The sequence below is a fragment of the Bradyrhizobium sp. McL0616 genome (assembly GCF_049993385.1).
Classification (GTDB): Bacteria; Pseudomonadota; Alphaproteobacteria; order Rhizobiales; family Xanthobacteraceae; genus Bradyrhizobium.
Window position 1 is genome coordinate 3,938,482 of record NZ_CP188255.1, and the last position, 107,531, is coordinate 4,046,012.

Sequence of the window (107,531 nt, forward strand, 5' to 3'; positions counted from 1 at the left end):
GGAAGCGCGTTCTCCGGTGCGTGTCGTGCTTGACCGGAATTTGCGCATTCCGGCCGCGAGCCAGCTTGTTCATTCTGCGCGCGAGACGCCGCTCTGGGTCGTTAGCTCCGAGCTCGCCGAAGCTGCCGCGGCCACGCGCCTTGGCGCTGCCGGCACGCAGGTGATCCGCATACCTCCAGGGAGAGCTTCCGGGCTCGATCTCCCGTCTGTGCTGCATACGCTGGCCGAGAAAGGCACTACACGGCTGATGGTCGAGGGCGGCAGCCGCGTTGCGGCATCGTTCTTCGCCGCCGACCTCGTTGACGAGATCTGGCTGTTCCGTGGAGCGGAAGCGGTCGGCGAGGGCGGCGTCGATGCGCTCGATGCATTGCCCCTGTCGAAAATCACGCAGTCGCAGGCCTACAAGGTTCATGCTAGCGATACGTTCGACAAGGATACTCTCACCATCTATGAGCGCTCGTAATGTTCACCGGCATTGTCACCGATATCGGCGAGATCGTCAGCTTCACGCCTGTGGCGCAGGGGCAATTGCACCGGCTGCGCATCGCCTGCCGCTATGATCAGACCACCATTGCCGACGGCGCCTCGATCGCCTGCAACGGTGTGTGCCTGACCGTCGTCGCCTCCGGTGTCGAAGGCAGCAAAACCTGGTTCGACGTCGATGCTGCCGCCGAGACGCTGGCGTTGACGACCGCGAAGCACTGGAAGGCCGGGACGAAACTCAACCTCGAGCGCGCGCTCAAGATCGGCGACGAGCTCGGCGGCCATATCGTCGCCGGCCACGCCGACGGGATCGCGACCATCGTCCGCCGCGAGGATCTGCCCGACATGGCGCGGTTCGAGCTCTCTACGACGCGAGAACTGGCACGTTTCATCGCCACCAAGGGCTCGATCACGCTTGATGGCGTCTCGCTGACCATCAATACGGTGAAGGACGTGACCTTTTCGGTGTTGATCATCCCGCATACGCTGACCGTGACCACGTTGAGCGGCTGGAAGGCCGGCAGCGAGATCAATATCGAGGTCGATTTGATGGCCCGCTATGCGGCGCGGCTGACGGAAATGACGTGACGGCCTGTTAGAGCTTGGCTTGCCGGCTTGCGGCGACTACATAACGGCCGACCCCAAATAGACGGATCTAGACGATGGCAGACGCGCGGCGCGCACCCCTGAAGGACCAGACCGACATTTCCGGCGCGCGTGCGCTGATTGTCGAGGCACGGTTCTATGACGATCTCCAGGACGCGATGCTCGAAGGCGCGGTGGCCGAGTTCAAGGCCGCCGGCGTGACCCATGACGTCATCACTGTTCCCGGTGCGCTGGAGATTCCTGCGGCGATCGCCATCGCGGTCGATGCGGCTGCGGCCAACGGCAAGCCCTATGACGCCGCGATCGCGCTCGGCTGCGTGATACGCGGCGACACCATCCATTTCGAGATCGTCTCGCAGGAATCCTCCCGCGCGCTGATGGATCTTGCGGTCGCTCGCAAACTTCCGCTCGGCAATGGTATCCTCACCGTCAACACCGAGGCGCAGGCTTGGGCGCGTGCACGCGCCAGCGAGCTCAACAAGGGCGGCGATGCCGCGCGGGCCGCGATCGCGATGCTGCGCATCAAACGCCGGCTGGCGAAGGCTTGATCATGGCCGACAACAACAAAAAGCCGCCGGCTGGCACGGAGAAGAAAGCGAACCGGCGCGGTGCGGCGCGGCTCGCGGCCGTGCAGGCGCTGTACCAGATGGATATCGGCGGCGCCGGCATCAACGACATCTTTGCCGAGTTCGAGAGCCACTGGCTCGGCAACGAGGTCGAGGGCGACACGTATCTGCCGGCGGAAGCCGCATTCTTCCGCGACGTCGTCTCCGGCGTGGTGCGCGACCAGAAGAAGCTCGATCCGCTGATCGACGAGGCGCTGTCGAAGGGCTGGCCGTTGAAACGGATCGAGGCGATCCTGCGCGCGGTGCTGCGGGCAGGAGCCTACGAATTGGAGCACCGCAAGGATGTGCCGGGCCGCGTCGTCATCTCCGAATATGTCGACGTCGCCAACGCCTTCGTCGACCGCGAGGAAACCGGCATGGTGAACGCCGTGCTCGACCAGATCGGCCGCCAGTTTCGCGGCGACGAGTTCGGGCGAGGATAGGACGAGCGCAGGGCGGTGAATTAATGCGATGCGGCTGCCCCATATTCCGCTGTCATCACCCGCGAAGGCGGGTGATCCAGTACTCCGCGGCGGTCGTGCTTGAGCCGAAACGGCTCGGCGTACTGGATCGCCCGGTCAAGCCGGGCGATGACAGCAGTTTGTGTGGTTGACGATAATGGCAAACCCGCACAATCCCTCCGGCGAAGACTCCCTCATCGCGCGCTATTTCAAGCCGCTGGCGACTGATCCTGGCGCGTTGGAGCTGGTCGATGACGCCGCCATCCTGCAATCGCTTGGCGAGGACATCGTCGTCACCACCGACGCCGTGGTCGAAGGCGTGCATTATCTTGCCACCGATCCCCCCGACACCATCGCGCGCAAGGCGTTGCGGGTGAACCTGTCCGACCTCGCCGCCAAGGGGGCTGTGCCGGCCGGTTTCGTGCTGACGCTGGCGCTGCGAAGCAAGGAGGATGCCTGGCTCAGGCCATTCGCCGACGCGCTGGGCGAGGACACGAAGAGCTTCGCCTGCCCGCTGCTTGGCGGCGACACGGTGTCGACACCGGGGCCGCAGATGATCTCGATCACCGCCTTTGGTCGCGTGCCGCAGGGGCGAATGGTCGGCCGTACCGGCGCGAAACCGGGCGACCGTATCCTGGTGACGGGAACAATTGGCGACGCCGCCCTCGGCCTCGACGTGCTCACGGGCGGTACGGTGGCCGGGGCACTCGCGTCCGACCCTGCTGCACGGGATGCATTGATCGCGCGCTATCGTGTACCGCAGCCGCGCAATGTGCTGGCGCAGGCGGTACGTGACCACGCGACGGCCGCGATGGACGTCTCCGATGGGCTCGCCGGCGATCTGACAAAACTCTGTGTGGCGTCGCGCGTCTCGGCCACCGTGGACGTGGCGAGCGTGCCGCTCTCGGCGGCGGCGGCCGGACTGGTCGCGCGCAACGTCGTTTGCGTGGAGACGCTGCTTGCCGGGGGCGACGATTACGAGGTGCTGTGCACGGTGCCACCAGCGCAGAGTGATGCGCTGATTGCCGCGGGGCGGGCGGTGGGCGTTGCCGTCACGGCGATCGGCATGATCGTCGAGGGTGGAGCGCGACCGCGCTTCCTGGACGGGCAGGGCCAGGAACTGGTCTTGAAGCGGCTGTCCTACAGCCACTTCTAGGAATTGCTCCAATCCGGCCGCCAGGCTCTCAAGATTGGTCTAAATACCTGCCGAGATCGGCCTTTTTGGCTGCTTCCGGCGTTGCACCATCAATTCGATTTTGGCAAGCTTGTGGCCGAGCAGGGCCACACCTTCGTGCAAGGGCGGCCCTGTTCAACATAAAGGCGCCGCACCGCACGACGGAAAAGCAAGGGCGCCGGGGGTACGTACATCAAGGATCTGAGGCAAAAAATCACATGACAGCATTATGGTTGATTGTGCTCTGCGGAGTGCTTTCCGTCGTCTACGCGATTTGGGCGACGTCTTCGGTGTTGAGTGCGGATGCGGGGTCTCCGCGCATGCAGGAGATCGCGGGAGCGGTGCGCGAAGGCGCACAGGCCTACCTGCGGCGCCAATACACCACGATCGGTCTCGTCGGTATCGTCATCTTCGTGCTGCTTGCCTATTTCCTCGGGATCTACGTCTCGATCGGTTTTGCCATCGGCGCCATCCTGTCGGGGGCGGCTGGCTTCATCGGCATGAACGTCTCGGTCCGCGCTAATGTGCGCACCGCCCAGGCCGCGACGACGTCGCTTGCCGGCGGCCTCGAGCTCGCCTTCAAGGCGGGGGCCATCACCGGCATGCTGGTCGCCGGTCTCGCGCTGCTCGGCGTGACGCTCTACTTCGGCGTCCTGGTCTTTTCGCTGAAGCTCGCGCCTGACAGCCGGGTCGTCGTCGACGCCATGGTGGCGCTTGGCTTCGGCGCCTCGTTGATCTCGATCTTCGCCCGTCTCGGCGGCGGCATCTTCACCAAGGGTGCGGACGTCGGCGGCGACCTCGTCGGCAAGGTCGAGGCCGGCATTCCCGAGGACGATCCGCGCAACCCGGCGACGATCGCCGACAACGTCGGTGACAATGTCGGCGACTGCGCCGGCATGGCCGCTGATTTGTTCGAGACCTATGCGGTGACCGCGGTCGCCACCATGGTGCTCGCCGCGATCTTCTTCGCCAAGACGCCGATCCTCATGAGCATGATGACGCTGCCGCTCGCGATCGGCGGCATCTGCATCATCACCTCGATCATCGGCACCTTCTTCGTGAAGCTCGGGCCGAGCCAGTCGATCATGGGCGCGCTCTACAAGGGCCTGATCGCAACCGGCGTTCTGTCGCTGGTCGGCATCGCCGGGGTGATCTACACCCTGATCGGCTTCGGCAAGCTCGACGGCGTCGAGTTTACCGGCATGTCGCTGTTCGAGTGCGGGATCGTCGGCCTCGTCGTCACCGCGCTGATCATCTGGATCACCGAATACTACACCGGCACCGACTATCGTCCGGTGAAGTCGATTGCGGCGGCCTCGGTGACGGGTCACGGCACCAACGTGATCCAGGGCCTTGCGATCTCGATGGAGTCGACCGCGCTGCCTGCGATCGTCATCATCGCCGGCATCCTGGTCACCTACAGCCTCGCCGGCCTGTTCGGCATCGCGATCGCGACCGCCACCATGCTGGCGCTGGCCGGCATGGTCGTCGCGCTCGACGCGTTCGGCCCGGTGACCGACAACGCCGGCGGCATCGCCGAGATGGCGGGCCTGCCGAAGGAAGTGCGCAAGTCGACCGACGCACTCGACGCAGTCGGCAACACCACCAAGGCAGTGACCAAGGGCTACGCGATCGGCTCGGCCGGTCTCGGCGCACTGGTGCTGTTCGCGGCCTACAATGAGGACCTCAAGTTCTTCATTGCGGACGCCGCACACCACGCCTACTTCGCAGGCGTCAAGCCGGACTTCTCGCTCAACAACCCCTACGTGGTTGTCGGCCTGTTGTTCGGTGGTTTGCTGCCGTATTTGTTCGGTGCGATGGGCATGACGGCCGTGGGCCGTGCGGCCAGCGCGATCGTCGAGGAGGTGCGCCGGCAGTTCCGCGAGAAGCCGGGCATCATGCAGGGCACCGACAAGCCGGATTACGGCAGGGCGGTCGATCTGCTGACCAAGGCGGCGATCAAGGAGATGATCATCCCCTCGCTGCTCCCGGTGCTGTCGCCGATCGTCGTCTACTTCCTGATCTATGCCATCGCCGGCGGCGGCGCAGCCGGCAAGTCGGCGGCGTTCTCGGCGGTCGGCGCGATGCTGCTCGGCGTGATCGTGACGGGCCTGTTCGTCGCGATCTCCATGACCTCGGGCGGCGGCGCCTGGGACAACGCCAAGAAGTACATCGAGGACGGCCACTACGGCGGCAAGGGCAGTGATGCCCACAAGGCGGCCGTGACCGGCGACACCGTTGGCGATCCCTACAAGGACACGGCGGGACCGGCGGTGAACCCGATGATCAAGATCACGAACATCGTGGCCCTGCTGCTGCTGGCGGTCCTGGCACACTGAGGCGCGACATCGCGTGAAACGAGACCCCCGCGGCGCAGGCCGCGGGGGTCTTGCTTTGAGTGTGATCAGCCGCTGTGTAGACGCGTCGTCCGGACCCGGAACAAGGGGGTCATCAGAGCTGGCTGTCGAGGCAGCGAGCGCGGACCGGCGCATGTCACATTTAAGGTTGTTTAACCGGCTGCATTTTAGAGTTTCGAGAGGTTTCTGGCGGCATTTTGCAACTTTCCGTAGCCCGCGCGTCTGGGGCGTCCCCATGTCGTGTGCGGCGCGAGGCGTTCTCAATATGTTCAGGTGTTCGCTGCCTGCCGCCTGCAAGAGGAGGTTCCGTTGTGTGCGCTCCCCATGAACGAGATTGAGCGTGCGCTGATGGAGCATCCGGACGTGGCGGATGCTGTCCTTCACGCCGAACAGAGTCTCGACGGCCGCCAGTTCACGATCGCTTTTGCCGCAATTGACGCCGATCGTCTGAGCGCCGGCAAGTCGAGGCGCCTTCAGGCCGAGACAGATCGGAGAGTGGCGCAATGGCGTCGGGCGTTCGATCAAGCGTATCGCCATGACGTTGACAGTCTGGCGCCATCGTTCGTCGGCTGGACCAGCAATTTCACCAATAAACCCATTCCCGAACCCGACATGGTCGAGTGGCTGGATTGCACGATCCAGCGTATTCGTGATCTCGGTGCAAGGCGGATATTGGAAGTCGGCTGCGGCGTCGGACTGCTCGTCGAAAAGCTCGCGCCCGCCTGCGACGTGTATTGTGGCACCGACCTCTCGCCGGTGGCCGTTCACAGGTTGCGAGCGTTTGCGCAGTCGAAGCCTGAGCTTCGGCATGTCGAATTTCTAGAGCGGGAAGCTGCGGATTTCAGCGGCTTGGCGCCACACTCGTTCGACGCAGTGGTGCTCAACTCGGTCGTGCAATATTTCCCTGGCATCGAATATTTGCACAGGGTCTTGGAACAAGCCGTCGACCTGGTGGCTCCCGGAGGCCACATCTTCGTCGGTGACGTTCGTAACCTCGAGCTGTTGCCGGCCTTCCACCGCGAGGTTCAATCCGCAAAAGTGCCGCCGGGAGTCGCGGACGAAAGGCTCGAGCGAAAGATTTTCTTGTCGATCGCCCAGGAGCGCGAGCTGGTCATTGACCCCGATTATTTTCGGAGCATCTCCGAATCCGTTCCACGAATATCGGGCGCGGAAATCCTGCTCAAGCGGGGATCAAGCTACGAACTGACCCGGTTCCGGTATGACGTGGTGCTGTGTGCGGACCGCGAAGCTGCTTCAGCTTGCAACGAGAGCAACAGCCTCGCGCCGCGAACGGAAGACTGGACAAGCGAGGGCAGGCCGTTGGCAACCGACCCGATGGCGGCGGCGTACCTTCAGCATCTCAGCATGGAGCTTGGGAACGTGTTGCGGGCTCAGTTTTCCGAGGCGCAATTGCCTGATGTCGTGATCGCGCTCAACCAGCGCGATTTTGCCGAGATTGTGCAGGCGTCGTCGATCGCGCCGGCCAATCCTGGCAACGATGAAACGATCGAGGCGCAGGTATGACCGCCTATAATCTGGGGTTGCATTTCGAAAAGGTGGTGGCGTCCTCGCCGGACGCTGTTGCCCTGATCTGCGAAGGCGATAGCTGCACTTTTTCGGCGCTCAACAGGTCGGCAAACCGGTTGGCTCGCTGGCTGACATCGCAGGGCGTGAGCAAGGGCGCCGTGGTGTGCCTTGAATTGCCGAAGATCGCCGAGGCCTATGCGCTCGCCATGGCCTGTATCAAAATCGGAGCGCCGTATGCGTTCCTTGATCCCGCGGCCCCCGCGGAACGTGCTCGGCTGATGTTGGAGCGATGCCGGCCCACGCTGATCGTCAGCGTGCGCGAGGGATTTGGCCCGCGGACATTGATCAACGATGCAGACGCCCGCGCGGCGCTGCATCATGCCGTTTCGAATCTTGACGACGACAATCTGCCGCAAACATCCCTGATCACCGGGGCCGATCCCGCCTATGTCATGTTCACCTCCGGGTCGACGGGCGAGCCAAAGGGCGTGGTCATACCCCATCAAGGGGTGCTTCACCTGATCGGGTGGGCGAAGAGCGATCTTGGAATTGGACCCGGAGACCGGTTGACGAATGTCAATCCGATCTACTTCGACAATTCGGTCTTCGACATTTACGCCGGATTGCTGAACGGAGCGGCGATCGTCGCACTCGACGCGCTGAAGGGGCGACCGCCTGCGGAACTGGTGTCGGAGATTACCAAGCATCAGTGCACATTCTTCTTCGCCGTGCCGACCCTCTTCATGTTCCTGGACTCCATGCATCTTTTGAGCCCCGAGTGGCTGCCGAGCGTCAGCCGGTTCATGTTCGGCGGTGAGGGATTTCCGCTGGCACGGCTTCGTCGGTTCCATGACGCGTTTGCCGGCAAGGCGAAGTTGATCAATTGCTACGGCCCGACTGAGACAAGCTGCATTTGCAGCGGCTTCGAGATCGTTGAATCCGTATTTGACACCAACGATGGGTTGGCGCCCTTGGGGCGGCTCAATCCCAATTTCAGCTACCGGATTCTGGACGAAGACATGAAGCCGGTCGCCGCGGGCTCGGCCGGTGAGTTGTGGCTGGGAGGCCCGGGAGTGGGGCTTGGCTACATCAATAATCCGCAAGAAACCGCGCGCCGTTTCTGTCAGGACCCGCTGATCGAGGGCTATCGATCGATACTCTACCGGAGCGGTGATCTCGTGGAGGTCGACGCTGAAACGGGCGTGCTCCGTTTTCGCGGCCGCGCCGACAATCAGGTCAAGCTTCGGGGGTACCGGGTCGAGCTGGAGGAGATCGACCACGCCCTGGTGGCATGCGAGGGAATCACGCGTGCCCTCGCTGTGGTGCTTCACGATGCCAATGGCGCAAGTCGGCTGCTGGCGGCCTATTCGGGTGCAAGAAAGTCGGAAAGCGATTTGCGCCAGCACTGCGCCGCGCGGCTTCCCGCCTACATGGTGCCAAGCCGATTCATTTGGCTGGAGGACATTCCCATCAACGCCAATGGCAAGGCGGACCGGCGCTCGGTGGCGTCACTGCTGGGTGAAGCCGTCGCAAGGGCCTCGTAGATGCGACAGCCCATAGCGTTCGCGCGCGTTTTCCGATGAGCGTTGAAAGCCAACCTTACGGCTACGCGGCCCCGGGCTTTCTCGTCAAGCCGTCGTGGCGGTTGATCCCTCAGATCGATCGGGACCCGAGCTTTGTAGCGGGCGTCCAGGGGATCCGCGGCCGCCTGCTGCTTTGCTGCGCGATCGGGCTGCTCGCCGCGCTGTTCTGGCAGATAGGTATCGACTTTTCAGCGGCGGGCCTGGCGATGGCGTGCGCCTACGCCGGGCGATATCGGCGCGTCCTGATCTTGCTGGCCACCTTGCTGTTGCTTTGCCGCAGCGGCTTCCTGGTCGACCGCGCGTTTCTCGAGCGACTGGCGATCGACGAGGGCGTCGCGGACCGGATCCATCAGCCGCTGCTGGAGATGGCCATGTTGATGGTGACGTTTACGATGTTTGCGGGCCTGCTGGCCCTGCAAGGTTCGGGCAGCATCGTGCTGCGTCGTCCGACGCTCAGCCTGTTGCTCGTATTCCTGGCGCTTGTCGTTGTGACGCAGGCAACGATCGTGGCCGGAATGCCGCGCGTTCTGCTTTGGTCGTTTCTGATGACATCACAGCCGTATTTATGGTTCCTTGCCTACGGTCTGGCCGATGCCGGCAAGGAGCGATCGCCGGTGTGGCCGCGCCTGAGCGTTTTTCATCCCTTCTGGGGATCGACGCTGACGCCGTTCGGGAAGGGCCTGTCGTATCTCCGCCGCTTCGAGGCCAAGACCCCTGAGGAGCTCGCGGTCACGCAGCTCAAGGGCGTCAAGCTTGCGGCCTGGACGTTGGTGCTGGCTATCGTCAAGATTTGTCTCGCCGAACTGGTCTACGGTCGTTTGCAGCTTCCAAGGTTCGACGACAATTTACTGCAGTATCTCGCAGGTCATCCCCTGCCGCGCTTCGCGGGGTGGGCCAGTGTCGTCATCTTCTTTGCGGAAGACCTGCTGAGCATGACGGTGTTCGGCGGCATCATCGTAGCGACGGCGCGGCTTGCCGGTTTTCGCCTGCTGCGCAACACCTATCGGCCTCTGGAGTCAACGACGCTCGCCGAATTCTGGAATCGCTATTACTTCTATTACAAGGAACTGCTCGTCGATCATTTCTTCTATCCGACCTTTGTTCGCTGTTTCCGCGGCCATCGCCGGTTTCGAATGTTCTTCGCCACCTTTGCAGCGGCCTGTGTCGGCAACCTGCTATTCCATTTCATTCGCGACATTCATTTCGTCGGCGAAATGGGCCTTTGGCGAGCGCTGATCGGCGAACAATCACATGCGTTTTACACATTCGTCCTGGCAATCAGCGTGGGGCTCTCGCAGATGCGTCGCGCACCGCAGCAGGTGTCGCGAGGATGGCTGCGTGGCCGGTTGCTGCCTTGCTTGTGGGTGTCGAGCTTCTTCTGTTTCATTCACGTCTTCGACGCGCCGTTGGACCGCGAGCATTCGCTCTGGCAACGCACCGAATTCCTGCTTTATCTCCTGGGAGTGACGACATGACCACGAAAGCCGGTTCTGAAATCAGATCGCAAATGCGGCGCTACATCGTGCAGCGGCTGCTCATGAAGGGCGATAGCGCGCCGCTGAGCGACGACGATCTGCTGTTCACCAGCGGACGTCTCGATTCACTCGACGCAGTCGAGCTCATCATGAGCATTGAGACCGACCATGGGATCAATTTCTCCGACATCGGTTTCGACCTGACGCGCCTGGACTCGATTTCGGCCATCGCCGGTTTGGTGGTGCAGCCCTCGGCCGAGCCTGCCTGAGCGATGCACGCCGCACCGCGTCCGGGACGCGAGGCCTACTGCACATCCATCTGCAGGCCTTCCTTCTGGATGATGCCGGCGAACTTCTTCGTCTCGGCGTCCACGAAGTCGGAGAATTGCTGCGGCGTGCCGTAATCGGCGCGGGCGCCCATGGCGACGATCTGCTTCTTCATGTCGTCGCGCTCGAGCATCGCCTTCACCTGAAGATTGAGCGCCTCGAGCACGGGGGCGGGGACGCCCTTCGGCAGGAACACCGAGAACCACGACGACACGTCGAAATTCGCAAGCTCCGGCGCGCTCGCGCGCATGGTCGGCAGGTTCGGTGCGAGGTCGCTGCGCTCGGTCGTGGTGACGCAGAGGCCGTTGAGCGTGCCGTTCTGCACTTGCGGCAGGCTCGGATAGAGATTGTCGAACAGGATCTGGATGTCGCCGGCAAGCGCAGCCTGGAGCGCGGGGCCGGCGCCGCGGAACGGGATGTGCGTCATCTTCAGCCCGGTGAGCTGGAGGAACCAGGCGCCGGTGAGGTGAGGGCTCTGGCCAACGCCGGAAGAGGCGTAGCTGAGCTTGTCCGGATTAGCTTTGAGGAAGGCGATCAGCTCGGCAATCGACTTGATGCCGGTCTTCGGATGCGCCGAGACGATGTTCGGGATCTGGATCATGTTGGAGACCGGCTGGAGCTGGTCCGGCTTGTAGGTGAGGTTCTTGAAGATGCTGTAGGCGATCGCGTTCGGGCCGGGATTGCCGATCAGGATGGTGTGGCCGTCGGCCTTGGAGCGAACGACCTCGGCCGTCCCGATGGTGCCGCCGCCGCCCGAGCGATTCTCCACGACCGCGGTCTGGCCCCAGGCGGATTGGAGATGGGCCGCGAGCAGCCGGCCCATGACGTCGGTCGAGCCGCCGGCCGCGGCCGGCACGATCACTCGCAAATTCTCGGTCGGCTTCCAGTCAGCAAGGCTGGATCGCGGCAGGATGGCTGCGGCCGACAGCCCGGCAACGCCAGTGAGCACGCGACGACGGGACAGAACTTTGTTGGGCACGAATCCACTCCCTGCTTTTTGTTTTGCAGAGAGCGTATGGAACCGGGCGCACGACGGCAAGTCGCACGCGACCGCAGATGCCACGCGGAGAGCGGCACGACGCCGCATGCGCAAGACCTAAGCTGAAGACTTCAGCTTATGGTCTCAGTTGAAGCTGAGCAGCTTGAACAGCGGCGCGAGGTAGCTCATCTCCTGGCCCGACGTCGGCGTGGTCCGGCTGATGAAGTCGAAGATCTTGCCGTCCTGGAGGCCGTAATTCGCAAGCCGGCGCACGCGCCGGTTCTTGTCGAAATAGATCGCGATCACGCGCTGGTCGACCAGCTTCTGGTTCATGAAGGCGACCATGCGCTCCGAGCGCTGCGAGATGTAGTAAAACACCTCGCCGTCGAGCGTGGCGACGGTAGAGGGCGTGCCCATCACGATCAGCACCTGGTCCTGGCTCGCGCCGATCGGAATCTGTTCGAGCGCGCCGGGCGGGAGGATGTAGCCCTTCTGGAACTGCTCACCGCTGCAACCGGCGAGCGCAGCTCCGACCAGGGTCACGGCCGCGAGCATGCGCAAGGCGCGCCAGCGCGAATTCAAGGCGCGCCAGCACGAATGGAGGCCGCGCGGTCTATCGGCGCGCAGGCGGGTCTGGTTCGGTATGGTCATTGCGGAACTGATTCCGTCCCCTTGCGTCGCGCGAGGCGCTGAAGTACCGGGCGGAGGCTCTGAATGCAACTCGCGCGCGCCCGCTTGCGGAAACCACAATGCTTTGGCCGTTCAATCACTTCAGGAAACCCCGGCTAACCCCGGCCGGCACCATTGAGGCCATCTATGGCATGATCGTGACGCAGGCGCGAGAACCCATATTTTACCGTGACTTGGGCGTGCCAGATACGGTTAATGGCCGTTTCGACCTGTTGCTGTTGCATCTCTGGCTGTTGCTGCGCCGCCTGCGGACCACCCAGGGCGGGGTAGAGCTGTCGCAGGCCCTGTTTGACCGCTTCTGCGAGGACATGGACGACAATCTGCGCGAGATGGGTGTGGGCGACCAGACCGTCCCGAAGCGGATGCGGGCCTTCGGCGAGGCCTTTTATGGCCGCGTGCAGGCCTATGACCAGGCCATCGATACGGACGCTGAGGCTCTGGCGCAGGCGATCTGCAAGAATATCTTGAATGGTGCCAGGATGGATCAGGCGCTGCGGCTTGCCACTTACGCACAGGCCACGGAGGCCGATCTGGGCATGACCACTGACCCGGCATTGTTGCTCGGATCCTTCAAATTTCCCATGCCGCTTCGGGAGAATGAGACGCCATGAACCGACCGAATGCCAGATCCGAACCCGATCCCTGGCGCGTGCCCGTGATGGTTGCGCATATTCCCGATACCGGCCTGCACCGTAAGGTCGAGGCCTCGGCTGCGGAGCGCCAGGCCATGGCCGATGTCGCTGGCGTCCGCGACATTCTGTCGGCCCATGCCGCCTTCGACGTCGTGCCGAAGAGTGGCGGCCGATTCCATGTCACAGGCCACGTCCGTGCCCGGATCGGCCAGACCTGCGTGGTCACGCTCGAACCGATCGAAAGCGAGATCGACGAAGACATCGACCTGATATTCGCCCCCGAGGCCGAGGTACGGCGCCTGGCCGACCTGATCGAGGAAGGCCAGGACGACAAGGAGCCGCCCGAGGTCGCCGATCCGCCGGAGGCCATCGTCAACGGGATCATCGATCTCGGCCGGATTGCGACCGACGCGCTGTTCCTGGCGATCGATCCCTATCCGCGCAAGCCCGGTGTCGTGTTCGAGGCGGAGGTCACGGCTCCCGACCCCGAGGACAATCCCTTTGCGGTACTAAAGGCGCTTCAGGACAACAAGAACCGCCAGTAGCTCGGGCATCCCCACGGGAACTCTTTGCGTTGAGGCAAGATGTAATTGCCTGGATGGATTGAGATGTCGTGATATCTATTTGATTTATATACATTTCACGTGAGTTTCGCGACTCGCGGCCAGATCGTCCCCAGTCCAAAAGGCTGGGGGCAAGAGGTTGTTTCGGGACGACAAAACGCTATTGTCGCGCCCCGGTCGGGGTGCGTCGTTGCGCCTGGCCGGTCGCCATGTCCATGGCGAACCCATTTCGCGGCCCCGCCAGTTGACGACCGCGCCAGACCAGGTTTCCGGGATTTTGATGCCAAGCAAGGTTCGTATCGCGCTTGACGCCATGGGGGGCGACGTCGGCGCCCCCGTCGTCATTCCAGGCGCTGCCATCTCGCTCGGCAGGCACCGCGAGGCCGAGTTCCTGCTGGTCGGCGACCGCGCCAGGATCGAGCCTGAGCTCGATCGTCACCCCCAGCTCAAGGCCGTCTCCCGGATCATCCATACTGACGTTGCCGTCGGCATGGAGGACAAGCCGAGCCAGGCGCTGCGTCGTGGTCGCAGAACCTCCTCGATGTGGCTTGCCATCGATGCAGTGAAAAAGGGCGAGGCGGATGTCGCGGTCTCCGCCGGCAACACCGGCGCGCTGATGGCGATGTCGCGCTTCCATCTGCGCACGCTGCGGGGCATCGACCGCCCGGCGATCGCGGGCATATGGCCGACGATGCGCGGCGAGTCTGTCGTGCTCGATCTCGGTGCCACCATCGGCGGCGATGCACACCATGTGGTCTCGCTCGCGGTCATGGGTGCTGCGATGGCCAGCGTCTTGTTCAGCAAGCCGCGCCCCACGGTCGGCCTGCTCAATATCGGGGTCGAGGAGATCAAGGGCCACGAGGAAATTCGCGAGGCTGGCGAAATCCTGCGTGCGATGAACCTGCCGGAGCTCGATTATATCGGCTTCGTCGAGGGGGACGGCATCGGCAAGGGGCTGGCCGACGTGATCGTCACCGAAGGGTTCAGCGGCAACATCGCGCTCAAGGCCGCCGAGGGAACCGCGCGCCAGATGGCGGAACTGCTCCGAGCCGAGATGCAGCGGAGCTGGATGACCAAGCTCGGCTATCTCTTTGCCCGCCGCGCCTTCCAGGCCCTGCGCAACAAGATGGATCCCAACAAGTCCAATGGTGGGATGTTCCTTGGATTGAACGGGGTCGTGGTCAAAAGCCATGGCGGAATCAACGCCGAAGGCTTTGCCTATGCGATCGATGTTGGCTATGAGATGGTCAAATTCGATCTCCTGAACAAGATCAACCAGATGCTCAACCGCGAGGGTGGTGCACTCAATTCCGTGCCAACCGCGCAGGAGGCTGTTTCGTGACCAAAATTCGTTCGGTCGTGCTGGGCTGCGGCTCTTATCTGCCGGAGCAGGTGGTGACCAACGCCCAATTGGCGGCGCGCATCGACACGTCCGACGAATGGATCGTGCAGCGCACTGGCATTCGCGAGCGGCACATCGCGGCCGAGGGCGAGTTCACCTCGCATTTGGCGATCAAGGCGGCACAGGCTGCGCTCACTGATGCTGGCCTGGACGCACAGTCGATCGACCTGATCGTGCTCGCGACCTCGACGCCGGACAACACCTTTCCCGCGACCGCAGTCGCGGTGCAGCATGGGCTCGGCATCAATCACGGCGCGGCCTTCGACCTCCAGGCGGTGTGCTCGGGCTTTGTGTTTGCGCTTGCGACCGCCGACAATTTCCTGCGCACCGGTGCCTTCAAGCGCGCGCTTGTGATCGGCGCGGAGACCTTCTCGCGCATCCTCGACTGGAACGATCGCGGCACTTGCGTGCTGTTCGGCGACGGCGCCGGCGCGGTCGTGCTGGAGGCGCAGGAGCAGCCGGGCAAAGCCGCAACCGATCGCGGCGTGGTGACCACGCATCTGCGCTCCGACGGCCGTCACAAGGCAAAGCTGTTCGTCGACGGCGGGCCGTCCTCGACCCAGACCGTCGGCCATCTGCGCATGGAGGGCCGTGAGGTCTTCAAGCACGCGGTCGGCATGATCACCGACGTGATCGTCGATGCCTTCGAGGCAACCGGCCACAATGCCGAGAGCATCGACTGGTTCGTGCCGCACCAGGCCAACAAGCGAATCATCGACGCCTCCGCCCACAAGCTTCATATCGCACCGCAGAAGGTGGTGCTGACGGTCGACCGTCACGGCAACACCTCGGCCGCCTCGATCCCGCTGGCACTGTCGGTGGCGCGGAAAGACGGCCGCATCAAGCGCGGCGACCTGGTTTTGCTCGAAGCGATGGGCGGCGGCTTTACCTGGGGCTCCGCACTCGTGCGCTGGTAAAAGGCCACAGTCGATAAAATTTTGCCCTAATCTACGCGGATTATCGATGCGTCTGCATTGATGAGCGCTGTTGACCGCCGTATCGTAACCTCATAATTTCAGACAACAATTGTTCGCCGTGATGTGGGGCAGGGCGATGACCGATACAAGTAAAACCGTAACGCGTGTTGATCTGTGCGAGGCCGTCTACCAGAAGGTGGGCCTCTCGCGCACGGAATCGTCCGCCTTTGTGGAACTCGTGCTGAAGGAGATCACCGACTGCCTCGAGCGAGGCGAGACGGTGAAGCTGTCTTCGTTCGGGTCCTTCATGGTGCGCAAGAAGGGTCAGCGTATCGGCCGCAATCCGAAGACCGGCACCGAGGTGCCGATCTCGCCGCGCCGGGTCATGGTGTTCAAGCCGTCGGCGATCCTGAAGCAGCGCATCAACGCCCAGCACCGCACCAATGGTGACGGCAGCAAGGTTCAACCGGAGGCGTAACCGTCCTCCAAAAGGATGTGGCATTTGGACAAGGCGCCGGATGCGTTCCGAACCATCAGCGAAGTAGCGCAGGAACTCGACATTCCGCAGCACGTGCTGCGGTTCTGGGAGACCCGATTCTCCCAGATCAAGCCGATGAAGCGCAGCGGCGGCCGCCGCTATTACCGCCCCGACGACGTCGACCTGCTCAAGGGCATCCGCCGTCTCCTTTACGGGGAGGGCTACACCATCCGCGGGGTGCAGCGGATCCTCAAGGAGCATGGCGTCAAATCGGTACAGGGCCTGGCTGACAGCTCGGCTGCCGTCTCGTTCGGCGCCATCGAGGACGCCATCGGAGCGAGCCTGACGGAGCCGGAGGGCGAGACCGGCGTTCGCGGCACCCTCGACACCGACGATGACGACTACCAGGGCGAGGAGGAGGAAGGCATCGACTTCCGCTTCTCGGAGACCGACGACGAGGACATCCTCACGACCTTCCGCAAGGGCGGCACCGCGCCGCCTCCGGCCGGCCCCAGCGCGCTGGACCGGGAGCGCCTGGGTCGGGTGCTCACCGACCTCGTCGCCTGCCGGGACATGCTCGATCTGGCGCTGAAGGACGTGTGAGAGCGCTTTTCGTTGTCTTTGCGGTCAGTTCCGGGAGCCTTGGGCGGGGACACCAAAATGGTGTACCTTGCCTTGCGCAAAGCGGCGATCCTAGCTAATGGAACGACGTTCGGAGCGTGGCGCAGCCCGGTTAGCGCACTAGTCTGGGAGACTAGGGGTCGGAGGTTCAAATCCTCTCGCTCCGACCAAATTCCTCAATATTTTCAATGTAGTCTCGGGGCGGTCGGTTTGCACCGAACCGCCCGTTTGCAGATAGTTTGCAATTTCTGTTCGCGGGGCGTTCTCCGATCCTGGTCGAACTGTTCGGGCCCTTCGATTTTTGCTATCTTCGATTCGCACTGGCCGCGGGGTGCCAGGAACAACCGTTGTGTTATCGGACACCGTCGCGGCCCTTTCGGGCCTCCTGGGTGTGATTAGCTCTGTTGTCGCCATCGTGGTGACGATACGCCGCGAACTTCGGGAAAGCCGCAAAGAGACGCGGCCTACCAAGCCACCGCCGCGACACCATCAAAAGAAGTAAGAAAAGGCCGCCTCACTGGGCGGCCTTTTTCCTTTCGCTACGTTGCTGAGCTGAGCTTGTCCCGGTAGTCCTCAAGCTTCTGAATGGCGTTGGCAGCCAAAACGCCACGTCGTGCCAAATAGGCGTCGATGACGCGCTGTGCCTTGTCTACCGTCCAGGTCAGCGCTTCCGCGATCTCCGGCGCTGTGGCGCCTGCCTCAGCGAGCAGCGTGGCAGCGGTGCCCCGGTTGTCGTGGAAGTTCAGGTCGCGAGCTGCAACCGCGTCCGAGTCCTCGCGCCAATGATCGTTGAAGTAGCGCTTGGTGTAGGCCTTGCCGGACGGCGTCAACATGACGAGAGCACCGGTGCGGGGCAGGGCGTCCAGATGCGCTTTCAGCTCGCGCGTGGCGGGGATCCAAAGCATCTTGCCGGTCTTGCTCGACCGGATTTGCACCCGCTGTCCGTCGTAACGTGTCCAGGCAAACTTGCGGACGTCGCCGGCGCGCATAGCGGTGTTTCGCACCAAGATCATGGCGGTGGCCATCGCCGGCCGTGCGGCCTTGATGAATTGCTGCTGTAGCTCTTCCGACCACGTCTTATCGGCCCGGTCGCTCTTGTAGAGCCGATGGAAGGTGGGGATAGGGTGGTGCTTTATGCGCCGCTGCTCTTTCGCGAACGAGAGCACGCGGCAGAGCGCCGACATGAGATTGTCGGCCGATCGACGTGAGGTCTTGCCCAGGTCCTGGTGCCACGCGAGCGCGTCCGCTGCGAATGCGTCGGCGTCGTCAGCGTTGTTGAATGTGTCCTCGGGGACGCTTCCCCATTGTTGCTCGATACGCTTGAGCTTCCACGGATACTGCTTGCGAGACTCCTCACTCAGCGCGGCGAACGTGCTGGAGGTGTCGAATAGACGAATGAGATCGATTAGCGTCTTTTCGCTCTTCCGCCGCGTCCGCTTCTCCGCCTCAGCGTAAGTCTCGACAAGCCGGTCCGGGTCCAGTCGGATGCCAGTCGCCCGGTGGTAGAGGTAGATTTTGACCGTGCCGTCAGCTTGGCGCTTGGGAACGCGGTTGATGCCCTTGAGCTTAAGCGGCTTGGGTCTTACGCGCATTCTCAGCTTTCCACCGCTGGTATGGGGTCATTTCTGGAGCGGATTCTGTCACAAGGCCAGATGCGCGGTCTAGGGCCGAGTCAAGAGCTCTGAGGTCCCAGCGGTTCGTTCCGGGTATTGCCCTGGGGATAAGTCCCTTTTGAAGCCAGCGATCAAACGCAGACAGGGTCTTGCAGCCGCAATATTCGGCCGCCTCCTGTTTTGTGAGCACGCGTTTCGTTGTCGCTAGCACTTCGCAAATCCCAATCGCTTCTGACTAATATCGCTATAGCGTTGAGATCGAGATGTTCGCGAAGAAAGCGCACGCGAGATACGAATTGTTGGATCGCTCTGGGCGCGCGGGATTTCCTCATCTTGCGGTTGCATCGTTGCGCGATTACGATGTGCTGGAAGTTGACGTCCGGCCAGGGGCTGAGAATGCTGGGGCGATTCGTTGAGTGGCTAAGGCCGACTAAAGGTGTGGCAGCATGGTTCGGATTGTCAGTTCTAATTCTTTTGGTGAGCTATTTCTTTCCGGAGTTTCTCTTCTCAAGGTCGGGAACGGACCGAATTAAGTGGGCAGGGCTTCTATTTCAAATTCTCGGATTGGCAGTAGTGATCTCCGGCTTCGATGAAGCGAGAGCCGCATTTGGGGGCGGACGCTTTTTCAACGCCGTAAATGATTGGCTCGAACGGCTGCCATCGGTGTTCCGAAGGCCGCCGGCTTTGAACCTAACGTTGAATGCGGGCACAGGCTCTATCGTGTCTGTGGGCAGGGCGATCGTGCGCGCGACATCTTCCGATATCCAGGAGCAATTGAAGCGGCTGCAGGAGCAAATAGAGCAGCTAGAGACTCGCGTGGAGCAGCAGTTAAAGTCGGAAGCAGATCGCGTGAACAAGCTTATTCAATCCGAAAGAAGCGAACGAGAGGCCGCCGATTCAGTGATACGTGAGGGTCTCACACACGCGATGGTTGGAAACGTTAACCTGCAACTTGGTGGTGCCGCTTGGCTCTTTGTCGGGATCGTTTTGACTTCAATTCCGGAGGATATCGAGAAGTTCTTTCACACTGTCTTTCGCGTTTCGACCTAAGCCAAAAGGGACGCGGTGTGATCCGCGCCCCTCTATTCTTACTTCAGCCTCGCCTCTTGCATCAACTCGCGGGCCAACATCCGAGAAATCGCCGATGGTGGTGAGCCGCCGACCTGGGTTGCTTTGGTCCCAAATTCGGTGATGACGCGCACCATGCCCGATCGCACTTCATAGGTGCCAGTGCGACGATCGTTGTCGTAGGTGAAGGACACAGCCTTGCTCACGCGGCCTCCTTCAGGAACTCGTGCGGCCCAAGCACGCCCTCGTCGCGGCACCACGCTTCGACGGTATCGATCTCGCCGGTCGCGGTGATGAAGTTGTTCTCCACAATGGCGAAGGAAGCCTGAAGGCTGTTCGCTCCCCGCGGACTCAGCTTGCAGATGCGCTGGTGTTCGGACGCGCGGTTGAAGCGACGTCGGGCGGCGGAATATGTGACGGGCTTGAACGGTTCGATGGGCATACACTTCTCTCCATGTCAGTGGTTGGATGATCTCCCCTGAAAAATCAGCCGGCGGGAGTAGCGCCGCCGGCTGAGCACTGACAGAGGAGACGCGAACGGCCGTGAAGCGGTGCGCTATCTGCCCTATAGGCAGGGCCATATGGGCTTTCGCGAAGTATTTTTGCTCAAATGTTAGGCAGGCTGCTAATGCACTCTCGCACTGCCCAAGCCGGCGAGAACCTGCTCGACCTCCGCGACCAGTTCGATGGACGGCTCCTCGCCGTGCATTGCGATCGCCGGATTGCCGGGGTCGCAATCGGCGCTCGAAGCCGGATAGATGTCGGCCGCGCACAAAGCGACCTGGACGCGGTTCTCTACCCAGGCGCCTCGGTCAGCGTATGCACAAGTTGGAAGTAGCGGTCGTCACTGATCAGCATGGTATTCCCTTTGAGCCCCACCATTAGCGGTGTGGCGCCACTAGACTCATATTCTCGAAGTGGCGTCAACAAGATACTCTCTTTAAGGTTGTAAGTCAGAACTGACTTATGACTAGCGAACTCCGAAGGATCGAGCGTGCAACTCAAGTAGCGGTTGTAACGCGTCGGCTCATCCCTCATATTTTCGACGGCTGGGGGACTGACCAAGATGCGTTTCATTTTGATAACATTGACTTTAATCGCCGTCGCACCAGCGCTCGCCGCGAGCCCGAACGAGTCCGCGTGCATCATCAAAGCGGCCGATACGTTGCCGAAGATCGCTGGCATGAAGATCGGCAAGAGTAAGACTGCCCCGCAGCCAGCGCCCGCGAACTGGCCCAGTCCCAATCCGCCGATCCGGGTTGAGATCGAATGGAGCGCGGCCGGGCAGTCTCAAATCTGGTTCTACCTCTGCGCGGTGAACCCAAACGGAGCTGCTCTTGTGCAGCGGCTAGCGAAATAGGCACAACCCATTGCCGTCCCGGAGGATGAGATGAAGCTGTCTCTCGCATTCTTGACGATAGTTCTAGGTGCGTCTGGGACTTACGCGCAGCAATCGTCCGAGCCCCTTATCAGCGCTTATGACACATGCTTTTCAAGTTCTGCCCAGAGCCAATTCCTCAACGATATTCAGGCAGAGGCAAATCTGGTCGCAGAACGAGCCTTTCAGGCGTGCGCGACCGAAGAGGCTGCTATCTACACCTACTTGACTCTAAATGGTCTCCCGCCGGCCAATGCCAGAGCCGCAATCTTGTCTCGAAAGCTCAAGTTGAAACGGCGGATTACGACGCCTTGAGACCTTCATCGCATAATCCGCCTGATCTCTTCATAGGTCCATTGCGCGTCTTGCTGCAACGGCCGGGTCATGGTGAAGGCAGGGCCGATCTTGTTCGATACCCGGCGCAGATTGCGCGTGGCGTAGGTTGCCCAGCCGTCATCGCGTAGCGGGACGATCTTGATCTGGAATTGCCGGCCCCGCTCCGGCGCCTCGCCCCAAGCCCGGCGCATTGCCTCCTTCAGAATCTCTTTCTCGGTGACGGCAGCGAAGGCGCCGTGAATGTGCAGCCGGCCATCCCAATCGCGATCGATGCAGAACCAGTAAGGAAGCCGGATGCCAGCCCGGGCCAGCTGCTTGTCAAAGGCCCGCTTCAATGAGTCGAGGAAGCCCATGGGATGAGTCAGGGCCTTCTCCCGCGCCTTGGTCGTCAGATTGAACGTGAACGCATAGGCGGGCTTCTCTGCGATTTGGAGGGCCGCTGTCGCGGCCACCGCTTTGACGACGTCACCTGTATGTGCCCAGACGGGTATGTTGTCGTTGGACGGCTTAGGGCTGGTTGTCGGTGTTACAGAGGTATCAATAGAGAGGGGATTAGAGGGTGTGGGGTGTGCAACTGAAGCCTCGCCGGCCAGCATGTGGGCCGGAACTCGAAAAGCGGCTATTTTTTCGAGGATTTTGCGGTCCTTGAGGGCAGACTGGCGGACCCTCTGTGGGACTTTTTTCGACCGGATTTCAGACCGGCTAGGCCGATTGTCCTGGGGAAGCGCGCGCGACGCGCTATATCGTTCTTGCTCGGACGTTCTCTGCAACGGCACGTTCGGGTCTCCTTAGAAAGCCACCGTCTCACCGGGCGGTGGCTTTCGCATTTGGGGTTCAATACCAGTCTATAGCGCTCGCCGACAGGTTTGCTCGATAAAACGACTACCGGCGAAGGATGCCTCCTGGTCGCGTGGCCGTCCGGAGCTCGGTAGCAATCATGCTCTTGATGTGGTGCTGCGCCGCCTGGGCAATGGTCTCGCCCATGCGCTGATGATCCTGGGACGACTGCCCGGGCGAGCCCTGGACATTGACTGAGATCGACGGCGCGATGACGTGGCCGGAATTGACCATCGGCACGGCTGGGCCGCCGGCGCCGACCAAACCGCCATCGGCGAATTTCGGGATCCTGTCAGAGTTGATCGCCTCGAGCGCAGCGCGGTGCTTCGTCGTCGAGGACGCATTGACGACAAACTCGCCGTTCGAAAGCCGCGCGTGAATCTTGTCGTCGCGCGGTCCCCCAGGTCCGGTGATCAGCCCACCGTCCGCCTTGGCTACCGGCCCAATGAAGGCGCCATCGCCGGGCATCGGAAGCGAAGATCCGCCCAGGCCGAACATGCCGCTCATGGAGCGCATGATCGGCGCGACGACAAGCATCTTGATCATGGCCTCTTCCAGGGCGCGGACCATCGACTTCGCCATGCTCGCGAAACCGTCGCTGACAGATTTTGTGCCGTCGACGATGTCCGCCAAGCCAGTCGTGAGCGATGACGACATAGTGTTGCCGATGACGCGCATGCTCTCATTGGCGCGCATGGCGCTGGCCTCGACGCTATTGAGCGCGTCGGAGACGTTCGGGTAGAGGCCCTTCAGTTGCTCGGCAACCTGGACGTCCTCGGGATCGAGCAGCGCTGTCTCGCGACCTCGCCGGATTGACTGCGCGATGTTCGCCTTTTCGATGGCTTCAGTCGCTCGGCCATACGCCTGGGTAACCTCGTCAATGCGTTTGCGCTGTTCCGCAGTGACAACGCCCTCGCCCTGACCGGCCGCTGCGTTTGCCTGCTGTGCAACCTCCATCAGTTGCGCCGCGATCTTGGCCTTTTCCCGCGAAGCCGTCGTTTGGTCCAAGGTAGCGGCTTCCGCCTGTAGTGCGGCGGTGCGCTTGTCGATCGCGTCCGCAGAACTATCAAACCGGTCGTGATCGCTGCCGGCGCTGATCTTGATCGGTGCTGGACCGGTGCCTCGCGTCTGGCTTGGCGCGGTGGGACCATACGCATCTTGGGCCGTCGTAAGTGCCGAGATTTCCTTTTGCAGCCGGTCGCGGTGGCCTTCTAGGTCCGCGGTAGTGCCGGCGTAGACTTGGCCAAGTCCGGGGATGGATAGCGGCGGCAGGTTGACACTCCCGAGCAAACCGCCGCCGGTCCCGTTGAGGCGCGCGTTGACTTGGGCGAGAGCGTCCTGCTTCGCCGCGAGGTCGGTTGAGCTCGCCGGCATTCCGGGGATGCGCGGGATCTTGTTTGATAGCTCCACGGCCTTGGCGATGTAGCCGACCATGTCGGCCCAGGCGCCCTTGATGTCCATCATGACGGACGCCAAATCGTCCCAACTGGGTTTGAGAGCTTGGGACAACCGCTGGTGCGCCAGCTTGAGCTGGTCGTCCACTTCCTTCGCGCGCTCTACCAGGGCGTTGCTAAAGATGCCGTCGGCGTTGGCGCTGGCTTCCTTGATCGTCTGCAACATGCTTTCGGCGCTGGTCTTGCCCTGTCGCATGCGGTCAACGATCTGCGAGCCGAACATTTTCTCGCCAAGGTCCAGGCTCGCGGCGTGCTGGCCGATCTGGTCGAGTTGGATCATGGCCGCGAGCACGGCCTTGATCTTGTCCTCCTGGGTCTTGGCGTCTCGGAAGAGAACCAGGCCCTGAAGTTGCTGGCCGGCGTCCTTCGCTGCCGTCGCATTCAAAACGCGCAGCGCTTTCTCTACGGCAGTGATCTTCTCTTCGCCAACCGTCCACTCGCCGACGTCGATCGGCGATCGATCCTTGGTCGCGTTGAAGGCGTGGTCGAGGGCGGATTCCAGTTCGCCGGCCTCCACCTTCAGTTTCTTGGCCTCGCTGGTGAAGGCCTGGAGGAACGCGGGCGATACGCCAAGGTTCTGGGCCTTGTCGGCGATGTCGACCATTTGCTCCATCTGCTCGCGCGCGCCGTTGATCGCGGCCGTCATGAGCTTGTAAGTGCCGACCGCGAGCGCGACCTTGCCGGCAAGGTCGAGGGCACCCCGCGCCATGGTCGCAAAGATCGCGTCCTTCGCGAGATCCTTGTTCATGTCGAGGAATTGCTTCGCGATCTGGCGCGTAGCGGTGCCGGCCAGTGAGCTGGTCTGCTTCATCTGGTCGCGGAATTTCTCCAGATCCACGCTGATGGGGATCCTGAGACTAGGTGCTGGCATTGGCATCTCCGACGAAAACGGCTGCCAAAACTTCGCTGGCAATCAGGACATTAGGCGCGAGCGGCTTGCCGCGCACATGGGCGTCGAGCAGCCGCTTCACCTCGCTCTCGGTCGTGCCGCCTCCAAGTAGACCGAACTCCATCACACGCTCTACGTCGTTCGCCGAATAGTTATTCGTCTCAAAGCGGCCCCAAATAGCCGAGATCGAGCTACCGCCTGGTCCGGGAATGCCGCGCCAAGACAAGACGCGGCGGACCCAGGGGTGGTTGAGATTGAACGTGTGCGTTCCGCCGAGCCATGTGATTGTGCGCGCGCATCTGTCGTCAGTCATTGGAAAGAACCTCGTTAATAGCTTCGTCGATCGCCCCCTGCATTTCGTCGCGCATGGTGTTGTAGGTTGCATAAAAGAAGGGTCGCGCCGGCTGGCGGCTGGTCCCAAATTCGAAGCCCACGCTGTAATCATACGCCACATTTGATCCTTCCCGCACTTCTTTCATGGTCAGCTCGCCGCCAGCCTGGACGATCCATTCCAAATCATGCGCTCCAGGCACGACCGTGCAGCTATTTTCCAGCTCGCCAGTCTCATGAGACTGCTCAAGCGAGCGCAAGGCGTCTTTTTGAGCGTCTGACAATCGCTGCGCTTGCTCGTGGATCACCTCCGAGAGCTGGTCCTTCAGCTTGTCTGGCAGCGCCTGCAAATACTGATCGAGGTCGTCGTTATCGGCCATGGGTCACCATGATAGAAGTTCAACAGCGTTCGGGAGGTCATAGAGCGAGCGGGAGTTCTCGCCGGTCGAGGCCCGGGCAACGGCCATCGCGGTTGAAACCGCTCCGTCAATGCTCAGCCAGCGCTTGGACTTGTGGAAGCGGACGGCATGCTGTTGCTTGTTGCGTTCAACCTCCGCATTGGCGAAGCAGAACCGCAACACCGGATGGCCGCCGTGGCGGAAGCGGCGCGCGATGATCGCCCGCTCAAGTTCCGATAGTGCCGGCATCATGAGGCTGGGGACCTGCCGGAAATCGACCACGGGCAGGCCCTTCTCAAGCAGCCCGGCCTGCATCATGCGAGCCATGTAAGGATCGAACGCGATCTCTTGGACGTTGAACCGCTGACAAAGCTGTTCGATAGACGCCTGCACCGCGTCAAAGTCGATCACGTTGCCCTCGGTGGCCGTGATCAAGCCATCCTTCACCCACTGCGAATAAGGCGCACCGGTCTTGTTCTCGCGTTCGCGGAGGTTTGCCCGCGGAACGAAAAACCAAGACCATGTGTCATAGCCAGCATTGTCATCGGGCCATGCTGCCGAAACGACTGACAGGTCGGTGTTTGATGACAGATCGACTGCAAGCCACGCCGGGCGCGAAGCCAGCGCGTCCAGGTCAACCTGGTCGGTGCCCTCGTCATAGACTTGCATGGAGACGAACGGGCTTGATGCCGCGTCGATCCATTGGTTCAGATTATAAACGCAGAAGTCCTCGCGATCGGCGGGCTTGTCAGCAGCCTCCGATGCGGCTTGGCGCATGCCCTTAAGATCGGGGAAGCCATGCTTGAGGCCGGGATTGACGAGGTGCCACACCTTTTCGTCGCGCCAGTCGAACTTTGCGGGCGGTTCGAAGATGATCGGCAGATATGCAGGATTGATGATCTCACCGGAGGCGACCTTTTTGGCGTAGGAATATTCTTCGAAACCGAGTCCGTCCTGGCCGCGCCCCGCAGTCGTGATGATCACCAGCAGCGTGTTCGGCACCTTGAGCAGGCCGCTCTTCAGCGCACGCCACAATCTTCGATTTTTCCAAACATGCAATTCGTCAATCAGGACAAAATATGGCGTCTTGCCTTGCTGCACGTCCCCCTCAGCCGGAATAGCCTTCAAGGTCGAGCCGGACGCTACGTGCTCGAGCTCAAGTTCGGATTCGATCACATAGGTCGCCTTGGCGAGCGGCGTCGTGGCCTTCACGAAGGCGCGCGCTTCATCAAAGGCGAGTTCGGCCTGGTCTTCGGCGCTGGCCGCTAGGATACAGGCGCCCCCGGGCACCTTCTCATGGCCGCAAGAGTGCAGAAGGCTTAAGGCGGCGCCGAACGTGGTCTTGCGTGCCCCTCTTGGAATTTGGATGTAAACCGTGCGCACCTCACGATCGCTGTTGGCGTCGGAAGGCCCGTAAATGCGCCGCAAGATGCGTTCCCAGAACGGCGCAAGCTCGAAAGCGCGGCGGGGTCCGGTCGATTTGGGATGCTTCAAGGCCCGGAAAAACTTCACAGCGCGTTCGCCGCGCCCGTGCTGGTCCGGGATGGGTGTTTCGTCAAACACCCAGGTCGGATGCACTGTCATCGTCTTCCTGGTCGGTTCGAATTGAAGGGCGGTTGCGGCTAACCGGCGTCAACCCAAGCTCAGCGGCCAGAAGTCGCGCGCGCGTCATCGCGTCGGCCTGGATGCGGACAGCGGGATGCGCGCGGGGGCCGCGCTCGGTCGTGACGACGTAGCCCTCGCAGTTGATGGTCCTTTGCTGCTCCTGGACCGTGCCGGTGGCAGCGCAATAATGCGCGAGCGTGGTCAGATCGGTTTCCGCTAAAATTCGGCGGTCCATCAACAGCGGCGCAATGCGACGCCATTCGGCGCGAGCGGCCTTGCTCAGCCACGACGGAGCCTTGGGCGCGGCGGTGATCGGGTTGCTGTCGGGATTGAGAACAGGTTTTCGGCCGCGCATCAATCGGCCCTCTCGACAAAAGTTATAGAGCACGGCAACTTCAGGTTATGAAGAATCCCGAATGGCCTGGAATCGCGACGGCGGTGGCAATCATCTTGATCGCGATGATCGCACTTGATCTCAGCAAGTGGCAAACATTGGCTGCTGCACTGGTGGCTTTCGGTGGTGCAGCTCTCGCTTATCGCGGTGCGATGGCAAAGGTTAGTCACGATCAGATGATCGTCGACCGCGATAGTATGCGCCGCAAGTTGTCGCTCTACCTCAAGCTCGAATTTGCGTTCCGGGAGCTTGTTGATGAGGCCAGGGAAAAAAATGCTTACATCACCTTCGACCCACTGGAGGGGACGGCATACATCGGCGAGGAACATTTTCGTATCGAAGAGCCGCCGGAATTGGAGGAGGCCTGGGCCTACCTTGATCTGTTTCCCCGGGAGATAATTGGAGAGATTCGGAATACGCGGAACTGCCTGAGGAAGCTTAGAAAGCTTTGCATTGAGCTTGGAGAGAGACAAATTGCGTGGGGTGTCGGCGAGAAGCCGCACAGTATGATAGAAGAAGCGCAAGCCCTGATGCATGAGCTCTGGCATTCTGCCGCGATTGTAAAGGACGCTCTTGATCCTGAAATCAAGGAACTCGCACCAGACATGGACGAGAGCGAAAGAATGGTCCGCATTCATGGTGAACCCATTTTCGACGAAGATTAGCGTCACGGCCCAACTCGCTCACAGATTGCGTCCATCCCGACGCGTCGGCCGATCTCGCTGATCTGGGTGATCTCGTATTGCTGCCCCTCATAGAGCAGCCGGTCGTTGAGGCTGAGGCTGGCGAAGTAGTAGATGCGGAAGGTCCGCGTCGCGTCGGTGGTGTGCCCGCGCTCGCCTTCCCGATCGTCGGTAGCATTCTTGAGTAGCTGCGCCCGCATGGTGGCGTAGGTGGTCCAGGTCTCTACGGGCGTGCCATAGAGGTCCAGGCCGGTGGTGCGGCGCTGGAATTCAATGAGGCGGTCGAGATTGCCGGCGCGCATGTCAGTTCGCCTTTACGATCGCCGCGACCGAGACGATGCCGTGACTGTAGGAGCCGTGTGGGTCGCGGAGGTAGCGGGTCTGGGTGGCCTGCATGTCGTGGACGGTGAAGCCGTCGATCCGCAGCACGCCATCGGCCTGGGCGTCGATCCGCAGCGCCGCGACGATGGCCGAGACGGCTCCCTTGCACTGGACTAACCCGGGCTCGGCAAACCAGACATGAAGGGTTGCATGGCTGGTCGCGTCCCAGCGCCCGAATAAGGTCTGCCCCTCGCCGATGTAGACGGCCGGCATGATCTCCGGCCGACCATTGGCGTCCAGGACGTGCTCAGCCTGGACCAGAGCCATGAGTTCCGGGCTCGCGACGAGACGCGAACGCATGGCTTTTTGGAGGGCTAGAGAGGGGTCGGAAGTGCTCATTTCAGAACGCAAACGCGCGGTAGGGGGCCAGCAAATCGAGGAAACCGAAGGGCAGCGCCATGGCTGTTACGCCAACTAAGCTGGCTTCCCGGTTCTGGTAGAGGTGCGCCGTCAATTGCAGCACCGCCTCCCGGATCGGCGCCGGAGTAGCGTCCGCGTCGGGATCGGCCGCGGTATAGGCTGAAACCCACGCCTTTGCCGCCGCCAGCTTGTCGGTAAGCAGCGCGTCGTCGGCGTCGATCGTGACGTTCAGGTGGGCTTTAGTTTGGTCGAGAGTCATGGCGGGCATAGTCGAAAAAACTCCAATTAGACGCTCTCTTGCGTGATCCGGGAACACCGGTCGTTCGTGGTTTTTGAGATGTTTTCGCCCACCCCCCGGGTGTGAGAGGCAAGGATGTTGCCGTGCGCTTCGTCGCGTTGCGCAGCTAAGTGTTGGTCGAGGCCATGGCGTAGCTCTGCCATCTGCTCTTCCATCTGGCGCACGAACGCGCGCACCGAGCGTGTCATCTGGCGGTGAGCCGCATGCATGTCGCGCTGCCAGTCACGAAGCGCGGGCAGAGCCTGGACAAGCGCCGATGCAGGCATGGGCTTGGGCTTTCGTCCTTGCTTACCCACAGGGGTTGTTAGAGCCTCTTCTACAGACCAACCCAAGCTCAGCCGTTTGCCGAGCGTTTCTTTGCTCATGCCGTTGAGCCGAGCCCAATCAGCGGCGGTGCGCGTCTCACCATTGAATTCAATCATAGGCATGCGACTACTTCGACCTTTCGAGGGATTGTTTGCGGCTGACATGGCAAGGCGAGCTCGCAAGTGGCTGCCAGTTGGACCGTGACCAGAACAGCTTCTTGTCGCCGCCATGGGGTGTCTTGTGATCGACGCAATCCGCGAGCCGGCCACAACCACATGCACAGAAGTGGTTCTCTGGTCGCGCAAGGAATGCCTTGCTCTCGCGACGCCACTTGCTGTCATAGCCGCGATCATTGGCATTCGGTCGGAGACGATCAGCCTCAGCCTTGCGCCTGATCTGGCATTCGCAGAGGTCGGTTGCCGAGATGATCTTGCCGCAGCTACAGACGCGGCGCGGTTTCCAGGCCATTAGCGCGGCCTCACATGGTTGGTGAGATCGCCAATGGCGTTGAGGTCCGCCTTATCGACGTTGGCGAACGATCTAGCTTCGGCCTGGTCGTCGTCGCTCTTGCTACCGAATAGGGCCTTGAGCATGTCGAGCCGGCCGCTGTGAGCGTTCATGATCTCAGCGGGCGTAGCGTCCCACGTGTCATCGGGCGTCCAACCGAGCCAGCCGGTGCCAATCTGGTAGAGCTTGGTGAAGTATTCACCGAACGGGATGGGCTTGCCTGATGGCCTGTCATCGGGCACGTCCCCATCGGCGCCGGCCAGAACTAGGACGAATTCGATAAGCTGGTCACGTGCGGCCATGAGGTCGAGCACTGCGGAACTAGTGTCCGCGAGCACATAGTTGGCCCATGCCTTCTGATCGACGATGGTTGCGGTGATAATGTCGGTGGCGGTGGTGATGCTTCCTTCCGCAAGGTAGCGCGAGAGATTGTGGAAGCCGTCATACTTGTCGAAAAGGATGAATGCGGCCCGCAGCGATGACTTCAATTCGAAAGACTTGCTGCCAAGCTGGAGGCTGAATGTGTTCGCTGCGAGCCGCATAGCTGTGTCCTTTAGGTCGCCGAGACCTTGAGCTTTACGAAGCGGTCGGGGTTCGTGATGGACGCGCCCACGCGTTTGCGCGAATGGAAACGGGTCTGGCCCTTCGTCGCCATGCTGTAGGGGTCGCGCAGCATCTGGAACGAGACGCGATCCACAATGCGGTAACCAGACAGGTCACCGAACAACACGGGGAATTTGTTGGCGCCGATGTCGTCCATATCGGGCGCCTCAACGATCGGACGGCCAAGCAGCGTCGGCGCCGCGCCGTTGTTGAGGTCGTCGATCAGGAGGTAGCGGCCCATGCCGTCCTTGAAGAGACGAATGGCCGCGATCGTGTTGCGGTTCATCAGCCACACGCCGCGCTGAGCCCAGAGGTTGGGGATCGCGTGGAACATGCCGATCAGCACGTCGGCCGGCGTCGAGGTCGGGAACGTGGCAGCGGCGCCGGTGATGATTTGGCTGATGCCGCTGGCGGTCATGAGGCCCGCCGGCTGAGTGGTGCCATTGCCCTTCACGAAGGCGGTGCCCTCGGCAATGCCGAATGACTCGGCCGTGTCGGAAGCCAGTTCGCCTTCCAGATTGTAGGCGTTGTCTTCGAGCAACTGGTTCGAAACGTCGGTATAGGTCGCTGCTTCGTAAGGCGTGATCGTCACGCCTTCGTAAGACGGGTCGCTCTCGGTGCGGTCGGCGGTATCAGCAACCCAGGTGGCAGCGGTGCTGCCGGTGCGACGCGGATATTGAACCTGTGCCGCGCCAACCGTTACGACGCGCGCATACTGACGGATCGGCGAGAACAAGCGCAGGAGCTTCAGCACTTCCGCGCCAAACTCCGGCGGGGTCATCACGGTGTTGCCGGAGGCGACCAACGATTTCTTTTCGAGGTCGCTCAGGCTGTCGGGACCAGTGCGAAGGAAGGTCTCGAAAGATTTCTTTTCGAGGTCGTCGGCGACCGTGCCGTGGCCCTGTCGGTTCAGCTTGGCTTCGAGACGGTCGAGACGTTCGGCGGACTTGGCCTCGATTGCCTTGATGCGACCTTCGAACGTGCCTTCGAAGCCCTCAAGGGCCTTGGTCACGATCATGGCCGGATCGTCGTTGCCGGCGCCGGTATCCTTCAATTCGAGGGGAGAGATATGCTTCATGGTAGAGACATTCACCTTTCTAGGGTTCGGTTCAGTTGGATGACGCTGCGGCAGAGAAGCGCCGAATGATGGCCGCCACGGCTTGCGCCGCGTCGTAGGCTTTTGCGGAGGTCACACGCGCGCGAGGGTGTGCGGGGTTGCGGACCAGCGAGACTTCGACCAGGTCAAGCGCGCTAATGACGCGGTTGCGCCCTTGCTGCTTCGCCTCCCGCGTGCGGAAGCCGATCGACAAGCCGGAGACCAGGCCGCCTTGGACCAGGCCGCGCACGGCCCGCGCGCGCTCGCTTTCGTTGATGTGCAATCGGCCTTTGACGACCAGGCCGTCGTCTGTCTCTTTGGCTTCCGACCAAGTGCCGACCAGGTCGTCGGGATTGTGGGCGAGCAGCATGGGGAGATCGCTAACCGCGATGTTGAATGCGCCCTTGGCGATCAAGTCGCCGACGCTGTCCGGGCCGGCATTGAACGGCCATGCCGTGCCGGTGATCTCGCCGGCGTCGGAGACCGAGAGCGTTGCTTTGACTTCCAGGCGGTCCATTACGAGCGGACCCAATTGGTGACGCTGGCGAGTTGGCCGGCGCTGTAGCTGTAGGTCTGCGTCCAGGTGTTGGAGCCGTCCGTAAACCGAACGGTCGCCATGGTCCCATCGGCATTGTAGGTGAAATTCTGGGTGTAGTTGTCGGGACTAACCGTCTGTCCGGTGTTGTCCAGCAAGTTGCCTGCGGCCCTGATGGGCAACGGGTTAGTGTCAGAAATGGGCGTGCCGGCGGCGAAGCTCACTTGTCGTTTCCTTTCGATGGGTTTCCGAACAGCGTCCGCTCCAGAATCTTGGCGGCGAGTTCGTATGTTTCGATCAGGGGGTTTTCGGCATAAGCCGCGATGAGTTCATGCGCGCGCTTGGGCGCCAAACCGCCGCCGATGAGTGCGAGGCGGAGGGTTTCCACGATGTCTTCCTGCGCAAAGTTGCGCGCCCACATGCGATTGCAGAGCGCACCGAAGGCGCCGCGCTTGGTCTCAAGCTCGCGGATCAATTCGGGCGTGAGCTTGAACGTGTATTCTTGGTCACCAAAGAAGGTCGCGTAAGCGGTCATGAGCCGCCCCCGAACGCGGTCTCGATTGAGCCGGCATTGTCTGCGTAGACGCTGATGTCCTCGACGTCGGACCAAACCTCGACTGGGGTCGAGCCGACCAGCACCTCGCCGTAGATCAGCGGGATCGCATCGCCTTGCCGACCGGAATTGCCGATGTTGCCGCCGTTGACGCTGAGAGCATTGGAGGCCTGCGTCGACGGGCTGGCGGGCTTGGTGAGCAGCGTTGACGCGCCAGACAGCGCGAGGCCAAGGCCGATCGCGGCAATGCTGCCGTAAGTCGTGCCACTCAGAATGCCAGAGGCAGCCAGCGGGGTCGCGAGCAAGCCGCCCGACATGAAGATCGCGCCGCCGACCAGGGCGGCACCGAGCACGATCTTGGTGGTGCCCTTCGCTGTATTGGACGCGGCGCCCTTGGCGACCGGGATGATGTGCAGATCGGCGAGGCCCAGGTTGAACTGGGTCACAAGCTCCAGGTCGAGCTGCAATCCGTTGCGCTTGTCGCCACGCACGATCTTGTAATAGCCCTCCTCAATCGCTTTCACGAAGCGACCGGGGAAAGCGCAGTTGAGCGCGCGCAATGCTTCGCCGGCTGTTGCAACGTCGAAACGATGGGACTTACCGAAGTCCTTGCCGAGCTTGCCGTGCAGGTGGACTGTTCGAAGCATCAGGCGGCTTCCTTCTGATTGTCATTGTTGCCGCCCGCATTGAGCGCACCGCCTGCATGTGCAGACGACGTGTTGAAGTTCTCGAAAACGTCGCCGCCTTCATAGGCAGGGAGGCCAAAGCCGATCTGACGGGCTTCGTTCGGATTCAAAATTCTGGCGGACACTGCGGCGCTAAGCGCCTGGGCGCGCGCGAGCAGATCGGCGCGGGCGAAACCGTCAACGTTGAACTCGATGCAATACTGGCCGCGCTCTTTCGGCGTCAGCAACTTCAACTCAAGCTCTTGCTCAAAGAGCTTCAGCTTGGGCAACAGAGCTTGTGCAAGAAATTCAGCGCCGATCGATTCAATCGAACGGGCCTGAGCGCGATCGACCTGCATCAGCATGTGCAGCGGCACGCGAAACAGCCTCGCGATTTCCGCAACGGCATACGTTCGCATTTCGAGGAATTGGCTGTCGACGCTGTTGAATGTGAGGGGCTGCCACGAAGCGTCGGTAGGTAGAACGGCGGTGCCGCCTGCCTTATCGCCGCCTTGCGATGCCTGCCAAGCAGCCTTTGCGGTGGTGAGCGTGTCCGCCGTTACGGTGCCCTTGAGGCTCAGCACACCAGAGGGACGCGCGGCGTTGCCGAACAGGCGCGAGGCGTGCCGTTCCAGGACCAGGGCGAGCGCGATCACGTCACGGCCTTCGCCGACGAGGCCGCGCGACGGATTGTAGGCCGGGGTCGGAATGTGGAGGATGTCAGCGGCCGGGATCTCGCGCGCCGGATTCTTACCGTCCGCCTTGATCGCATATGCCGGTTCGAAATTGGAGTAGTCGACGACGATGGACGATAGCCGGGGATCGAGGCGGATCAGTTCGGCGGGTTTCCCGCCGTCAACGCGGACGATCTGGGCGAAGCCGCCCCAGGGCTGCAACAGCGCATCAGCCATGAGCTGGGTGCGGAATAGCGCTGCCGGCGTGAAGCTATTCGGCGCGTCGTGCAGAAGGCTGTAGAGCGGGTGATCGGTGGCCTTCTCTTTGCTGCCGTCCGGAAGCTTCTTGTAAATGTGGAGGGGAAGCGAGCCAGCCGCCTCAGAGATCGACCGGACAGCGCAGGCCACGGGAGCGCATGTCATGGCGCTGTAGGGTGTGACAGTGACGCCGGCTAGGGTCGGGGTCGCGCCGAACAAATCAAAATAAAAGCCGCTCGCGTCAGCGAGGCTGGGCGCGGCTTTGGTCTCGATACCGAGGAGCGCTTTGAGGCGGGAAGAGATCGACAATTGAACACTACAGAGAGATTGGCCTGCTGATTAGGCAGGCGAGGGGGACGATTCTCTGTGTGTGCATTTGTTGCGAGGCGCAGCCTTGCAACGCAACTATATTACGCGCCAGAACTGTGGCGATAATATGGATATTTAGGTAGTAATATCAGATACTTAGTTGCAATCCTATTAATAGGAATGTAGCAGGGTGCCGTTGGCCCTTCAGCTTCGGATTAGTTTGCAGCCAGAGTCAAAAGCGCAATGTATTCAGCGGCGAGAAAATCGGCCAGTTTGCAGAAAAGTCCAGCAAAAACAGCGCTCAGCGCTCGCCTGGGAGACTAGGGGTCGGAGGTTCAAATCCTCTCGCTCCGACCAATAAAATCAAAGGCTTAGCCGGAAGTCGATAAGCTGGCTATAAAATTTGTAGCCACCCTGTAGCCAGCTGACTGGCTCCGCCCGGTCCAACCGCACAGTTATGCCAACTCCGCGCGGCTGATTTACCCGGTGCCACGCCATAGGTTCTCTCCATTGCAAAACAACGGGGGGCCACCGTGGCGAATATCAGAGTTAAAGAGGCGGCCGAATATCTCGGCCTATCGAAGTCCTTTCTCGACAAAGCCCGTATCTATGGCGGCGGCCCGACCTTCATGCGGTTCGGGACCGCTGTCGTTTACTCGACCGACGATCTCGACGCATGGGCGGCCTCGCGCAAGGTCGCCAATGACAACACCCCCAAGCAGGTGGCGGCGTGAACGAGACAGCAGTCGCCACAACGGATCTTCCGCTCGATATCCTGGCCGCAACGATCAAAGCGCGCGTTGAGGCGGCCGACAAGTCGGCAGAGAAAGCGGCGGATCATTATCGCGCTGCCGGCCTCCAACTTGTGGAGGCCAAGAAACGCATTGCAGAAACCGGCGGCAAGTTCGCCGACTTCGTCTACGAATGCGGTATCGGTCGTTCGCGGGCGTATGAGTTGATCGGCATCGCCAACGGCACAAAGACCGTTGCCGGAATTCGCGCCACGGTCGCCGAGCGGGTAGCGCGGCACGCCGATAAGAACAGGAAGGCAAGGAAGTCCGTTAGTAACGGATGGGAAAAAGAGTGCGCCGAAAACCGCGCCATGTGTGCTGAGGCCGATGCGGAGCGGCTGCAAGCCGAAGTTGAGAGGCTGATGGAAGAGAGCAGGCTGCTGTTGGCCGAGAATGAGCGGCTGCTGTCTGAACGCGCTGATGATGCCAACGCAGACGTCGCAATCAATGATGATGGCGGGCCTATCGTTTCATATTTTGATCGAGGCGCTGAGCACCTTGTCCGCACCGAATTTAGCATCGAGTTCCGGCAGCAACTAGCGTTCTCGGGATGTGGCGATGAGCCAGAAGCGCAGCAACCGGCGCGGTATTTAACGCCTGTCGATTTTCGGGCCGCTGGCGCGCTTTTGGGTGTGCTAGCGGCCAAAGAGGCCATCAAAAAGATGAGGGCTCGTAAAAAGCAGGAGAAGCGCGACCGGAAATGCTATTCGGCCGCCGCATAGTGAACGTGCCCGCGAGCACGGGTTACCATCCTCCACCACCAGGAAGACCACCTTTGAAAATTCTATCAATCCGCCCGGCACCACCCGGCTCGGCAACGCTCGCGCGTTTCGATCTGCAGCTAAATGAGCACCTCAAACTCTACAACCTGGCACTTCGTCAGCGCGACGATGAGCCGGCGCACGTCTGTGCACCCAATGCTTTTCAAGAACGCACAGCCGGCTTCTCAGCGACCTTTAACAAGGCGCTTGCCGAACTCGCACTCAAGTCTCTTCTGGAGCTACAGACCGAACATGATCAAGCCCGTTAAGTTTGAAGACCTAGAAATGGCGGTGGCTGTACCAGCCTATCTCGAAGAGTACGAGGCGTTGAAGAAGATCCGCGACAATGCGTGTGATGGGACGGGTGAACTCGTACGCACAGAATCTGGCGAATGGCTTCTCCTGGGCGCGACCTACGACGGCAAGCTATCCGATATCGCAGTGGCTTTTGACGGCATGGCAGAAGTCAAAACCTCTTATCGCGCCACTGGCAAAACCCGTGGCAAGCAACGTGTTCCGGCCGCCGCGAACGACAACCAGCCTTCGACCTATCCCGGTATTGTGTCCAGCGGCGACTTCGTCCGCGACTTTAAGCCGCCAGATTATCATATCGATGGCGTGGTTCAGGCTGGCTACCTCTACTCAACCACCGCCATGACCGGCACAGGCAAGACTGCGGTCCTGCTCCTGATCTCAGCGCTGACTATGATGGGGCAACCGCTCGGCGATCGCGAGGTCCGCAAGGGCAGGGTCGTATATTTCGCTGGCGAGAATCCCGACGACGTGAGGATGCGCTGGATTGCGATGGCGCATCACCTCAAGTTTGATCCGGACGACGCCGACGTGCATTTCATCGCCGGAACGTTCAGCGTTGCCGAGATGTTCGATCGCATCAAAGTTGATGTGGACCGTATCGGCGGTGCAGACATGATCGTCATTGATACCAGTGCGGCGTATTTCAATGGTGATGATGAGAACTCCAACACCCAGCTTGGCGCTCACGCGCGAAATCTGCGCGCTCTTACGACACTGGCAGGCAAGCCGGTGGTGTTTGCTGCGTGCCATCCCATCAAGAACGCGGATCTATCAAACCTGCTTCCTCGCGGTGGCGGTGCATTCATTGCCGAGGTGGACGGCAATCTGACTCTAAATAAGGGTGACACAGTCAAGATGCACTGGCAGGGTAAGCATCGCGGCCCCGATTTCGAGCCAATTCACTTTGAGCTAAAGACCGTCACCGCACCCTCGCTAGTTGATAGCAGGGGGCGGCCGGTACCGACAGTGATGGCCGAGGCACTCACTAAGGGTGAAAGCGTCAAGCGCGCTGACAAGGCCCGCACTGATGATGATGCGGTATTGTTGGCGATAGAGCAGGGCAGGGGGGCCTCGCTTGCGGACCTGGCTCAAAACCTATGCTGGCACACACCCTCAGGCGATCCTAACAGGGACCGAGTTCGTCATGCCAAGGACCGTCTATCGAGGCGAAAGCTGATCGACGTGTCGGCGCACAAGGGTGGGAAGCTGACTAAGCGCGGGCACGAGGCACTCGTCGAGGTGCGCGCCGAGAAACACGCCACGGCAACCGGCGCAAGGCTAGCCGCCGGCCTTGTGCGCTGAGTGTGCGCGAACTGCGCGCGCGCAAAACAGCGGCGCGCAGCGGCGCAATATGACGATTATCATACTATATGCAAGGACTTACCACGATGAGACGAGCGCGCGAAATTGAGCAACAACCAATTGTTTGCTGTGTGGTGTGTGATTTTTCACACCCACACACATGGGAATACTGTGCGCGAACGCTGTGCACCCATCTTTCTAGGGCGCAGTGTTCAGCGCGCGACGGCTATAATGCAAGTGTTCTTAATTAGTTAGCATCTGCGCGCGAAGGAAAACCGCGCGCGCGAGAAAGTATGCCAAACGACCTATGCCGACCTGCACCGGAGCGGCGCCGACGACTACGCGTCAACCGCGAAATATCACCGCGACTTGGGCCTTGAACCGCCAGCGGCACCAGGACCGCGCCTATCGCTTGCCGACGAATTTGCGGAAGTAGACGCGGAGTTGCGCAGATTAAAGGTGAGGCGCGAAGAACTGAGGCAGGCGATCCTTGATACCGGCCGCGCCGAGTTGGTGGGCCACACATGGTCCGTTGTGATCGAAGAGAAAACAGCTCGCAGGCTGGACGTCGACTTGCTGGATGAGAGCTTCGGGCGCGAAGCCGTAGACGCCCGCCGCACGGTGTGGTCCGGCTGTGAGGGATGAGGCGGGTAGGGGCGGGGGGATAGCAGAACCATACAGCCCACCGCCTGCCTTCCGGCCCCACAAACGCAGGCGTTAAGCCGCAGATATTGAACTTATTTTTGAACGTGGGGGGCATCGCAAACTTGCCGCGGTTGCCTTTCCGGGAGACTAGCCATCCAGCCACACGTAAACTTTTTTGATTGTTTTGATTTGCGATCCGGCGGAACAGCCGGACGAAACCCAAGAGCCGAAAAGGCCATTCCCTGCACCACGCCAGCGACACACAGCCGCGCACGCCAGAGCAGCATCGAGCCCCTTCTGGCACGGCAGCACTTACCACAAGACGACGCCCGGGAGGTTCGCCCGCGCAACCAGCGCTGGCCGTCATTCGGGCCGGTTGGAGCGCGCTGGTGGGAGGCGGCTTGAGGGCGAGAAAAACGAGGAGGCCGCTCACTGAGGCGACCATACTGTCTCAATTCTTCGTCGCGGCCAGCACCGTAGCTATTGGACCCCAGTCTGCATTTTGTACTATCACAGTGCGGCCGGTTCGCGCGGCGATCTTCTCGGCAACTTCAATCGCTTCCTGACTGTCGGCCAAGTCGGGGCTGAATAGGGCAAATTCTTCTGGCGTTTGGTGCGGCGACGAGTGTCCTTCATCAGGACAAGATAAACCTGGCTGCCGCACTGGCGGCAACAGCGTGTTCATCGCGGCGACTGCGGATGAACCGGCGCCGCATGCGAGATCGCTTCGGCGGTCTCGCACGAACTCATCGGTGGGGTAGGGGGTTATTCCGATCTTCCGGCGATGAACCCTAGCGCACCGGATATGGCCAGATTCAGGCACATCCGCAATTCAGGATATGGGGTATCTAAGGTTGTGTATTATAAATGTAGCGCCCCAGAGGATCGAGCGACGCGGCGAAGGGCAGCTCTGCGTGTTCCTTGAAGGCGGAGCTTCACAAACATCCCGGTCGCAAAAACAAAAATGGACGTTGTAGCGCTCTGCCAGCAAATCGCGGATGAGCTTCGTGCCGTCAACAACGGACCTGCGTTTTGCGCTCACGCATGAAGGCGATCCGGTAGGTTCATGGGACCCCGCGCGTCTCAGGCTGGTATTATCCAATCTGTTCGGCAACGCGATCCAGCATGGCGATCTATCGAGCCCGGTCACTGTGAATGTCTCAGGCAACGACCGGGGCAGCTATAACGGTGCACAACCTTGGCACACCAATCCGGCCTGACCGCAGAAGGTGATTTTCCAGTCATGGATGCGCGGCCAGCTGATGCCCGGCAGCTTCATCCTTAGGGCCCGTCTGTAAAAAGGGTTGCGGCATGGAACCCGGCGATAACGGCAACCTCTTAATCCGACAATCGTTCTCTGATCTTGCATCGTCGACGGCTATATCGCCTGGATAATGGCGACGGCTCATGGCCGTCATACGCAACGGATGCTCTCGGGCGTACTCTTCGATCCGAAAATCGGGAAGACGTCATGTATTCAGCGGATCTCAACGGGCTGCGGTTTTACCAGAAGTCCGCAATTCAGTTAGCCGCTGATCAAAACCGTCTGGCGGACGAAAAAGCATTGATGCTGACCGGGCCTTATGGGGTGGGTCCGGGAACGCAAGATAAGACCCGGTCTTACCGCAGTTCGCATGGGGAAACGCATTTGCTCGTCCGTCCGACTGCCGTTCATTTCAGCAGAATCACTGCAGGCGCCGGGGAACAAGAGGCCTGAGTGAGATTTGTCTGCCACGGTCAACGGTGATCGGTAGGGAGACGACTTTGAAGATCCGGGCAGGGTTACGATATTGCGTTTGAATGCTTCCAGGAAGTTCCGATGGTGCTTTTTATCACCGTCATCCGTCGTGTCAGGCAGACATTCTCACTAACCATTCCCTCCGCGCGTCGCCGAAGGTGCTGACTAAAGATTACACGGACGCGTTTGGTAATATTTGCACGCGCCTTGTTGCACCCGCCGGCCTGATCAAGATTCGCAACAAATTCACCATCAAAGATAGCGGTCTGCCTGATGGAGTTGCGCCGAATGCCGTTCAGGTGCAACTCCACGAGTTGCCGGACGATGCCTTGATGTATCTGTTGGGCAGCCGCTACTGCGATACGCAGAAGCTTATGGAGTTTGCTTGGTCGACGTTCGGTCATATCGATGGTGGTTAGAGCTGGCCTCAAGAATCTGAACAGGGCGATAAGTGGAGTTTCTGCCTGACGGCGGGCAAGATTGGCCCGCGAATCAGGAGAGACGATGAGCAGACAAGCACGCCGGAACCACACACCGGCTTTCAAGGCGAAGGTGGCGCTTGCCGCCGTCAAGGGCGATCGAACACTGGCTCAACTCGCGGAGCAGTTTGACGGGCATCCCAATCAGATCACGTCGTGGAAAGTTCAGCTTGAGGGCGGCGCCGCCGATGTGTTCGGTCCAGCGGGCGGCAATGCCGCGGCGCTAATCAGCACGCCTTCGCTGCGGATCATGAGAAGTAGACGGCGATAGCCAAAGCGCCGGCGTACCGACGCCAGCTCACGCAGCCGGACGCGAATGGTCGCGTCGTCCGGCCGAAGGCTGAGATAACGCACCGAGGACCGATCAGCCCCGATCACTTCACACGCCCGCCGCTGACTGACCTCAAAACTCGAACAAAGGTGAGCCAAAGCCTGCCGCCTTGCGACGGGCGTCACCATTTTTTTGAGTTGAGATCCTTCAGCATGGCGTTGTCGAGCATCGCCTCGGCCAACAGCTTCTTCAGCTTCGCATTCTCGTCGGTCAGGATCTTCAACCGACGAGCTTCCGACACATCGAGCCCGCCGTACTTAGCCTTCCACTTGTAGAACGTCGCGCTTGAGATCCCGTGCTTGCGGCAAACATCACCGGTCTTCGATCCTGCCTCGTGCTCCAATAGCACCGCAATGATCCGCTCTTCCGTGAACCTCGACTGCTTCATCTCCGTCTCCCTCAAAGGTGACGGATTCTACCCATTTTTGGAGGAAGTTCAGGGGCTCAGGTCAGTCGAGCGGCTGTGGCGCAGCGTCAAATACGAGGAGGTGTATCTGCGCGCCTACGACAGCGTCAGCGACGCGCGCAACTCGATCGGCCGTTATCTCGACTTCTACAACTGCCGCCGTCCGCATTCGAGCCTTGACGGCGGCACACCGGATCAAGCCTACTTCAACTCCCTGCCGCTTCGCACGGCAGCCTAACCCCGGCAGACCCTCCACTTATCGATGCGGAGATTCTGTTCAGACAACCGGGACCACCTCAAAAGCTTCATCGATAAGCGACGTGCGTCTTAGCGGCTAGCTCGTGACGGTGTACCTCAGGAGAACTTTGCCGCTCGTGGTTTTGCCGATCCAGAGATGACCAAACATATGTTTCGACAGCGAAAAGCTGCCCAGGCTCAAGACGGCCATGTTGATTTTCATTGCCTTCAAAATCCGTCTAGTAAATTAAGACCGGTTCTCCGGTTCTGTTCTCCAAACGAACACTTGCTCGCTCGAAACTAGTTTGAGATGCCTTTTGATCTGGCGGAGCGTCGAACTTGGGGGTGTCCGTAATAGCAATAGTTTTCCAACTTGGAGTTGGAACTGTAGTGTTGGCACCACTAAGACTAATGATGACAGCAGAAGCGGGAGTAGTGGCCTCCCTTAATACGGCCTCCCGTTGAAGTCTGAGCGGCACATATGTAACAGCCGCGGTGAAGAGGACAGCGTAAGTGAGCACGACATACGTAGCCCAATCTGTCAGCCCAAAAGAAAGGTACTTTCTTTTGCCCGAGCCCACTAGCTTGTCGCGCAAGCTTACCCAGTTGATAGCTATCCGACCGCCAAGTTCGTTCAAGCATGTGATGGCACTCACCTAGCGCAACGGTAGTATGTTCATCTGCTGGATTTATGCACGTGTCGGCCATTTGATGACGGCAAATAGCGTCGCGAGTGTTGCGACATCTCCAATGCCAGCAAGGCTTCCAGTAGGGGTCCCAGCACCATGGCGCAAATGCGAACTGCAGCGGTGATTGCTCTAATTGCGAGCACGATTTTGTCAGTCCCCGCTTATGCCCAGGGAGAGCGGACAAAAGTCAGAATTCAAGACTATCCCGGGACGGGAAACATGCTGTTTCGGATTGCGGCATCCAAAGGCTTTTGTGAAAAGCATGGGATAACCTGCGAACTCAAGATTATCGCTTCGGGTCCTCTGGGAGCGTCAGCCCTTATCTCGCGGAGTATCGATGTCGGCTTCTTTCCAGCCGAGGTGCAAATCAGCGCTATGATCGCAGGCGCGAAACTCAAGACGATATTGAGCGGTGCGAGACTTAACCCATTCGCGATTGTGGTTCGCAACGAACTCGACATTCCCCATGCAGGCAAGCAATTTCCGGATTTCATGGCCGACCTTAAGGGACGAAAAATCGGCGTTCCGGCACGAGGAGGCAGTGCCGAGCTTCAGTTTGGGCTGCTCGCGAAGAAGGCTGGCTTTGCGCCGACGGATTTTACATACGTAGCCGTGGGCGCACCAAATACCTCTTATGGCGCGCTAATCTCCCGGCAAATCGACGCCAGCATGGCATATGAGCCCTCTGGCTCAATGTGTGACGTTCTCCGGACCTGCACTGTGTTGTTCAACCTCAGCGAGGCTAACGAGCCGCTTGAGATTGCTCGCACCAATGGTGGCGTGACGAACTCGGTGGTGACGGAAGAGATGGCGGAAGAAAAGCCGCAAGTTGTCGACGCACTGATTGCAGCGGCCAGGGATTCTGAAACCTTTGTTCAGGATCCCGCGAATTTTGACGAAGCGCTCCAGATAGCAAAATCGTTCTTCCGGTTTGATCTGCCCAAGGGGGATGAGATCATGGAAGTTTCTTTCAGGCGAACGCTTCCGACCCTGAGAACCTCTATTGACCGATCGGCGCTCAATCAGATCGCCGAGAACATGCTGACAATGAAGCAAATTGATGCTCCGTTTGACGCCACACGGCTGGTTCACGCCGGGGCGCCCTAACAGCTCCAACGATAGGAAGCGCTCGCTTTGTGACCCGAGGGTCGGAGGTCATTGGAAAATGGTTCGTCATCATCGGGCCTGCAACTGAATTGCGCCCTCAAGTGATGACGGGCGGTCGGAAACGCCTCGAATATCATCGGGCTGTCTCTTCAAGGTGACCGAAGGCGCCTCACCAAAAAGAATCCGATAGTTCACTGAGAAGCGGCCCAACTCCCAGAAGCCATGATCGGTTGCTATCTGGGTTACCGTTCCGGTCGAGGGCGTTGCGCGCACCAACGCACGGCGGGCCAGATGCATTCTTCTCAAGGTGAGATAACGGATAGGTCCTAATCCCAAGTGCTGTTCGCAGGCAGCTCGGAGAGTTCGCTCGGCCGCACCAACAGCTGCGCATACTTCAGCCAGATACAGGGGCGTATTTGGATTCGCTTCCAGGAACTCTTCGAAGCGCGCGACGATCGTCTCGGTGTGAAGCATACCCTTGCTTGGTGTCACAACGGCGCCCTCCGTCAGGCATCTGACCAGCGCATGAATTAACTGCTGCTCAAGTGCTCGCACGACCTGGGGCACTTCAAGCAGCGCAGGTGTGTTCTTGGCAATCTCTCCGGTCATCGCATGCAGCCGCAGGAGCCGGTCCATGAGCAGCGGGTGTGGTCGAATGAAGTGCTTGCTGCGCTCGGTATCGAACTCGCGACCGGCCATCACGTGGCAAGCAGCAACCAGATCTTCTGGGGTAAGCGAGACCGATCCAAGGCGGTAGTGACCGGACGTTATTGCGTGCTGCATGTCGAAGTCGTCTGCGATCAACTCACCTCGCTCGAAGAGCCTGCCACAGTGGTACACCTCGGGCTGTTCGTCAGTTAGGAAGTTGAATATTCTGCGCCCGCGCTTAATCGAGCCTTTGTGGACGCGTGGCAGATTCTCGCTGAGACGCTGCATCCACAACTTGTTCAATGTTGCCTGTGTGAGCTCGGCACGAAATTCCCCCTTCGTGGTTGGAATTATTTCAATCTCGGCCGCGCGAATGGCGCTCTGAAATTGAAAGGGATCAGTGAAGGTAAGTGCTCTGGCGAAAGCCACTGTCAGCCTCCATCAAGCGGCGTTTGCTTGCGTGCGCTCAGCGTAGGAAAGTAGGCCCCGTTTTGGCTTAGCTACACTGAAAAAATCCACGAATGGTAAAGCTGGAATCTAACATAAACCAAAAGTTGCAAGTAGCTTGGGTATCAGCAATCGTTCCTAAAGCTGTACGAATTCGCGTTAGGCGGCGTCACAAATATTGGAAATATGCGTCAGGGCTGCTACCCTTGTCTCCTTGCACAACCAAAGCTATTGCGTCGCTTTTGGTCTGTAAAGATCGGCTTTCGCTCAGCCGTATGGAAGACTATTAAGATATTTAGGCGCCAAATCAGTTAGCCGGCTCTTTAAGCGGATTGCGAACACTTGTGGCGCCACGGCGCCGCGGCAGGAATCGGAAATGGATGCGCTGCTTCAGAGTGCTTCATTGCCGGGGAGCCGTCATGAGACGCCCCTTGCAATCAAACTGCAAGAACTGAAAGTTCAGTTTGATGCTGCGAATGCTAATCCGGTACTTGCGCTCGACGGTGTATCGCTTGTCATCTCTCCGGGCGAATTCGTTTCTATCGTCGGCCCAAGCGGTTGCGGCAAAACCACTATTCTGAATTTGCTTGCAGGGCTGCTGTCCGCGCGACCTGTGGGTGAGGTCAGTGTTCTCGGCAAGAGCCCGTTCGCTGGCAATCCCGATATTGCTTACATGCTGGCGCGGGACAGCTTGCTGCCGTGGCGCACGACGCTGGGCAATGCCGCCTATGGAATGGAGCTTCGCAATGTTGCCAGGATGGAGCGAGAGGAGCGCGCAGTCGGCTTCCTGCGGCGGGTAGGGCTAGGCGAGTTCGTTCACCGCTACCCAAGGGCACTGTCGCATGGAATGCGCCAACGTTGTGCCCTCGCGCGTACCTTCGCGCTTGACAGTCAAATTCTCCTCATGGACGAACCGTTCGGTGCGCTCGATGCTCAGACCAAACTGCAACTCGAGGATCTGCTGCTGGAGCTCTGGTCAGCTGAGCAAAGAACCGTATTGTTTGTAACCCACGATCTTGCCGAAGCGGTGGCGTTGTCGGATCGGGTAATCGTTCTGAGTCCGCGGCCGGGTCGGATCGTTGCGGAAGTTGCAATTGATCTGCCACGGCCGCGAGGCGTACGTGGTCTGCACAACCATTCTCACTTCCATAGGCTTTGTGCGAGGCTTTGGGGTTTGCTTGAACAGGAGACCAAGGGTCATGGTAGTTAGACGTGCGAGGGTGCATGGCTTGTTGGGGCATGCCCTTTTCGTCACAACCTTTGTTCTAGTCTGGGAGCAGGCCACGGCCAGAGGACTGCTTGAACCGACCTTCTTTGGTCGCCCGTCAGGTGTCGCTCGTTACCTTTGGAAGGGGTTCGTCACTGAGGGCCAGCTCTGGCTGGAGCTCGGTTATACCGTACTTGGCGCAAGCATATCATTTGTCGGCGGTAGCATATGCGCCATGGCCGTCGGTTTGTTCTTTGCGACATTTCCGCGAACACATCGTGCAACAGAGCCCTATATCACGCTGCTGAACGCCATGCCCAGGATCGCACTGGTTCCGCTGTTTCTGTTGTGGTTCGGTCTCGGCATCGGATCCAAGATTGCTGTTGGTTTCAGTCTTACGTTCTTTATCGTACTGTCGGCAACCATTGCCGGAATACGGGGCGTGGATCGGGACTACCTTCTTTTATCGCGAGCACTTGGCGCGACTCCGAGCCAGATATTCTTCAAGGTAACGCTCCCGTCCGCGGTGCCGGTCATTTCCTCGGGCGTACGGCTCGGCATGATTTTCGCTCTGTTGGGGGTCGTCGGCGCGGAATTGATCGCTGCTGAACATGGCTTGGGCCAGATCGTGGCCTATCTTCAGGCGACGTTCAACGTCGATGGGGTGATGGCCATCCTGTTGCTGTTAGCCCTTCTAGGCCTTGGAGCGTCGTCCCTCATGAGCAGGCTGGAGCGCCGTCTACTCGCGTGGCAGTAGCTCATTCCTACTTCGTGATCCGGTGCTGGGTCGTTGTTGCATCGGTTGCGGCGGTCGGCGAAATTGCGAACGTTACCCAGGTATTCCAGCCGGATGGCCGATTGGCCGCATCAAATTCGCCGTAGGCGTTGATGTTCAGATATCCCTGCATGTCGCCTACGGGAAAGATGTAGCCCCACTGGGGACCCACCCCGACAACCCGCGATCTGAAGCCGCCGAGAAGGGGACTGCCACCGGTGTCATCGGAGACTTGCTGATAGGCGTATCCAACAAATCCGACGAAGGCTTGCTTCGAAAGAAATTGGGCGGTGCTCCAGTCGAAATGGAATCGATTCCGCTTTGCACTTGCGTATCGAGATTCTTGAAATTGTAGGTGAACCCCGCCACCCCCGAGAGTGTCAGTCCCGTCGCCGGTTCAGGTATGTGTAGCCTCCGCCAGCATCGATGGCGCCTTGGCCGATGCCGAGATTGGCGATGCGGCTCGGATCGTAGGGGCCGACGGGAATGTCGCCGGTCACATAGGTCATGTAGTTGTTGACGCCCGAATTCCACTTCAGCGTGATCATCGGATAGAGATCTCCGACCGACGTGATCGAATCCCCGATGCTTCCCATGCGGGTCGCAGCGAACCCTCCGAACCCTGCCGTCAGCGTTCCGTCAATGGTCGCGGCCGAACGGCCGAAAATTCCGGTGACGCCGATTCCGAGTTGGCCGCCTAGGACTGGAGTCGCAAACGTATAGGTCGGATTCAGCAGGAGGAGATCCGCTTACGCGTTCAAGCTGGCATTGAAACTGACGTCGACTGTCGGCGCAAACCTGCCGATCTGAATCTCTCGTGCCGCAGCCACGGAGCCATCGGCTGCGACACTGGTGTGATAGTAGACCGTTCCCATCGACCATCCCGGCGCCCCCTGCGGAATGGCAGGGAGACTGCTGACCTGGCCGGGTAGCCAGAACGAAACACCGCTCTCATCGGCGCGCGCGGTCTCGGGAAAAACTATGAGGAGCGCGCCAATCGCGCCGGCGCCAAGCCACCAGAATCGAAGGTCTTTCACGTTTCGACGACCGCGTTGCATTCGCCTGCTCCGTCCGAACCTACGCCCACGGATGCTACCTAAAGTATTGATGGCGGCTATGCGAAAACGGCAAAAGTCCCAACTCGTACGCGCGTGATGCGCTGAAGCAACACTCGATGGCCGCACACCGGGTCCGACTCTATCCGGGCCATAGCGAGACTTCCGGAAAGCGATCCAACCTCCGAAGTTGCATAGCTTAGTGTCGTCCGATGTCCGATCCTGCCTTCGGGCGGTCGCGGTTCGATGGCGACGCGCTTCGGATGAGGTGGCCTGAATGACAAGGCAGGGCACGGCCGCGTTTGACAGTCCCGTGGACTTCAGCGCGGCAATCGGGGCTGCGAAGGTCAACCTCTTCGTCACCGCAGGGGGGGACTTCAGCGGTCGATTGACGTGGTTGAACTTGGGGCAACTGAACGTGCTTCGTGCCCAGGAGAGTTTGCCACGGATTGGCTTTGTCTCGTTTCCGCCGAACCAGGCGATCATCTCGTTTCCAGCGGGCAGGTGGTCGTCCCTGACCTATTGTGGATCATGCCTGCATTTCGGCGACATTGTATTCCATGGGCACGGCGAGTGCGCGCACCAGAGGACCGAGGAAGCCGCGATTTGGGGGTTGATTTCGCTCCCGCTTGGGCTGCTGGCGAGTTGCAGCAAGGCCTTGACCGGGAAAAGCATCAGGCCGCCCTCGGAAGGTCAAGTAATCCGCCCTGCGCGCGATGCGGCGAGGGCCTTGCTAAGACTATGTTCAGGGGCCTGGCATCTCGCTGAAACGAGACGGGAACTGATCGCAAATCCGGAGGTCGCGCGTGCGCTTGAGCAAGAATTGCTTCGCGTGCTGATCCATTGTCTGGCCACTGGCCATATCGACGAGTCGAAGCGGCGACAACGTCACACCGACATCATGGTTCGATTTGAGGAAGCCTTGGTCGCGCAGGGTGCGCCTCGCCTGAAATTGTCGAAGCTGTGCAATGCGACCGACGTGCCGGAACGCACCTTGCGGCTGTGCTGCACGGAATTTCTCGGCATGAGCCCAACGCGATATTACCAGTTGCGACGCCTGAACATGGCGCGCTCGGCGTTGCAACTCGCGAATCCCGAGACCGCAAGCGTGGCGGCGATTGCGCGAGACCATCATTTCCTGGAGCTCGGACGCTTCGCCGTCACTTACCGTGCCCTGTTCGGCGAAATGCCGTCGTCAACGCTGCGACGTCATCGCACCGGCGTTGATTGACCAGCAGCGCTTCTGCCGAAAGTGCATAGCGTTTGCATGGCAACTTCGGAGAGATCGAACTGTCGCGGCGTTAGCCGGTGGCCAAGATGACCTGTTGCCCGCAGCCAAGCGTCAGAGGTCGCACCGACCGGCCGTCGCTCAAGCGGGGCGGCGCACCCCAGCGATAAGAACCCGCTCTGAAGAAGGGGGACAAAGACATGGCGTTCTCAGTTTCGATGATGGTCTTGGGTTTGCAACTAGCTGTTGCTGTCGCCGACAAGGTACCGGCCTTCGATGTCCCCCGAAGCTGCAGGCTCGATCTGGCCGCGACCGCGGGGCTATCTGTTGATCAGTCTCGAAAAAGCTGTGTCAGCGATGAAAAGCGGGCACTCCGACAACTGACAAGCCAATGGTCCAGTTTCTCTGGCGCCGACAAGGCCGAGTGCATTCCATTGGAAAGCGTCGGCGGGACACCAAGCTGCGTGAGTCTTTTGACCTGTCTGCAAATGAGAAATTGGGACCGCTGACGGGATACATGTGGCAGTCCTTCGCCTCACGCTATGACATTTCGATGAAATTCGTTGTCTGCCGAAACTGCATAGGCATCCGTGAACGTCGGCGATAGGTGTCGAAACCATCTGATCATGAACGCAGCAAAGTGGCAAATCATGCTCCAGTTCAAGGCACACCACTCACAGTATTCGACATCCGCCGACACGATCTGGATTCCCGGAGGTACGTTTCGCATGGGGTCGGATAAGCACTATCCAGAAGAAGCACCGGCACATCGCGTTACGGTGGACGGCTTCTGGATGGACCGTCACCCCATAACGAACCGGCAGTTCAATGAGTTCGTGCGGGCAACGGGCCACGTCACCGTCGCCGAGATCGTACCTGATCCGAAGGATTATCCCGGAATGCTGCCGCACATGGTCTATGCGGGCTCGCTGATGTTCTCGCCGCCTCGAAAAGAGGTCAATCTGCGTGACTTCAGCCAGTGGTGGACCTTTGCCAGGGGCGCGGACTGGCGGCATCCATATGGACCGAGGAGCAACATCGGGGCATTGGACGATCATCCTGTCGTGCATGTGGCGTTCAGCGATGCACTTGCCTACGCCAGATGGGCGGGTAGGGACCTTCCAACGGAAGCGGAATGGGAATTTGCGGCACGCGGCGGGTTAGATGGTGCCGAGTTCGCATGGGGAGACGAATTTACGCCGGGCGGCCGTCACATGGCCAACACCTGGCAGGGAGACTTTCCGTGCCAGAATACGAAGGACGATGGATTCGATCGCACGTCACCGGTCACCGCTTTCCCACCGAACGAGTATGGGCTGCACGACATGATCGGCAATGTCTGGGAGTGGACTGCCGACTGGTACTCACCTCGGCATCCAGCCGATGCTCCGAAAGCCTGTTGCATTCCAGAGAATCCGCGCGGCGGGCGTGAGGTCGACAGCTATGACCCAAGAACGGCCAACGTGAAGATTCCACGGAAGGTCATCAAAGGCGGCTCGCACTTGTGCGCGCCGAATTACTGCCGACGCTACCGGCCGGCAGCGCGACATGCAGAGCCGGTCGATACTTCCACTAGTCATCTTGGCTTTCGGTGCATCAGGCGAAAAACGCCTGGGGAATAGAACTAGGAGAGAGATGCCATGTCAGATTACACATTCGACGACGAGCGGCCTTTCATTCCGCTGGATAAGCCGTCCCGCTGGCGCAAGCGGTTCTGTGCGTCGCTGCTCGGTGCAAGCGCGCTGGTCTCGGTATCCTGGCTGGGCACCAAGCCAGCAACCGCGCAGGCGACGGCCGGCAAGCCGAACATTCTGTTCATCATGGGTGACGACATCGGCATCATGCAGCCGAGCATCTATCATCGCGGTCTGATGGTTGGCGAGACGCCGAACATCGATCGGATCGGCAACGATGGCGCCCTGTTCATGACGTACTACGCCGAGCAGAGTTGCACTGCCGGGCGTAACGCCTTCTTCACCGGCATGCATCCGCTGCGTACAGGAATGATTCCTCCGCAACTGCCCGGCAGCCCCTCGTGGCTACGGCCTGGTACGCCCGCCGTCGCGAAGTTCTTGCTCGACCTCGGTTACAACACCGGTGAATTCGGCAAGAATCACCTTGGCGACAATCCCGAGGCGCTACCGACCGCGCATGGTTTCCAGGAGTTCTGGGGTTACCTGTATCACCTCGACGCGATGCAGGGCGTAAGCTTCCCCGACATTAACAAGAGCCCGACCGTACAAGGGATCGCGCCGCCGTGTAAGGCAACGCCGGTCCCGGGCCTCGCTGAGGTGCCCGGCGCTGTCGATCCACGGACGACGACCTGCCTGACGCCGCCGCGGCCGGTGCTTGCGTGCAAATCATCGGATGGCTCGCAAGCAAACCAAACTTGCAAGGACGAAGGTCCTTTGACGCTCGACCGATCACGAACCGTAGACGAAGAAATCTCGACCAAGGTCATCGACTATCTTGATCGCAACGATCCCAAGAAGACCAACAAGCCGTTCTTCGTCTGGTACAACCCGGCGCGCATGCACATCACGACTGTGCTACCACCGAAATACGAGGCGATGATCGGCGAGCCCGGTGGCAAGGACTGGGGCCTCAACGAGGCCGGCATGAAGCAGATGGACGACAATATTGGCTATGTCCTCAAGAAACTCGAAGACATGGGCCAGCTCGACAATACCATCGTCGTCTTCACGACCGACAACGGCGCCGAAAACATTACTTTCCCTGACGGCGGCACCACCCTTTTCAAGGGCGGTAAGCTGACCACCTGGGAAGGCGGGATGCGCGCTCCGCTCGTCGTTCGCTGGCCGGGCCACATCAAGCCGGGCACTGTCAAGAGCGAGATGATGTCGGCACTTGATTGGCTGCCGACGCTCGTCGACATCGCCGGCGGCCCGAAGGGCGACGCTTTGAAGAAGCAGATCGAGGCTGGAAGCTATCCCGGCATCGTCAAGACGACACTCGACGGCGTCGATCAGCGCGCCTATCTCGAAGGCACGGATAAATCCGCGCGCGAAGTCTTCTTCTACTACACCGGCGCGCAGCCATCGGCGATACGCTACAAGAACTGGAAGATGTACTACACGATGGTGCCGGATACCGGGACCGGCGGGTTGTTCGGAGCGCAGAGCTTCCATTGGACGCAGGTCGCTAACATCAAGCGTGACCCATTCGAGCAGACGGTCGGCTCCGATGCCAAATCGTTGCTGGGCTATGCCGGTTCGATTGGCTCGCCGAGCACCGCCTACCTGTATGACTGGAATATCCTGCCCCTCGGCCAACTGCTCTGGGAAAAGGAGCTCTTCTCGTACAAGGACTTCCCTCCGATGCAGGCGCCGGAGACGTATAACCTCGACGGCATCCTCGCAGAGATGAAGAAGTCCGGTCATCAGAGCGAGTAATTGCGCGCTCCACCATATGAAACAAAAGTGGCCGCTCCGAAGGGTGCGACCACTTTTAGCAAGACTTGAAGGGCCTGCCTGTCCGTCGACACGATAGGAGGACAGCGCTCTGTTGGATCAGCTTCCAATTGGGGGAAGACGCAATGAGCTTTGCATGCAGCATTCGATCCGGGCTGCTCGCCCTGACAGCATTGACTGGGATAGGGCCAATGTCGGGCGGGTCCGCATTGGCCCAGCAAACGCAGAGGCCAAATATCCTCGTCATCATGGCTGATGATATAGGCTATTGGAACATCAGCGCCTACAATCGCGGGATGATGGGGTATCGCACACCCAACATCGATCGGATCGCCAACGATGGTGCCATCTTCACGGATTACTACGGCCAGCAGTCTTGCACGGCCGGCCGCGCCGCATTCATTAGTGGTCAAAGTCCGTTGCGGACCGGCCTCCTGAAGGTGGGATTGCCCGCGGCGAAAGAGGGGCTATCGGAGAAGGATCCGACCATTGCCGAACTGCTGAAGCCACAGGGCTACGCCACCGGACAATTTGGCAAGAACCATCTCGGCGATCGCAACGAATTTTTGCCCACTGTCCACGGCTTCGATGAATTCTTCGGCAATCTTTATCACCTCAATGCCGAGGATGAGCCCGAGAATCCCGACTACCCGAAGACACCATCCTTCAAGGCGCAGTTCGGTCCGCGCGGCGTCATGAAATGCATCGCGACCACCGCCGATACGCCGGGAGAAGACCCGCGTTTCGGCGCTTGGGGCAAGCAGAAATGCGAGGACACTGGGCCGCTCACCAAGAAACGCATGGAAACGATCGACGAGGAATTTCTCAATGCGTCGATGAGTTTCATCGATCGCGCAAATCGCGACAAGAAGCCCTTCTTCGTGTGGTTTAACCCGAGCCGCATGCATATCTGGACCCGCCTCAAGGTGGAATCCCAGGGCAAGACCAGTCTCGGCATCTATCCGGACGGCATGGTGGAGCATGACGGGCAGGTCGGCCAGTTGCTGAAGAAGCTCGACGACCTCGCCATCGCCAACAATACGATTGTGATCTACACCACCGACAACGGCGCAGAGACGTTCTCATGGCCTGACGGCGGTACGACACCGTTCCGGGGCGAGAAGAACACCAACTGGGAGGGCGGCTACCGCGTCCCAGCGATGATTCGCTGGCCCGGAAACGTGCCGCCGCGCACCGAGATCAACGACGTCTTCTCTGCGGAAGATTGGGCGACGACGCTGGTGGCTGCCGCCGGCGAGCCGGGGGTCAAGGAAAAGCTTTTGCAAGGCTATGACGCAGCGGGTAAGAACTTCAAGGTTCATCTCGACGGCTACGACCAGCGCGATCTGCTCTCAGGCAAAGGGCCGGACAAGCGGCGCGAGTTTTTTTACTGGACGGATGACGGCAACCTCGCCGGTCTTCGCTACGAGCAGTGGAAGGCGGTTTTTCTGGAGCAGAAGGCCGAAGGCTTTAGCGTGTGGCAACAGCCGCTGGTTCAATTACGGCTGCCGATGTTGTTCAACCTGCGTTCGGACCCGTTCGAACGGGCGCAGCATGAGTCGGGCGACTACGTAAGGTGGTTCGTTGAACACGCGTTCGTGGTTGTCCCGGCGCAAGGCATTGTCCGGCAACATCTCCAGAGTTTCGTCCAGTTTCCACCGCGGCAGAGGCCTGGCTCGTTTTCGGTCGAGCAGGCGATGGAGAAGCTCAGAAATCCGCCGTCCAGCAATTGAGGGTGACGCCTGGGTCCGATTGAAAAGGGCGCACCAAGGTAGCTCGCGAAGTCTGGCTTGCGTAATTATCACTTGGCCTTAAAGCAACTAGGAGTGTCAGATGATTATCGAGAACAGCACGCGCTGCATGATCATCGGTCCCTGTTGTCGTGCGGCGAGCGTTTTGGATAGTATCGAGGCCGACCAGCGAGCGATAATTCGCGACCGGCTCATCGAGCGGGCGTTCGGTGGGACCGGTGCGATCGCAATTGCAGCCGCCGAAGTCTTCGCCCGGGCTCAGGGCTGCACGGTTCGTTTTGACCGCATTAAGCGCCAAGGAGCGTTCACCCGGTCCTATCCCGCTGGCGGTCGGGCGTAAGGCCGTTAGGAACGACTGGCACGCGCAACGCTTGATTGGCGGGCCTTGTCTTCTCCAGGCCCTGTTGTCTGTCAAGGAGACCTCAGCCGTCCCCCTCGGCTGAGGTCTTTGGCTTACCGTCCGGCGCCGGTTCGCTGTCCGTAATTTAACCCTCCGTGTCCTAAGCTGAATTTAGAGGTGTCCTAATTCAGCCTTGGGAACGTATACAACAATTGTTCATTGAGGAAACGCAGATACCCGCAACGGAGCGGCCATGTGTGAGAAGTGCATCCCACTCGACAAGCAGATCGAGCACTACAAATCCATCAGAAGCGGCATAACTGACCGGCAAACCTTAGAAGCCATCGAGCAACTACTTGCCCAGCTGGAGGGGAAGAAGAAAGCACTTCACCCGGACGAGTAAGGCCGCCTCGGTGGGCGCCCTCTTCGGTTCACGACGACTGACCCTTCATGGAGACGCGCGAAGACTCCTTACTCCGGCTGGCTGAGCTGCAACCGGTTCTGTTGACACCCGCTTAAGCTAATCCAGCCTTCCGCTCGAACTCCATAGGGCTCAAATATCCGATCGTCGAGTGCCGGCGTTTCGGATTGTAGAAGCGCTCAATATAATCGAAGACGTCGGCCTTGGCATCGTCCCTGGTTCGATACATTTTGCGCGCAGTGCGCTCGGTCTTCAATGACGAGAAGAAGCTTTCCATCGCCGCGTTGTCCCAGACGTTGCCGGACCTGCTCATCGAGCAGACCACGCCGTGATCGGTCATCAATCGCTGGAACTGCTCGCTGGTGGGCGGATTCAAACAGTCGTCGCAACATCGATTATGTTCACTCACGGTAGCCACTCGCGAAGCGCCGTTTCTGGCGTCTCGGCGAGCTTGCCGCTTGGGAACGCTCTGTCGCCGCGCGCCGTCAGCCCATCGCGGCGTTACGTTGACAAATTGCATCACTGCAAACCTGCAACATTAGGACTCCACATGCATCCCCGATATTTCGCCTTCCTCGACGAGCAGATCGCCAGCGTCTCTGACGTCGCCGTGCGCGGCGCATTCTCTCGCGTGCTGAACCTGCACCGCGATATCCTCGAAACCACCACCAACGTCCGCGGCAATCGGGATCTCAGCCCGCAGGGCCGGACGAAGGAAGCCCGCGCGTTCCTCGGCAAGCGTGCGCCCGACTGATCCGCGCCAACGCGCTGGTGCAGCGTCTCGCCGTCCGGATCGACGAGAAGCCGGCCAAAGTCCAGTTACCCGCGGTGGACCGCACGGATGCGGCCGGTGCCGCGTTGCGCAGCCAGGTCCGCGACCGGCTCAACGGGAACTCAGCGCAAGAACTGCGCGCGCTCGCCACTGATATGTCGCTTCTGTTCGCAATGGCGATCTTGGAAGCTCCGGAACTTGTCGGCGCTGATCGCGACACGGTCGACGCAGTGCGCTGTCGAGCCATCGATCTCGTGCACCCGGGAAAGTTGGCCGAACTCGACGCCGAGCGCGACGCGGTGCGCCTCCTGGCCAGCGCCACGACGGCTGTTTCGGACGCAGCGCTAGACCTCGCTGAGATGCCGAATGCTCACGCGTTGGCGGAGTTTTTGAGCGAGATGGTGCCAGATCAGCGCGCCATCGAAGCAGATATCGAGCGCGAAACCGAACTCGCCGCAGAGTAACCCCAAACTACCCGAGAAAGGGACACCACCATGACCAAGAAACTCGACGCGGACAGCTTCGCTAAGCAGGCTGCTGCTCCGCTACAATCGGTCGTCAGCGGCAACATGGCGGCAGGCGTCACGCAGACGCCGCAGCCTGTTCAGCAGCAGATGGCGGCGCCGCTCAAGAAGGCGCTTGGGATCGACCAGCCGGGGAATTTGCCGTGAACCGCCAACAGCTCCGAGCCGAGCGCGAGGTAGCCGGCGCGGCTTACGCGAAGGCCGTGGAGACATTCCGCGAAGCATGGGCTCGCCTGGCCGCGATCGACCGCACCTTGCAAAACCAGAACGTGGCGCAGGGCGAGGCTATCCGCTCATGGCACTTTGCGTCGCGAAAGCTTCTTGAGGATGGTCTGCGCGCGCTTCAGCATAGTGATTTCGCGCCGCGCATCATCGTCAATGACTGGCACGACCGCGCGGTTGAGCTGTCAGACAAACAAATCGGGGCGTTCAAACCATGAGCTATGACTATAGCACTGGACGCGTCAAGATTGTCCCGTTCACCGCGAGCTTTACGCTCACCAACGACGACGTCGGGAAGGCGTTTCGATACGAGGGCACGACCAACGCCACCGTGACTGTTCCCAACGATTTGCACGTCGGATTTTCGTGCGGCTTCCTTCAATACGCCAGTGGCACGATCGCAATCGCCGCCGGGGCGCACGCAACAAAAGTTGCTGGCGGCAGCGCTACAAGCGCGCAGTATCAGTCGGGATCAGTGATCGTCACGAAGCGAAGCGGAGGCGTCTTCGGAGTGGTCGCTGATATCGAGTACATGGTCGGTGGTGATTTCACGTGACCCGCGACGCCCTTCAGGGAGCGCCTGCGGTGGAACCGCCAACGCTCACGGCTTTTTTCTGATGTCTTCGCGATCCATTCGCCTGGGTTGTTGAGCACGATCTTTGTCCGCTGGCTGCTTTTGTCCTCGGTCGTCGCGCACAATTCCTTGCTGGGCCTCTGGTCGACTCTCAGGCCTCGGCATGCCCGCTTGTCCGCCATGCTTGCCGCCCATGTCCTGACGGCCTTGCAAATCGTTTTCTTTAGGCATTTTATGCTCCGATGGCGCGCGGCGAGATCCTTCGGGACCGCCAGGCCGAAGCAAGCTTCGGCGCTTCCCGTCGCACCGACGATCAAAATAGCGGTGCGGACATTGCCCAAGAGCTCGGCGCCGGCCACGGTTCCAAACGGGAGGCGCCGGTTCACGAGGACGGGACTCACGCTAGATCAACGTCAAGCGACCGGTGCCCGCCGGTCTATATCTCTGCTAACTCCCGCCGCCGGCTCACGATGTCGGCGGCAATTTCTTGGTCCACGGATCGACAAACGACGAAGGCCGCAGCGAACTCAATCGCTGCGGCCCGCGCCATGGTCAAAAGAACCGGGTGAAAATGATCTAAGTGAGATATGCAGCCAGCCCCGGTGTAAAAATCTTACGCCGACTCGGTCTCAATGTAAACGCATTTCGTATAAACAGAAATGTCGTTATCGTGCATTAGGTTCTCCCTTGATTGAGGGAAAGGCCCGCCCGGGCTGGCTGGCGGGCCTTCACCCCAAGTACAAGGCCGCGTCTGTCCCCCAGCGGCCCCGTCCCAAGGACAGCCTGGGCTTAATCACCTACCAGCGTCTACATGTGCCGGCAGATATTGCGGCTTATCTCGAATGGGTTAGCAGCCTAAGCAGTCGGCCGGATTGAATTTGTGTGCACTGTGGAACTGACCGCCGGGTTTCTGCATATTAGGCTCGGCAATCATCATTGAACCCAACGGTGTAGGACCCGGAGTTCCGTTATGCGGCGTCGCCGACTCAAGCAAACCGTCGCCCTCGAAGAGCGTCTTGCCCAGGAAGCAAAACGCCTACGTGAGGAAGCTCAGGCGCTTCCACAGGGCGCGGCCCGAGAAGCCTTGATCCGCAGAGCCCGACAAGCTGAAGAAGGCTCGCACATGAGCGAATGGCTGAGATCGCCCGGCTTGCGGCCGCCGGAGTGAGCAAAGCTGGCACAATCTGCATAGACGAGTGGTGTGAACAGGAGCATCTTTACGGGGCAGACGTGGATGGGGAACGCCATGATCAGCTTAACCGGTATCTTTGATGTCGCTGTGCTTGCGTTGGGCGCATTCAACATTGTGTTGATTGGGATGCTCATTCTCTAGTTCTGAGCCGCCTCATCGATCTCTCTTCAGCTTGCGTCTCCCCCAATGCGGCGCTTTGCCCTTTGGGTTAAGCTCAGGGACGTAGTGCCGGTTCAGCGCCCGCATGACGCCGATCCGAGTGAACAGCGTTGGGCCGCCCCGCTCGACCACCAAGAGCAGGGCTTCCATCGCCGCCCGCCACTCCGGTGCCTCGTGCTCCTTCTTCGGCAGCGCCGCGATGTACTCGCCAGCGTCGCGCAGCGTCACGAGCTTGCGTCCGCTGATCTCAATAGGCTCCTCGAAAGGCCGCCCCAACCTGAACTGGGGCCTCTTTTGCTTGATGCTGACGTCGATATGCCATCCCGGCCGGGCGCTGGCCTGTTTCGGACCTCAGCGGCGTAGTTTGATTTCGGGAGTGGCCTGATTTGAATTGGGGCCACTATTGAGCAGACAGCCCGAAGGGACGCCGATTAAGATCGACGGGTGAATGATAGTGTCAGACTTGCCATATTCATTGCCATGAGCCTGGTATCGGTCGGCCTATTCGCGATCGCCCTGTTCATAAAGTAAGGCCGCCTCAGTTGCCGGCCTCTTCTATGGGATGCCGATTCACCCTGGCGGGCTTCTCTCACAGCCGGATCACCCAGGCGGGTGTAAATCGCCTTGAAGCCAGCGGCCAAGGGACTTGGAATGCATCGGATCTTCGTAGGCGGCACGGATCGTAAGTACGCCATTGCAGAGAGCACACTGAAACCTGTGCAGGTCCACGCCCGGGCGCTCTGCCTCGATGCTGACGAGCATCATCGAAGCCTTACACCTTGGACAGACGGGGCGCTGGAATGTGATCGGTGGAATGGCAGGCGACGGGCGTTGAGGTTGGGCCATGATGCCTCCCTACGCATAGGCGGGAGCGCAACACTCTCTGTCACCGGCAAATGCCAGGATAGGTAACGGTGATGCCCACAAGTATGCGCTTCATTGACCTGAAGCGCGAGTCAATTTGGGCCTGGTCCACGCCGGCGGGCCTACCTCTTCGATCACGTCGTATTCGAAAGCGACGCCCTCTGGGTCGTTCTCCTCGAACCACGTTTCAGCGGCATCTACAGTAGCGAAAACCTTGACGTGATCCGTCGCCAACCTGTCTGGCGGTATTGACGTACACGAAGACGGTCATTGATAACTCTTCAGCTTGGGTCATGACATGCCGGAGAGACGGCCCCGGCTCCGCAGGGGGCCTGGGGGTATGGGCCGGGGCCGCTCCGCCGGCTCGTGCGGCGAGCCAGCGAGTCTCCCAAGCCGATCTGGCGAGCTTTTTTCCTAACCCTGGAATCGGTTGAATTCGCAGTGGCCTGTTTCGGGAACACGCCCCGCTCGGCAGCATTACTGACGCATGCCGAGATACTTCTTCCATATCACGCATGAACGCCACGAACCTGACCTCGAAGGTGAGGAATTGCCCGACAAGCATGCCGCTTGGAAGGAAGCCACGGTAACGGCTGGGCAGATACTCCAAGGCCTCGACGGGAAGCTAACGCCAGACCGTGGATGGCGGATGGAGGTAGTAGATGAGTTCCAGAACACCCTCTACGTCCTCCACATCCACGCTGAGAAGCCAAAGTAAGCTGCCTCCGCGTGCCGTCAGGCGGGTACTGGCCTGTTTCCGACCTCAGTGGACTAAGTTGAATTTCGCAGTGGCCTAATTTGTTTGCCCGAAACCTGAGCGGGCCCCCTGGGCATTGACGCAGATCAAACCTTCGAAACTAGATCAGATGCCTGATCACGGGCATGAAACGCGATACCCTGCTCTTCTGTCTCTCGCTCTGTTGGCTTGCGATGGTCGCCGGCGCGATTGGATTCGTGCTCGGGCATTCGTGGTAACGAGTATCACCCTTGCACTTCCCGCTATGGCTACCCTAGCTATCCCCAGATAGGCTAGAGGTCATGAGAAATGACCTGTGGTTTCGTATCACTACAATTTTCGCTGCTCTGCTAACGGTCGTTTTGGTGATCCTGTTGCTGTTCTGGAAGTAAGGCCGCCTCAGTTGGCGGGCTCTTTATCCGCACTGGTGGTTCTTTGCGTGCAGCCTAGTTCGGTCACCAGTCATCTCCTCGCGTAGTCGTCGATCGCCTTCATCAGCTTCTCGCGGTCACCGCCGCGGCGGGCCTGCCTCCCGAAGATCAGGTAGCGGCGCAGCCGGTCGAGCTCAGCGAGGTCTGCTTTTACGCGTTCAGCCTCCGCTTCCTCATCGAGTTTGCGCATCCGCCCCTGGTGGTACGCCTTCGCGGCCGCGCGGTTCTCTGCCTTGGTCATCGCGCCATCGAAACGCGGCGCATGCCAGAGTCAATTATCGATTGCTGGTGGTCCAGAGATCGCGCGGGATACTGCCGGTCGGGGAGGTGGACGACTCGAGATTGGATGCCCGGAGGAAAATCTACAACTCTGGATTCCTAGCAACAGATCGGAGACGTGCGAAGCTAACAGCATATTTTCGTTTCGGAGGGGAATCTGTGCGCGTCGCTGGCTGCGTGGATGTCGGTGGTGCTGCTTACTGAGGCGGGGCAGATCGCCCGGCTTGATGCCGCCCACCTAACGCTCACAACATGGCCGACAAGAAACGCCCTCGGTCGGCCAGTGCCGAGCGCTTGCGCGCCAGCCCCCAATCTATCTCCAAACGATTGCGCTGCTTTGAACGGGTTGATCATCAGCGGCTTGCAATGCGTGCTATTTCAGCGGGCGAAGGCGTTCGACAAGCAGACCAAAAAAGCTTGATCAAACGCGGCGGAATTAGACGACGCCGGTGATGGACGCACACCTCACCGTGTCTGTTGCGCGCGGGTGGAGGAACACCGGAGGCTTAGCGACGGAAACGTAAAGGCGACAGCTTGATGCCGTTCTGTAAAATGATTACGCCTCGCGTGGCTTCTCCTGGCTTAAAACAATGCTGCACCGTGCCTGTCGCCACACCACCTGTACTTGGATCGCTCACGTTGCAAGTGGCGCCCACCAACGCATCACATGGGAGGCCGTGCGGATCATAGGTGTTGAAGCTATCAATGTGGCCGCCGGCGCCGCTTGGTGCGCTACAAGCACAATCGCATTTTCCGCCGGCGCCTTGCTTTGGCAACGCTAAGGCGCGCTCAGGAAGTCCTGACACGAAGAGATCACCGAGGCACCGGTTTGAGGGAAGCAGCCCAGCTTTCGTGCAGATGGATTGCTTCCACGCGATTTAAAGTTGGTAAGCTTGTGCTGGAGATGTCAAATTGGCCGGTCGGCCAAATCTTAGCAAGGCCAATACCCGAATATCCGTCGGGAATGCTCATGACGCTGCTGCTGGCGACATGAGCAATAAACTTTCCAATTACCATCGTCGTGACTTGAGCGTTGCACTTGTGGGGGCGGAAAACTTCTGCGGGGCTCGAAACGAGTTGCATCCCAAGATGGCCGGTCCAGAAATCGTCGCTCTGTGGGTCCGCAAACTGAGCGATCCAAATCTTCCACGAGTGCAGCGGTGCGGCCCCAGTTACCATCAATGTCTGACGATCCGCGACAGGCACCGCTTGCATCTGAGGGGCCGTAAACTCCATTCGGATAGTGATGAGGGTAATCAACGACGCGAGCCACCACTGATCCGCCGGCCGCAGCAAGATGGGGCTGCCGAGTATAAGAGCCGACAGTGTCGGCTTCGTAAGTTGTTCAATGCGGCTCATCCAACCACCATTGCAGGCCAAGCAAACATTGCGTGGCTTGCGTGCACCAGCACGCCCTTGGCGAACTTGCGTCTGGGGGCTTGGTCCTTCCGCCGCCGACACGAATGTTTCCAGCTTCCCGACGTGAACCTCGTGGTGCGTCGCTTTGTCTAGCGGCAAGCTGTCCAGCCAATCGGGCCAGATGTGACTCTTGGTCGCTGGCGTACCGCCGCAAAACACACATCGCTTCTGGGATTTCGACATGAAGCGGCTCTAGCTCATCTGAAACGACACGCAGAACGTGCGATGCGCTAACCTGAAGCGCAAGGATTAAGCTCGATGAAATTCGACCGCTCGCTGCTTCAGCGACACCCTCGCCTTGAAGCCGGCATCAAGCCACGCCATGGCTTGCGTGTGACCAGCTTTGCGCGAGCTCTCATTGCCCCACCACGCACTGAATTTGGAGGCAGAGGCAGGTAAAGGTCGTCCAAGAATTTCCTCGATCTCGGAAAATGTCAGGCGAACGGCCTGCCCGCGCATGCTCTCCAGCTTTCTTCGCAATGGATCGTAAGCGGACATGATCTACTTGGGTGGGGCGCCGTCAGGCTTTCCTTGAAACTGGATGTTGCACTTCTTCGTGACGGACGCTTGCTCAACGGCGACCATCTGCCCCTTCATCTGTGACAACTCAGCGGCAGTTTGCTTATCGCCGCCGACGAAGAACGCTGCCGGCCAAAAGATGACGATTGCGGCGGCGGTGGCAACACCGTCTTTGGTGCGCTGGCTATCTTGCTGGCCAGAGAGCGTGGCCGCCCTGGTCGAAATAGCCTGAGCCTCCTGCGCCAGCTGTTGGCAGGTATATGATTGGTACGCGACGGGTGAGATGTAAGCAGGCGAAATATCTGATGCTGATGAAGCGCACCCACCCAGCGCGGCGCCAAGCGCCACGATTCCCAGAATACGCATGAACGTAGCCCCCCGGCCAATTCTTTAAAACGCTATCCAAGCTCAACCAGGGCGCGAGATCAATAGGACGTTCGCTGAACTGGTAAAAGTACGGACTGTTTGTGCACTGCGGATGCCGATGCGGGCTCCACCCAGGGGGATGGATTTTTCCTCAGGGTATCTTGAGGCGCATCGCAGTTTCGCCGGCGACTGTGATCCGATAAGTCCCGCTCTCGCTACCACGCTCAATCCAGCCCTTGGACATCATGGTCAGAATGGTGCGGTGACCGGTTGGCGCGAGCTCTCTTAGCGTCAGTTCCGCGCAAAGACGCAATCGCTGCAGAGCATTGCGTTCGACATTTGACGGGAGGTGCGGAGCACGGGGCGGCATTTATTTCAAATTCGCCTTCGGCCCGATCTCTACAAGCTGCTGGATCATTTTTTGTCGGGCGGTCCACGCGGGCCTCACGAAACTCAGCCGGCCCTTTGATCAGCCGCCGCTTGCGAATCGCCTTTTCGTCGACCGAAGCGGCAGGCTCGACCATGCGATCGATCGTGTTGCCGGCGAGCTCCTTCGCGCGCTCAGCAGGGGCTATAGCGGTGGACCTTGCTGTCGGGGCTGCCCCGGACTTGCCCAGGCCGATCTCGACCAGCCGGCGGAATGCATCTGACCGGCTGGTGTCGTTGGCGATCGCCCAGGCTTCCACTTCGGCAATAAGTGTGAGCGGCATGCGCGCGGCTATGTGAGGGTCTTTGCCCGTCGCGGGACGACCGCGCCGTTTTTTAGGTGCAACCTTTATTGACTTCGTCATGTTTTAGGTTGTACCTTAAAATCGAGCCGAGCGGAAGCTGACACTTCCGGACTCGGCTCTAACCCCAACCACGAAGGGCACTCATCAACATGATCGAAGCTGACGGCGTGCATAGCACGCAACCCTTAAACACGTCCGTACCGACCCCGGCCGCCCCAGCGGGCTTGCCGGATTCGTTTTCTGCCCAACCCGCCACCGGACAGCACCCTAGCGCAGAACGCACCGCGAGTCCCGTAAGCCGATTGGAGGCCTATCCCGTCGCGGCATGATCGCCGGGCTGGCTGTCCTGCCTGCCACACTGCCGGCCCCGGTACTAGCGGCCACGGCCGAGCCCGATCCGATCTTCGCAGCGATACAGGTCTGCATCACCGCGCAGCAGAACGCTGATGAGGCTTACGCACGCGTGAACCGATTGCTCGCATCGGCAAGGGAAAGGTTCGGAGCCGGCGACGACCAGCGCAGAGCCCGGCATGCGTTCGTCGAGCGGACCCTTGGGTGCGATGAGGACGCGTACACCGACGGTCCGTCGGCCATACTCTGGGACGCCTATCATAACTTTGCTGACACGGTACCGACCACCTTGGCCGGGCTGTTCGCGATGCTGATCTTTGCCGACGGAATCGAGCAACGCGGTGATCTTGTCTTGGACGACATGACGATCCTTTCGAGATTCGCAACCGCGGCCGAAATATTGGGCGGGGGGGCAGCATGAGCAACGTCATCGAGCTGCCCACACGCACCGCGCGACGGCCGGCAATGCCACCCAGCAACGTTGCGGAGGTCAAGGTCGTTCCGTACAGCGTCACCTCTGTCGAAATGCTCGATCCGCGACGGCCGCCGGAACTGCAGACTGAGACCGGCAAGAATGCAAAGCTACGCCTGCAGCGTCGGGAGGCGTGGTGGCAGGCCGAGCGGCAGGTCGAATACTGGAAGGCATGCATGAAGATGCATCACGCCATCTCCAACGTACAGCGCGCCGGCATGCCCGAGGGGGACAATCACCAAGAGGCCGAACACTGGCATTGGCATCCGATCGCCGAGAACTACCGGAAGGCTGTCGCGAGGCTTTTCTTAACTCCGGCTTCTACGCAGTTGAACATCGCGTGGAAGAAAAAGGCGTTGGCGGCTAAGGAGCACAACTACACCGAGCTCACCGACAAGCAGATCGAACGGGCAATCCAGCGCGATCTAGAGTTTTTGGCGGCCCATCCGACTCGCCGCAAGCGCGAGGATCGTCGACATGAAGCGCCGCCGCAGAGTGCACAGGAAGCGCGACCGGCAGCGCCTGATGACGCATCGCCGGCGGTTGAGACTGGGCCGGTAGGAACGCGCGACAGTTACACTGCGTTGAAATCGTGCTCCGGGCCCCAACCGTTCGGAGTGCAGCATAGATTGACGGTTCGGGCACCCGCCTGGGCCGTCTTTTTTATCGAATGAACTGAGAGAGCCACGGGACCAGCCTCCTAGGGCGGGCCTTACAGGGTAAGCGCAGAGGCATTGCCAGAAAATTACGGGGATGTAGAGTTCCCGCGGAGGATCCATTGAAGTTGCTGACCGAATATCTTGAGCGCGCAGTCCAACTGGAACAGTTGGCGGAAGGTGAGCCGGATTCGATTTTCAGGGATCAGCTTATGCAACAGGCGAAAGCCTATCGGAAGATGGCCGCAAAGCGGGCCGAGGACTACGGACTTACGGCGCCAAGTGCGCCGGAAAATGATCGCAATCGGGGCTAGCTGATCATGGCATCTGTACTGATTGTCGAAGACGAAGCGCTTGTTCGCATGATGGTCGCGGACATGTTGGCGGAGCTGGGTCACACCGTCGCTGAAGCTGGAGATTTGCGCGCCGGAATGGCTCTGGCTCAAGCTTCGGATTTCGACGCGGCTATTCTTGATCTAAATCTTGGATCAGTCAGTTCAGAACCCATTGCAGAGGCCCTGCAAGGGCGCGGCATTCCGTTCGCGTTCGCGACAGGCTATGGGGCAGACGGATTGCCAAACGGGTTTACCGAGCGTCCCCCCTTGGGCAAGCCTTTCCAGATCGAGGAGCTTGATCGCTGTCTCTCAAGTCTGCTGGCGTCTGGTAGCCCGACAGCGCTCAACAGGTGCCAGTAGTTTGCTCCATCACGCGGGCCAGCTCTTCTTCGGAAAACGGCTTTTTGAGCATCGGGAAGCCATCACGCCTTCGCTCCCGGCCGGATAGCTGAAGAACCTTCAGGGTCGGGCGAAACCGGGTCGCGCGCTCAGCAAGTTCATGCCCGTCCATGCCAGGCATATTGATGTCGGTGATGAGGATGGAAATCCGTTCGTTGCGCCTGAGGCTATCGAGCGCCTCCGAGCCGCTTCGGGCAGTGACCACCTCGCAGCCCATATCCTCCAGCATACCCACGAGCACGTCGAGTACGCCGTCATCATCGTCTACAACCAGCACCACATGAGCCATGGGCGGAGCGTCCGTCTTGATGAAAGGTGAACGCGCGCGTTGAGCAGTTCCCACCAGGATATGCGGAGGGATTGCCGCCTACGATCTGCATCGCGATAGCTTACTGATATTTTTCGGAACGCGCGCGAGCTACTGCGCATCGTGGGTGTGGAAAAAGCGCCGTCCGCCGGTTCAAGCCGGTGGGTCCTTGAGCTTCCGAACACCTGCCATACCGGCGGCGGCCTTTAATGCGGCGTCAATTGTCTTGAACCGCGTCCTGGAAGGAGGTCTTCCCCTCTGCCGCTTGGACGCCGACAATCTGGACACTCCGGTGATTAGCCACAAACTGCAAGCGCAGTCGGCGCATTCATAGAGCTTCAGCTCGTAGCCCTTGGTCACGGGAAACAGCGCCTTGAGGACTCGAGCTTTGCTACAAAGCATGCATCCAGCTTCACTGTTCACGCTAGCCCCCGCAAAAGCGATTCCGCCAGCAACAATGAAAGCGTGAGTCTAGATCTAGGGGCAATAGTGTTGTGACGAGTTCGCGGGTGTGTACGCCGACTCTTGACGGCCGGCCCGGATCGGGAGTCGGATCGGCCGCATGGGGCGCGAGCAGCACCGAGGAGATCGATCGCATGGAGCCGCGTGGCTATGGCTCACCGCCCGCCGGGCCATTTGCTGGCGCGTGATGGAACGGAACCCCGACCGGACCGTAGGTTCTCATCCGCCGGCGGCGTTGAAGCACCAGATGTCCGCCGACCAGGAATTTTTGCTCTATCCAATCGACACGGGTGAAGACCCCGTTTGCATAAGCTGCGGCAAGACGATGCTTATCGCCAACTATGAGACGCGAGAAGGGAAGCCCGACTTCATTAATTTCCGCTGCGAGCACTGCGGTCGATCCGAGAAGTTCATCTGCGAAGAATGACGATTGCGCTGGAACCGATTCCGAATGAGAGCGCGCGGAAGCGTGCTAGTCGTGGGTGTGGAAAGGGGCCCGCCGGTTCACGCTGGCGGGCCTTCTTGCCGTCTTACCTGCAGCGTACGCGGCCCCGACGATCCCGCCAACAGGTGCGACAACGGACACGCCCCCAGCGATCTCGCGAGCATCGACGCTAAGACGCTTGAGTTACATCATGGGCTGCAACGCCAGCAGGAAGTGGCGCGATCGGTGCAGCTTTGGCGCCTCCAGGAATAGCCGTGAAAACCAAGCCCGCAACCGACATCGCAAAAACTATCCGCAACATTTGGCGTGTCCTCCGGTTTTCAGGATTTCGGAACTCCGTCAAGCGGCCCTTGTTCCGGACTTACCAGTACATCACTCAACGCACGGCGGCAGGAACCCGCGCGTGCGCAGGTCATTTCATTAGCGCTTCGAGCGCTCATTCAAGCTCCATTCGAAGCAAACCTACGGCCCCAGGTTCATCCCCTGAGGTCGCTTTTTGGCGCCCTAAGAGGATCACGAGCGCTCAAAACTGATGCACAGGAGTTCCGTCTCTTCACGCGAAACCTTTACGCGATACCGCCGGCACATGAACTCGGTCGCCGCACGCCCTTTCCTGGGGCCTCGATTGCTTTCGGCTAGAAACAGGCAGTCTAGGCAAGTGTTTGCTTGGACGCGCGGAAGTTCGCGATAGACGTGATTAAGAATCTCCTTGATGGTGAAGTTCAGCTTCACGCATTCTTGAGTGCCGAGCTTGGCAACTGCATTTACCACGTGATTGATCGGATCGTCTTGATTCAAGCATTTTTCGCCCTGCGCGGTTACGCGCAGCTCGACCGAGCGCTTGTCTTCGAAGGACGTTTTTCGGTGCACGTAAGCCTTGGCTTCGAGCGCTTTAACGATCTGCGATGCCGTCGCCCGGCTCGTGCCGATGAAATCGGCGAGCGCCGATGGCGTTCGTGAGAACCTGTTTGCGCGTCTTACAAAACGCAGCGCGGCCCACTCCCGGGCGCTCAAGCCCTTATGGTCGCCCTCGAAACATCCCGCTTTCGCGGCCTGAATCAGAAGATCAACCGTTTGACGTGCGAGCGGCATAATATAGAGGGTCGAGGAGTTTATAGCTGAAGCAACATTCCATGATTAAGTGATGAATGAGCAGGTCAAAAACGGCAAGTTAAGAATAGCCTTCGTCAGGTACTATGAACGTTATTTAAGAAAGATCCGTTTTGTTCAAAGTAGTGGTAATTTAATCTCGCAGGATTATCCGAAGAGCAAACGCAGGTAAGAGCTCCCCCGGTGCTGCTGCTCGCGCGCACCTCGCAAATTATCAATCCCTTGGGCCTCGGCGCGCGCGTGGGTTACTGACGAACCGCGTGCCGTGTGAACTACCTCACAAGGGTCGTCGCTGGTGGCTGCTATGAATGCGTCATTGGTTTACTAATTCATTTGTCGAACACCCCAGTGTCCCTCCAAGGCACTGGGGTTTTAATTGTCTCAGACCAACGTGCCCGCCGGTTCACGCTGGCGGACCTACGACCCTGGGAAATTTACGGGGTACGTCGCGACCTCAGTCGATCGAAGCCAAGCCGAAGGCAAATAGCGCTGCGCCGGTGACCAAGAGCATGCTGCTCAGTCCCCAGGTCAGCCACGCACCGAGAAGAGCTAGCACAAGGCCGAGCACGGCTATCGAGACAGAGATCGTATTTTGCATTGCGAAGCGTCTATCTCTCGCCTTGGCAACCTAGTCAACGGCGGACGGCCAGCCCAGACGTGCCCGGGCGCGGGGGAGCATCTGGCGGAAGGCCGGAGTCTGATCCGTCGCATGGGGCAGAATCAGCACGACATCGACGAGCTCGAGATCGCGTCGGCCGCGGCACCGTACGTGGCCGCCAAAGCGATCAGCCCATCGCGCGCCGCGGCGAGGTCTGCATCGCTGCCCAGTCCAGGGAGATGCGCTCCAACTCACGAAGCTCGGCTTCCCGGCGCTGCAGAGTCCACACGCGTATATTGGACAATTGTTGGACACGGCGGAGGAGGGCGGAGCTAAGCCATTGAAAAGATTGGCGCTCCCTAGCGGAATCGAACCGCTCTGAATGATGTAGTTTCTATTTGTATTTCAATGACTTGCCACAGGCGCGCAGTACAATAAACTCCCTTTGCCTAAGACGGCATCATGATCTTGGTCTTAGAAGGTCATAGCTCGGTACCTAATTTGACCATCTCTGCCGAATGTTCCCGGAACATTGCGATCCGCTTGCTAGTGAACTCTGCAACTAGGCTGGGAAGTTCAAGGGGCGACCTAATCGTTGCCAGCCTTTGGGCGTACTCGATCGCAAGTTGCATGTTGGCTTTTGCCATTTTCAGCAACATCGCTTGATAAGCCCGCAAGTTTGCGCTGGCCGACGACAGAAAATCAACCTCTCGCTGTGAATCACTCTCTGTCACCTGGAAAGCAGTCTCCGGGGTCGGCAGATTCTCAATGAGGGTGTCCTCTTGGGAAACCCGAGAACGCTTTGCGGGCGGTTCGTTCGAGTCTGCGGCAATGAAATGCGAAGCACTCGCTTTCGGACTTCTGACAATCGCTTGAGCAGCCTGTTGGGCCTTCGCGACTGCTTTCGGGCCGCGGGTATGCTTCGAGGTCGCTGGTTTACGCTTGGTCATCTGGCACTCCAAGGATGGTTGGTCGCCCCCTCGGCGAGACGTCAACATGCTGTGCAGCGCAACGTTCCGAACGCCACCTCGCTAGGGCAAGCTCACCGTCGAGCTGTGAATGCCTCGTCTGACGAAGATTAGTCCCAGCAAGATCCCGAATTGCCGCTTGCATGACGTCCGAAATTCTCAGCCGCGCTTTTATCAGACCTATATACCCGCTGGCAGGAAAATAGCAGCCTTCCCAGAATGCCCAGATTCCACTTCAAGCTTGTCGATACTCGGACGGTCGCCGATCATGGCGTGCACGATCTGGTTGACGAGAGATCAGCGCAGATCGAGGCGATCAGACTAGCGCGCTCCTTGCGCGCGGACCGTCCTGAGTTGGTCGGGCGCAACTGCTCGGTTGCGGTCGTGGACGAGCACGGAAAAAGCATTTGTGTCATTCCAGTCGATAGCATCTGACGCCGGTCCCGATCGCTCATTCGTCGCGGATCACTGCGCGTCCAGCATCAGTGATCTCGTAGAAACGTGAACGAAGCCACCTTCGACCAAACCGTGATCGAATTAGGGAGGCCTTGCCGAAGGCTCGGTTGAGTGGCGATTTAGGAAGTCACGCTCCAAGCCGGTCAAGTTCACTTGGCCTCTGGGGCGCAAGATACGCAAACGACGGCAAGTGACGAATAGGAGGGGCTGATGAGGTCATGCTTTGTGACGCTTGCACTGGTGTGGGTTGGTCCTTTGCCCGCACTTTTTCCGGAAAAGCTTCGTTCTACCCGTACTCAAACGGAAAGGCGGCAAGCGGTTCTTCGATTGATCGAAATGAACTAACCGCCGCACATCGCAATTTGCCGTTTGGCACCAAAGTGCGCGTGACCCGGGGCGACCGCAGCGTCGTCGTCACCATCAACGATCGTCGTCCGTTTGTTCGCGGCCGTGTCCTTGAACTCTCGTTCGGCGCTGCTAGGAGTTTAGGATGAGGTACTTTAGCTCGCTGCTTCGCTCGCCTGTTACCGCGTGACTTCCGTGATGCGTCCGGTGCTGTCGACGATGAGAGCTCGCTCCGTGCCGCCTTTGACTGCTCGGTAAGACTGGATCTTTCCGGATCAACACCGGCTGCTACCGCGATGGCGGCGGTGATGCGCGCGAACCCGGTTGCGACGCTGCTGGATGTCGAGATGGCGCTATGCAAAGCGAGGGGCCGGTTTTGTTTATTAAATATGCGCGTTTAACCGTGAATTGTGTTTTCGATATTAGCGATGGTTGGAAGGCGGTATCCTCAACGCCGATAAGCATGCTGTTCCTTGAAGTGCCAAAGCCAGCGCGGGCCGCGGACAGAGGATTGGCGCATGATCAAGCATTACACGGATGGCCTGTTGTTCTTTGAAGGCCGAGAATTGCGGATTGTTGCTTATGGCGTTAGCCGGACGCACGCCAAGTGCACGCAGATGGGTTAGGCCTTCTTCCGATACACTTCTACATCACGCTCGACGGCTTTCTTACCGTCGCAAAAATGTCGGCTCGTATGGAGATGGCGGGACGACGTCAGCGTCGCTTTTGAAAGATGGCTGGATATTCGCCAGCGTCTCGTGATCGAAGATCGCGCTGACGTCTCGCGCACGAACTTCTGAGCGGTCGACGGGGGTTGGAGCAGTGCGCCGCTCTGCCGGTTGCGCCTCAATTCGACCATCCGACTCAGGCTGTGGTTGTATCCGTTGCCGGCGTCTCGTCTGCGACGGTTAAGTTGATCCCGAACCCAAGCCGACGAAGCGGAGCCGAAGGCCCGGAGAGACCCCATCAAACCGGGCCTTTGTGCTGTCCGGCTGGCGATTTATTGCCAAGGTCAGCGGCCCCGCGGCCCGCAGGCGGATGGTCGCGATTTGATCGCCCGTCCGCGAGGAAAGGATGCCGCCAGGTCGCGGCGGGCTCGCGCCAGGTTCGGCCCGGTTCGAGCGGGTCGTTGCTGGAAAAAATCCAAAGAATGAGTGCAACAATTTCACGGCGCGGCTCCCGTCCGTGAGGAGGGAGAGATTTCCGAAATCCCCCTGGTCTCTCTCTTGCGCGCGTGTGCGCGTGGCAAAACTGCTTAGAGTGTTGAGAGTTCATCCCCTTAGGCTTAACACTCACAACACTCACAATAGGGGTGTTATAGGCAGGCAGAACGTAAGAGCCATAGTCCGGCTTCGCGAATTCGCCGAGCTTCAACATCTTGCCGAGCAATCGTTGCTGCGCTGCATCTCGGTGGTCGCGCCGAGGATGGTCCAGCGACAGGTTTCGCTATCAAACCGCAGCTACGGACCGCTTTGGAACGCCACGTGCAAGGCCAGAAGTTTGAGCGAGATAACGGCTCGCTGTGGCCCGTCTCTTCCGGGAATTGGGTCTCGACTGGCCGGCGATGGTAAGACGGCTCCCGCGGCGCTGCCGGCTAACCGATAATGCCCGTTCGCAAACGCAATCTGTCGCGCCGTGCGCTTTCAGCGGCAATTCGCAAGTGTGGCTCCGCGATGATCCATCGTGTGGAGTTTTCCGCTTAAAGACTCTGACCTGAGCCCCTGAACTTCCTCCAAAAATGGGTAGAATTCGTCCACCTTGAGGGAGACGGAGATGAAGCAGTCGAGTTTCACGGAAGAGCGGATCATTGCGGTGCTGCGGAGCACGAGGCAGGATCGAAGACCGGTGATGTTTGCCGGAAGCACGGGATCAGCAGCGCGACGTTCTACAAGTGGAAGGCCAAGTATGGTGGCCTGGACGTATCCGAAGCTCGGCGCCTCAAGGTCCTTGCCGACGAGAATGCGAAGCTGAAGAAGCTGTTGGCCGAGGCGATGCTCGACAACGCCACGCTAAAGGACCTCAATTCAAAAAAATGGATGGGCAGTTTCGCAACGTCGCTAATCGTCGCGCAGGATTCCGTCATCTTCCGGAAGATGGGAATGCACGTAGTACACGATAATCCCTGCCAGAAGGAGCACGATGACCCCTATGGCTATGTACCACCGCATGGACGGCTTTCTTTCGGCTTGGGGGCGGTTACGTGGGCTTCTTCCCCGGGCGTTCGCCGCTTCGCTTCCTTCTGTGCTAGCTCTTCCACGAGTAGCACGAGCGCGCGGCGCGTGCCACGGCTCCCAATCTCTTTGAACGCACTGACGAGAAGGAGCGTATCTCGATCTTCAATAAGAACAGACAAGGCGGCACCAAATTCACAACTGATAAATCGATTTCAGAAATAATTTATGCTTGAGCGCGCGGGTCGGCTAAGGCATAGCGCGCCCCTTTTAAATCCCGTCTTATTCGTCGTCATAGTCGTAAGGTCTAGGCGCATACTCCCTGTGGTAACGTGGACCGTAGTCTCTGTCGTAGCGCCTTTGCCCGTAGTCGCGATACTCTCGACGTGCGGGCCTATCGGCTTGTGCAAAAACTGCGCGGCACTGGTCGCTGAGTTGCGAACTATTTTGGCGCAAGCAAGCCACGATCCTATTCACATCGGGAATTTGCGAGCCGCATAGCCGCCAGACATCGGGCGTGCACGCTCTCTGTTGTTCCCACGTTCCCCGATTTTCTTGGGAAAACGCGGTACGCGGAAGGAGGGCGATGCTGCAACCGATTACGATTGCAATGCTGAGGAACACTCTACTCGCTCGCATGCACAGCTTTCTTCATATCGAATAGTGCGGAGTTCCGCACCGAAAGGGTTTCGCTCGAGGTGAATGCGGTTGGGAAAGGTCTGTTCCTCCATCCCACCCACGCGCCCGCTTTCCCAGGACCACTGGGTCGATTTTGTTGCAAAAGTCGGTTGAGACGAGCGGCGAACCGTGATTCCGTTGCGTTGACGCGAATCTCGGGATCCGATTGCTTTGCAAGCTGGAGCTGCAAATTACCCCACGTGGGTAAGGGGCAATCGGCACCGAATTGCCATGTCCGACATCGGTACGGTCTGCCCTCGAACGCGGCCATCAGCCTAATCGGGGAATTCGCATGGGCCAACAGTGGACGCTGCGGGAGCGTGCCCGCAGCCTCCTGGGTCCACATTCATGCAAATAAAATTGGCCTTGAATCACAGTTGTTTTGATTGAGGCATTAGAGGCCGTGATCGTAATGGCCTTGGCGGTGGGGGTGCAGCCGGTGCAAGTGGCGCCTGCGCGTTCGCACATGCGCAGCATCTGCGGTCTGAGTTCGCACGAACGCTGAAAAAGGTTGAAGCGATCGCGTCCCGGAAGTTACCGGGCGTGCTATCGCGTATCGGCGCCTTCGCGGCGGGCCAGCCCTAGTATGCGCGCCTCACCACTCGCGGCTGAGAAAGCGGTCTTGGGGAGAAGCGGTTAGCTAGCGCAAGGGCTGCGCCTTCGTTTGTTTCAAGTGCAATTTTCTGGGCAAGCATCACGTCCCCAGCTACAAGGCACTGTTCTGGAACGAAGCACCATCCGATCTTCGGGATCATCTTTTCATCAAGCTCCACGACATTGCTTACAGAGCCCCAATGAATTCGATAACGTCGGCAGGTGTCACAGCCAATGACGTCGAAATAACCCTCCGCATCGAACTGCTCACGCTGAGCCGGAGACAACCACTCGCGGAGAAGACGGCGCGCACGCACTTCTGGCCTATTCTGCCCAGTGAAGCTCCGATAGAGCGCGCGCACAGCGCGCAGGGACCCGCTGTTGTCGCCGTCGCCGCGTCTGAACGAAAACACCGCTTCGCCTCGGTCCGCTAACCGCCGACAAGGCGCGGAAAGAACAGCGTTTCCTTCGCGGTCGGGTCAAATGTTCGTACGACTTTTAGATCGCCTGCGATGGTCCGAGTGGTAGCGGTAAACCCAACGCCGGTCAGCTTCTTGAAACGCCGCTCGGCCTCGGCGAGCCGCTCAGGGTCGTTCTGCTCGAAGAAATGTCTGCTGTCGCCGGTGGGGTCCATCACGATCTGGGTAGCCATGGAGAGACTCCGCAATGCCTAACCTCTGATGGGGAGGGAAACATCGCGACGCCGTAGAGCGTTCCTCGGTCTCGGTAAATTGCGCGTGCTTTGCCGACCTTTCCGCCATCCGGACGAAACGTCGGGCCACGGCAGCGATTACGAAGCGAGCGTTCCGATTAGCTGGATGAGAGCCTGCTGTTCCGGGCCGGCCCTGCCGGGAGCGAGGAATTCCGCAATCTCGAGTCTTTTCGAAGACCCGCCCGATGCGAGATTGGCTTGATGCAAGACGAACACTCGCCCGTCGTCCTGGCGGCAGAGCGACCATCGGTCGCCATTTGAACTCTCGTAAAGCTCGCGTTGTGTGAGCATCGAGGTGTTCTCCGATCGGTCCTCTAACTGAGCAGACCCGGCAGCCGGGCGGGTCCGCCGCCGGGCTTGGCCGAGCTAGAAAGGCACGCCGTAGTAATCGTTCACCGATTTTCCGACCGCCGGATCATTCCAATTCCAGCCGCCTTCATCGCGATACTTCGGCGCGCCGTTCAGCTGGCTTTCAGTGATGCCGGCAACGTAGCCGCCGAGAGTGGTATCGTACTTCAGTGATTGCCAAGGCAGCGGGTAATGATCGTCTCCGATGCCGAGGAAGCCGCCAAAACTCAAAACAGCGTAGGACACTTTCCCGCTGGTCTTATCGATCATGAGGCGTTCGATGCTGCCGATTTTCTGGTTATCGGCCCCGTACACTGCCGTGCCTTCGACCTTGTCGCTGCCGATCAAATTGCCTGTTTCACGTCCTTCCAACGTCATGATGTTTCCTCCAAAAACAGTGTGTGACAAACCAATGGAAACGCAGGTGAGCAGTTCCTCTCTGCTCGCCGAAATCGACGAAAACCTGAAACCGGCAAGCCTGAACGAACGATCCGCCGCGCCGTAACCCGCGCCGAGGCGCTAGGCGCCGACCTTGGCCGCGCCGAGAGACGTCGTTTTACAACGGCGCGGAGTTGAAGGCCTTGCCGCTAGGGCAGGCCGCCAGCACGCCGTTTCGGGCGTGCCAGCCATCGGTGCACTTGCTACCAGCACACGTTGACGGGCGCGAGGCGCCAACCCCAGCCGGTCCACACCCGGCGCCAGCGGGTGCAGCCGCCATAGCTGGCGTAGCTCCATCCGGGGCCGCCCCAGCCTGGACCGCCCCAGCCGGGGCCCCATGCTGCGGCGCTAGCTAATCCCAAGCCGATGCCGAGGCCAATCGCGGGGCCGCCCCAGCCTCCACCGCCGCCCCATCCTGGACCGCGCCAACCGCCACCGCGCCATCCACCACCGGACCAGCCGCCGCCGTGCCAGCCACCGCCGTGGAACCGTTGTGCAGACGCAACGGTCGGCGCCGTTGCGAGAACGACAGTTAAACCGAGTCCGATGAGTGCTTTCTTGAACATGGGACAACTCCGCAGTTTCAACGAGGACCATGCAACTAGAGCGCCCCTTGCAGGGGCGTCAGTAACAACCCTGATCTGCGCGATAGGATCCGAGCCGACCTGACGCCGAGCCAGCGCGCCAATTTCGGGCACGCCGGGGAGGGCGTTGAACTTGATGCGCTGGCGGCCATGTCTGCCGAAGATCGCGCGCCGCGGATCCAACGCGCGGGCGCAGGGAATGTCAGCGACTTGCGCCCTTCGTCCGCGCAAGAGCCGAAGCCGGGCTCTTTCGAACTGCTTCGCGCGTTCGATCCGTGCAGATAGGGGGCGCGAGCGAGTGCTCGGAGATACTCACGTTCGGCCTCTGCGACCGTTAATTCCCAGTTAGTTCAACCCGCGATCTCGCCGGACGATCAGGCGCCAAGTTGCGGCGATGGTCGTTAGCGCGACGCGCAAGATGAGCACGAACAGCGTGATTTGGAGCCAGATCAACCCGCCAATTTCTCTGATAACAAATTCGATCCGTGACCCCCACGGCGCCGGGATCGTATCACCAACGGTCTCGATGCCGCGTTGGAGAAGCCTTTGCGCGCCCGTTAGCAGTTCAGGCCGTTCGTAGAAGGCGCCTACGATCAGCACCCACGTAAGGACGACGGTGAGCGTGCGGAAGGAATGGACCTTAACGTGATACCCCCAGCTGGGTCGATTGGTGTCTCGAAGATGGATCATCCCGTTGTCGCTCTGTCACCGATTTAATTGGATCATCGAACAACTCAACACAGCGCGTGTTCCGAGGCGGTGATGCTCGGCGAGTGAGAGCAATCATCGGGTGATTGAAAGCCACTACTTTTGCGAGCGTAAAAGTGCACAGAGTGGTTGCAACGCGTCGACGTTTGCTGCACTGCCTTCGGGAACGACGCCTAGCGTCGACGGATTGCTCTGCACCACGTCAATGATGACGCAGCACACGGAGGATATCCTCATGAGCCAGAGCAATCAAAACCAAGGCGGCGGCCAGCAGAACCAGCAGGGCGACAAGGGCGGGCAGCAAGGGCAGAACCCTAACCAGGCGCCCGGTCAGCAGACACAGAACCCCGACGAGCGGAAGCCCGGACAGGGCGGTCGGCCGGATCAGCGCTGAAGGCGCGGAGAGCCCCGACAATGTCGAGGCTCGTTCCGTTTTACGATCGCACAAGGCGCCCATGGAAAAATATCTTCTGATCCTGACGAGCACTGCCATTCTCGTGTTGGTCGGCCGATTCCCGGTTGCCGTTTTTGTTTTTTGTCTGATCCCGGCTGATCTCAGTACACTTTGAAGCTGGGGCTTGCGATGAGTGCAGGCCGCTTAATGGGAGGAAATAAGATAGAGAACTGCGGCTACCAGCAGAATACCCAAAACAGAATTGGCGCTATCTGCAGGCATGTAAACACGTTTGAAACGCATCGCCTTCTTTCTCCAAGGAGTTTCGCCCCGCCGGCTCAATGATTGCCGTGATGCAGCGTTCCATAGGAAAGCGGCTCTTGCGCCTATAAATTGATTGGGCCGTCAGCGGCGGCTTCTTTGTTGGTCCCGCGACAAGGTCGGCTGCCCATCGCGTTAGTTGGCGCAGTGCTGCGACATTGCCCCTGAAAATGAAGCACTTTCGCTGTTCTCTTGGGAGAACGCGAGCCGCCCGAAGCTCGCTAGGCCCTAATAGGCCCCTAGTCTCACAGGGTGCTCGCTGAAGCGGCCTTTGCCCGCCCCTCCGAAAGCCCTCTCGGTCCCCGGCCGGCTGAAAACGCGGCCCTGCCTGTGTGCCGGCGCGGCTTCTGTAACCCGGCGCCCGACGGCGCGCTGGTGCGGCCTCAGCGTGACCCGCTGGTACTACTCTTGCCATGCCGCGACGACCCGGCCGGGACCACGCTTCCCGGCTCCCGGCCCCGAAAGTGATGAGCGGCAAGCTGCCTTTCCTGTTGCGATTTCTGGACGGCGCGACAACCATTCGGGAAATCTGGCAACGGGAGGTGCCCCGTGAAGGACTATCAGGCGTCTCTCGAAAAGCTCCGTACGGATGCGGCAGAGGCTGCGCTGATCCGCGATCTGGCTTCGGACAAGGCCAAGCGCGAGATGTTCGACCGGCTGCACAAGCACCTCAACCGGCTCGCTGATGAAGTTGAGGAAGTGATGAAGTCCAACAAGCCATCGGCCTGAGCCAAGCATGAGTACCGGCTGATGTCGTGGTCAATGTGCTTCTTCGATCCGATCATCCTGCCTGACTGTCGCAAGCTGATGACGCTACGCGATGCCGCGACCTACATCACTGGACTGCACAAGGCGGAAGCCGATGCCGAAGAGTGTAAGGCGCTGCTGCTTGTCGCTGAGCGCGACGGCCCGGAATTGATGGCGAGGGTCGGGGTGAGGCGGGCGCTGAGCAGGCGCGGCGCGAAGCCGACGTGAGTACCACGAAAGAAGCGGGCCAAAGGCTATCGGCTGATCCGGTGATGCATGGAGGGAGGTCTCGCATGTCAGAGGCCAAGTCAGGCGTTGCGTTGCTTGCAGTTGCCCCTGCGGCCGTTTCCTTGTTCGGACCCAGCGGCGGTCATGTCAGTGAGAACGGCGGGCGGCTAACCGCGATGTTTGGGCGGTGTTTCGTTTATCGCCGGCAGCGGAAGCGGCCCCGTCTTGACCTGCGAACCCGGTTCGTACATGCGAGCGAACTCGATCAGCCGCTTCTTCGTGAAGGTCTGCTTTGCCAGCGAGGTCGCGAACCAGACTGGCCCGCTCTTTGTTGAAATCATCATCCATGGGATTACCAAATAATCCCGAGTATAGTGCCCGTCGTTATCAAAAGTTGGTTTTGAGTTGCGTATGGTTAAGCGTGCCAAGCCCGGGTCGCGGGCGGAGATGCCGGGCTTCATCAAGCCCCAACTGGCCACCCTCAAGCTGAAAGCCCCCTCGGGCGAGGGTTGGATTCACGAAATCAAATACGACGGGTATCGGGCCCAGATCCACCTGGATAAAGGTACTGCGAAAGTATTCACCCGTAACGGACACGATTGGACCAAGTGGTTCTCGCACATGGCCGGCTCCTTCAAGCTACGTAGCCAGACCGTATTCGACGGCGAAATCGTCGTGGTCCACGAAGGACGCACCAACTTCTCAGAATTGCAGGCCGACCTCGCCAAAGGCCGCCAGGATAGGATGCTGTTCTATGCCTTCGACATCCTCTTCCACAATGGGGAGGACCTTCGAGGAACGCCGCAGATCAAGCGTAAAGAGATCCTCAAGGAACTGATCGACATGCTCGATCCTCCGGTTCTTTTCAGCGAGCATCTCGAAGGCGATGGACATGAGCTGTTTGAGGCCGCCGCCCGGCTGAACTACGAGGGCATCGTTTCCAAACGTCCTAATGCTTCGTATCACTCAGATCGGAATGAGGACTGGTTAAAAATCAAAACCGTGCAGCGCGGTAAATTTCCAGTCGTGGGGTTCGCCAAAGATCCCTCAGGCGTTGCAGCCCTGTGCCTGGGCAAGAGGGAAGGCAAAGACCTCGTCTACATGGGCAAGGTCGGGACGGGCTGGGACTGGACGACCTCAGGGAAGATGCGCAAGGCTCTCGATACCGTCGTGAGCCCAAAGAGTAAATTGAGTAAGCAGCTCAAAAAAACCCAAGGCAACATGGGTTGAGCCCGTGTTCACCGCTGAGGTCGAGTACCGCGACGTCACATCGGAAGGCCTCCTGCGAGCAAGCGCGCTAAAGGGTTTCTCCAAATCTTAATTTTTGTTGTCGTTTGGATTTCTGGAGAAACTGTACAGTAATCCCTTCATAACGATGGAAGGGAGCGCGCCATGCAGAAGCGGAGGCGTTTCAAACAACAACTTACACTTCAGGATCGGCTCGCCGCGTGGTCAAAAGAGATCCACGAACAGGCCGCCATTCTTCCGCCCGGTCCCGAACGGGATGCTCTTTTGAAAAAGGCCAGACAGGCGGACGTCGCCAGCCACTTAGATGATTGGGCGAAATCTCCCGGCCTCCAGTCGCCAACATAGGAACAGGGCGGCACATCGCGCATTTTTAGTCAGACGGCCGCCGTGCTCGCGGGAAGGTCGTCGCGGCGCGCGGTATGCCTGCGGTCTCCGGTGCAGGGCCCGCGCGTTTTTTGCCAAGCGAAGGGCCTCGGTGAGGGATCCGAATCTACTTCGGCTTCTCGGCGCTGATATGCAGGATGGAGAGCGGGTTCTGAAATTCGTCTACGACTTCCATGCGCAAGTCCTGATCGGGCCCCAGTTTGCCGTCGATGCCTTGCAGGATTGTCCCGCCGTCACTGTCGCCTCGCGCCATGCAGCATGCTTGTCGGGCAACTCCTCACCTTCGCCGTCTAGTTCGGTCTGGTCGTGATAAATGTGGAAAAAGTACCTCGGCATCGAAGTTCTCTTACAGGCCGGAGAGACGGTCCCGGCTGGGGGGCTATTGGGGGCTGGAGGCCGGGACCGCTCCGCCGGCTCGGCGGCGAGCCAGCACAAAACAAAGCCGCAGCGACGGAGCGGGTTCCTAGCGCGGCTTCGTCAGCGCGGATGCTCAGGTGATCGGCCAGCCTCGTGAAAAGTTCGCGCTTCACCGGGTCGGTGGCGAGGTCACGGATCAGGGCGCATTCGGCGGCGTCGGAGCCCAGCTTCTCCAGGTGAACTTTCATGTCTTGCGTGGTGCTGCCTCCCCCGCGGAGCCGCGGCTTCCTGCGAGGAATATTATTCCGCCCAATCTAACGCCACGAGACAAATCACGAGCCCGGGAGCAGTGGGTTCTTTTCGCAATTCAGCAGCCGCACATAGGTGCCGCTCCCGTGCAGCTTGCATTATGACAGCGATCGGTCAGCGTTGCGGCTTCTTCCGGGATCGACCCAATCCAAAAAAGGGAAAGGGCCCCAGCTCAGTTGGGGTCAGAAGCGAGCTGGGGCGAGCGAGCGCCCTTAGCAGGGCATCGGGAAAACGTGGCAATACCAGCTAGGGTTCCTGTGCTTCTGCGCGCGTGACTTAACGCATTCGAAGGGCGCCAAATTCATAGGCAAGAAAGAGTGCGACAACAACGAAGACGAGCGTAGCGGCAAACGCCTCAATCACCGCTGCACCCAGCGACTGATCGTGGCAGGAATAACGGATCTAAGGAATTGACTGTAAATCGCATTAAAAATGATCGTCAACATGATCGGCCCCTAGTTTGTCCGAGGGAGACGCTAGTACCGATTGATTTCAGCATTGCTTCGTCGATTCAGGAAATGGTATTGTCCTGAGGAGCTCCGGTTCGCGCTGGCGGGGCCAACCGCTTAGGCGATTAGCCAGGATGCTGCCCGATATAGGAAATAAAGCCATCCGGCCGTCGCCACGAAGATCGTACCGAGCAAGAGAACAATCGTAATGTTCACCGCGAGACTGTTCTCGCCTGGCAACTGCTCCGGGCTGTCGCCCTCAGACTGGATTTGAAAAACACCTATGCTTACCCCCGCAGCGAAACGGGTAAGGTCTCGCGACGGGATAACTCGGCAAACTGGAAAAGTTCCAGCGCAACCTGGCTCCTGATGCTCCCTGAGAGCGCGCCGGCTTACAACAGCCGCAAGCAAGCAGGCGTCGGTCGTCTATCATACCGGCGACAATATCGAGGTCACCTACTACGTGGGCGGCATCCAACACGCGATCAACGAGCAGAGTGCCATTGAGTTGCTGAAGAAGGAATGTGGCGGCGCATTCAAAATTACGAACCGGACGAACTCGCCGGCGGGCGACCAATACATCGATGCGGTGTGCGTGCATTAGCGAAGTTCCGTTTTACCGAAATTTCGCTTGCTCCGTCGGGCAAAACAGTGGTTCATAGGGTGCTCCTGATTGAATGAGGAACGCGCCCAAATGGCGGAAGAATTCCAAGCGTCCTCCGAGCTCTCGAAGATCGCTAAGCTCAACGGCGACTTTCGAAGGAATTACGGAACTCTGCTGGGAGCATTCCTGTATCTGAGATCTGTCAGCGCTGCGCGCGGACGCTCTTGGCTGTGGGGCGGCCTGTTTTCCCTCGTCTCCTCGGCCGGGCTAGGATGGCTCAGCAAGCACGGCTTTTCATTGCTTTGGTGACCGCACCAGACGGAAATGGAGCGGCTTTGTAGCGGAGGCGCGTATGGCGAACGCGTTAATCGTTCGCCCTCGGACCGACCTATTGTCGCCGACCAGCGCCGGGCGCGCCGCTCAATATGTGCGGATGTCGACGGAACACCAGCGCTATTCGATCGAGAACCAGGCGGCTGCCGTCGCAGTCTATGCTGCGCAGATTGATCTCGCGATCGTTCGCACCTACAGAGATGAAGGCCGGAGCGGTCTTCGCATCCAGCACCGCGAGGGGTTGATTGAGCTGATCGATGACGTGCGCGGCGGTCGCGCGGACTTCGACCATATCCTTGTTTATGACGTGAGCCGCTGGGGGAGATTCCAGGACATTGATGAGAGTGCCTACTACGAATTCACCTGCCGGCAGGCGGGGATCAAGGTCTGCTATTGCGCAGAAGAGTTCGACAACGATGGCAGTATGATCGCGAGCATCGTCAAGAACCTCAAGCGGGTGATACCGCACCAGGAAGTGATCTTCCTGGATGAGACCGATGACAAGGTCTCGCCGATGAAGGCGAAGGGCGTGGCCGAGCTTGGGATATGCGGGGCCGCCGCGGCCGTAGCCAATGCAGTCTACAATGCGACCGGCGTCCGGGTCCGTGACTATCCGGTGACCCTGGACAAACACCTTGATCGGCTGCCGGCGGTCTCGTGATCGTGCGTCTCGCTCGGAAAGACGAATACCGGAAGAGCCGCGAAGCGTTGGCACCGGCCTATGGTCTTGAGATCCGGCAGGCCACGCCGCACTGCGGGATATCTGGGGATAACGACGCGGACGTCTGCGAAATCGGAAAGCGCGTGGGAGAGCCGCCGATACGGCGGCAAGTCCGCCTACTTGAATGAAGTCGGAGACTTCGGGCGTCGCGAACAGGATCTGCATCTCGCTACGCCCGCCGGCCGCAGTGGGCAGAGCCAAGGGTGGGATAGTGAAGCCTGACGCATCCCGCCAGGGCGGCTCAGGCTCGGGCACCGACCAGGGCGGCACCAAAGGCATGAAGTAAGTCTCCGCTCCTCCGGCACTTTGGTCCTCGCCGCGTTGCCTTATCCAGCAACGCGGCCTTTCTTTTGCGGCGCCGCCGCCGAATGCGCCGCTGTCGGCGCCGTCAAGGAAATGCCTTCATCGTGGAACCGGCGTGAGTGGCTGGCATTGAAGTGACGAAGAGGAGGACTTCGCATGAATGGAATCATTTATCTCGTCGGCCTGATCGTCATCGTGATGTTCATCTTGTCTCTGCTCGGTCTTCGGTAGGACGCCATGGCCATTGAACCGCTCTCCGGGCTCGAAACCGAGGCTACCCCCGCAACCGGCCTAACCAGGCCGTGGGGTCTGCAGCGGACTCCCATCGTTATCGGAGCCATCGTCGCCACGGCGGTGTCTCTGATCCTGATCTCGTTTGGAACCGCGCTCGGGCTTGGCATGGCCTCCGCTGCGCCAACCTGGAGAGATGCCTCCGTTGCCCTTTGGCTGTTGTCGGGTGTCTATCTGATCTTTCAGTCTCTTATCAGTTTCGGCTGCGGCGGCTATTTTGCGGGACGCGTGCGGCTACCCTACGCTTCCGCCACCGATGACTTTGAAACGCGCGACGGATTGCACGGCGTTGCTGCCTGGGCGCTGGCGGTCTTGATCGGCGCCGTTCTGACCGCGCTGATAGCGGGCACTGCCAATCGACCGTCCTCAACGACGCAGCCACCCTCTGTTACCGAACCCTCGGTCCTAAGTTACGAGCTGGACCATCTCTTCCGCGCACCCCGGCGACCGCCGAATGTTGATCTTACGGGCGAGCGCGCCGAAGCGGCACGCATTCTGGCAACCGCTTCCAGTCACAGCGGCGTCCTTCCCGAAGACCGCACCTATCTTGTTCAGCAGGTCACGGCATTAACCGGGCTTGCAGCGCCGGACGCTGAAAGGCGTGTGGATACGACGCTTGCCAATGCGAAGAGCGCGATCTTCAGGGCTCGTGCGGCGAGCATTATCATCGCCTTCTCGGTCGCTGCCGCGTTGCTGTTGGGGGCAGCGGCGGCTTGGGCTGGGGCGGAGGCCGGAGGCCGGCATCGCGATGGCGAGCCAATTTCCGAATGGATGGCTCATTCCAATCGATGGCATAAGAGCCGCGTCGCGGATCGCCGGCCACTGCCCTAGTCCCTGAGTCGTATAGGTCCCGGAACCCACAGGTCGGGTAAGTAGGAGGACCATGCTGTTTCTGGTAACGATCTCCGAGGCGATGAAGGAGATCCCGATCGTCCCATCGTAATCTACTATCGCCCGAGCTCGACCAGCACACAGTAGGAGTGAAGGACGCGGCCAAAGCGCGGGTCGGTCACCGCACCGAGCATCGTCCCGGAGAGCGCGATAAGTGGCTTGGCATGACCGAGTGTCTGGTCGCTGGTGGCTTTGCTGATCTTAAATGATGGCTCAACGGCAATTCAAAAGCCGGTCGAATGAACGAAGGGCGAAAGGCCTGCCTGCAGCGGTGCCAAGCAGTTAAGAAAAGTGCTTGAGTTAGGCACCTCGCACCGAAAAAAGGCCCGGCTCGGCCGGGCCTTTATCAGTATTGTTATTTTTGTTGCTGGCTCTTCGAATGGGCCTTCTCACTTTCTTGGTGCGCAGTCTGAGAGTGTTGCTTCGCGGTGTTTGCGTGCTCCATGCCCTTCGCGTGGTCACCTTTTCCGTGATGCTCTGCGGCTGTGCGGTGCGATTTCGCAGCGTTTTCGTGATGCTCCGCTGCCTTGTTATGCTCTTCTCTCGCCATAACACGTTCCTCGTTTGGCCCTCAGCGAAACTAAAACCGCCGGAAGGGGCCCGTCGTTCCTAAAACAAGGCAATGTGAGCTACTAAGTTGTCTCTTCTCTCTCGAAGTTAATATCCTCGATCCCGCCGGTAGGACTCGCGCGCAGAGAGTGATTAAATCGGCACGGTTGATCTGGTCGGCTTGATGACGACGCAAAGCGTTTGGTATGGTGTGATCGGAGATGCTCTCGATGCGCGTCGCGGCGATGACGTAGTGCCGCTCGAACGCTGGCATCTCGATTGGCGGTTGACCACGCGCTTTGTTTGGGTCGACCGTCAACTCAGAGTTCGGTGCGTTGATGATGAGGGTGTGGCGCGTGTGCGGGGAACCGTGGCGGCGCGAGAACTAAAACCTTGATGTATGGCCGACGAAACTGTCCGGCCCGGGTTGAAAGTTCCACCTCGCTCATTCACCCATAGCCGCGCGCAAACGAACGCGGACATTCCAGCTAACAGACCTAGAAATCCCCTGTCGACGCTATTGGGTTGATCGACAACTAAGCCGATTATGTTGCCAACGATTCCGCTGGCAGTCAGCCCGACAGCCCAAATTGCAAAGTTCCGCAGCATTTTCCTGCCAGTAACGGCGATTACCTTGGATACGCAGCAATTTCGATGCCACTTTGATTTCGCCACGAGTAGCAAGGTGTCCGCGCGGGCCCAAGCCGCCACGCTGTACAAATTCTAAACGAGCAGGACAATCGCCCGCCGCGTCCCTCGGCTCGATTTCCTTAAAGGCGCCGATCAACCGAAGCATCTCTCGACCGGTCTTTTAACTAGACATGGTTGTTCCCAACGCGGCGCTGATGCACTGCTGTCGCAGTCCGTCGTTGGCAATTTCAATTGCTGCGGGAATGGACAACTTCGCCTATAAACTAACCAAACGGGTGAGGTTGTACTGATCAGGTTTGGAAAGTTTGACGGGATGTGTGGAGCACCCACAGAAGCGCGGCAGTCGCGCGAGCGATCTCGAGCATTTTGTGTGTCATCCAAGCCGCGCCGGCAGCGACGATGAACGAAAAGAAGCTCATCCTCAACACAATCGTGGAACTGCAATAGACCCAGCGTCGCTCGAATAGCGCCGCAGTTCGTGTCGCTATCGATCGTGAAGGCGCACTTCCAAAGGCATGACACCGGGTCTCTGGGGAGCGCGTAGAAAATTTGCCATGAAAGCCCCGATGCTCGCTTGGTCATTTTGTTCGCGGGGCCGTGTCGCCGGCGTGAATCTAAAAATGGAATTTTTAAAATGTCATCCAAGCGCAACCCTGAGGCGACCGCTCGGAAACGCGCGGGGCTGGCGAGCGGCACAGCGAAGCATTGTCGCGCTCGCTGAGCAGGCAAAATTCGGAACAATTGAGTGGGGACGAGCTTGATCGTGTCACCACTGCCGGCAAATAGCGAGCGACCCAATGAAGTTGCCCTTTTTCTCGCGGCCTGCGCCGCTATCAGATGCAGAAATCAATGCCGCGATGGACGAGCTCCGGAAACTGAGCGTCGAATGGGCGGCGGCTGAAGTCGAGGCTGAGCTTCGTCGGTTGCGCTCAAACGTCCGAATGCTACGCCGCAGATGCAGTTCAGGCCGGAACCGACAACAATTAGATCCTCGTTCTCAAGGCCGCCTCTCTGAAGCTTGCGAGCATACTGCACCACTTCCGCGCGCCGAGCGATCGAAGCAGGGCACCAACGTAGCGCCTGCGGCCTTTGCCGGCACCGTTCCGCACGATCGGCACCGGGCGGGAGATTGAAGCGCAACCGTGAGCGAGCCCAACGGAGAAGCCAAGACTACCGATGAAATTCGACTGCTCGATGCTTCAGCGACACCTTCGCTTTGAACCCGGCGTCTAGCCACGCGAAGGCCTGTGTGTGTCCTGCCTTGCGCGCGACCTCGTTGCCCCACCAAGCTGTGAACTTGTAGGCGGAAGGTGGGAGCGGCCTTCCAAGGACTGCTTCGATTTCCGAAAATGTAAACCGAGCGCTTCGCTCCCGCACGCTCTCCAGCTTCATCCGCAGTGGATCGTACACGGACATGGGGCTGGGCTATCAACGCTCGCCCACCTTTTACGTCCAATCGATCCGATCCGCTCTGAGGCGCCGGCGATCGATCTCCTCGCGGAGAACATCGGCGCGCTGTTTGGCGGTGTTACCAAGTAGGTGGTACCGGCCGCCCGAGGCACGATCGGCGGCGGCTTGAATGCGGATATTTTTGTAAAAACGGAGGACGTTCTCGTCGCTCAGGTTTTCACACAACCTTTGATCTGGAAAGGGGCTAGCCTTCCTCAACTCGTGCGCGAGGTCAATGCCGTCGATGCCCCGCGCAAGCGAAAGACCGCCCGAAGGCGGATCTGCCGATCCAGGGGACCGGAGGTGAGCGCAAGGCCTCAGTTGATCGGCCTCGCTCGCCAGCCGTTTTCATGATGTGAGATGGAGGCGCTGATATCGACGTCTCTGCCGGCGGACTGCCGAACTATGTCGTTTGGTATGAGCACCCTAGGGGCTGAGGTCGTCTGCGCCGTCCAGTTCAATCAGGTAGGCTAGAACCAAGTCATCTGTCTGAGCTTGTCGTTCAGCTTCCCGGTAAATCTGAGTCTCTGTTTCGTAGGCTCGTCGAACTTTCAACGTGGCCGTCGGAGTGCACAGCGAAACGCCGTTGGACGTGAGTGCAATCAAGTCGGCGCGGAGCCAGTCTTCGTTGCATAGCTCTGAAGCCTCTCGAAAGTTCTTGGCTTCGAACGCAACGGTTGCTCCCCCGTCGACATCCATCGCGAAGATTGAGCCAAGGAAGGCTGACATTACTTGTCCTTCGTCCTCGCTCGGTCGATCCGACTTCCTCGAAACTCTTCGGGCCCTTTTATCAAGCGGCGCTTGCGTACCGCCTTTTCCTCGGCTGAAGCCGCGGGCTCGACCATGCCGTCAATCGTCTTGCCTGCGAGTTGTTTAGCGCGCTCCGCTGAGCCCTTGGCGGGGGACGTAACCGCGACGGCCGGAACGGATTTGCCCAAACCGATCTCGACCAGCCGGCGGATGGCCTCGGAACGGCTTAGCTCGCGCGCCTCACCCCAGGCATCAACCTCCGCTGTTACGTCGGCAGGCAGACGAACAGCGCTGACGGGATCCACCCCGCCAGCCTTCTTTGGCCGGCCCCGCGAGTTTTTGTTTACGGAAATTGATCTCTTCACAATTTTAGTTTACAAGAATTCGAGCCGCGACGGAAGCGGCAACTTCCGCCCGGCTCTAACCTCAATCACAGAAGGGTATTCAAGATGACCGAAGCTGACAGCGTGCATAGCACGTCACGGGTAAAATAAACTCGCCATAGAGCGCCTAACCGAACCCGTGGATTCGTTGACCGCTCAACCTGCTACACCAGACAGCCGGAAAACGGCGAACGCATCAGCGCGTCTCCCAGGCCGGTTCCGAGCCCGTCGAACATCCTTGCATTCCCGACCGGCGGCCGGCCGGCCTCGAACGTGTGCGAGCCGCACAATCCGTCATTTGATCACGACCCAGCGCGGTGGCGGTCGCCAGGCTCTAAATCCGTCGCCAAGCTATAAATCCTCCGGCCGCCCGAACATGCACACCTTCTCGTTCCGGAGCTACGACCTCATCCTAGCCTCGCCCGAGGCCGACCTGGTGCGGGACGTCCGCTGCGACGTCGACAAGGCGCGCTCCAAGCTCAACGCCATCCAGCAGCAATTGCGGCGGGACCGGGAGTATGCGGCCGCACGCGCGGACCTGCTGACCAAGGCCGAGGTCAAGCTGAGCGCCGCGATTGCGGCCGTGCAGTCCAACCGATCGGTGGAGGGCTGAGCCATGGCAAAGGCAAAGCAGAAGCCCAGCCGCCGGGCCATGACCCGCCGCCGCAACGTTGCCAAGCGGAGGGAAACCGCCGAGGGCCGGCTGAACGAGGACGGCGCCAGCTCGTCGCGGCACATCAGCAGGCGCTTGTTGTGGCTGGCAATCGAGTGGCATCTAGAAGCGCCTCCCAAGGTCGGGCGGAGCATGTCGGAAGCGTTGAGTGACTTCTGCCAGGATAACCGGATCAGCTTCGACTGGATGCTCAGCGGCTGCCTCAAGGGCTTAAAGCAGATGATGGACGAGCGTCGCGGTCGAGAGACGATGGCAACGCAGGCCGCAAACATCGCGGCGAGATATGCGCAGCTTTCGCCAGCGCAACAGGCGATCGTTTCGACCGAGATCTGCCGCATCCTGGCGGAGCGCGACGAATGAAGCGCCGTCGCAGACTGCAGAAGAAGCGCGACCGGCAGCGGCTGATTACGCACCGCCGTCCGTTGAGGCGGTGACAGCAGAAGGCCCGCCGGTTCACACTGGCGGGCCTAGCACTCTCGGCGCTCCTTATCCGCAATTGGATCGGCGGCCGGGAGCATGGGGCTGGAAAGCGAGCCGTGCCATGTTCGCACTTTAACGACAATGGGTGGAACAGTGGACTCCGGTAGTTGTACGGAGTCCTTATTCGGAACGGGGTGTTCTACTGTGAGAACACCGGCGCGATTTAAGTACTTATCAATTTCCAGTTGTCCGGGAATGCCGCAGTGGGGGCTGGAACCGCGCTGCGGCTTTTCCCATTTCGCGCGGTCTACTCAAGCTGGCAAGCCCATCACATGGTATTCGAAGGGCACGCCCTCCGGTCATCCGCAGCGGGGGTTGTTCGTGTGGAGCGTCGTGCTGATTGGGCTCGCGCGGACCATCCTAGTCCTCGGAGATGTAAATATGTTCGGGAAGATCAAAAGCTATGCGTAAAACCATCCCGAAAAGGGCCAATAAAATCAAAGCTGTGCAAAGCAAAAGCAGCCACAATGCTTTGTTCCTCAATCTGAAGTGCTAGCTAGCAGCTCGCTTCCCCGGGCTAGGGCTGGAAGGGTAAGAGCCAGCCCGGTTGGCCAATTCAGTTTATGCCGGTGAAATGGAAAAGAGACTGCCCAAAGGGGGTACTTCGTTGGGGACGGACCCGCTTCACAAAGTCGAGGGAACAATACAGCAGCGTCCGAATCTATCCGTGCCCGTCAGCTTTGCTCAGCCGCACGTAGGTCCCGCTCTCGTGCAGCTCAAGCCAGCCGCGTTCGATCGCGATCTTGATGCCGGCGCCGAACTCCGGTCCAGTGGCTTTGAGCTTGTATAGAAACGGCGCGTTGAGCTTCTCGATGTGGATGCGTCCGTCTTGGACCGGCTCGATGCTGGCTGCGAGTTCGACCAGCTTGCGCGCCGCGGCTTCCGGCTCGGAATAGGGACGGTCATTGGTCAACTTCATCGATCGGCAGCCTCAAATGCGAACTGCGGAAAGCTATAGGATGATTCTTCCGCAGTTCACCTCGTCGGCTCGCTTGGACCGTTCCTATGCAGGCTCCGCTAGTGCTGTCGGCACTGGCCTGCTTCCGGACCTCAGGGCCTAAGTTGAATTTCGCAGTGGCCTGATTTGCCTTTGTTAACTTTTCCGAGGTGGTCAAAATTGACCATAAGTCCGCCGCGCGGCCCTTGGCTTACGTCGGTGATGAGAACGCCATCACGCGCTCCCGCCTCCTCTGGAAAGGAGCAGCGCTATGCAGCGACCCCGTATCAAGCAAACCACGTCCCTCGAAGAACGCCTTGCGGAACAAGCCAGACGGCTCCGCGAAGAAGCCGAACTACTTCCCCATGGTCCTACACGCGATGACGCCCTCCGTAGGGTTCGGCAAGCCGAGACCGGCTCGCACATGAGCGGGTGGCTGACATCGCCGGGATTGCGGTCGCCCGAGTAAGAGTACTTTTCGCAATGCCCTCATTGCGGAGAGTCTCTGGAGAGTGGCCTAATTTGAGGAAGAACAAATTTGGGTTTGCGTCGTTCTCGTTGAATGAAGCGGTATTATTTTGACATTCGATCCGGGGAAGAGATCATCCCCGACGAGGAAGGTCTGGAACTCTCCACCCTCGAAAAGGCGCAGGAAGAGGCGGCGCGCTCGCTGGCGGATATGGCGCGGGATGCCATCCGCAATGAAGGAAGTGGACAGAGCCATCTGATGGCAATCGAAGTCCGGGACGACAGCGGCCCTGTGCTCGACGTCAAATTCACGTTTGAAGTCGATCGACACAGGTATTAAGGCCGTCTCGGTCGGTTCTCCAAGAGGCCGCCCTAGCCCTTGGATGTCGTGTTTGGATACCCGCCAAGTTTCGTCCATTGTGCCTCGCAACAGGAACGGCCCCCGCTTTGGGGCAAAAGCGAGGGCCTGGTTGGGATGCTCCAGACGAGGGTGCGACCAAGCGGTAACCCGAAGAGGGCGGAGGGTTCCTTGGAGACAGAGCACTGGGGTGCAAATACGGAGGCCGCAGCGGGAGGTTAAACCGCTGCGGCCCGCGCCACGGTCAAAAAATCCGGGTGAAAAAGATCTAAGTAAAATATGGAGCCACCCCCCGGTTGAGGGATCATATGGCGTCGCGAACCTTCACGCATCAACATTTGTGGATCGACGTTAGCGAGGCCCGCACGCCAGTGTGATGAGCTTTGAAGAAGGCTTGTAAGTAGTTCACACTTCACAAGCCTAAGCCAGGCCTACCGTCCCCGCCTTGATCGGAGGACGCGCCATGAAATTCAATTGGACAGCCTCTCTGGTGCTCGCCTTAACAGGCCTTGTTCTGGCGGCTGCTGTTGCCGCCATTGCGTCAAGCCAGAATCTGGAAGTCTCTGAATCGAACTTGGGACCGGGTTGGCAGTGCAGCCGAGCCATGTTGTTCACGACGACTTGCTGGCATTCGATCGTTGGACAGGAAGACAGGTCTCGACGCCTCCTAGCCGCCGAACAATAACGTCGGAGGCAACCGGTTTCGTTTTACCCGCGCACCTTAGTTCTAGGGGTCACAAAAACTTAAAATTGGAATGGCAGGGTGGGTGCGCTGGGATTTCAGTGCCCAGACCGGAATGCATGTGGCGCCCCCGAGCGAATATACTCCGCTCGCGCCGCGTCCATCGTCCTCTTAGTATTTGAGGCTGTGGCATGTTCGATAGCGTTACAACCGCGCTTCTTAGAGCGGTATTTGAGGAAGTTTGTGAAAACATCCCCGTCAATGAAACGGGCGCCAGAACACACGTTGCATCGAAGCTCCTTGAGGTGGCGGCGCAGGGGCAATGTTCGAAGGACGCGCTAAGGGCGGCTGGGCGCAAGGCACTCAATCCACCGACGATATGGCGCTGAATATCTCTTCTCAGGTCTGCTTGGAAACGCGCTGCGGCTTTCCGTGGGTGCTGCTCGGCGCCCGCCTTGCCTTCCTAGCCGTCTCTGCACGAAATGCTGAAGCTGTCACATGTCGAGGCAAAGGCCTCCTTCGCCTTAGCGTCCTCGAAGCAAAAGCGCGTGCCGATGTCCGCGCGGTCGATATGCCAGTCCACTTTATTTTCTTTGGCGATGCGAGAAGCTTCCCCGCGTAGGAGATCCAGTTGTTTTCCCGCAGCGAAAACGATTAAGCAATTTGGCTTTGTCATGAATGGTGTCCTCAATAGTGAAACAGCTTCATTCCAACGAAATGTGAAAACCCTGTGGCAAGATGATCATTGGTCCCTCTTGATCTCGCGCCGGCCCCAATGCGGCTCTTTCCGATCTTCATTCCGGTGGTCTTGGATGTACTCTCGCAATCCACCTGCGAGGGGAGATCTGTGCTAGTCCGCCAAGGCATAAACGGATCGTAGCCGTTTCTCGATCGCCGCGAGCCGCCGCATATCATTCTCTTGCATGTGGGTTCGGCTTCGCGCTTCGACGACGACGCGCCAATCAGACTCCTTACGGCCGGGAACAACCGCAATACCTTGTGGTCGAACGCCCGCCTCCCTCAATTCCTCAAGTATAATCCAGCTTAAATCAGTTCCGGAAATAGGCTTCCTGGCCATAGCTTCTCCTCAACCCGTCCAGAGCCTACCTAGGCGCGATTCCGGCGCAAGCCCGACCAACGTCGGGCATGGGGCGCTGCGAGACTTTGGGCGTAGGGACTTGCGTGTCAGGTCCGGTCGATCGCAAGGGGGTGGTCAAGCTCGTGGGGAAGCAGGCGTCCGCGCGCGCGTACGCGAACGATTCCTTATAGGCGTGCCTTATTGCAGACCGCGCTTGTGCAGGCTGACGATGATGATGCGGATGATGCAGTCCGAGATCGTTTCGCCGTTCCGCCGCAGCTTATCCAGCCAACGCAACGTGCTCGCGTCAACCGGGACCCGCCAGTTGCCGTTGGACAGGCGCTGCGGACCGTCTTGCGGTAGGGGATCTATCGAGCTCTCGATCAAGGCGCGGCAGTCGTCGGTGATTTCGATGTCCGGCATGAGTTGACGGGCAGGTCCTTGAAAGAGGGGGCGACCGCGCACCCATCGCCCGCCCCGGCTGGAATGGCCAGTTAAATCGCAGCAATACTCCGCGATACGCCGTGAGCCTAAAACCGGCACCGGCCTCTGAGGTTGCGCCCGCGCTGCTGGCGCTGCATTCGTCATCAATTATCACGCGGCAGTTTCGCGATGGCTCGACGAAGCTTGATTTCGATGCACCGAGCGCAAATCAATTCGCCATGACCGGACGGAGGGTCAAGAACGACCAACTCTTCTGGCGCAAATTCGTCTTGGCAGTGATCGCAACGGATGTGTTCTGACATACGGCATTTTCTCAGGCTACTTGCGGCGGAATGCTGGCGTGAGGTGGGTGGGCAGGTAGTTAACGAAATCTCACCACTTTCCTGTGATGCTATGGACCCTGAACGAGGTATGCATGGCGGAAACTTCCATCGAATGGACTGATGCAACGTGGAACCCGGTAGCAGGGTGCACGGTGTTAACCGCTGGGTGCACCAACTGCTACGCCATGCGGATGGCCGCGCGACTCGATGCCATGGGCGTTGCCAAGTACAACGGGCTGACGCGAAAGAGCGGCAAGCGCGCCGTGTGGACTGGTAAGCTTTATCTGGATCGGAAGGCGCTCGACACCCCGAAAGGCTGGACTAAGCCACGCCAGATTTTCGTGAATTCGATGTCTGACCTCTTCCACGCGGACGTTCCGGCAGAGTTCGTCGCGGATGTGTGGTCGACGATGTCAGCTACGCCGCAGCACACCTACCAGATCCTTACGAAGCGACCGGATCGCATGGCTGAGATCACATCGGGTCTGCCAGTGCTGCGCAACGTTTGGCTCGGCACTAGCGTGGAGAGCGCCGACTACTTGCATCGAATCGACGTTTTGCGCCGCGTGCGCGCAGCGGTGCGGTTCATCTCGTTTGAGCCACTGCTGGGGTCTGTCGCCGACGCCAACCTCAAGAAAATCCACTGGGCAATAGTGGGCGGCGAGAGTGGTCCGAAGGCTCGGCCGATGGATGCTGAGTGGGTTCGCGAAATCGAGTCCGCCTGTCGCCGCTACAGCACCGCATTTTTCTTCAAACAGTGGGGCGGCAAGAACAAGAAGGCCACTGGGCGCACATTGAATGGGCGGACCTACGACGAGATGCCGGCGGCTATTGGTACCTCGTGAACAGGTCTTTGATGATCTTGTCAGCGACCGGCTTCTGAGACGCGAAGAAGAGATAGTAGACCACGGCGTTGATGCTATTCCTCATTGGAAGTGGCTCGGGAACATACTTGAAGCCCGCAACATTTTTCAGTCTATCGCGGAAAGCTTGGACGATCGCGTCATTGCCCTGCTTGATGATCTGTGACGCCCCGAAGAGATCGGTTTGGGGATGCTCGGTGTAAGCGGCTTCGCGCCATGAATCATCGCCCCAGAAGCTGTTCATGCGATCGATGCCCTCCTGAGGCACTGCGGAGGGATCGCGACAGATCGCATTCCTATTCATGTCCATCACGGGAAAATTCAGGAACATGTCTACCGCGCCGGATTTTCCCGCAAGCTCCATTGCTCGCCAATGGAGATGCAGCCCGTAAGGGTCGAAAAGGCAAAGGGCTCGATTGAATTTCGTGTAGTTGATAGTCGGCAACAACTGCTCGATGAGGTATTTCGAGGCATCTCCGGTCTCGATGTGCACGTCATCACGCGCACCGCAAAGTGTCTTGAGATGAGCAGTTTTCTGTTGGTTGAGGTCGATGAAGTGGAATCCATCGAACGGCGGATTAATCCGTAGCGCGCGCACAGGGCTCCCATCGATCATCTTTTTCGTCGACTTGGAGATGTGGGCGCCGGCACCGCTGAAGGAATCGACGTAGTACTTCTTAAGGCCGGGATGGCGAGCGAATGCCTTGGTGTAAGCCGCGCCGTATTTCTCGACGATCTCGAGCTTAAGTTCGGACCAAGCTCCAACCTCGTCAAACTTTAAAGGGGCCGGTTCAAACATCGTTTAATCCCGCGTGAAGCCGGCGCAGCGCCTGCCAAGAAGCCAGAAAATCCGAAAGCAAATAGTGCACAAGTAAAGCGGCTCGATCATCTTATCGATCGGCAGGCCGAGCCGCCCATCAGCGCGGAATTTCCGTCAGATTGCGCCATATAGGACGGCCGGTTGCCCTAGTGAACCGCGCCGCAATCTCATCCAAGTTCTCATCGTTGTCGGATAGGATGAGAACTCCCTCAATTCCATCCTCAATCATGCCGTCCACTGCCGTAGGTGCATGGCCGAAAGGGCCGATGGTGATTTCGTGCCCTCGCTCCATTAGCGTCGCAGTATACAAACCCGCGACATCTGCGGCAGATAGGATCGCAATCTTCATCTTATGGCGCCTCAACTATCGACTAATCCGAACATCGCCGTACTTCTGTTTAAACCAACCCATTGAAGTCCCCCCAGACCGCAACTGTAGCGCAGGAAGTGGGGCGGGCAACTCTACTTGTGGGCGAGGCGCCCAGAACGCCGTGACTTTACGGGGCCCCGATTGTGAACCAGTTCACACTTGCGCGCCGCGATTGCTGCTACAGATAATCGCGCTGGAGGATTTCAGGGGCCAGCAACAGGACGCCGCCGGGACATCGTATTTCGAGCCGGGCGGCGTATTTTTTGGCAACCCTCAGATCGGCTCGCCAGCCCCGTATTTCGATTTGGTCCGTCCGATCTCGACTAGCCGGCGAAATAAGATCATTGCTTCTCTGCGGGGGCGGGGGCGGGGGCGGGGGCGGGGGCGCTACTAGGAGATCCAGGCTGGGGTGCAGGCTGCGGAGTTTCCGCCGCAGGAGCTGAGGGCGCTGCAGCAATGCAGTCACCAGCCCATATCTTGGTGCCCCTGACCGCGCCAACCAGTTTGCAACCCATCGGCGCTTGCGGCGTGACATGAGCGAGAGACTTTTTAGCACCCTTTGGTGGAGGAGCTTGAGCAAATGCGCTGGTCGCAAAGAGCAGCGCGATAAGTCCGATTAGTGGCTTCATGGTCCAATCCCCTCCGATTGCGAATTCGCGTTATTTCGCTTTCACCTTCAGCCCCAACTCGACCAGCCTACGAATTGCCTCAGGCCGGCCGGGCAGGTCGTCTTGCTTGCGGCGCCAGTCGTCGAGAGCCTTGGCCATATCGGGCTGAATGCGGACGCCAACCAAATCGCCCGTAACCGTTGGTCTCTTTTTTGGTGATTTCATGTTAACATGGCGTGTATCGTTCATGCGAGCATGTTAACACGGATTCAGGCAGAGGAATAGTCTCCGGCCTGAACCCCAAAGGGCAGAACTAGATCATGGCTAACGAGAGCAGAATCATCCTGAGCGGAATGGCAACGGATCTTATTATCGGCGTGGGCGTGTTAAAGGACGGCCTAAAAGCCCTAGAGAATGCCATCGGCGAGTCCGGCGACTGTAATGAACTGATGGGCTACTTACAGCCAGTGCAATCGATGGTGGGAGGTCTGGCGAACAACATCAGCACCATCGAAAGCCAGATCCACAAAGAACTACCCATCGAAGCGGCAGAGTAAATCAGTTCGGCGGCCAAGAGTCTGGCAGTACCCAGAAGCAATCCGCCGCTGAAGGCACCCCGTCAGGCTAACGCTTGGCGGGGTGTTTTACTTTTAGGGGCTGCACGTCACTGTGCGGGGTGAGCCACCTTTCTATTCGACTTTCTTGGCGCCATTCCACATCGCGACGCACTTCTCGATATGGCGTTCGCTGTAGCCGAAGTGTCTGGCTGTGTTCTCGATGGCCGCCCGATAGGTTTCGCCATCTTCCTGCAGGCTGGTCACCATCTCTGCAATATCAAGCCACTCCTTGGGCGATTCCTTGCGACCGCCTCGGAGCGCCTTGGCATCGCCGGGCCTCAGGCCAATAGTCTCGATCCATTTGGCCGCAAGCGCCTGTACCACCTTATCGGCATTGCCGGCCTTAAGTAGGCGCACTAAGGCGTGCATGGCATCTTCGGCACGACCATCACCGATCGCCGCAGCTATGGGCTGTGCGGCCACGCTGAACGGCTTCGATAGCGGCGCCATCACTTGCCTCCCAGGTGGCCAGCAATCTTGCTGCCGATGGCTTCTACGGCGCGGCGGGCGGCTTCGTCAGCAAGGTGGGCATAACGTTGCGTCGTGCTCGGATCGGAATGGCCGAGCAGGGCGCCTATCACCGGAAGCCCCATCTGATCACCGACGCCGGTCGACGCGAATGTATGGCGCAGATCGTGGATCCTGACTCCGGTCACGCCAGCGCGCTTGCATATTGCCGCCCATGGTCGCTTCAGATCCGCGCGAGGTTTCTCATTCTTGGTCCCGGCCGATTCGCCTGCGATGACGAACGCACCCAGCCGGGTAAGGCCCTTGATAATTTCGACGGCGGCGGCGGGCAGGAAGATGGTCTTTTTTCCCGTTTTGCTGTCCGGCAGGCGCAACACGCCGCGATCCAGATCGACTTCATCCCACCGCAGATTTAGTATCTCCCGCAGGCGAGCACCCGTTAGCATGATCAACCTGACGGCTGCAGTGGCATATGGCGACATAACGACTAACTGCCCTTTGGGCGCGTGCTTGGCGTCGCCAGCATCTACCGGCATACCCACCGTTTCCGCCTCGATCATTGCCGCGCCGATGGCCATCATTTCGGAGCCAGTCAGATAGCGCTCGCGGCCTTCCTCCTCGTTCAGCTCGATCCGGGATGCCGGGTTCATGCCTTCCGGGACGTAGGTTACGCCCTTCTTATCGGGCGGGCCATTCTGTGCGCCCCAGCCGTAAGCGGCAGAGATTAGCTTAATGGCGCGGTTGGCGCTTACGGGGGCCTCCTGCGACATGAGTGAGTGCGCCCGGTTGACGTCACTCCGCGTCAACACAATGGCCTTGGTCGATCCCAGTCGCGGCTTGATGTGCTTCTTGAGCAGCATCCGATAGAGGTTGGCGGTAGAGACCTTCTTGTTTCTCGTCTCGATGTACTTCGAGACCAATTCCTCAACCGTCAGGCTGGCTCGCTCGTCGCTCCGATTTTGGGCAAGGTCTTTCCCCAGCGCCGCGTTTGCGATTGCCTGGCGGGCCGCCTCGCGCGCCTCATTGGCCTTAAGAGTACCAACCCGGCCGAGCTTCAATCTTTTCTTTGATCCACCAGCCACGGGCCGAAATTCGGCGAAGAATGTGCCGGTGCCGGTCGTGGTCCGGTACAGCCCAAAGCCCGCCAAATCCTCATCGAAGTAATATGTGGTCTTGTTCGGGACCGCCGATTTCATCAGCGTCGCTACGCTGTCGGTCGTGATCCTGATCGTTGCCATGCCCCACCCAATTTATAGCCAGTATGTAGCCAGCAATATGACTATTACCCCGAATTAGGCAAGGGGGCAGGGGTTGGATAGCGTAGGATTTACAGAGCTTTCTTGCCGTTCGTCCAACCCTGGGAATGGCTATAAAACAGGTCGTTTATAACTGGGAGACTAGGGGTCGGAGGTTCAAATCCTCTCGCTCCGACCAAATTAATAAATAAGATCAAAGATGTTTCGAGGCGGTTGGTTTGCAGCCAACCGCCGGTTTGCAATTTTGTTCAGCGGCTGTTCTCGATCGAACGTTGAGCTGCATCGTCTGGTGCCGTCATAAATCCGTAATCAGATGGCACGGAGCCTCCATGCCGATCCGGTTTTGACGTAGGCTGGGATCGAGGTAGGGGATGCGTTATGAGAGAACCGACGCAGTTGGCGCCGCGTAGTCGAATTCTAGAAGCAGCTCAGAAGGAGCTGGGTGAATTCGAGCGGAAGGAAAGCGAGTTCCGCAAAAGGGATCGCGAGGAGCGCGCGGCGGAACTTCGGCTCCCTCTGGACAGGATCAACGTCCACTGAGGCGGCATCACCGCTTCATATAAGTGTCATGGCACGTTTCTAGCTTCATTGTGCGACGGGGGACCGACGCGCGGCAGCTCCCCGCCCATTCTTCGGCCGAGAGCACCAGACCGGGCGGGGAGCTCGCCCCTGACAGAACCATCCCAGCGCGCGCGGGTTATCCCCGCATGAATCGCATCTGGTATTTTGCCGCTTTTGTCGTCGTCACTGGGATCGTTTTTGGTGCCTTGGTGGGCTTTGACAAGCTCATCAGCGGGGCCGGGTGACGTTAAGGCCGCCTCAGTTGGCGGCCTCTTTCATTTCCCGCCTGTGCCAATACGCGACACAAAACCGTGGCACAACTTGTGCAAGATATTCTGCACCGGATCTTTGCGTCACACCCACCGGGGCTGGAAAGCCGCCGCCCGCGCTACATTTAAGCGGGCGGCGTTTTTGCTTTCGGCGGCGTCAGCAACCCGGTGCTTTTCGACGTCCTCCGCGTCCTCGCATCGACGTAAGGCCGCGTTAGTAGGTGGCCTCTTTGTTTTTGTCTCGGTGGTCCTCAAGCTTGGCATATGCGTTCGCCGCCGAAATGCCCCGTCGGGCGAGATAAGCGTCGATTACGCGCTGGGCCTTGTCCACGGTCCAGGTTAGCGCCTCGGCGATTTCTGGAGCCGTAGTGCCGACCTCAGAGAGCAACGTGGCGGCAGTGCCCAGGTTGTCGTGAAAGTTCAGGTCGCCAGCGCCGACGGCGTCGGCGTCCTCGCGCCAATGCCTTACGGACGGCGGCGTTCTTTCTGTCGTCCGCCGCATAGCATCCACCTACCTCAAATACCCCACCACCATCCTTGTCGTCTCATCCACCAGCGTCCTCACCGTCTTCTCCGACAGCATCTCCGCGTGGTTCAGCACCGTGTTGTGTGCCACCGCCTCGATCGCGCTGACGCAGATGAAGGTGGCCAGGCCCGGATCGATCTTGCGCATCTCCTTGCGGCGGCTTTCGAGATAGGCGCGGACGAGGGTGTGGACCTCGCGGTTGAAGGCTTCGACGTCGGCGAGCTGTCCCGTGCGCGGGATCTGCTCGGCGAGGACGCGGTGCAGTTTGGGGTCGATGCGGTGGGCCTCGATTGCGACGGTCACGAGCTTCCGCACGGCTTTCTCGATCGGCATGTCGGCGACCTCCGTGAGCGCGGCGCGCACGACCTGCATGATCTCCTGGTTGTGACGGTCGATCACGGCGGCGACGAGCGCCTCCTTGCTCGGAAAATACTGGTAGAGCGAGCCCACGCTGACGCCGGCGACTTCGGCGATCCGGTTGGTGCTGGCCTTCTCAAAACCTTCGCGGACCAGAATGCGAGCGGTTGCCTCGACCAGCGCGTCGACGGTGGCGCGTGATCGTTGTTGCGAGGCGTTTTTTCGGGGTTTTGTCGGCGGCTTGCGGGCCATGGTTGGCGTTCTCGAATGCGAGTATGAAAAGCGAGCGAACGCTCGCATTATATCCGCAGGCGGCAGCGGGCAAGTGCCTTCGTCGCCACGCGAGTTTAAGCCAGGCGGAGATGTGACCATGAGCGTTGCAAAGATTGTGTCGGCCTTGCAGTTTTGCCCGGGCGGTCGCGCGCAAGAGGCGGCGTCGCCAGACGATCGCGCGCCCAGCTTGCAGAGCCGCTGCTTCAACGCCCTGCTGGGTCTGCTTCCATTCAAGAAGCAACTGGCGTCGGCCGAAGCCGTGCAGGCGCATGTGCGCAAGCTGGCCTTGCAGCCGACCTCTTATGAGCCGACGGGTTTGGGGCGCGGCGTCGAGGTGACCTTGACCAAGATGGGCGGATGGCCGGTCTATTACACCGCGCCGTCAGCGGGACACGAGGGCTGCAACCACGTCTTGTTCCTGCATGGCGGCGGCTTCATCAACGAGATCGTGCCCGCGCATTGGCGTTTGATCGGTCAGATGACGCGCAAGGCGCGCGTCGTTTGTGTCGTGCCGATCTATCCGCTCGCGCCTCGCGCCACCGCGAAGGATATCGTGCCCGCGACAGCCGAGCTGTTGCGGATGCTGCTGGAAGATGCGGGGCCCGCGAAGGTCACCGTGGTCGGCAATTCGGCCGGGGCTGGCCTCGCGCTAGCCGCATGTCAGTGGCTGCGTGATCGCGGGCACAAGCAACCGAACCGGCTGGTGCTGATCTCGCCCGCAGCCGATGCGTCGGTCAGCCGTCCGGAGCAGATGGCGATCGCGGCGCGCGATCCGATGCAGGATATTCCGGGGATCATCGAAGCGGGGCGGCTCTATGCCGGCGAACTCGACGTCGGCCATCCCTTCGTCAGCCCGTTGAACGGCGGTTTTCGCGCGCTCGCGCCGATGACGATCTTCTCAGGCACGCGCGATCTGCTCCATCCCGACAGCGTCGATCTCGCCGCAAGGGCGAGGGCGGTGGGCGTCCCGGTCGAGCTGCATCTGTTGCGTGACCAGCCGCATAACTACGCACTGATGCCGACGCCGGAGGGGCGACAGGCGCGTGCCGTCATCTTGCGCACGGTGGCTTAAGGCGTGATTGTCTTTACAATGCGCGCCGCCTCAATGGGTCAGGCGCTGCGAGCCCGCGCGGAGAGACAATGCGGCCTCCGGGGCGTTTCCTCTTGTAGCAGTAGTTTCACGGGGCCTTTAGGCGTGGCCCTTGATCTCGTAGTGTCCCGGCACGCATTTGTAGCGGTCGAGGCGCCAGTTGGTGTGATAGATCGGATGCTCGCCCATCCATTTCGCAAGCGGGGCCTGCGCGCCGACCGCGCACGCCACCATCGACATGTCGGGCGTCATATTGCTGTCGGTCACGATTTCTTCGACACAGCTGCCTGAGGCAGCGGCGCCAAGCCGGCAGAGCACGGCAACGACGGTTATGAACATTCCAGTCACCTCATCGGTAGTTTCTGACCACGAGGAGGATGCAAGCCCAGTGCCACAGCCTGTGTCGGAAACGACACGCCGGCCAGGCCGACTCGCCCCGGCGTTCCTCATTTGACGATTCGGATTGTAAAAAATTGCCTTTAAACCGAAGCCGGGCAACTACGGGGAACCGGCAGGAATGATCGATTGTGGGGGCTGCGCCGCGCGAAGCGCCCCTTCCCAAGACTTGCATACCCGATAGGCTTGGAAGCGTGCGGATACTCGTCAAAAGAGCGAGACCGCCTCAAGGGTTATGGAAACGCGAGGACAGAACATGAAGGTAGGACCGACCGGCGTGATCCCGCCGATGACGACGCCGTTCCGGAAAGACGGCGAGATCGATTACAAGCTTGTGGCACCCCAGGCCGACTGGATGATCGGCGCCGGCGCCCATGGCGTTGCCGCCGGTGGTTCGACCGGCGAAGGCCACACGCTCGATCACGAGGAGTATCGCGACCTGATGGCCGCGACAGTCGAGGCGGTGAAGGGGCGCATTCCCGTGATCGCCGGCATCATCGTGGACTCCACCCGCGATGCGATCCGCCGCGGCAAGCTCGTGCGTGACATGAATGTCGCAGCCCTCCAGGTCACGCCGGTGCACTATCTGTTCAAGCCTGACGACGAGGCGATGGTCGCGCATTTCCGCGCCATGGCTGATGAGACCGGCATGCCCATTATCATCTACAACGTCGTGCCGTGGTCGTATCTCTCGCCGGCACTGCTCACGCGGATCATGACCGAGGTGCCGCTGGTCGTCGGCGTCAAGCAGAGCGCGGGCGATCTCAAGCTGTTCGCGGACCTCATGATGATGGCGCCCGACAAGCTGATCTACAGCGCCGTCGATGCCCTGATGTATCCGTCCTATGCGCTCGGGGCTCACGGCTCGATCGCCGCGATCCTGACGGCGGCGCCGCATGCCTCCGTCGCGCTGTGGGATGCGGTGAAGGCGGGCGATCATCCGCGCGCGCTCGACCTGCACAAGAAGCTGCTGACACTCTGGAACGCGATCATTGCCGACAATCTGCCGGCCTGCACGCGTTACGCCCAGACGCTCCAGGGCCTGCCCAGGACATATCCGCGCGCGCCGATGCCGGAGGCCTCACCTGCGCAGCAGGCGGCGACTCGCAAGGCATTGGAGGCGCTCGGTGCATTGAGCGGTTCGCGCGTCGAAGCGGCAGAATAGTCCGCCGGTCGAAATACGAATGTTGAACGGCAGCGCCGATCCGCTTTTACCTGCGGATGCGGCGCTGCTACATTTTGGGCGCGACCCGATGAGCGGGCAGTCTTGAAGAAACATACCGATAAGGGGAGGGGCTGAAGTCCCATGAAGGAATTTGCAGGAAAGATCGCGGTCATCACCGGCGGCGGCACGGGGATGGGGCGCGAGCTAGCACGGCAGCTCGTTGCGGAGGGCTGTAATGTCGCGATGTGCGACGTCTCGGAAGCCGCGATGGCCGAGACCAAGCGGCTCTGCGAGGTCGAGAAGCTGCCGCAGGGCCTGCGTGTCACCACGCATGTCGCCGACGTCTCGATCGAGGATCATCTCAAGCGTTTTCGCGACGAGCTCGCCGAGCAGCAGATGACCGACAGGATCCATCTGCTGTTCAACAATGCCGGCATCGGCGGCGGCAGCAGCCTGTTCACCAACACGCGCGAGCAGTGGGAGCGCACCTTCAACATCTGCTGGGGCGGCGTCTATCTCGGGGTGCGCACCTTTCTGCCGATGCTGGTCAAGGCGGATGAAGCCCACATCGTCAATACCGCGAGCGTCAACGGCTTCTGGGCCTCGATCGGCATGAACCAGGCGCACACCGCCTACAGCTCGGCGAAGTTCGCGGTGAAAGGTTTTAGCGAAGCGCTCGTCAACGACCTCCGTCTGCACGCGCCGCACGTCAAATGCTCGGTGGTGATGCCCGGTCATATCGGCACCTCGATCGTCTCCAACTCACGCAAGGTGCAGAGCGCCGATGGATCGGAGCGCCTCAACGCCGACGAGGTCGCGCTGACCCGCACGCGCATGATCGCGGCCGGTGTGCCAGATGCTGACAAAATGTCGGACGATGACATCCAGGCGGTCTTTGCCGAGCGCGCTCGCAGCTTCCTGGAGGATGCGCCGACGACGGCGGCACAAGCCGCCAAGATCATTCTCGACGGCGTGAAGGCGGAGCGATGGCGCATCCTGGTCGGCGAGGACGCCAAGCGCCTCGACGAGCGCGTGCGCGCGACGCCAGAACAGGCCTACGACCGCGCCTTCTACGAAAGTTTTAACCAGGAAGTCGGTTGGCGACTTGGCTGAGACTGTCAACGATCGCGCGCCGATATAGGTATGATGCTCATCATGGCAAGAGACGCGCAGGTAATTATACCTGCCGTCTCTCGCGCAAGTTCGTTTTATGACGTAACGGAATGTCATGCATGCGGGAATAATTTCTGCGTTCAAGCGATGGTGATCTCAAACGGGTCTCATTCGGCGCAAGCCAGCTTGGTTGGCGAACTAAAATAGTTTACTGAATCAGGGTAACGCCAGCTATGAAGCGTAGCTCTCATGATACCCGCATGCCTCTCCGACGATTGGATCCTCTGCCCGGAGAGAGAGGATATCTCCGCTGAGTTTACGCGGCTGCTCACGGCAGCCCAGGAGGGCGGCGCCACCATCGCGGAATGCCTGATGATCGCGCGGCAGCTGAAGCGCGGCGACGAGCAGTCCTGGCATCGCGAGTGGAAGAAGCTGGCGCGCGTCAACCGGCATCGCGCCGAGGCCGCGTTCGCGGAGGGCCACATGGCGACCGCACAGCGCAACTGGCTACGTGCCATGAATTACTACAGCGCGGCCGCAATGCCGCTCGATCCGGCCGACGAGCGCCGCTGGGTTGCGGTGCTCGCGATGCAGGATTGTGCCCGCCGCTCCCTCGCGACGCGCGGTCCGGCCGGCGAAGTCGTGACAGTGCCGTGGGTCGAAGGACATTCGTTGCAGGGCTATTTCCTGCCTGCGCCATCCGCGAACGGGCGGGCTCCGACCGTGATCTGCATCGGCGAGCCCGGCCATCGCAAGGAGGAGTTTCTGTTCAAGCTCGCGCCGCATGCCCGCGAGCGCGGATTCTCGATGCTGGCGCTGGACCTGCTCGGCGACCAGCGCGACGATTACACCGACATGCTGTTGCAGCGCCGTGATCTCGAGAGCTCGATTGCCAGCGTGATGGACTATCTGGAGACGCGCAGCGATGTCGATTTCGATCGCGTCGCGATTGTGGCGGACGGGTGGGGCTCCTCTTTTGTCGCACGTGCGGTGTTGCAGGAGCCGCGGCTCGCCGCAGCCGTCTGCGATGGCGGCCTGTGGGACCTGCACGAACGGTCCTTCTTCGCCAGCCGTTTTGCGATGAGCGATCTCAGCATCGTGCCGGTGCCGCATTCGCCGCTGATGGCCTCCAGCGTCGATTTTCCGGTGTTGATCACGCTTGGCGAGGATGGCTGGCTCAAGGCCGACCGGGCGCGTCAGATCGTGCAGAAATCGCGGCTCGGCAGCTCGGACATCGTGCTGAAGGTGTTCACCGCAGCGGAGACCGGCGCGGCGCAGGCTCACGCAGACAATCCGAGCCTTGCCAATGAGTACATCTTCGACTGGCTCGAAACGCAGCTCGGCGCCACGGGCCGGCGGATCTGAACGCCGCCTGCTGTGTCTTAGAGGTCGAGAGATATCCTGACGCACGCCTTTTCGAGGCGGGTCTTCAGCGTCGCGAGCTTGGTGGTGAATTCGGTCAGTTCGTTCTCGTCGAATTCCTGGAAGACGAACTCGCGAATCGTCTTGTACTGATCGTTGAGACTCGCGATGTGCTTCTGTGTCTTGTCGACCAGAGACAGCCGGACCACCCTGGCATCAGTCGGCGACGGCCGCCGGCGCAACAGGCCCTTCTTCTCGAGCAGCTTGGACTGGGTGGTGACGAAGGACGGATCGACGTGCAGGAGTTTCGAGACCACGTTGACGGGAACGCCGTCGTCCTTGTCGAGGTCGGAGATGGCCATCAGGATCAGCCATTGCGGACCGCTGATGCCGAGCGTCCTTGCCCAGAACTGACGCAGCTCCTCCAGATGCATGTTGATCGACGATATCTCCCAGGTGAAGCGCCTGATGATATCGAGATTGCCTCCGGGGCGGAGGCGCGCCCCTTCTTTCCTCGTCGCTGACACAGCGTCACTCCCGTGCGGCTGATTCTTTCTGGCCGGTGTTCGCAGGGCGGCATAGTCCACGCAACTCTGCTCTGACGCAAGTGCAGAGCAGGGTAATTTTGTCACGGAAATTACAAATATGATCAGATCAGCTTTTTGGCTCAGGCCCGGTGTTGCACTGCGGCCACAGAGTTAGTGAAACCGCAAAGCTGATCTAATAAACTATTTTGATTAACATAACGGCGCAGGCATATTGGTCCGTGACGGTGGGGGGTACTCGATCGTCCCGTTGCAGGTGGTTCGCTCACGTCCCTCGCGTCTTTAGCGGGTGTGTCCGAAAGCGCGAAGCGGCCGAGCGGATTTGGAGAGACGGGGATCTGGGGGGCCTCACGGTCCGGTCTTCGTAAAGTGAACAACTTGGAGGTTTTAAAATGAAAGTGGTGAAGAGCCTTTTGCTCGGCACTGCGGCGGGTCTGATCGCCGTCGGTGGAGCTCAGGCGGCTGATCTTCCGGTCAAGGCCAAGGCGGTCGAATACGTGAAGATCTGCTCGCTCTACGGCGCGGGTTTCTACTATATCCCGGGCACCGACACCTGCATCAAGCTCGGCGGCTATCTGCGTGCGGAAGTCGCGCTCAATGCCGGCGGCAACTACAGCGCACAGTACAGCAACGTCTTTGCGGCAAACAACCGCCTGAACAACTACTACTCGGCGCGCGCTCGTGAGGACCTCAACATCGACACGCGCACCGCGACCGAATACGGCGTTGTTCGCACCTATTTCGATGCGGTCTTCACCTGGACGACAGGCAACTATGTCGGCACCGGCTCGGCTACGGGCGCAACCCAGTATAGCGGTACGCTCGGTCTCAATGCCGCCGGCACCGGTCTCGTGGGCTCAAGCGGCGGCGCCGTCAACGCCACCGATGGCACGATCTCGGGCGGCGCGCTCGGCGTTTACTACGCCTTCATCCAGTTCGCTGGCTTCACCATCGGTAAGTCGGTGTCGCAGTTCGACGCGCCCTGGATCAACTATCCCGGCAACAACTTCGACCAGCTGGTCGGCGGCAGCGGCACCACCAACGGCGTCAACCAGTTCACCTACACGGCCGATTTCGGCCAGGGCGTGACCGCCGCGATCTCGGCGCAGGACCAGACGCAGGTCTTCCAGACCAACATCTGGAACACGGCCGGCATGTCGACCTCCAGCGTCCTCGGCGGCGCCTACGGCACTAACAATCTCGGCGGCACCAGGTCTCCCGACATTGTCGGCATGGTTCGCGTCGATCAGGCCTGGGGCTTGTTCCAGGCGTCGGTTGCCGCGCACGACAACCATGTCGGCTACTACGGCGCGACCGAAGTCACGGGGCATCCCGAGGACAAGTGGGGTTGGGCTGCTCAGCTTGCTTTGTCGATCAAGAACATCCCGACCGGCGCGGGCGACGTGATCAACGTGTCGGGCGTCTACACCCAAGGCGCGAGCCGCTACAACTTCCAGGAGCTGGCCGCGACCAGCTACTCGATGTTCGGCAGCTCGAATGCCGCATATCAGAGCATCGGCTTCGCTGGCGTGTCTGACGCGGTGTTTGCTCCGGGTGGCAGCCTCGAGCTGACCAAGACCTACGGCTTCCGTGGTGCCTATACCCACAACTGGAGCCCGTACTGGAAC

At 59.8% G+C, this 107,531-nt stretch carries 123 protein-coding genes, 1 tRNA gene and 9 pseudogenes (2 of these 133 only partly in view); 71 read left to right on the forward strand and 62 right to left on the reverse strand.

Annotation, left to right across the window (positions count from 1 at the left end):
- The 10 genes from ribD to ACPPVR_RS19085 form a co-directional block, all read left to right on the forward strand.
- Positions 1-463, forward strand: partial view of a bifunctional diaminohydroxyphosphoribosylaminopyrimidine deaminase/5-amino-6-(5-phosphoribosylamino)uracil reductase RibD gene (ribD, locus tag ACPPVR_RS19040; RefSeq protein WP_426615687.1) — the 3' end only. It extends 686 nt beyond the left edge of the window; the window shows 463 of its 1,149 coding nt (coding positions 687-1,149); the start codon falls outside the window, past its left edge; it ends in the stop codon at positions 461-463.
- Complete coding sequence (locus ACPPVR_RS19045; RefSeq protein ID WP_426615688.1) at positions 463-1,071, forward strand: riboflavin synthase; 609 nt, start codon at positions 463-465, stop codon at positions 1,069-1,071. The genes ribD and ACPPVR_RS19045 overlap by 1 nt, the downstream gene beginning before the upstream one ends.
- Positions 1,072-1,145: 74 nt before the next feature.
- The gene (gene ribH / locus ACPPVR_RS19050) at positions 1,146-1,637 is read left to right on the forward strand and encodes a 6,7-dimethyl-8-ribityllumazine synthase (RefSeq protein ID WP_426615689.1); all 492 of its coding nucleotides are present in this window, start codon (positions 1,146-1,148) and stop codon (positions 1,635-1,637) included.
- Positions 1,638-1,639: 2 nt separating this feature from the next.
- Positions 1,640-2,137, forward strand: a complete 498-nt coding sequence (gene nusB, locus ACPPVR_RS19055; RefSeq protein ID WP_354210758.1) for a transcription antitermination factor NusB — start codon at positions 1,640-1,642, stop codon at positions 2,135-2,137.
- Between the two features lie 175 nt (positions 2,138-2,312).
- On the forward strand, positions 2,313-3,311 hold the full coding sequence (gene thiL, locus ACPPVR_RS19060) for a thiamine-phosphate kinase (protein ID WP_426615690.1): 999 nt from the start codon (positions 2,313-2,315) through the stop codon (positions 3,309-3,311).
- Between the two features lie 236 nt (positions 3,312-3,547).
- Positions 3,548-5,668: a sodium-translocating pyrophosphatase gene (locus tag ACPPVR_RS19065; RefSeq protein ID WP_426615691.1), complete on the forward strand. Its 2,121-nt coding sequence runs from the start codon at positions 3,548-3,550 to the stop codon at positions 5,666-5,668.
- A gap of 342 nt (positions 5,669-6,010) precedes the next feature.
- Positions 6,011-7,210, forward strand: coding sequence for a methyltransferase (locus ACPPVR_RS19070; RefSeq protein WP_426615692.1), 1,200 nt, complete (start codon positions 6,011-6,013; stop codon positions 7,208-7,210).
- A complete protein-coding gene (locus tag ACPPVR_RS19075; RefSeq protein ID WP_426615693.1) occupies positions 7,207-8,757 on the forward strand; it encodes an amino acid adenylation domain-containing protein in 1,551 nt (516 codons plus the stop codon). Before ACPPVR_RS19070 ends, ACPPVR_RS19075 begins: the two co-directional genes overlap by 4 nt.
- Before the next feature lie 35 nt (positions 8,758-8,792).
- Complete coding sequence (locus tag ACPPVR_RS19080) at positions 8,793-10,271, forward strand: hypothetical protein (RefSeq protein WP_426615694.1); 1,479 nt, start codon at positions 8,793-8,795, stop codon at positions 10,269-10,271.
- The gene (locus ACPPVR_RS19085) at positions 10,268-10,540 is read left to right on the forward strand and encodes an acyl carrier protein (protein ID WP_426615695.1); all 273 of its coding nucleotides are present in this window, start codon (positions 10,268-10,270) and stop codon (positions 10,538-10,540) included. Before ACPPVR_RS19080 ends, ACPPVR_RS19085 begins: the two co-directional genes overlap by 4 nt.
- A 35-nt stretch (positions 10,541-10,575) precedes the next feature.
- On the opposite strand, the gene ACPPVR_RS19090 is transcribed toward ACPPVR_RS19085, so the two are convergent.
- Together ACPPVR_RS19090 and ACPPVR_RS19095 are read right to left on the reverse strand one after the other, a co-directional pair.
- Entirely contained in the window at positions 10,576-11,577 is a 1,002-nt protein-coding gene (locus ACPPVR_RS19090) for a Bug family tripartite tricarboxylate transporter substrate binding protein (protein ID WP_426615696.1), read from the reverse strand.
- Between the two features lie 144 nt (positions 11,578-11,721).
- Positions 11,722-12,228, reverse strand: a complete 507-nt coding sequence (locus ACPPVR_RS19095; protein ID WP_426615697.1) for an outer membrane protein assembly factor BamE — start codon at positions 12,226-12,228, stop codon at positions 11,722-11,724.
- 98 nt (positions 12,229-12,326) lie between these two features.
- On the opposite strand from ACPPVR_RS19095, the gene ACPPVR_RS19100 reads away from it, so the two are divergent.
- The 7 genes from ACPPVR_RS19100 to ACPPVR_RS19130 all read left to right on the forward strand — a co-directional run bounded on the left by ACPPVR_RS19100 (position 12,327) and on the right by ACPPVR_RS19130 (position 17,050).
- A complete protein-coding gene (locus ACPPVR_RS19100; protein ID WP_426615698.1) occupies positions 12,327-12,878 on the forward strand; it encodes a ubiquinol-cytochrome C chaperone family protein in 552 nt (183 codons plus the stop codon).
- Positions 12,875-13,444, forward strand: a complete 570-nt coding sequence (locus tag ACPPVR_RS19105) for a YceD family protein (RefSeq protein ID WP_426615699.1) — start codon at positions 12,875-12,877, stop codon at positions 13,442-13,444. The genes ACPPVR_RS19100 and ACPPVR_RS19105 overlap by 4 nt, the downstream gene beginning before the upstream one ends.
- Before the next feature lie 298 nt (positions 13,445-13,742).
- A complete protein-coding gene (plsX, locus tag ACPPVR_RS19110; RefSeq protein WP_426615700.1) occupies positions 13,743-14,804 on the forward strand; it encodes a phosphate acyltransferase PlsX in 1,062 nt (353 codons plus the stop codon).
- On the forward strand, positions 14,801-15,781 hold the full coding sequence (locus ACPPVR_RS19115) for a beta-ketoacyl-ACP synthase III (protein ID WP_426615701.1): 981 nt from the start codon (positions 14,801-14,803) through the stop codon (positions 15,779-15,781). Before plsX ends, ACPPVR_RS19115 begins: the two co-directional genes overlap by 4 nt.
- A 136-nt stretch (positions 15,782-15,917) precedes the next feature.
- On the forward strand, positions 15,918-16,259 hold the full coding sequence (locus ACPPVR_RS19120; protein ID WP_247983728.1) for an integration host factor subunit alpha: 342 nt from the start codon (positions 15,918-15,920) through the stop codon (positions 16,257-16,259).
- A 24-nt stretch (positions 16,260-16,283) separates the two neighbouring features.
- Positions 16,284-16,862, forward strand: a complete 579-nt coding sequence (locus ACPPVR_RS19125; protein ID WP_426615702.1) for a MerR family transcriptional regulator — start codon at positions 16,284-16,286, stop codon at positions 16,860-16,862.
- 110 nt (positions 16,863-16,972) lie between these two features.
- A tRNA-Pro gene (locus tag ACPPVR_RS19130) sits at positions 16,973-17,050 on the forward strand.
- 369 nt (positions 17,051-17,419) lie between these two features.
- Here ACPPVR_RS19130 and ACPPVR_RS19135 read toward each other — a convergent pair.
- Positions 17,420-18,472 carry a tyrosine-type recombinase/integrase gene (locus ACPPVR_RS19135; protein ID WP_426615703.1) on the reverse strand — a complete coding sequence of 351 codons (1,053 nt, stop codon included), beginning with the start codon at positions 18,470-18,472 and terminating at the stop codon, positions 17,420-17,422.
- Positions 18,473-18,889: 417 nt separating this feature from the next.
- Here ACPPVR_RS19135 and ACPPVR_RS19140 point away from each other — a divergent pair, with 417 nt between their 5' ends.
- Positions 18,890-19,543 (forward strand): hypothetical protein, encoded by a 654-nt coding sequence (locus tag ACPPVR_RS19140; protein WP_426615704.1) that lies wholly within the window; start codon positions 18,890-18,892, stop codon positions 19,541-19,543.
- A 38-nt stretch (positions 19,544-19,581) separates the two neighbouring features.
- On the opposite strand, the gene ACPPVR_RS19145 is transcribed toward ACPPVR_RS19140, so the two are convergent.
- The 9 genes from ACPPVR_RS19145 to ACPPVR_RS19185 form a co-directional block, all read right to left on the reverse strand.
- Complete coding sequence (locus ACPPVR_RS19145) at positions 19,582-19,767, reverse strand: hypothetical protein (protein ID WP_426615705.1); 186 nt, start codon at positions 19,765-19,767, stop codon at positions 19,582-19,584.
- Positions 19,764-20,003 carry a hypothetical protein gene (locus ACPPVR_RS19150; protein ID WP_426615706.1) on the reverse strand — a complete coding sequence of 80 codons (240 nt, stop codon included), beginning with the start codon at positions 20,001-20,003 and terminating at the stop codon, positions 19,764-19,766. Before ACPPVR_RS19150 ends, ACPPVR_RS19145 begins: the two co-directional genes overlap by 4 nt.
- A gap of 353 nt (positions 20,004-20,356) precedes the next feature.
- Positions 20,357-20,806 carry a hypothetical protein gene (locus ACPPVR_RS19155; protein ID WP_426615707.1) on the reverse strand — a complete coding sequence of 150 codons (450 nt, stop codon included), beginning with the start codon at positions 20,804-20,806 and terminating at the stop codon, positions 20,357-20,359.
- A 453-nt stretch (positions 20,807-21,259) separates the two neighbouring features.
- On the reverse strand, positions 21,260-21,871 hold the full coding sequence (locus ACPPVR_RS19160) for a hypothetical protein (RefSeq protein ID WP_426615708.1): 612 nt from the start codon (positions 21,869-21,871) through the stop codon (positions 21,260-21,262).
- A 286-nt stretch (positions 21,872-22,157) separates the two neighbouring features.
- The gene (locus ACPPVR_RS19165) at positions 22,158-24,437 is read right to left on the reverse strand and encodes a hypothetical protein (RefSeq protein WP_426615709.1); all 2,280 of its coding nucleotides are present in this window, start codon (positions 24,435-24,437) and stop codon (positions 22,158-22,160) included.
- On the reverse strand, positions 24,424-24,768 hold the full coding sequence (locus ACPPVR_RS19170) for a gene transfer agent family protein (RefSeq protein ID WP_426615710.1): 345 nt from the start codon (positions 24,766-24,768) through the stop codon (positions 24,424-24,426). Before ACPPVR_RS19170 ends, ACPPVR_RS19165 begins: the two co-directional genes overlap by 14 nt.
- Positions 24,761-25,165, reverse strand: coding sequence for a hypothetical protein (locus ACPPVR_RS19175; protein WP_426615711.1), 405 nt, complete (start codon positions 25,163-25,165; stop codon positions 24,761-24,763). The genes ACPPVR_RS19170 and ACPPVR_RS19175 overlap by 8 nt, the downstream gene beginning before the upstream one ends.
- A gap of 3 nt (positions 25,166-25,168) precedes the next feature.
- A complete protein-coding gene (locus tag ACPPVR_RS19180) occupies positions 25,169-26,767 on the reverse strand; it encodes a terminase large subunit (protein WP_426615712.1) in 1,599 nt (532 codons plus the stop codon).
- Positions 26,739-27,143: a phage terminase small subunit P27 family gene (locus tag ACPPVR_RS19185; protein ID WP_426615713.1), complete on the reverse strand. Its 405-nt coding sequence runs from the start codon at positions 27,141-27,143 to the stop codon at positions 26,739-26,741. The genes ACPPVR_RS19180 and ACPPVR_RS19185 overlap by 29 nt, the downstream gene beginning before the upstream one ends.
- A 47-nt stretch (positions 27,144-27,190) precedes the next feature.
- Between ACPPVR_RS19185 and ACPPVR_RS19190 the strand changes: the two genes are divergently transcribed.
- Complete coding sequence (locus ACPPVR_RS19190) at positions 27,191-27,847, forward strand: hypothetical protein (RefSeq protein WP_426615714.1); 657 nt, start codon at positions 27,191-27,193, stop codon at positions 27,845-27,847.
- Positions 27,848-27,849: 2 nt separating this feature from the next.
- Here ACPPVR_RS19190 and ACPPVR_RS19195 read toward each other — a convergent pair whose 3' ends face one another.
- The 11 genes from ACPPVR_RS19195 to ACPPVR_RS19245 form a co-directional block, all read right to left on the reverse strand.
- Positions 27,850-28,167 carry a phage head closure protein gene (locus ACPPVR_RS19195; protein WP_426615715.1) on the reverse strand — a complete coding sequence of 106 codons (318 nt, stop codon included), beginning with the start codon at positions 28,165-28,167 and terminating at the stop codon, positions 27,850-27,852.
- 1 nt (position 28,168) lies between these two features.
- Complete coding sequence (locus tag ACPPVR_RS19200) at positions 28,169-28,585, reverse strand: DUF3168 domain-containing protein (protein WP_426615716.1); 417 nt, start codon at positions 28,583-28,585, stop codon at positions 28,169-28,171.
- A gap of 1 nt (position 28,586) precedes the next feature.
- A complete protein-coding gene (locus ACPPVR_RS19205; protein ID WP_426615717.1) occupies positions 28,587-28,874 on the reverse strand; it encodes a head-tail connector protein in 288 nt (95 codons plus the stop codon).
- A 17-nt stretch (positions 28,875-28,891) separates the two neighbouring features.
- Entirely contained in the window at positions 28,892-29,332 is a 441-nt protein-coding gene (locus tag ACPPVR_RS19210) for a hypothetical protein (RefSeq protein ID WP_426615718.1), read from the reverse strand.
- A gap of 345 nt (positions 29,333-29,677) precedes the next feature.
- Entirely contained in the window at positions 29,678-30,259 is a 582-nt protein-coding gene (locus tag ACPPVR_RS19215; RefSeq protein ID WP_426615719.1) for a hypothetical protein, read from the reverse strand.
- A gap of 11 nt (positions 30,260-30,270) precedes the next feature.
- Positions 30,271-31,398, reverse strand: coding sequence for a phage major capsid protein (locus tag ACPPVR_RS19220; RefSeq protein WP_426615720.1), 1,128 nt, complete (start codon positions 31,396-31,398; stop codon positions 30,271-30,273).
- A 31-nt stretch (positions 31,399-31,429) separates the two neighbouring features.
- The gene (locus ACPPVR_RS19225) at positions 31,430-31,933 is read right to left on the reverse strand and encodes an HK97 family phage prohead protease (protein WP_426615721.1); all 504 of its coding nucleotides are present in this window, start codon (positions 31,931-31,933) and stop codon (positions 31,430-31,432) included.
- Positions 31,933-32,109 carry a hypothetical protein gene (locus ACPPVR_RS19230; RefSeq protein WP_426615722.1) on the reverse strand — a complete coding sequence of 59 codons (177 nt, stop codon included), beginning with the start codon at positions 32,107-32,109 and terminating at the stop codon, positions 31,933-31,935. Before ACPPVR_RS19230 ends, ACPPVR_RS19225 begins: the two co-directional genes overlap by 1 nt.
- Positions 32,110-32,171: 62 nt before the next feature.
- Positions 32,172-32,486, reverse strand: coding sequence for a gene transfer agent family protein (locus ACPPVR_RS19235; RefSeq protein WP_426615723.1), 315 nt, complete (start codon positions 32,484-32,486; stop codon positions 32,172-32,174).
- A complete protein-coding gene (locus ACPPVR_RS19240; protein ID WP_426615724.1) occupies positions 32,483-33,151 on the reverse strand; it encodes a hypothetical protein in 669 nt (222 codons plus the stop codon). Before ACPPVR_RS19240 ends, ACPPVR_RS19235 begins: the two co-directional genes overlap by 4 nt.
- Entirely contained in the window at positions 33,151-34,320 is a 1,170-nt protein-coding gene (locus ACPPVR_RS19245) for a phage portal protein (protein WP_426615725.1), read from the reverse strand. Before ACPPVR_RS19245 ends, ACPPVR_RS19240 begins: the two co-directional genes overlap by 1 nt.
- Positions 34,321-34,943: 623 nt before the next feature.
- On the opposite strand from ACPPVR_RS19245, the gene ACPPVR_RS19250 reads away from it, so the two are divergent.
- Genes ACPPVR_RS19250 through ACPPVR_RS19265 form a run of 4 tightly spaced genes read left to right on the forward strand, consistent with a single transcriptional unit; the run spans position 34,944 to position 37,579 of the window.
- Entirely contained in the window at positions 34,944-35,144 is a 201-nt protein-coding gene (locus ACPPVR_RS19250; protein WP_426615726.1) for a helix-turn-helix transcriptional regulator, read from the forward strand.
- On the forward strand, positions 35,141-35,923 hold the full coding sequence (locus ACPPVR_RS19255) for a hypothetical protein (protein ID WP_426615727.1): 783 nt from the start codon (positions 35,141-35,143) through the stop codon (positions 35,921-35,923). Before ACPPVR_RS19250 ends, ACPPVR_RS19255 begins: the two co-directional genes overlap by 4 nt.
- Positions 35,924-35,976: 53 nt before the next feature.
- Positions 35,977-36,231 carry a hypothetical protein gene (locus ACPPVR_RS19260; RefSeq protein ID WP_426615728.1) on the forward strand — a complete coding sequence of 85 codons (255 nt, stop codon included), beginning with the start codon at positions 35,977-35,979 and terminating at the stop codon, positions 36,229-36,231.
- Positions 36,215-37,579 carry an AAA family ATPase gene (locus tag ACPPVR_RS19265; protein ID WP_426615729.1) on the forward strand — a complete coding sequence of 455 codons (1,365 nt, stop codon included), beginning with the start codon at positions 36,215-36,217 and terminating at the stop codon, positions 37,577-37,579. The genes ACPPVR_RS19260 and ACPPVR_RS19265 overlap by 17 nt, the downstream gene beginning before the upstream one ends.
- Positions 37,580-38,675: 1,096 nt before the next feature.
- Here ACPPVR_RS19265 and ACPPVR_RS19270 read toward each other — a convergent pair.
- Complete coding sequence (locus tag ACPPVR_RS19270; RefSeq protein WP_426615730.1) at positions 38,676-38,909, reverse strand: hypothetical protein; 234 nt, start codon at positions 38,907-38,909, stop codon at positions 38,676-38,678.
- Positions 38,910-39,222: 313 nt separating this feature from the next.
- Between ACPPVR_RS19270 and ACPPVR_RS19275 the strand changes: the two genes are divergently transcribed.
- From ACPPVR_RS19275 to ACPPVR_RS19290, 4 genes and pseudogenes are all read left to right on the forward strand, one after another.
- Positions 39,223-39,444, forward strand: coding sequence for a hypothetical protein (locus tag ACPPVR_RS19275; RefSeq protein WP_426615731.1), 222 nt, complete (start codon positions 39,223-39,225; stop codon positions 39,442-39,444).
- Positions 39,445-39,695: 251 nt separating this feature from the next.
- Positions 39,696-39,941 carry a hypothetical protein gene (locus tag ACPPVR_RS19280; RefSeq protein WP_426615732.1) on the forward strand — a complete coding sequence of 82 codons (246 nt, stop codon included), beginning with the start codon at positions 39,696-39,698 and terminating at the stop codon, positions 39,939-39,941.
- Positions 39,942-40,024: 83 nt separating this feature from the next.
- Positions 40,025-40,381 (forward strand): hypothetical protein, encoded by a 357-nt coding sequence (locus ACPPVR_RS19285; RefSeq protein ID WP_426615733.1) that lies wholly within the window; start codon positions 40,025-40,027, stop codon positions 40,379-40,381.
- 85 nt (positions 40,382-40,466) lie between these two features.
- Positions 40,467-40,664, forward strand: a pseudogene (locus ACPPVR_RS19290) (transposase); the annotation flags it as partial.
- On the opposite strand, the pseudogene ACPPVR_RS19295 reads toward ACPPVR_RS19290, so the two are convergent.
- Positions 40,664-41,160, reverse strand: a pseudogene (locus tag ACPPVR_RS19295) (transposase); the annotation flags it as partial. The pseudogenes ACPPVR_RS19290 and ACPPVR_RS19295 sit on opposite strands and share 1 nt — an antisense overlap.
- Before the next feature lie 64 nt (positions 41,161-41,224).
- Here ACPPVR_RS19295 and ACPPVR_RS19300 point away from each other — a divergent pair.
- Together ACPPVR_RS19300 and ACPPVR_RS19305 are read left to right on the forward strand one after the other, a co-directional pair.
- Positions 41,225-41,416, forward strand: a pseudogene (locus tag ACPPVR_RS19300) (integrase core domain-containing protein); the annotation flags it as partial.
- A gap of 907 nt (positions 41,417-42,323) precedes the next feature.
- Positions 42,324-43,211 carry an ABC transporter substrate-binding protein gene (locus ACPPVR_RS19305; RefSeq protein ID WP_426615734.1) on the forward strand — a complete coding sequence of 296 codons (888 nt, stop codon included), beginning with the start codon at positions 42,324-42,326 and terminating at the stop codon, positions 43,209-43,211.
- 69 nt (positions 43,212-43,280) lie between these two features.
- On the opposite strand, the gene ACPPVR_RS19310 is transcribed toward ACPPVR_RS19305, so the two are convergent.
- Positions 43,281-44,288, reverse strand: coding sequence for a helix-turn-helix domain-containing protein (locus ACPPVR_RS19310; RefSeq protein WP_426615735.1), 1,008 nt, complete (start codon positions 44,286-44,288; stop codon positions 43,281-43,283).
- Positions 44,289-44,682: 394 nt separating this feature from the next.
- On the opposite strand from ACPPVR_RS19310, the gene ACPPVR_RS19315 reads away from it, so the two are divergent.
- On the forward strand, positions 44,683-45,516 hold the full coding sequence (locus ACPPVR_RS19315; RefSeq protein WP_426615736.1) for an ABC transporter ATP-binding protein: 834 nt from the start codon (positions 44,683-44,685) through the stop codon (positions 45,514-45,516).
- Between the two features lie 19 nt (positions 45,517-45,535).
- Positions 45,536-46,270, forward strand: coding sequence for an ABC transporter permease (locus tag ACPPVR_RS19320; protein WP_426615737.1), 735 nt, complete (start codon positions 45,536-45,538; stop codon positions 46,268-46,270).
- A 7-nt stretch (positions 46,271-46,277) separates the two neighbouring features.
- On the opposite strand, the pseudogene ACPPVR_RS19325 reads toward ACPPVR_RS19320, so the two are convergent.
- Positions 46,278-47,346: pseudogene (locus ACPPVR_RS19325) on the reverse strand (SphA family protein).
- Between the two features lie 310 nt (positions 47,347-47,656).
- Between ACPPVR_RS19325 and ACPPVR_RS19330 the strand changes: the two are divergent.
- The 6 genes from ACPPVR_RS19330 to ACPPVR_RS19355 all read left to right on the forward strand — a co-directional run bounded on the left by ACPPVR_RS19330 (position 47,657) and on the right by ACPPVR_RS19355 (position 54,093).
- On the forward strand, positions 47,657-48,574 hold the full coding sequence (locus ACPPVR_RS19330) for a helix-turn-helix domain-containing protein (protein WP_426615738.1): 918 nt from the start codon (positions 47,657-47,659) through the stop codon (positions 48,572-48,574).
- Between the two features lie 197 nt (positions 48,575-48,771).
- Positions 48,772-49,080 carry a hypothetical protein gene (locus ACPPVR_RS19335; protein WP_426615739.1) on the forward strand — a complete coding sequence of 103 codons (309 nt, stop codon included), beginning with the start codon at positions 48,772-48,774 and terminating at the stop codon, positions 49,078-49,080.
- A 141-nt stretch (positions 49,081-49,221) separates the two neighbouring features.
- Positions 49,222-50,193 (forward strand): formylglycine-generating enzyme family protein, encoded by a 972-nt coding sequence (locus ACPPVR_RS19340; RefSeq protein ID WP_426616137.1) that lies wholly within the window; start codon positions 49,222-49,224, stop codon positions 50,191-50,193.
- A gap of 18 nt (positions 50,194-50,211) precedes the next feature.
- On the forward strand, positions 50,212-51,984 hold the full coding sequence (locus ACPPVR_RS19345; protein ID WP_426615740.1) for an arylsulfatase: 1,773 nt from the start codon (positions 50,212-50,214) through the stop codon (positions 51,982-51,984).
- 143 nt (positions 51,985-52,127) lie between these two features.
- Entirely contained in the window at positions 52,128-53,735 is a 1,608-nt protein-coding gene (locus ACPPVR_RS19350; RefSeq protein WP_426615741.1) for an arylsulfatase, read from the forward strand.
- A gap of 100 nt (positions 53,736-53,835) precedes the next feature.
- Positions 53,836-54,093: a hypothetical protein gene (locus tag ACPPVR_RS19355; protein ID WP_426615742.1), complete on the forward strand. Its 258-nt coding sequence runs from the start codon at positions 53,836-53,838 to the stop codon at positions 54,091-54,093.
- Between the two features lie 515 nt (positions 54,094-54,608).
- On the opposite strand, the pseudogene ACPPVR_RS19360 reads toward ACPPVR_RS19355, so the two are convergent.
- Positions 54,609-54,878 (reverse strand): annotated as a pseudogene (locus ACPPVR_RS19360) (IS3 family transposase); the annotation flags it as partial.
- 186 nt (positions 54,879-55,064) lie between these two features.
- On the opposite strand from ACPPVR_RS19360, the gene ACPPVR_RS19365 reads away from it, so the two are divergent.
- Genes ACPPVR_RS19365 through ACPPVR_RS19385 form a run of 5 tightly spaced genes read left to right on the forward strand, consistent with a single transcriptional unit; the run spans position 55,065 to position 56,588 of the window.
- Positions 55,065-55,268 carry a hypothetical protein gene (locus ACPPVR_RS19365; protein ID WP_426615743.1) on the forward strand — a complete coding sequence of 68 codons (204 nt, stop codon included), beginning with the start codon at positions 55,065-55,067 and terminating at the stop codon, positions 55,266-55,268.
- Positions 55,269-55,285: 17 nt separating this feature from the next.
- A complete protein-coding gene (locus ACPPVR_RS19370; protein WP_426615744.1) occupies positions 55,286-55,750 on the forward strand; it encodes a hypothetical protein in 465 nt (154 codons plus the stop codon).
- A gap of 30 nt (positions 55,751-55,780) precedes the next feature.
- Positions 55,781-55,957 (forward strand): hypothetical protein, encoded by a 177-nt coding sequence (locus ACPPVR_RS19375; RefSeq protein WP_426615745.1) that lies wholly within the window; start codon positions 55,781-55,783, stop codon positions 55,955-55,957.
- Entirely contained in the window at positions 55,954-56,250 is a 297-nt protein-coding gene (locus ACPPVR_RS19380) for a hypothetical protein (protein WP_426615746.1), read from the forward strand. The genes ACPPVR_RS19375 and ACPPVR_RS19380 overlap by 4 nt, the downstream gene beginning before the upstream one ends.
- Positions 56,247-56,588 carry a hypothetical protein gene (locus ACPPVR_RS19385; protein WP_426615747.1) on the forward strand — a complete coding sequence of 114 codons (342 nt, stop codon included), beginning with the start codon at positions 56,247-56,249 and terminating at the stop codon, positions 56,586-56,588. The genes ACPPVR_RS19380 and ACPPVR_RS19385 overlap by 4 nt, the downstream gene beginning before the upstream one ends.
- 45 nt (positions 56,589-56,633) lie before the next feature.
- Here ACPPVR_RS19385 and ACPPVR_RS19390 read toward each other — a convergent pair whose 3' ends face one another.
- Together ACPPVR_RS19390 and ACPPVR_RS19395 are read right to left on the reverse strand one after the other, a co-directional pair.
- Entirely contained in the window at positions 56,634-56,837 is a 204-nt protein-coding gene (locus ACPPVR_RS19390; RefSeq protein WP_426615748.1) for a hypothetical protein, read from the reverse strand.
- 1,114 nt (positions 56,838-57,951) lie between these two features.
- Positions 57,952-58,185: a hypothetical protein gene (locus ACPPVR_RS19395; RefSeq protein ID WP_426615749.1), complete on the reverse strand. Its 234-nt coding sequence runs from the start codon at positions 58,183-58,185 to the stop codon at positions 57,952-57,954.
- Positions 58,186-59,308: 1,123 nt separating this feature from the next.
- On the opposite strand from ACPPVR_RS19395, the gene ACPPVR_RS19400 reads away from it, so the two are divergent.
- Entirely contained in the window at positions 59,309-59,539 is a 231-nt protein-coding gene (locus tag ACPPVR_RS19400; protein ID WP_426615750.1) for a DUF6894 family protein, read from the forward strand.
- Positions 59,540-60,019: 480 nt separating this feature from the next.
- On the opposite strand, the gene ACPPVR_RS19405 is transcribed toward ACPPVR_RS19400, so the two are convergent.
- The 5 genes from ACPPVR_RS19405 to ACPPVR_RS19425 all read right to left on the reverse strand — a co-directional run bounded on the left by ACPPVR_RS19405 (position 60,020) and on the right by ACPPVR_RS19425 (position 63,281).
- A complete protein-coding gene (locus tag ACPPVR_RS19405) occupies positions 60,020-60,229 on the reverse strand; it encodes a hypothetical protein (RefSeq protein WP_426615751.1) in 210 nt (69 codons plus the stop codon).
- 851 nt (positions 60,230-61,080) lie between these two features.
- A complete protein-coding gene (locus ACPPVR_RS19410; RefSeq protein ID WP_426615752.1) occupies positions 61,081-61,869 on the reverse strand; it encodes a hypothetical protein in 789 nt (262 codons plus the stop codon).
- Positions 61,870-61,935: 66 nt separating this feature from the next.
- The gene (locus ACPPVR_RS19415; RefSeq protein WP_426615753.1) at positions 61,936-62,184 is read right to left on the reverse strand and encodes a DUF7662 domain-containing protein; all 249 of its coding nucleotides are present in this window, start codon (positions 62,182-62,184) and stop codon (positions 61,936-61,938) included.
- 3 nt (positions 62,185-62,187) lie between these two features.
- Entirely contained in the window at positions 62,188-62,571 is a 384-nt protein-coding gene (locus ACPPVR_RS19420) for a hypothetical protein (RefSeq protein ID WP_426615754.1), read from the reverse strand.
- Positions 62,572-62,795: 224 nt separating this feature from the next.
- A complete protein-coding gene (locus ACPPVR_RS19425; RefSeq protein WP_426615755.1) occupies positions 62,796-63,281 on the reverse strand; it encodes a hypothetical protein in 486 nt (161 codons plus the stop codon).
- 346 nt (positions 63,282-63,627) lie between these two features.
- On the opposite strand from ACPPVR_RS19425, the gene ACPPVR_RS19430 reads away from it, so the two are divergent.
- The 4 genes from ACPPVR_RS19430 to ACPPVR_RS19445 all read left to right on the forward strand — a co-directional run bounded on the left by ACPPVR_RS19430 (position 63,628) and on the right by ACPPVR_RS19445 (position 65,476).
- On the forward strand, positions 63,628-64,074 hold the full coding sequence (locus ACPPVR_RS19430; RefSeq protein WP_426615756.1) for a hypothetical protein: 447 nt from the start codon (positions 63,628-63,630) through the stop codon (positions 64,072-64,074).
- Positions 64,071-64,799: a hypothetical protein gene (locus ACPPVR_RS19435; RefSeq protein ID WP_426615757.1), complete on the forward strand. Its 729-nt coding sequence runs from the start codon at positions 64,071-64,073 to the stop codon at positions 64,797-64,799. The genes ACPPVR_RS19430 and ACPPVR_RS19435 overlap by 4 nt, the downstream gene beginning before the upstream one ends.
- Before the next feature lie 104 nt (positions 64,800-64,903).
- Positions 64,904-65,095 (forward strand): hypothetical protein, encoded by a 192-nt coding sequence (locus tag ACPPVR_RS19440; protein ID WP_426615758.1) that lies wholly within the window; start codon positions 64,904-64,906, stop codon positions 65,093-65,095.
- A 6-nt stretch (positions 65,096-65,101) separates the two neighbouring features.
- Positions 65,102-65,476 carry a response regulator gene (locus tag ACPPVR_RS19445; RefSeq protein ID WP_426615759.1) on the forward strand — a complete coding sequence of 125 codons (375 nt, stop codon included), beginning with the start codon at positions 65,102-65,104 and terminating at the stop codon, positions 65,474-65,476.
- On the opposite strand, the gene ACPPVR_RS19450 is transcribed toward ACPPVR_RS19445, so the two are convergent.
- Entirely contained in the window at positions 65,460-65,804 is a 345-nt protein-coding gene (locus ACPPVR_RS19450; RefSeq protein ID WP_426615760.1) for a response regulator, read from the reverse strand. The two genes, ACPPVR_RS19445 and ACPPVR_RS19450, sit on opposite strands and share 17 nt — an antisense overlap.
- A gap of 580 nt (positions 65,805-66,384) precedes the next feature.
- On the opposite strand from ACPPVR_RS19450, the gene ACPPVR_RS19455 reads away from it, so the two are divergent.
- A complete protein-coding gene (locus ACPPVR_RS19455; RefSeq protein WP_426615761.1) occupies positions 66,385-66,711 on the forward strand; it encodes a hypothetical protein in 327 nt (108 codons plus the stop codon).
- 531 nt (positions 66,712-67,242) lie between these two features.
- Here ACPPVR_RS19455 and ACPPVR_RS19460 read toward each other — a convergent pair.
- The 3 genes from ACPPVR_RS19460 to ACPPVR_RS19470 all read right to left on the reverse strand — a co-directional run bounded on the left by ACPPVR_RS19460 (position 67,243) and on the right by ACPPVR_RS19470 (position 69,387).
- On the reverse strand, positions 67,243-67,821 hold the full coding sequence (locus ACPPVR_RS19460; protein WP_426615762.1) for a MarR family transcriptional regulator: 579 nt from the start codon (positions 67,819-67,821) through the stop codon (positions 67,243-67,245).
- 472 nt (positions 67,822-68,293) lie between these two features.
- Positions 68,294-68,437: a hypothetical protein gene (locus tag ACPPVR_RS19465; RefSeq protein ID WP_426615763.1), complete on the reverse strand. Its 144-nt coding sequence runs from the start codon at positions 68,435-68,437 to the stop codon at positions 68,294-68,296.
- 482 nt (positions 68,438-68,919) lie between these two features.
- Entirely contained in the window at positions 68,920-69,387 is a 468-nt protein-coding gene (locus tag ACPPVR_RS19470; RefSeq protein WP_426615764.1) for a Phasin protein, read from the reverse strand.
- A 237-nt stretch (positions 69,388-69,624) separates the two neighbouring features.
- On the opposite strand from ACPPVR_RS19470, the gene ACPPVR_RS19475 reads away from it, so the two are divergent.
- From ACPPVR_RS19475 to ACPPVR_RS19485, 3 genes and pseudogenes are all read left to right on the forward strand, one after another.
- Complete coding sequence (locus tag ACPPVR_RS19475; RefSeq protein WP_426615765.1) at positions 69,625-69,840, forward strand: DUF6894 family protein; 216 nt, start codon at positions 69,625-69,627, stop codon at positions 69,838-69,840.
- A 272-nt stretch (positions 69,841-70,112) separates the two neighbouring features.
- Positions 70,113-70,355: pseudogene (locus ACPPVR_RS19480) on the forward strand (septal ring lytic transglycosylase RlpA family protein); the annotation flags it as partial.
- Positions 70,356-71,979: 1,624 nt separating this feature from the next.
- Positions 71,980-72,239, forward strand: a pseudogene (locus tag ACPPVR_RS19485) (transposase); the annotation flags it as partial.
- A gap of 1,397 nt (positions 72,240-73,636) precedes the next feature.
- On the opposite strand, the gene ACPPVR_RS19490 reads toward ACPPVR_RS19485, so the two are convergent.
- The 5 genes from ACPPVR_RS19490 to ACPPVR_RS19510 all read right to left on the reverse strand — a co-directional run bounded on the left by ACPPVR_RS19490 (position 73,637) and on the right by ACPPVR_RS19510 (position 76,421).
- Positions 73,637-74,062, reverse strand: coding sequence for a hypothetical protein (locus tag ACPPVR_RS19490; RefSeq protein WP_426615766.1), 426 nt, complete (start codon positions 74,060-74,062; stop codon positions 73,637-73,639).
- Positions 74,063-74,079: 17 nt separating this feature from the next.
- Positions 74,080-74,301, reverse strand: a complete 222-nt coding sequence (locus ACPPVR_RS19495; RefSeq protein ID WP_426615767.1) for a hypothetical protein — start codon at positions 74,299-74,301, stop codon at positions 74,080-74,082.
- 426 nt (positions 74,302-74,727) lie between these two features.
- Entirely contained in the window at positions 74,728-75,087 is a 360-nt protein-coding gene (locus ACPPVR_RS19500) for a PRC-barrel domain-containing protein (RefSeq protein ID WP_426615768.1), read from the reverse strand.
- Between the two features lie 263 nt (positions 75,088-75,350).
- Positions 75,351-75,713 carry a hypothetical protein gene (locus ACPPVR_RS19505; protein ID WP_426615769.1) on the reverse strand — a complete coding sequence of 121 codons (363 nt, stop codon included), beginning with the start codon at positions 75,711-75,713 and terminating at the stop codon, positions 75,351-75,353.
- A 363-nt stretch (positions 75,714-76,076) separates the two neighbouring features.
- Complete coding sequence (locus tag ACPPVR_RS19510) at positions 76,077-76,421, reverse strand: hypothetical protein (protein ID WP_426615770.1); 345 nt, start codon at positions 76,419-76,421, stop codon at positions 76,077-76,079.
- Between the two features lie 253 nt (positions 76,422-76,674).
- On the opposite strand from ACPPVR_RS19510, the gene ACPPVR_RS19515 reads away from it, so the two are divergent.
- From ACPPVR_RS19515 to ACPPVR_RS19525, 3 genes are all read left to right on the forward strand, one after another.
- A complete protein-coding gene (locus ACPPVR_RS19515) occupies positions 76,675-76,833 on the forward strand; it encodes a hypothetical protein (protein ID WP_426615771.1) in 159 nt (52 codons plus the stop codon).
- An 870-nt stretch (positions 76,834-77,703) separates the two neighbouring features.
- On the forward strand, positions 77,704-77,883 hold the full coding sequence (locus ACPPVR_RS19520; RefSeq protein WP_426615772.1) for a hypothetical protein: 180 nt from the start codon (positions 77,704-77,706) through the stop codon (positions 77,881-77,883).
- A 21-nt stretch (positions 77,884-77,904) separates the two neighbouring features.
- Positions 77,905-78,129, forward strand: coding sequence for a hypothetical protein (locus ACPPVR_RS19525; RefSeq protein ID WP_426615773.1), 225 nt, complete (start codon positions 77,905-77,907; stop codon positions 78,127-78,129).
- A gap of 167 nt (positions 78,130-78,296) precedes the next feature.
- On the opposite strand, the gene ACPPVR_RS19530 is transcribed toward ACPPVR_RS19525, so the two are convergent.
- On the reverse strand, positions 78,297-78,590 hold the full coding sequence (locus ACPPVR_RS19530; RefSeq protein WP_426615774.1) for a hypothetical protein: 294 nt from the start codon (positions 78,588-78,590) through the stop codon (positions 78,297-78,299).
- On the opposite strand from ACPPVR_RS19530, the gene ligD reads away from it, so the two are divergent.
- The 3 genes from ligD (at position 78,577) to ACPPVR_RS19545 (ending at position 79,722) form a co-directional block, all read left to right on the forward strand.
- Entirely contained in the window at positions 78,577-79,359 is a 783-nt protein-coding gene (ligD, locus tag ACPPVR_RS19535; protein WP_426615775.1) for a non-homologous end-joining DNA ligase, read from the forward strand. The two genes, ACPPVR_RS19530 and ligD, sit on opposite strands and share 14 nt — an antisense overlap.
- Before the next feature lie 4 nt (positions 79,360-79,363).
- Positions 79,364-79,450, forward strand: coding sequence for a hypothetical protein (locus ACPPVR_RS19540; protein WP_426616138.1), 87 nt, complete (start codon positions 79,364-79,366; stop codon positions 79,448-79,450).
- A gap of 71 nt (positions 79,451-79,521) precedes the next feature.
- Positions 79,522-79,722, forward strand: a complete 201-nt coding sequence (locus ACPPVR_RS19545; protein ID WP_426615776.1) for a hypothetical protein — start codon at positions 79,522-79,524, stop codon at positions 79,720-79,722.
- A gap of 145 nt (positions 79,723-79,867) precedes the next feature.
- On the opposite strand, the gene ACPPVR_RS19550 is transcribed toward ACPPVR_RS19545, so the two are convergent.
- Together ACPPVR_RS19550 and ACPPVR_RS19555 are read right to left on the reverse strand one after the other, a co-directional pair.
- The gene (locus tag ACPPVR_RS19550; RefSeq protein ID WP_426616350.1) at positions 79,868-80,014 is read right to left on the reverse strand and encodes a hypothetical protein; all 147 of its coding nucleotides are present in this window, start codon (positions 80,012-80,014) and stop codon (positions 79,868-79,870) included.
- 20 nt (positions 80,015-80,034) lie between these two features.
- Positions 80,035-80,097: pseudogene (locus ACPPVR_RS19555) on the reverse strand (DUF6894 family protein); the annotation flags it as partial.
- Positions 80,098-81,570: 1,473 nt separating this feature from the next.
- Here ACPPVR_RS19555 and ACPPVR_RS19560 point away from each other — a divergent pair.
- Positions 81,571-81,789, forward strand: a complete 219-nt coding sequence (locus ACPPVR_RS19560; protein WP_426615777.1) for a hypothetical protein — start codon at positions 81,571-81,573, stop codon at positions 81,787-81,789.
- A gap of 43 nt (positions 81,790-81,832) precedes the next feature.
- A complete protein-coding gene (locus ACPPVR_RS19565; protein WP_426615778.1) occupies positions 81,833-82,474 on the forward strand; it encodes a recombinase family protein in 642 nt (213 codons plus the stop codon).
- Between the two features lie 174 nt (positions 82,475-82,648).
- Here ACPPVR_RS19565 and ACPPVR_RS19570 read toward each other — a convergent pair.
- A pseudogene (locus ACPPVR_RS19570) lies at positions 82,649-82,813 on the reverse strand (hypothetical protein); the annotation flags it as partial.
- A 261-nt stretch (positions 82,814-83,074) separates the two neighbouring features.
- On the opposite strand from ACPPVR_RS19570, the gene ACPPVR_RS19575 reads away from it, so the two are divergent.
- Positions 83,075-83,959, forward strand: coding sequence for a hypothetical protein (locus tag ACPPVR_RS19575; RefSeq protein ID WP_426615779.1), 885 nt, complete (start codon positions 83,075-83,077; stop codon positions 83,957-83,959).
- Positions 83,960-86,389: 2,430 nt separating this feature from the next.
- Here the strand turns inward: ACPPVR_RS19575 and ACPPVR_RS19580 are convergent.
- The 3 genes from ACPPVR_RS19580 to ACPPVR_RS19590 form a co-directional block, all read right to left on the reverse strand.
- A complete protein-coding gene (locus tag ACPPVR_RS19580) occupies positions 86,390-86,635 on the reverse strand; it encodes a DUF7662 domain-containing protein (RefSeq protein ID WP_426615780.1) in 246 nt (81 codons plus the stop codon).
- 459 nt (positions 86,636-87,094) lie between these two features.
- The gene (locus ACPPVR_RS19585) at positions 87,095-87,397 is read right to left on the reverse strand and encodes a hypothetical protein (protein ID WP_426615781.1); all 303 of its coding nucleotides are present in this window, start codon (positions 87,395-87,397) and stop codon (positions 87,095-87,097) included.
- Entirely contained in the window at positions 87,397-87,723 is a 327-nt protein-coding gene (locus tag ACPPVR_RS19590) for a ribbon-helix-helix protein, CopG family (protein ID WP_426615782.1), read from the reverse strand. Before ACPPVR_RS19590 ends, ACPPVR_RS19585 begins: the two co-directional genes overlap by 1 nt.
- Before the next feature lie 454 nt (positions 87,724-88,177).
- Here ACPPVR_RS19590 and ACPPVR_RS19595 point away from each other — a divergent pair, with 454 nt between their 5' ends.
- Together ACPPVR_RS19595 and ACPPVR_RS19600 are read left to right on the forward strand one after the other, a co-directional pair.
- Positions 88,178-88,414 (forward strand): hypothetical protein, encoded by a 237-nt coding sequence (locus tag ACPPVR_RS19595; protein WP_426615783.1) that lies wholly within the window; start codon positions 88,178-88,180, stop codon positions 88,412-88,414.
- A 3-nt stretch (positions 88,415-88,417) separates the two neighbouring features.
- The gene (locus tag ACPPVR_RS19600; protein WP_426615784.1) at positions 88,418-88,834 is read left to right on the forward strand and encodes a hypothetical protein; all 417 of its coding nucleotides are present in this window, start codon (positions 88,418-88,420) and stop codon (positions 88,832-88,834) included.
- 781 nt (positions 88,835-89,615) lie between these two features.
- Here the strand turns inward: ACPPVR_RS19600 and ACPPVR_RS19605 are convergent.
- Positions 89,616-89,873, reverse strand: coding sequence for a hypothetical protein (locus ACPPVR_RS19605; protein WP_426615785.1), 258 nt, complete (start codon positions 89,871-89,873; stop codon positions 89,616-89,618).
- 580 nt (positions 89,874-90,453) lie between these two features.
- Here ACPPVR_RS19605 and ACPPVR_RS19610 point away from each other — a divergent pair.
- A complete protein-coding gene (locus ACPPVR_RS19610; RefSeq protein ID WP_426615786.1) occupies positions 90,454-90,699 on the forward strand; it encodes a DUF6894 family protein in 246 nt (81 codons plus the stop codon).
- Between the two features lie 1,022 nt (positions 90,700-91,721).
- Positions 91,722-92,021: a hypothetical protein gene (locus ACPPVR_RS19615; RefSeq protein WP_426615787.1), complete on the forward strand. Its 300-nt coding sequence runs from the start codon at positions 91,722-91,724 to the stop codon at positions 92,019-92,021.
- A gap of 654 nt (positions 92,022-92,675) precedes the next feature.
- Here ACPPVR_RS19615 and ACPPVR_RS19620 read toward each other — a convergent pair.
- A complete protein-coding gene (locus ACPPVR_RS19620) occupies positions 92,676-92,900 on the reverse strand; it encodes a hypothetical protein (protein WP_426615788.1) in 225 nt (74 codons plus the stop codon).
- Positions 92,901-93,336: 436 nt separating this feature from the next.
- Between ACPPVR_RS19620 and ACPPVR_RS19625 the strand changes: the two genes are divergently transcribed.
- Positions 93,337-94,089 carry a DUF5131 family protein gene (locus ACPPVR_RS19625; protein ID WP_426615789.1) on the forward strand — a complete coding sequence of 251 codons (753 nt, stop codon included), beginning with the start codon at positions 93,337-93,339 and terminating at the stop codon, positions 94,087-94,089.
- Here the strand turns inward: ACPPVR_RS19625 and ACPPVR_RS19630 are convergent.
- The 3 genes from ACPPVR_RS19630 to ACPPVR_RS19640 form a co-directional block, all read right to left on the reverse strand.
- Positions 94,073-94,906, reverse strand: coding sequence for a three-Cys-motif partner protein TcmP (locus tag ACPPVR_RS19630; protein ID WP_426615790.1), 834 nt, complete (start codon positions 94,904-94,906; stop codon positions 94,073-94,075). The two genes, ACPPVR_RS19625 and ACPPVR_RS19630, sit on opposite strands and share 17 nt — an antisense overlap.
- Positions 94,907-95,024: 118 nt before the next feature.
- Positions 95,025-95,276, reverse strand: a complete 252-nt coding sequence (locus ACPPVR_RS19635; RefSeq protein WP_426615791.1) for a hypothetical protein — start codon at positions 95,274-95,276, stop codon at positions 95,025-95,027.
- A 680-nt stretch (positions 95,277-95,956) separates the two neighbouring features.
- Positions 95,957-96,154 carry a hypothetical protein gene (locus tag ACPPVR_RS19640; RefSeq protein WP_426615792.1) on the reverse strand — a complete coding sequence of 66 codons (198 nt, stop codon included), beginning with the start codon at positions 96,152-96,154 and terminating at the stop codon, positions 95,957-95,959.
- 71 nt (positions 96,155-96,225) lie between these two features.
- On the opposite strand from ACPPVR_RS19640, the gene ACPPVR_RS19645 reads away from it, so the two are divergent.
- Positions 96,226-96,462, forward strand: coding sequence for a hypothetical protein (locus ACPPVR_RS19645; RefSeq protein WP_426615793.1), 237 nt, complete (start codon positions 96,226-96,228; stop codon positions 96,460-96,462).
- A 132-nt stretch (positions 96,463-96,594) separates the two neighbouring features.
- Here the strand turns inward: ACPPVR_RS19645 and ACPPVR_RS19650 are convergent, their stop codons facing one another.
- The 4 genes from ACPPVR_RS19650 to ACPPVR_RS19665 all read right to left on the reverse strand — a co-directional run bounded on the left by ACPPVR_RS19650 (position 96,595) and on the right by ACPPVR_RS19665 (position 100,211).
- Entirely contained in the window at positions 96,595-96,972 is a 378-nt protein-coding gene (locus ACPPVR_RS19650) for a hypothetical protein (RefSeq protein ID WP_426615794.1), read from the reverse strand.
- Entirely contained in the window at positions 96,972-98,228 is a 1,257-nt protein-coding gene (locus tag ACPPVR_RS19655) for a tyrosine-type recombinase/integrase (RefSeq protein WP_426615795.1), read from the reverse strand. Before ACPPVR_RS19655 ends, ACPPVR_RS19650 begins: the two co-directional genes overlap by 1 nt.
- Before the next feature lie 1,062 nt (positions 98,229-99,290).
- A complete protein-coding gene (locus ACPPVR_RS19660) occupies positions 99,291-99,578 on the reverse strand; it encodes a hypothetical protein (protein WP_426615796.1) in 288 nt (95 codons plus the stop codon).
- 9 nt (positions 99,579-99,587) lie between these two features.
- Positions 99,588-100,211 carry a TetR/AcrR family transcriptional regulator gene (locus ACPPVR_RS19665; RefSeq protein WP_426615797.1) on the reverse strand — a complete coding sequence of 208 codons (624 nt, stop codon included), beginning with the start codon at positions 100,209-100,211 and terminating at the stop codon, positions 99,588-99,590.
- Positions 100,212-100,329: 118 nt separating this feature from the next.
- On the opposite strand from ACPPVR_RS19665, the gene ACPPVR_RS19670 reads away from it, so the two are divergent.
- Entirely contained in the window at positions 100,330-101,304 is a 975-nt protein-coding gene (locus tag ACPPVR_RS19670) for an alpha/beta fold hydrolase (RefSeq protein WP_426615798.1), read from the forward strand.
- Positions 101,305-101,421: 117 nt separating this feature from the next.
- Here the strand turns inward: ACPPVR_RS19670 and ACPPVR_RS19675 are convergent, their stop codons facing one another.
- Complete coding sequence (locus tag ACPPVR_RS19675) at positions 101,422-101,661, reverse strand: hypothetical protein (protein ID WP_426615799.1); 240 nt, start codon at positions 101,659-101,661, stop codon at positions 101,422-101,424.
- Between the two features lie 313 nt (positions 101,662-101,974).
- On the opposite strand from ACPPVR_RS19675, the gene ACPPVR_RS19680 reads away from it, so the two are divergent.
- The 3 genes from ACPPVR_RS19680 to ACPPVR_RS19690 all read left to right on the forward strand — a co-directional run bounded on the left by ACPPVR_RS19680 (position 101,975) and on the right by ACPPVR_RS19690 (position 105,361).
- Positions 101,975-102,883, forward strand: a complete 909-nt coding sequence (locus tag ACPPVR_RS19680; protein WP_426615800.1) for a dihydrodipicolinate synthase family protein — start codon at positions 101,975-101,977, stop codon at positions 102,881-102,883.
- Positions 102,884-103,024: 141 nt separating this feature from the next.
- Entirely contained in the window at positions 103,025-103,996 is a 972-nt protein-coding gene (locus ACPPVR_RS19685; RefSeq protein WP_426615801.1) for an SDR family NAD(P)-dependent oxidoreductase, read from the forward strand.
- A 249-nt stretch (positions 103,997-104,245) separates the two neighbouring features.
- On the forward strand, positions 104,246-105,361 hold the full coding sequence (locus ACPPVR_RS19690; RefSeq protein ID WP_426615802.1) for an alpha/beta hydrolase family protein: 1,116 nt from the start codon (positions 104,246-104,248) through the stop codon (positions 105,359-105,361).
- A 17-nt stretch (positions 105,362-105,378) separates the two neighbouring features.
- Here ACPPVR_RS19690 and ACPPVR_RS19695 read toward each other — a convergent pair whose 3' ends face one another.
- Positions 105,379-105,885, reverse strand: a complete 507-nt coding sequence (locus tag ACPPVR_RS19695) for a MarR family winged helix-turn-helix transcriptional regulator (protein ID WP_426615803.1) — start codon at positions 105,883-105,885, stop codon at positions 105,379-105,381.
- A gap of 410 nt (positions 105,886-106,295) precedes the next feature.
- Between ACPPVR_RS19695 and ACPPVR_RS19700 the strand changes: the two genes are divergently transcribed.
- On the forward strand, positions 106,296-107,531 hold the 5' portion of the coding sequence (locus ACPPVR_RS19700) for a porin (RefSeq protein WP_426615804.1). It continues 321 nt past the right edge of the window; 1,236 of the gene's 1,557 nt are visible here — the first part of the coding sequence; the start codon lies at positions 106,296-106,298; its stop codon lies beyond the right edge, outside the window.

What these genes read in the sequence shown, in the direction of transcription:
- ACPPVR_RS19045 (WP_426615688.1), top strand. Translation starts at nt 463, where the DNA reads ATGTTCACCGGCATTGTCACCGATATCGGCGAGATCGTCAGCTTCACG.
- ribH (WP_426615689.1), top strand. Translation starts at nt 1,146, where the DNA reads ATGGCAGACGCGCGGCGCGCACCCCTGAAGGACCAGACCGACATTTCC.
- nusB (WP_354210758.1), top strand. Translation starts at nt 1,640, where the DNA reads ATGGCCGACAACAACAAAAAGCCGCCGGCTGGCACGGAGAAGAAAGCG.
- thiL (WP_426615690.1), top strand. Translation starts at nt 2,313, where the DNA reads ATGGCAAACCCGCACAATCCCTCCGGCGAAGACTCCCTCATCGCGCGC.
- ACPPVR_RS19065 (WP_426615691.1), top strand. Translation starts at nt 3,548, where the DNA reads ATGACAGCATTATGGTTGATTGTGCTCTGCGGAGTGCTTTCCGTCGTC.
- ACPPVR_RS19070 (WP_426615692.1), top strand. Translation starts at nt 6,011, where the DNA reads ATGAACGAGATTGAGCGTGCGCTGATGGAGCATCCGGACGTGGCGGAT.
- ACPPVR_RS19075 (WP_426615693.1), top strand. Translation starts at nt 7,207, where the DNA reads ATGACCGCCTATAATCTGGGGTTGCATTTCGAAAAGGTGGTGGCGTCC.
- ACPPVR_RS19080 (WP_426615694.1), top strand. Translation starts at nt 8,793, where the DNA reads ATGAGCGTTGAAAGCCAACCTTACGGCTACGCGGCCCCGGGCTTTCTC.
- ACPPVR_RS19085 (WP_426615695.1), top strand. Translation starts at nt 10,268, where the DNA reads ATGACCACGAAAGCCGGTTCTGAAATCAGATCGCAAATGCGGCGCTAC.
- ACPPVR_RS19095 (WP_426615697.1), bottom strand. Translation starts at nt 12,228, where the DNA reads ATGACCATACCGAACCAGACCCGCCTGCGCGCCGATAGACCGCGCGGC.
- ACPPVR_RS19100 (WP_426615698.1), top strand. Translation starts at nt 12,327, where the DNA reads ATGCTTTGGCCGTTCAATCACTTCAGGAAACCCCGGCTAACCCCGGCC.
- ACPPVR_RS19105 (WP_426615699.1), top strand. Translation starts at nt 12,875, where the DNA reads ATGAACCGACCGAATGCCAGATCCGAACCCGATCCCTGGCGCGTGCCC.
- plsX (WP_426615700.1), top strand. Translation starts at nt 13,743, where the DNA reads ATGCCAAGCAAGGTTCGTATCGCGCTTGACGCCATGGGGGGCGACGTC.
- ACPPVR_RS19120 (WP_247983728.1), top strand. Translation starts at nt 15,918, where the DNA reads ATGACCGATACAAGTAAAACCGTAACGCGTGTTGATCTGTGCGAGGCC.
- ACPPVR_RS19135 (WP_426615703.1), bottom strand. Translation starts at nt 18,472, where the DNA reads ATGCGCGTAAGACCCAAGCCGCTTAAGCTCAAGGGCATCAACCGCGTT.
- ACPPVR_RS19140 (WP_426615704.1), top strand. Translation starts at nt 18,890, where the DNA reads ATGCTGGGGCGATTCGTTGAGTGGCTAAGGCCGACTAAAGGTGTGGCA.
- ACPPVR_RS19150 (WP_426615706.1), bottom strand. Translation starts at nt 20,003, where the DNA reads ATGCCCATCGAACCGTTCAAGCCCGTCACATATTCCGCCGCCCGACGT.
- ACPPVR_RS19160 (WP_426615708.1), bottom strand. Translation starts at nt 21,871, where the DNA reads ATGCTGGCCGGCGAGGCTTCAGTTGCACACCCCACACCCTCTAATCCC.
- ACPPVR_RS19165 (WP_426615709.1), bottom strand. Translation starts at nt 24,437, where the DNA reads ATGCCAGCACCTAGTCTCAGGATCCCCATCAGCGTGGATCTGGAGAAA.
- ACPPVR_RS19170 (WP_426615710.1), bottom strand. Translation starts at nt 24,768, where the DNA reads ATGACTGACGACAGATGCGCGCGCACAATCACATGGCTCGGCGGAACG.
- ACPPVR_RS19175 (WP_426615711.1), bottom strand. Translation starts at nt 25,165, where the DNA reads ATGGCCGATAACGACGACCTCGATCAGTATTTGCAGGCGCTGCCAGAC.
- ACPPVR_RS19180 (WP_426615712.1), bottom strand. Translation starts at nt 26,767, where the DNA reads ATGACAGTGCATCCGACCTGGGTGTTTGACGAAACACCCATCCCGGAC.
- ACPPVR_RS19185 (WP_426615713.1), bottom strand. Translation starts at nt 27,143, where the DNA reads ATGCGCGGCCGAAAACCTGTTCTCAATCCCGACAGCAACCCGATCACC.
- ACPPVR_RS19190 (WP_426615714.1), top strand. Translation starts at nt 27,191, where the DNA reads ATGAAGAATCCCGAATGGCCTGGAATCGCGACGGCGGTGGCAATCATC.
- ACPPVR_RS19195 (WP_426615715.1), bottom strand. Translation starts at nt 28,167, where the DNA reads ATGCGCGCCGGCAATCTCGACCGCCTCATTGAATTCCAGCGCCGCACC.
- ACPPVR_RS19200 (WP_426615716.1), bottom strand. Translation starts at nt 28,585, where the DNA reads ATGAGCACTTCCGACCCCTCTCTAGCCCTCCAAAAAGCCATGCGTTCG.
- ACPPVR_RS19205 (WP_426615717.1), bottom strand. Translation starts at nt 28,874, where the DNA reads ATGCCCGCCATGACTCTCGACCAAACTAAAGCCCACCTGAACGTCACG.
- ACPPVR_RS19210 (WP_426615718.1), bottom strand. Translation starts at nt 29,332, where the DNA reads ATGCCTATGATTGAATTCAATGGTGAGACGCGCACCGCCGCTGATTGG.
- ACPPVR_RS19215 (WP_426615719.1), bottom strand. Translation starts at nt 30,259, where the DNA reads ATGCGGCTCGCAGCGAACACATTCAGCCTCCAGCTTGGCAGCAAGTCT.
- ACPPVR_RS19220 (WP_426615720.1), bottom strand. Translation starts at nt 31,398, where the DNA reads ATGAAGCATATCTCTCCCCTCGAATTGAAGGATACCGGCGCCGGCAAC.
- ACPPVR_RS19225 (WP_426615721.1), bottom strand. Translation starts at nt 31,933, where the DNA reads ATGGACCGCCTGGAAGTCAAAGCAACGCTCTCGGTCTCCGACGCCGGC.
- ACPPVR_RS19235 (WP_426615723.1), bottom strand. Translation starts at nt 32,486, where the DNA reads ATGACCGCTTACGCGACCTTCTTTGGTGACCAAGAATACACGTTCAAG.
- ACPPVR_RS19240 (WP_426615724.1), bottom strand. Translation starts at nt 33,151, where the DNA reads ATGCTTCGAACAGTCCACCTGCACGGCAAGCTCGGCAAGGACTTCGGT.
- ACPPVR_RS19265 (WP_426615729.1), top strand. Translation starts at nt 36,215, where the DNA reads ATGATCAAGCCCGTTAAGTTTGAAGACCTAGAAATGGCGGTGGCTGTA.
- ACPPVR_RS19270 (WP_426615730.1), bottom strand. Translation starts at nt 38,909, where the DNA reads ATGAACACGCTGTTGCCGCCAGTGCGGCAGCCAGGTTTATCTTGTCCT.
- ACPPVR_RS19275 (WP_426615731.1), top strand. Translation starts at nt 39,223, where the DNA reads ATGAGCTTCGTGCCGTCAACAACGGACCTGCGTTTTGCGCTCACGCAT.
- ACPPVR_RS19280 (WP_426615732.1), top strand. Translation starts at nt 39,696, where the DNA reads ATGTATTCAGCGGATCTCAACGGGCTGCGGTTTTACCAGAAGTCCGCA.
- ACPPVR_RS19285 (WP_426615733.1), top strand. Translation starts at nt 40,025, where the DNA reads ATGCTTCCAGGAAGTTCCGATGGTGCTTTTTATCACCGTCATCCGTCG.
- ACPPVR_RS19305 (WP_426615734.1), top strand. Translation starts at nt 42,324, where the DNA reads ATGCTGTTTCGGATTGCGGCATCCAAAGGCTTTTGTGAAAAGCATGGG.
- ACPPVR_RS19315 (WP_426615736.1), top strand. Translation starts at nt 44,683, where the DNA reads ATGGATGCGCTGCTTCAGAGTGCTTCATTGCCGGGGAGCCGTCATGAG.
- ACPPVR_RS19335 (WP_426615739.1), top strand. Translation starts at nt 48,772, where the DNA reads ATGGCGTTCTCAGTTTCGATGATGGTCTTGGGTTTGCAACTAGCTGTT.
- ACPPVR_RS19340 (WP_426616137.1), top strand. Translation starts at nt 49,222, where the DNA reads ATGCTCCAGTTCAAGGCACACCACTCACAGTATTCGACATCCGCCGAC.
- ACPPVR_RS19345 (WP_426615740.1), top strand. Translation starts at nt 50,212, where the DNA reads ATGTCAGATTACACATTCGACGACGAGCGGCCTTTCATTCCGCTGGAT.
- ACPPVR_RS19350 (WP_426615741.1), top strand. Translation starts at nt 52,128, where the DNA reads ATGAGCTTTGCATGCAGCATTCGATCCGGGCTGCTCGCCCTGACAGCA.
- ACPPVR_RS19355 (WP_426615742.1), top strand. Translation starts at nt 53,836, where the DNA reads ATGATTATCGAGAACAGCACGCGCTGCATGATCATCGGTCCCTGTTGT.
- ACPPVR_RS19365 (WP_426615743.1), top strand. Translation starts at nt 55,065, where the DNA reads ATGCATCCCCGATATTTCGCCTTCCTCGACGAGCAGATCGCCAGCGTC.
- ACPPVR_RS19375 (WP_426615745.1), top strand. Translation starts at nt 55,781, where the DNA reads ATGACCAAGAAACTCGACGCGGACAGCTTCGCTAAGCAGGCTGCTGCT.
- ACPPVR_RS19385 (WP_426615747.1), top strand. Translation starts at nt 56,247, where the DNA reads ATGAGCTATGACTATAGCACTGGACGCGTCAAGATTGTCCCGTTCACC.
- ACPPVR_RS19390 (WP_426615748.1), bottom strand. Translation starts at nt 56,837, where the DNA reads ATGCCTAAAGAAAACGATTTGCAAGGCCGTCAGGACATGGGCGGCAAG.
- ACPPVR_RS19400 (WP_426615750.1), top strand. Translation starts at nt 59,309, where the DNA reads ATGCCGAGATACTTCTTCCATATCACGCATGAACGCCACGAACCTGAC.
- ACPPVR_RS19405 (WP_426615751.1), bottom strand. Translation starts at nt 60,229, where the DNA reads ATGACCAAGGCAGAGAACCGCGCGGCCGCGAAGGCGTACCACCAGGGG.
- ACPPVR_RS19410 (WP_426615752.1), bottom strand. Translation starts at nt 61,869, where the DNA reads ATGTCGAAATCCCAGAAGCGATGTGTGTTTTGCGGCGGTACGCCAGCG.
- ACPPVR_RS19415 (WP_426615753.1), bottom strand. Translation starts at nt 62,184, where the DNA reads ATGTCCGCTTACGATCCATTGCGAAGAAAGCTGGAGAGCATGCGCGGG.
- ACPPVR_RS19420 (WP_426615754.1), bottom strand. Translation starts at nt 62,571, where the DNA reads ATGCGTATTCTGGGAATCGTGGCGCTTGGCGCCGCGCTGGGTGGGTGC.
- ACPPVR_RS19425 (WP_426615755.1), bottom strand. Translation starts at nt 63,281, where the DNA reads ATGCCGCTCACACTTATTGCCGAAGTGGAAGCCTGGGCGATCGCCAAC.
- ACPPVR_RS19430 (WP_426615756.1), top strand. Translation starts at nt 63,628, where the DNA reads ATGATCGCCGGGCTGGCTGTCCTGCCTGCCACACTGCCGGCCCCGGTA.
- ACPPVR_RS19435 (WP_426615757.1), top strand. Translation starts at nt 64,071, where the DNA reads ATGAGCAACGTCATCGAGCTGCCCACACGCACCGCGCGACGGCCGGCA.
- ACPPVR_RS19445 (WP_426615759.1), top strand. Translation starts at nt 65,102, where the DNA reads ATGGCATCTGTACTGATTGTCGAAGACGAAGCGCTTGTTCGCATGATG.
- ACPPVR_RS19450 (WP_426615760.1), bottom strand. Translation starts at nt 65,804, where the DNA reads ATGGCTCATGTGGTGCTGGTTGTAGACGATGATGACGGCGTACTCGAC.
- ACPPVR_RS19455 (WP_426615761.1), top strand. Translation starts at nt 66,385, where the DNA reads ATGGGGCGCGAGCAGCACCGAGGAGATCGATCGCATGGAGCCGCGTGG.
- ACPPVR_RS19460 (WP_426615762.1), bottom strand. Translation starts at nt 67,821, where the DNA reads ATGCCGCTCGCACGTCAAACGGTTGATCTTCTGATTCAGGCCGCGAAA.
- ACPPVR_RS19465 (WP_426615763.1), bottom strand. Translation starts at nt 68,437, where the DNA reads ATGCAAAATACGATCTCTGTCTCGATAGCCGTGCTCGGCCTTGTGCTA.
- ACPPVR_RS19470 (WP_426615764.1), bottom strand. Translation starts at nt 69,387, where the DNA reads ATGACCAAGCGTAAACCAGCGACCTCGAAGCATACCCGCGGCCCGAAA.
- ACPPVR_RS19475 (WP_426615765.1), top strand. Translation starts at nt 69,625, where the DNA reads ATGCCCAGATTCCACTTCAAGCTTGTCGATACTCGGACGGTCGCCGAT.
- ACPPVR_RS19495 (WP_426615767.1), bottom strand. Translation starts at nt 74,301, where the DNA reads ATGGCTACCCAGATCGTGATGGACCCCACCGGCGACAGCAGACATTTC.
- ACPPVR_RS19500 (WP_426615768.1), bottom strand. Translation starts at nt 75,087, where the DNA reads ATGACGTTGGAAGGACGTGAAACAGGCAATTTGATCGGCAGCGACAAG.
- ACPPVR_RS19505 (WP_426615769.1), bottom strand. Translation starts at nt 75,713, where the DNA reads ATGTTCAAGAAAGCACTCATCGGACTCGGTTTAACTGTCGTTCTCGCA.
- ACPPVR_RS19510 (WP_426615770.1), bottom strand. Translation starts at nt 76,421, where the DNA reads ATGATCCATCTTCGAGACACCAATCGACCCAGCTGGGGGTATCACGTT.
- ACPPVR_RS19515 (WP_426615771.1), top strand. Translation starts at nt 76,675, where the DNA reads ATGAGCCAGAGCAATCAAAACCAAGGCGGCGGCCAGCAGAACCAGCAG.
- ACPPVR_RS19525 (WP_426615773.1), top strand. Translation starts at nt 77,905, where the DNA reads ATGTCGTGGTCAATGTGCTTCTTCGATCCGATCATCCTGCCTGACTGT.
- ligD (WP_426615775.1), top strand. Translation starts at nt 78,577, where the DNA reads ATGCCGGGCTTCATCAAGCCCCAACTGGCCACCCTCAAGCTGAAAGCC.
- ACPPVR_RS19530 (WP_426615774.1), bottom strand. Translation starts at nt 78,590, where the DNA reads ATGAAGCCCGGCATCTCCGCCCGCGACCCGGGCTTGGCACGCTTAACC.
- ACPPVR_RS19545 (WP_426615776.1), top strand. Translation starts at nt 79,522, where the DNA reads ATGCAGAAGCGGAGGCGTTTCAAACAACAACTTACACTTCAGGATCGG.
- ACPPVR_RS19550 (WP_426616350.1), bottom strand. Translation starts at nt 80,014, where the DNA reads ATGGCGCGAGGCGACAGTGACGGCGGGACAATCCTGCAAGGCATCGAC.
- ACPPVR_RS19560 (WP_426615777.1), top strand. Translation starts at nt 81,571, where the DNA reads ATGGCGGAAGAATTCCAAGCGTCCTCCGAGCTCTCGAAGATCGCTAAG.
- ACPPVR_RS19565 (WP_426615778.1), top strand. Translation starts at nt 81,833, where the DNA reads ATGGCGAACGCGTTAATCGTTCGCCCTCGGACCGACCTATTGTCGCCG.
- ACPPVR_RS19575 (WP_426615779.1), top strand. Translation starts at nt 83,075, where the DNA reads ATGGCCATTGAACCGCTCTCCGGGCTCGAAACCGAGGCTACCCCCGCA.
- ACPPVR_RS19580 (WP_426615780.1), bottom strand. Translation starts at nt 86,635, where the DNA reads ATGTCCGTGTACGATCCACTGCGGATGAAGCTGGAGAGCGTGCGGGAG.
- ACPPVR_RS19585 (WP_426615781.1), bottom strand. Translation starts at nt 87,397, where the DNA reads ATGTCAGCCTTCCTTGGCTCAATCTTCGCGATGGATGTCGACGGGGGA.
- ACPPVR_RS19595 (WP_426615783.1), top strand. Translation starts at nt 88,178, where the DNA reads ATGCACACCTTCTCGTTCCGGAGCTACGACCTCATCCTAGCCTCGCCC.
- ACPPVR_RS19600 (WP_426615784.1), top strand. Translation starts at nt 88,418, where the DNA reads ATGGCAAAGGCAAAGCAGAAGCCCAGCCGCCGGGCCATGACCCGCCGC.
- ACPPVR_RS19605 (WP_426615785.1), bottom strand. Translation starts at nt 89,873, where the DNA reads ATGAAGTTGACCAATGACCGTCCCTATTCCGAGCCGGAAGCCGCGGCG.
- ACPPVR_RS19610 (WP_426615786.1), top strand. Translation starts at nt 90,454, where the DNA reads ATGAAGCGGTATTATTTTGACATTCGATCCGGGGAAGAGATCATCCCC.
- ACPPVR_RS19615 (WP_426615787.1), top strand. Translation starts at nt 91,722, where the DNA reads ATGTTCGAAGGACGCGCTAAGGGCGGCTGGGCGCAAGGCACTCAATCC.
- ACPPVR_RS19620 (WP_426615788.1), bottom strand. Translation starts at nt 92,900, where the DNA reads ATGCCGGACATCGAAATCACCGACGACTGCCGCGCCTTGATCGAGAGC.
- ACPPVR_RS19625 (WP_426615789.1), top strand. Translation starts at nt 93,337, where the DNA reads ATGGCGGAAACTTCCATCGAATGGACTGATGCAACGTGGAACCCGGTA.
- ACPPVR_RS19630 (WP_426615790.1), bottom strand. Translation starts at nt 94,906, where the DNA reads ATGTTTGAACCGGCCCCTTTAAAGTTTGACGAGGTTGGAGCTTGGTCC.
- ACPPVR_RS19635 (WP_426615791.1), bottom strand. Translation starts at nt 95,276, where the DNA reads ATGAAGATTGCGATCCTATCTGCCGCAGATGTCGCGGGTTTGTATACT.
- ACPPVR_RS19640 (WP_426615792.1), bottom strand. Translation starts at nt 96,154, where the DNA reads ATGAACGATACACGCCATGTTAACATGAAATCACCAAAAAAGAGACCA.
- ACPPVR_RS19645 (WP_426615793.1), top strand. Translation starts at nt 96,226, where the DNA reads ATGGCTAACGAGAGCAGAATCATCCTGAGCGGAATGGCAACGGATCTT.
- ACPPVR_RS19650 (WP_426615794.1), bottom strand. Translation starts at nt 96,972, where the DNA reads ATGGCGCCGCTATCGAAGCCGTTCAGCGTGGCCGCACAGCCCATAGCT.
- ACPPVR_RS19655 (WP_426615795.1), bottom strand. Translation starts at nt 98,228, where the DNA reads ATGGCAACGATCAGGATCACGACCGACAGCGTAGCGACGCTGATGAAA.
- ACPPVR_RS19660 (WP_426615796.1), bottom strand. Translation starts at nt 99,578, where the DNA reads ATGCGGCGGACGACAGAAAGAACGCCGCCGTCCGTAAGGCATTGGCGC.
- ACPPVR_RS19665 (WP_426615797.1), bottom strand. Translation starts at nt 100,211, where the DNA reads ATGGCCCGCAAGCCGCCGACAAAACCCCGAAAAAACGCCTCGCAACAA.
- ACPPVR_RS19670 (WP_426615798.1), top strand. Translation starts at nt 100,330, where the DNA reads ATGAGCGTTGCAAAGATTGTGTCGGCCTTGCAGTTTTGCCCGGGCGGT.
- ACPPVR_RS19675 (WP_426615799.1), bottom strand. Translation starts at nt 101,661, where the DNA reads ATGTTCATAACCGTCGTTGCCGTGCTCTGCCGGCTTGGCGCCGCTGCC.
- ACPPVR_RS19680 (WP_426615800.1), top strand. Translation starts at nt 101,975, where the DNA reads ATGAAGGTAGGACCGACCGGCGTGATCCCGCCGATGACGACGCCGTTC.
- ACPPVR_RS19685 (WP_426615801.1), top strand. Translation starts at nt 103,025, where the DNA reads ATGAAGGAATTTGCAGGAAAGATCGCGGTCATCACCGGCGGCGGCACG.
- ACPPVR_RS19690 (WP_426615802.1), top strand. Translation starts at nt 104,246, where the DNA reads ATGATACCCGCATGCCTCTCCGACGATTGGATCCTCTGCCCGGAGAGA.